102 protein-coding genes and 2 tRNA genes (1 of these 104 cut by a window edge) are annotated in these 114847 nt (G+C 65.2%); 36 read left to right on the forward strand and 68 right to left on the reverse strand.

The genetic code is table 11. The features are described 5' to 3' along the window. The 7 genes from AC0Z35_RS19945 to AC0Z35_RS19975 form a co-directional block, all read right to left on the reverse strand. Positions 1-198, reverse strand: partial view of an ABC transporter ATP-binding protein gene (locus AC0Z35_RS19945; RefSeq protein ID WP_046806594.1) — the 5' end (the start) only. 495 nt of this gene lie to the left of the window's left edge; 198 of the gene's 693 nt are visible here — the first part of the coding sequence; its start codon is at positions 196-198; its stop codon lies off the left edge, out of view. Next, positions 185-955, reverse strand: coding sequence for an ABC transporter ATP-binding protein (locus AC0Z35_RS19950; protein WP_046806595.1), 771 nt, complete (start codon positions 953-955; stop codon positions 185-187). Before AC0Z35_RS19950 ends, AC0Z35_RS19945 begins: the two co-directional genes overlap by 14 nt. Continuing rightward, complete coding sequence (locus AC0Z35_RS19955; protein WP_046806596.1) at positions 945-1931, reverse strand: branched-chain amino acid ABC transporter permease; 987 nt, start codon at positions 1929-1931, stop codon at positions 945-947. Before AC0Z35_RS19955 ends, AC0Z35_RS19950 begins: the two co-directional genes overlap by 11 nt. Further along, positions 1928-2842 (reverse strand): branched-chain amino acid ABC transporter permease, encoded by a 915-nt coding sequence (locus AC0Z35_RS19960; RefSeq protein ID WP_046806597.1) that lies wholly within the window; start codon positions 2840-2842, stop codon positions 1928-1930. The genes AC0Z35_RS19955 and AC0Z35_RS19960 overlap by 4 nt, the downstream gene beginning before the upstream one ends. Beyond that, positions 2839-4032, reverse strand: coding sequence for an ABC transporter substrate-binding protein (locus AC0Z35_RS19965; protein WP_205571600.1), 1194 nt, complete (start codon positions 4030-4032; stop codon positions 2839-2841). Before AC0Z35_RS19965 ends, AC0Z35_RS19960 begins: the two co-directional genes overlap by 4 nt. Before the next feature lie 48 nt (positions 4033-4080). Continuing rightward, positions 4081-4992: a fumarylacetoacetate hydrolase family protein gene (locus AC0Z35_RS19970; protein ID WP_120153622.1), complete on the reverse strand. Its 912-nt coding sequence runs from the start codon at positions 4990-4992 to the stop codon at positions 4081-4083. 90 nt (positions 4993-5082) lie between these two features. Further along, a complete protein-coding gene (locus AC0Z35_RS19975) occupies positions 5083-6207 on the reverse strand; it encodes a cupin domain-containing protein (RefSeq protein WP_046806600.1) in 1125 nt (374 codons plus the stop codon). A 196-nt stretch (positions 6208-6403) separates the two neighbouring features. Between AC0Z35_RS19975 and AC0Z35_RS19980 the strand changes: the two genes are divergently transcribed. Beyond that, positions 6404-6649, forward strand: coding sequence for a hypothetical protein (locus tag AC0Z35_RS19980; protein ID WP_006217094.1), 246 nt, complete (start codon positions 6404-6406; stop codon positions 6647-6649). A 245-nt stretch (positions 6650-6894) separates the two neighbouring features. On the opposite strand, the gene AC0Z35_RS19985 is transcribed toward AC0Z35_RS19980, so the two are convergent. After that, positions 6895-8982: a TonB-dependent siderophore receptor gene (locus AC0Z35_RS19985; RefSeq protein WP_485132560.1), complete on the reverse strand. Its 2088-nt coding sequence runs from the start codon at positions 8980-8982 to the stop codon at positions 6895-6897. Positions 8983-9277: 295 nt separating this feature from the next. After that, positions 9278-9352: transfer RNA gene (locus AC0Z35_RS19990), tRNA-Arg, on the reverse strand. A gap of 231 nt (positions 9353-9583) precedes the next feature. On the opposite strand from AC0Z35_RS19990, the gene AC0Z35_RS19995 reads away from it, so the two are divergent. Then, positions 9584-10555: a c-type cytochrome gene (locus tag AC0Z35_RS19995; protein ID WP_485132561.1), complete on the forward strand. Its 972-nt coding sequence runs from the start codon at positions 9584-9586 to the stop codon at positions 10553-10555. Between the two features lie 172 nt (positions 10556-10727). On the opposite strand, the gene AC0Z35_RS20000 is transcribed toward AC0Z35_RS19995, so the two are convergent. The 4 genes from AC0Z35_RS20000 to AC0Z35_RS20015 all read right to left on the reverse strand — a co-directional run bounded on the left by AC0Z35_RS20000 (position 10728) and on the right by AC0Z35_RS20015 (position 15604). Then, the gene (locus tag AC0Z35_RS20000; protein ID WP_120153614.1) at positions 10728-12251 is read right to left on the reverse strand and encodes a 3-hydroxyacyl-CoA dehydrogenase; all 1524 of its coding nucleotides are present in this window, start codon (positions 12249-12251) and stop codon (positions 10728-10730) included. A 93-nt stretch (positions 12252-12344) separates the two neighbouring features. Then, positions 12345-13574: a CaiB/BaiF CoA transferase family protein gene (locus AC0Z35_RS20005; protein WP_046806604.1), complete on the reverse strand. Its 1230-nt coding sequence runs from the start codon at positions 13572-13574 to the stop codon at positions 12345-12347. A 206-nt stretch (positions 13575-13780) separates the two neighbouring features. Beyond that, a complete protein-coding gene (locus AC0Z35_RS20010; protein ID WP_046806605.1) occupies positions 13781-14929 on the reverse strand; it encodes an acyl-CoA dehydrogenase family protein in 1149 nt (382 codons plus the stop codon). Between the two features lie 51 nt (positions 14930-14980). Further along, positions 14981-15604, reverse strand: a complete 624-nt coding sequence (locus AC0Z35_RS20015; protein WP_046806606.1) for a TetR/AcrR family transcriptional regulator — start codon at positions 15602-15604, stop codon at positions 14981-14983. A 222-nt stretch (positions 15605-15826) separates the two neighbouring features. Here AC0Z35_RS20015 and AC0Z35_RS20020 point away from each other — a divergent pair, with 222 nt between their 5' ends. Continuing rightward, on the forward strand, positions 15827-16798 hold the full coding sequence (locus AC0Z35_RS20020) for an NAD(P)H-dependent flavin oxidoreductase (RefSeq protein ID WP_485132562.1): 972 nt from the start codon (positions 15827-15829) through the stop codon (positions 16796-16798). Continuing rightward, the gene (locus AC0Z35_RS20025; protein WP_485132563.1) at positions 16795-17532 is read left to right on the forward strand and encodes an enoyl-CoA hydratase-related protein; all 738 of its coding nucleotides are present in this window, start codon (positions 16795-16797) and stop codon (positions 17530-17532) included. The genes AC0Z35_RS20020 and AC0Z35_RS20025 overlap by 4 nt, the downstream gene beginning before the upstream one ends. A 54-nt stretch (positions 17533-17586) precedes the next feature. Here AC0Z35_RS20025 and AC0Z35_RS20030 read toward each other — a convergent pair whose 3' ends face one another. Next, positions 17587-18420, reverse strand: a complete 834-nt coding sequence (locus AC0Z35_RS20030) for an enoyl-CoA hydratase/isomerase family protein (protein WP_046806609.1) — start codon at positions 18418-18420, stop codon at positions 17587-17589. 112 nt (positions 18421-18532) lie between these two features. Here AC0Z35_RS20030 and AC0Z35_RS20035 point away from each other — a divergent pair, with 112 nt between their 5' ends. From AC0Z35_RS20035 to dapD, 12 genes are all read left to right on the forward strand, one after another. Continuing rightward, entirely contained in the window at positions 18533-19393 is an 861-nt protein-coding gene (locus AC0Z35_RS20035; RefSeq protein WP_319307150.1) for an NAD(P)H-hydrate dehydratase, read from the forward strand. Between the two features lie 121 nt (positions 19394-19514). Further along, complete coding sequence (locus AC0Z35_RS20040; RefSeq protein WP_046806611.1) at positions 19515-19748, forward strand: hypothetical protein; 234 nt, start codon at positions 19515-19517, stop codon at positions 19746-19748. 407 nt (positions 19749-20155) lie between these two features. Then, the gene (locus AC0Z35_RS20045) at positions 20156-21769 is read left to right on the forward strand and encodes an ABC transporter substrate-binding protein (RefSeq protein WP_485132564.1); all 1614 of its coding nucleotides are present in this window, start codon (positions 20156-20158) and stop codon (positions 21767-21769) included. Between the two features lie 93 nt (positions 21770-21862). After that, positions 21863-22834, forward strand: a complete 972-nt coding sequence (locus AC0Z35_RS20050; protein ID WP_485132565.1) for a M14 family metallopeptidase — start codon at positions 21863-21865, stop codon at positions 22832-22834. 72 nt (positions 22835-22906) lie between these two features. Continuing rightward, positions 22907-24541 carry an ABC transporter substrate-binding protein gene (locus tag AC0Z35_RS20055; protein WP_104144811.1) on the forward strand — a complete coding sequence of 545 codons (1635 nt, stop codon included), beginning with the start codon at positions 22907-22909 and terminating at the stop codon, positions 24539-24541. Positions 24542-24662: 121 nt separating this feature from the next. Further along, positions 24663-25640 (forward strand): ABC transporter permease, encoded by a 978-nt coding sequence (locus tag AC0Z35_RS20060; RefSeq protein WP_046806614.1) that lies wholly within the window; start codon positions 24663-24665, stop codon positions 25638-25640. A 6-nt stretch (positions 25641-25646) separates the two neighbouring features. Then, a complete protein-coding gene (locus AC0Z35_RS20065) occupies positions 25647-26567 on the forward strand; it encodes an ABC transporter permease (RefSeq protein ID WP_046806615.1) in 921 nt (306 codons plus the stop codon). Continuing rightward, positions 26564-27547: an ABC transporter ATP-binding protein gene (locus AC0Z35_RS20070; RefSeq protein ID WP_485132566.1), complete on the forward strand. Its 984-nt coding sequence runs from the start codon at positions 26564-26566 to the stop codon at positions 27545-27547. The genes AC0Z35_RS20065 and AC0Z35_RS20070 overlap by 4 nt, the downstream gene beginning before the upstream one ends. Continuing rightward, on the forward strand, positions 27544-28554 hold the full coding sequence (locus AC0Z35_RS20075; RefSeq protein WP_120153604.1) for an ABC transporter ATP-binding protein: 1011 nt from the start codon (positions 27544-27546) through the stop codon (positions 28552-28554). Before AC0Z35_RS20070 ends, AC0Z35_RS20075 begins: the two co-directional genes overlap by 4 nt. Continuing rightward, a complete protein-coding gene (locus AC0Z35_RS20080) occupies positions 28554-29459 on the forward strand; it encodes an alpha/beta hydrolase family protein (RefSeq protein WP_046806618.1) in 906 nt (301 codons plus the stop codon). The genes AC0Z35_RS20075 and AC0Z35_RS20080 overlap by 1 nt, the downstream gene beginning before the upstream one ends. A gap of 45 nt (positions 29460-29504) precedes the next feature. Then, entirely contained in the window at positions 29505-30635 is a 1131-nt protein-coding gene (locus AC0Z35_RS20085) for a M20 family metallopeptidase (protein ID WP_485132567.1), read from the forward strand. A gap of 108 nt (positions 30636-30743) precedes the next feature. Further along, positions 30744-31721: a 2,3,4,5-tetrahydropyridine-2,6-dicarboxylate N-succinyltransferase gene (dapD, locus tag AC0Z35_RS20090; RefSeq protein WP_485132568.1), complete on the forward strand. Its 978-nt coding sequence runs from the start codon at positions 30744-30746 to the stop codon at positions 31719-31721. A 99-nt stretch (positions 31722-31820) separates the two neighbouring features. Here the strand turns inward: dapD and AC0Z35_RS20095 are convergent, their stop codons facing one another. Together AC0Z35_RS20095 and AC0Z35_RS20100 are read right to left on the reverse strand one after the other, a co-directional pair. Continuing rightward, complete coding sequence (locus AC0Z35_RS20095) at positions 31821-32441, reverse strand: hypothetical protein (RefSeq protein ID WP_046806621.1); 621 nt, start codon at positions 32439-32441, stop codon at positions 31821-31823. 169 nt (positions 32442-32610) lie between these two features. Further along, positions 32611-33462: a class II glutamine amidotransferase gene (locus AC0Z35_RS20100; protein WP_046806622.1), complete on the reverse strand. Its 852-nt coding sequence runs from the start codon at positions 33460-33462 to the stop codon at positions 32611-32613. 117 nt (positions 33463-33579) lie between these two features. Between AC0Z35_RS20100 and AC0Z35_RS20105 the strand changes: the two genes are divergently transcribed. Beyond that, entirely contained in the window at positions 33580-34641 is a 1062-nt protein-coding gene (locus AC0Z35_RS20105; protein WP_485132569.1) for a threonine aldolase family protein, read from the forward strand. An 89-nt stretch (positions 34642-34730) separates the two neighbouring features. Here AC0Z35_RS20105 and AC0Z35_RS20110 read toward each other — a convergent pair whose 3' ends face one another. The 16 genes from AC0Z35_RS20110 to AC0Z35_RS20185 form a co-directional block, all read right to left on the reverse strand. Then, complete coding sequence (locus tag AC0Z35_RS20110; protein WP_485132570.1) at positions 34731-35570, reverse strand: helix-turn-helix domain-containing protein; 840 nt, start codon at positions 35568-35570, stop codon at positions 34731-34733. A 13-nt stretch (positions 35571-35583) separates the two neighbouring features. Beyond that, the gene (locus AC0Z35_RS20115; protein WP_046806625.1) at positions 35584-37647 is read right to left on the reverse strand and encodes a UvrD-helicase domain-containing protein; all 2064 of its coding nucleotides are present in this window, start codon (positions 37645-37647) and stop codon (positions 35584-35586) included. A gap of 107 nt (positions 37648-37754) precedes the next feature. Beyond that, entirely contained in the window at positions 37755-39845 is a 2091-nt protein-coding gene (locus AC0Z35_RS20120; RefSeq protein ID WP_046806626.1) for a primosomal protein N', read from the reverse strand. 351 nt (positions 39846-40196) lie between these two features. After that, positions 40197-41270 (reverse strand): uroporphyrinogen decarboxylase, encoded by a 1074-nt coding sequence (hemE, locus tag AC0Z35_RS20125; RefSeq protein WP_046806627.1) that lies wholly within the window; start codon positions 41268-41270, stop codon positions 40197-40199. Positions 41271-41380: 110 nt separating this feature from the next. Next, a complete protein-coding gene (locus AC0Z35_RS20130) occupies positions 41381-42244 on the reverse strand; it encodes a helix-turn-helix domain-containing protein (RefSeq protein WP_046806628.1) in 864 nt (287 codons plus the stop codon). Positions 42245-42450: 206 nt separating this feature from the next. After that, complete coding sequence (locus tag AC0Z35_RS20135; protein WP_006217064.1) at positions 42451-42876, reverse strand: F0F1 ATP synthase subunit epsilon; 426 nt, start codon at positions 42874-42876, stop codon at positions 42451-42453. 9 nt (positions 42877-42885) lie between these two features. After that, complete coding sequence (atpD, locus tag AC0Z35_RS20140) at positions 42886-44289, reverse strand: F0F1 ATP synthase subunit beta (protein ID WP_046806629.1); 1404 nt, start codon at positions 44287-44289, stop codon at positions 42886-42888. A 42-nt stretch (positions 44290-44331) separates the two neighbouring features. After that, positions 44332-45237, reverse strand: a complete 906-nt coding sequence (gene atpG, locus AC0Z35_RS20145) for a F0F1 ATP synthase subunit gamma (protein ID WP_046806630.1) — start codon at positions 45235-45237, stop codon at positions 44332-44334. Positions 45238-45335: 98 nt separating this feature from the next. After that, positions 45336-46877, reverse strand: coding sequence for a F0F1 ATP synthase subunit alpha (gene atpA / locus AC0Z35_RS20150; RefSeq protein ID WP_046806631.1), 1542 nt, complete (start codon positions 46875-46877; stop codon positions 45336-45338). Positions 46878-46905: 28 nt separating this feature from the next. Continuing rightward, entirely contained in the window at positions 46906-47445 is a 540-nt protein-coding gene (locus tag AC0Z35_RS20155) for a F0F1 ATP synthase subunit delta (RefSeq protein ID WP_046806632.1), read from the reverse strand. A 12-nt stretch (positions 47446-47457) separates the two neighbouring features. Further along, positions 47458-47928 carry a F0F1 ATP synthase subunit B gene (locus tag AC0Z35_RS20160; RefSeq protein WP_006227275.1) on the reverse strand — a complete coding sequence of 157 codons (471 nt, stop codon included), beginning with the start codon at positions 47926-47928 and terminating at the stop codon, positions 47458-47460. Positions 47929-48072: 144 nt separating this feature from the next. Beyond that, complete coding sequence (gene atpE / locus AC0Z35_RS20165; protein ID WP_003815363.1) at positions 48073-48315, reverse strand: F0F1 ATP synthase subunit C; 243 nt, start codon at positions 48313-48315, stop codon at positions 48073-48075. A gap of 118 nt (positions 48316-48433) precedes the next feature. Beyond that, entirely contained in the window at positions 48434-49315 is an 882-nt protein-coding gene (gene atpB / locus AC0Z35_RS20170) for a F0F1 ATP synthase subunit A (RefSeq protein ID WP_046806633.1), read from the reverse strand. Between the two features lie 87 nt (positions 49316-49402). Continuing rightward, the gene (locus AC0Z35_RS20175; RefSeq protein ID WP_104144818.1) at positions 49403-49834 is read right to left on the reverse strand and encodes an ATP synthase subunit I; all 432 of its coding nucleotides are present in this window, start codon (positions 49832-49834) and stop codon (positions 49403-49405) included. A 486-nt stretch (positions 49835-50320) separates the two neighbouring features. Next, positions 50321-51877, reverse strand: a complete 1557-nt coding sequence (locus AC0Z35_RS20180; protein ID WP_046805630.1) for a DUF1254 domain-containing protein — start codon at positions 51875-51877, stop codon at positions 50321-50323. A 253-nt stretch (positions 51878-52130) separates the two neighbouring features. Beyond that, positions 52131-52907 (reverse strand): enoyl-CoA hydratase, encoded by a 777-nt coding sequence (locus AC0Z35_RS20185; protein WP_008167478.1) that lies wholly within the window; start codon positions 52905-52907, stop codon positions 52131-52133. Positions 52908-52946: 39 nt separating this feature from the next. On the opposite strand from AC0Z35_RS20185, the gene AC0Z35_RS20190 reads away from it, so the two are divergent. Then, complete coding sequence (locus AC0Z35_RS20190; RefSeq protein ID WP_485132571.1) at positions 52947-54719, forward strand: M61 family metallopeptidase; 1773 nt, start codon at positions 52947-52949, stop codon at positions 54717-54719. A gap of 56 nt (positions 54720-54775) precedes the next feature. Here the strand turns inward: AC0Z35_RS20190 and AC0Z35_RS20195 are convergent, their stop codons facing one another. The 9 genes from AC0Z35_RS20195 to AC0Z35_RS20235 all read right to left on the reverse strand — a co-directional run bounded on the left by AC0Z35_RS20195 (position 54776) and on the right by AC0Z35_RS20235 (position 64722). Continuing rightward, positions 54776-55729 (reverse strand): fimbrial protein, encoded by a 954-nt coding sequence (locus tag AC0Z35_RS20195; protein ID WP_485132572.1) that lies wholly within the window; start codon positions 55727-55729, stop codon positions 54776-54778. Beyond that, positions 55726-58320: a fimbria/pilus outer membrane usher protein gene (locus AC0Z35_RS20200; protein ID WP_485132573.1), complete on the reverse strand. Its 2595-nt coding sequence runs from the start codon at positions 58318-58320 to the stop codon at positions 55726-55728. Before AC0Z35_RS20200 ends, AC0Z35_RS20195 begins: the two co-directional genes overlap by 4 nt. A gap of 8 nt (positions 58321-58328) precedes the next feature. Next, the gene (locus AC0Z35_RS20205; RefSeq protein ID WP_485132574.1) at positions 58329-59126 is read right to left on the reverse strand and encodes a fimbria/pilus periplasmic chaperone; all 798 of its coding nucleotides are present in this window, start codon (positions 59124-59126) and stop codon (positions 58329-58331) included. Next, on the reverse strand, positions 59123-59662 hold the full coding sequence (locus tag AC0Z35_RS20210; RefSeq protein WP_046805627.1) for a fimbrial protein: 540 nt from the start codon (positions 59660-59662) through the stop codon (positions 59123-59125). Before AC0Z35_RS20210 ends, AC0Z35_RS20205 begins: the two co-directional genes overlap by 4 nt. A gap of 216 nt (positions 59663-59878) precedes the next feature. Then, the gene (locus AC0Z35_RS20215; RefSeq protein ID WP_219991598.1) at positions 59879-60841 is read right to left on the reverse strand and encodes a tripartite tricarboxylate transporter substrate binding protein; all 963 of its coding nucleotides are present in this window, start codon (positions 60839-60841) and stop codon (positions 59879-59881) included. 184 nt (positions 60842-61025) lie between these two features. Next, on the reverse strand, positions 61026-61823 hold the full coding sequence (locus tag AC0Z35_RS20220; protein ID WP_223264933.1) for a 3-oxoacid CoA-transferase subunit B: 798 nt from the start codon (positions 61821-61823) through the stop codon (positions 61026-61028). 1 nt (position 61824) lies between these two features. Continuing rightward, positions 61825-62490: a 3-oxoacid CoA-transferase subunit A gene (locus tag AC0Z35_RS20225; protein WP_485132575.1), complete on the reverse strand. Its 666-nt coding sequence runs from the start codon at positions 62488-62490 to the stop codon at positions 61825-61827. Beyond that, entirely contained in the window at positions 62491-63459 is a 969-nt protein-coding gene (locus AC0Z35_RS20230) for a Bug family tripartite tricarboxylate transporter substrate binding protein (protein WP_485132576.1), read from the reverse strand. A 360-nt stretch (positions 63460-63819) separates the two neighbouring features. Continuing rightward, the gene (locus AC0Z35_RS20235; RefSeq protein ID WP_485132577.1) at positions 63820-64722 is read right to left on the reverse strand and encodes an NAD(P)/FAD-dependent oxidoreductase; all 903 of its coding nucleotides are present in this window, start codon (positions 64720-64722) and stop codon (positions 63820-63822) included. 123 nt (positions 64723-64845) lie between these two features. On the opposite strand from AC0Z35_RS20235, the gene folB reads away from it, so the two are divergent. Together folB and ttcA are read left to right on the forward strand one after the other, a co-directional pair. Beyond that, a complete protein-coding gene (gene folB / locus AC0Z35_RS20240; RefSeq protein ID WP_046805622.1) occupies positions 64846-65205 on the forward strand; it encodes a dihydroneopterin aldolase in 360 nt (119 codons plus the stop codon). A gap of 2 nt (positions 65206-65207) precedes the next feature. Next, a complete protein-coding gene (gene ttcA, locus AC0Z35_RS20245) occupies positions 65208-66197 on the forward strand; it encodes a tRNA 2-thiocytidine(32) synthetase TtcA (RefSeq protein ID WP_120153575.1) in 990 nt (329 codons plus the stop codon). Positions 66198-66243: 46 nt separating this feature from the next. Here the strand turns inward: ttcA and AC0Z35_RS20250 are convergent, their stop codons facing one another. From AC0Z35_RS20250 to apaG, 5 genes are all read right to left on the reverse strand, one after another. Further along, positions 66244-67212 carry a D-2-hydroxyacid dehydrogenase family protein gene (locus AC0Z35_RS20250; RefSeq protein ID WP_046805620.1) on the reverse strand — a complete coding sequence of 323 codons (969 nt, stop codon included), beginning with the start codon at positions 67210-67212 and terminating at the stop codon, positions 66244-66246. A gap of 64 nt (positions 67213-67276) precedes the next feature. Then, entirely contained in the window at positions 67277-68062 is a 786-nt protein-coding gene (locus AC0Z35_RS20255) for a DsbC family protein (protein ID WP_485132578.1), read from the reverse strand. A gap of 209 nt (positions 68063-68271) precedes the next feature. Beyond that, complete coding sequence (locus tag AC0Z35_RS20260) at positions 68272-69441, reverse strand: UbiH/UbiF family hydroxylase (protein ID WP_485132579.1); 1170 nt, start codon at positions 69439-69441, stop codon at positions 68272-68274. Continuing rightward, on the reverse strand, positions 69438-70745 hold the full coding sequence (gene mltA, locus AC0Z35_RS20265) for a murein transglycosylase A (protein ID WP_046805617.1): 1308 nt from the start codon (positions 70743-70745) through the stop codon (positions 69438-69440). Before mltA ends, AC0Z35_RS20260 begins: the two co-directional genes overlap by 4 nt. A 35-nt stretch (positions 70746-70780) precedes the next feature. After that, entirely contained in the window at positions 70781-71155 is a 375-nt protein-coding gene (apaG, locus tag AC0Z35_RS20270) for a Co2+/Mg2+ efflux protein ApaG (protein WP_046805616.1), read from the reverse strand. Between the two features lie 139 nt (positions 71156-71294). Here apaG and rpe point away from each other — a divergent pair, with 139 nt between their 5' ends. The 6 genes from rpe (at position 71295) to trpC (ending at position 77024) form a co-directional block, all read left to right on the forward strand. Continuing rightward, on the forward strand, positions 71295-72023 hold the full coding sequence (rpe, locus tag AC0Z35_RS20275) for a ribulose-phosphate 3-epimerase (protein WP_046805615.1): 729 nt from the start codon (positions 71295-71297) through the stop codon (positions 72021-72023). A 19-nt stretch (positions 72024-72042) separates the two neighbouring features. Then, entirely contained in the window at positions 72043-72750 is a 708-nt protein-coding gene (locus AC0Z35_RS20280; protein WP_046805614.1) for a phosphoglycolate phosphatase, read from the forward strand. 305 nt (positions 72751-73055) lie between these two features. Then, positions 73056-74576 (forward strand): anthranilate synthase component I, encoded by a 1521-nt coding sequence (trpE, locus tag AC0Z35_RS20285; RefSeq protein WP_046805613.1) that lies wholly within the window; start codon positions 73056-73058, stop codon positions 74574-74576. Positions 74577-74623: 47 nt separating this feature from the next. Further along, positions 74624-75190, forward strand: coding sequence for an aminodeoxychorismate/anthranilate synthase component II (locus AC0Z35_RS20290; RefSeq protein WP_104144831.1), 567 nt, complete (start codon positions 74624-74626; stop codon positions 75188-75190). A 17-nt stretch (positions 75191-75207) separates the two neighbouring features. Beyond that, entirely contained in the window at positions 75208-76239 is a 1032-nt protein-coding gene (gene trpD / locus AC0Z35_RS20295; protein ID WP_046805611.1) for an anthranilate phosphoribosyltransferase, read from the forward strand. Next, positions 76236-77024, forward strand: coding sequence for an indole-3-glycerol phosphate synthase TrpC (trpC, locus tag AC0Z35_RS20300; protein WP_485132580.1), 789 nt, complete (start codon positions 76236-76238; stop codon positions 77022-77024). The genes trpD and trpC overlap by 4 nt, the downstream gene beginning before the upstream one ends. A gap of 5 nt (positions 77025-77029) precedes the next feature. On the opposite strand, the gene AC0Z35_RS20305 is transcribed toward trpC, so the two are convergent. Then, positions 77030-78916 (reverse strand): sigma-54-dependent Fis family transcriptional regulator, encoded by a 1887-nt coding sequence (locus AC0Z35_RS20305; protein ID WP_485132581.1) that lies wholly within the window; start codon positions 78914-78916, stop codon positions 77030-77032. Positions 78917-79145: 229 nt separating this feature from the next. Between AC0Z35_RS20305 and adh the strand changes: the two genes are divergently transcribed. Beyond that, positions 79146-80675, forward strand: a complete 1530-nt coding sequence (adh, locus tag AC0Z35_RS20310) for an aldehyde dehydrogenase (RefSeq protein WP_485132582.1) — start codon at positions 79146-79148, stop codon at positions 80673-80675. Positions 80676-80792: 117 nt separating this feature from the next. Further along, positions 80793-81170 (forward strand): DUF779 domain-containing protein, encoded by a 378-nt coding sequence (locus AC0Z35_RS20315; RefSeq protein WP_046805607.1) that lies wholly within the window; start codon positions 80793-80795, stop codon positions 81168-81170. On the opposite strand, the gene AC0Z35_RS20320 is transcribed toward AC0Z35_RS20315, so the two are convergent. After that, on the reverse strand, positions 81157-81825 hold the full coding sequence (locus tag AC0Z35_RS20320) for a 2-hydroxychromene-2-carboxylate isomerase (RefSeq protein WP_046805606.1): 669 nt from the start codon (positions 81823-81825) through the stop codon (positions 81157-81159). The genes AC0Z35_RS20315 and AC0Z35_RS20320 overlap by 14 nt on opposite strands. A 127-nt stretch (positions 81826-81952) precedes the next feature. On the opposite strand from AC0Z35_RS20320, the gene AC0Z35_RS20325 reads away from it, so the two are divergent. Together AC0Z35_RS20325 and AC0Z35_RS20330 are read left to right on the forward strand one after the other, a co-directional pair. Then, entirely contained in the window at positions 81953-82894 is a 942-nt protein-coding gene (locus tag AC0Z35_RS20325) for a LysR substrate-binding domain-containing protein (protein WP_485132583.1), read from the forward strand. Positions 82895-83116: 222 nt separating this feature from the next. Next, positions 83117-85267 (forward strand): LTA synthase family protein, encoded by a 2151-nt coding sequence (locus tag AC0Z35_RS20330; RefSeq protein WP_485132584.1) that lies wholly within the window; start codon positions 83117-83119, stop codon positions 85265-85267. A 106-nt stretch (positions 85268-85373) separates the two neighbouring features. On the opposite strand, the gene selD is transcribed toward AC0Z35_RS20330, so the two are convergent. After that, positions 85374-86435 carry a selenide, water dikinase SelD gene (selD, locus tag AC0Z35_RS20335; RefSeq protein WP_046805603.1) on the reverse strand — a complete coding sequence of 354 codons (1062 nt, stop codon included), beginning with the start codon at positions 86433-86435 and terminating at the stop codon, positions 85374-85376. A gap of 158 nt (positions 86436-86593) precedes the next feature. Between selD and AC0Z35_RS20340 the strand changes: the two genes are divergently transcribed. After that, positions 86594-87142, forward strand: coding sequence for a TlpA family protein disulfide reductase (locus tag AC0Z35_RS20340; RefSeq protein ID WP_104144879.1), 549 nt, complete (start codon positions 86594-86596; stop codon positions 87140-87142). A gap of 53 nt (positions 87143-87195) precedes the next feature. Here the strand turns inward: AC0Z35_RS20340 and AC0Z35_RS20345 are convergent. From AC0Z35_RS20345 to fdnG, 7 genes are all read right to left on the reverse strand, one after another. Next, positions 87196-87291: transfer RNA gene (locus AC0Z35_RS20345), tRNA-Sec, on the reverse strand. A gap of 13 nt (positions 87292-87304) precedes the next feature. After that, positions 87305-89251, reverse strand: a complete 1947-nt coding sequence (selB, locus tag AC0Z35_RS20350; RefSeq protein WP_485132585.1) for a selenocysteine-specific translation elongation factor — start codon at positions 89249-89251, stop codon at positions 87305-87307. Continuing rightward, positions 89248-90771: an L-seryl-tRNA(Sec) selenium transferase gene (gene selA / locus AC0Z35_RS20355; RefSeq protein WP_485132586.1), complete on the reverse strand. Its 1524-nt coding sequence runs from the start codon at positions 90769-90771 to the stop codon at positions 89248-89250. Before selA ends, selB begins: the two co-directional genes overlap by 4 nt. A 4-nt stretch (positions 90772-90775) precedes the next feature. Continuing rightward, a complete protein-coding gene (gene fdhE / locus AC0Z35_RS20360) occupies positions 90776-91708 on the reverse strand; it encodes a formate dehydrogenase accessory protein FdhE (protein WP_104144836.1) in 933 nt (310 codons plus the stop codon). A gap of 78 nt (positions 91709-91786) precedes the next feature. Next, the gene (locus AC0Z35_RS20365) at positions 91787-92419 is read right to left on the reverse strand and encodes a formate dehydrogenase subunit gamma (protein WP_046805600.1); all 633 of its coding nucleotides are present in this window, start codon (positions 92417-92419) and stop codon (positions 91787-91789) included. Continuing rightward, entirely contained in the window at positions 92412-93311 is a 900-nt protein-coding gene (gene fdxH / locus AC0Z35_RS20370; RefSeq protein ID WP_046805599.1) for a formate dehydrogenase subunit beta, read from the reverse strand. Before fdxH ends, AC0Z35_RS20365 begins: the two co-directional genes overlap by 8 nt. Positions 93312-93321: 10 nt before the next feature. Further along, positions 93322-96390 (reverse strand): formate dehydrogenase-N subunit alpha, encoded by a 3069-nt coding sequence (gene fdnG / locus AC0Z35_RS20375; RefSeq protein WP_146073921.1) that lies wholly within the window; start codon positions 96388-96390, stop codon positions 93322-93324. A 228-nt stretch (positions 96391-96618) separates the two neighbouring features. Here fdnG and AC0Z35_RS20380 point away from each other — a divergent pair, with 228 nt between their 5' ends. Both AC0Z35_RS20380 and AC0Z35_RS20385 read left to right on the forward strand, forming a co-directional pair. After that, positions 96619-98121, forward strand: a complete 1503-nt coding sequence (locus tag AC0Z35_RS20380; protein WP_485132587.1) for a DUF1254 domain-containing protein — start codon at positions 96619-96621, stop codon at positions 98119-98121. A gap of 79 nt (positions 98122-98200) precedes the next feature. After that, on the forward strand, positions 98201-98701 hold the full coding sequence (locus AC0Z35_RS20385; protein WP_046805595.1) for an acyl-CoA thioesterase: 501 nt from the start codon (positions 98201-98203) through the stop codon (positions 98699-98701). 21 nt (positions 98702-98722) lie between these two features. On the opposite strand, the gene AC0Z35_RS20390 is transcribed toward AC0Z35_RS20385, so the two are convergent. The 8 genes from AC0Z35_RS20390 to AC0Z35_RS20425 form a co-directional block, all read right to left on the reverse strand. Further along, positions 98723-99958: a T6SS immunity protein Tli4 family protein gene (locus AC0Z35_RS20390; RefSeq protein WP_485132588.1), complete on the reverse strand. Its 1236-nt coding sequence runs from the start codon at positions 99956-99958 to the stop codon at positions 98723-98725. Then, complete coding sequence (locus tag AC0Z35_RS20395; RefSeq protein ID WP_485132589.1) at positions 99946-101727, reverse strand: esterase/lipase family protein; 1782 nt, start codon at positions 101725-101727, stop codon at positions 99946-99948. The genes AC0Z35_RS20390 and AC0Z35_RS20395 overlap by 13 nt, the downstream gene beginning before the upstream one ends. A 156-nt stretch (positions 101728-101883) precedes the next feature. Then, positions 101884-102891, reverse strand: a complete 1008-nt coding sequence (locus AC0Z35_RS20400) for a sterol desaturase family protein (RefSeq protein ID WP_485132590.1) — start codon at positions 102889-102891, stop codon at positions 101884-101886. A 2-nt stretch (positions 102892-102893) separates the two neighbouring features. After that, a complete protein-coding gene (locus AC0Z35_RS20405) occupies positions 102894-103661 on the reverse strand; it encodes a polysaccharide deacetylase family protein (protein WP_485132715.1) in 768 nt (255 codons plus the stop codon). Between the two features lie 49 nt (positions 103662-103710). Further along, positions 103711-104691, reverse strand: a complete 981-nt coding sequence (locus tag AC0Z35_RS20410; protein WP_082134523.1) for a YncE family protein — start codon at positions 104689-104691, stop codon at positions 103711-103713. Positions 104692-104864: 173 nt separating this feature from the next. Continuing rightward, on the reverse strand, positions 104865-105737 hold the full coding sequence (locus AC0Z35_RS20415; protein WP_485132591.1) for a DUF2950 family protein: 873 nt from the start codon (positions 105735-105737) through the stop codon (positions 104865-104867). Between the two features lie 4 nt (positions 105738-105741). Beyond that, complete coding sequence (locus tag AC0Z35_RS20420; RefSeq protein WP_485132592.1) at positions 105742-107187, reverse strand: DUF3300 domain-containing protein; 1446 nt, start codon at positions 107185-107187, stop codon at positions 105742-105744. A 144-nt stretch (positions 107188-107331) separates the two neighbouring features. Continuing rightward, positions 107332-107547, reverse strand: coding sequence for a TOBE domain-containing protein (locus AC0Z35_RS20425; protein WP_046805592.1), 216 nt, complete (start codon positions 107545-107547; stop codon positions 107332-107334). Positions 107548-107769: 222 nt separating this feature from the next. Here AC0Z35_RS20425 and AC0Z35_RS20430 point away from each other — a divergent pair, with 222 nt between their 5' ends. After that, positions 107770-108207: a universal stress protein gene (locus AC0Z35_RS20430; RefSeq protein ID WP_485132593.1), complete on the forward strand. Its 438-nt coding sequence runs from the start codon at positions 107770-107772 to the stop codon at positions 108205-108207. Between the two features lie 70 nt (positions 108208-108277). On the opposite strand, the gene AC0Z35_RS20435 is transcribed toward AC0Z35_RS20430, so the two are convergent. The 4 genes from AC0Z35_RS20435 to AC0Z35_RS20450 form a co-directional block, all read right to left on the reverse strand. After that, positions 108278-109294 carry a 2Fe-2S iron-sulfur cluster-binding protein gene (locus tag AC0Z35_RS20435; protein ID WP_120153548.1) on the reverse strand — a complete coding sequence of 339 codons (1017 nt, stop codon included), beginning with the start codon at positions 109292-109294 and terminating at the stop codon, positions 108278-108280. A 12-nt stretch (positions 109295-109306) separates the two neighbouring features. Further along, positions 109307-109786, reverse strand: coding sequence for a GlcG/HbpS family heme-binding protein (locus tag AC0Z35_RS20440; RefSeq protein WP_046805589.1), 480 nt, complete (start codon positions 109784-109786; stop codon positions 109307-109309). Positions 109787-109818: 32 nt separating this feature from the next. After that, complete coding sequence (locus tag AC0Z35_RS20445; protein WP_485132716.1) at positions 109819-111252, reverse strand: aldehyde dehydrogenase family protein; 1434 nt, start codon at positions 111250-111252, stop codon at positions 109819-109821. 228 nt (positions 111253-111480) lie between these two features. Beyond that, a complete protein-coding gene (locus AC0Z35_RS20450) occupies positions 111481-113013 on the reverse strand; it encodes a hypothetical protein (RefSeq protein WP_046805588.1) in 1533 nt (510 codons plus the stop codon). Between the two features lie 224 nt (positions 113014-113237). On the opposite strand from AC0Z35_RS20450, the gene AC0Z35_RS20455 reads away from it, so the two are divergent. Together AC0Z35_RS20455 and AC0Z35_RS20460 are read left to right on the forward strand one after the other, a co-directional pair. Next, the gene (locus AC0Z35_RS20455) at positions 113238-113981 is read left to right on the forward strand and encodes a sulfite exporter TauE/SafE family protein (RefSeq protein WP_485132594.1); all 744 of its coding nucleotides are present in this window, start codon (positions 113238-113240) and stop codon (positions 113979-113981) included. 79 nt (positions 113982-114060) lie between these two features. Beyond that, positions 114061-114786, forward strand: a complete 726-nt coding sequence (locus AC0Z35_RS20460; RefSeq protein ID WP_046805637.1) for a GntR family transcriptional regulator — start codon at positions 114061-114063, stop codon at positions 114784-114786. Positions 114787-114847: the final 61 nt, after the last annotated feature.

A 114847-nucleotide genomic window follows, 5' to 3' on the forward strand; every position in this document is an offset into this window, starting at 1 on the left:
CCCCAGCGTCTGCCCCCGGAACTGCACCGCGCCGCCGGTAGCCGGCAGCATGCCCATCACGGTCTTGACCGTGGTGGTCTTGCCCATGCCGTTGCGCCCGATCAGCGAAATGACTTCGCCCTCGCTGGCTTCGAACGACATGCCGAACAGCACCTTGCTGGACCCGTAGCCGCCCGTCAGGCCGTCAACCTTCAACATGTTCTTCTCCCAGGTAGGCCGCGCGCACCTCCGGATGGCGGCGCACCTCGTCGGGCGGCCCGCTGAACACCACGCGGCCGTAGACCAGCACGCTGATGCGGTCGGCCAGCGCAAAGACGGCGTCCATATCGTGTTCCACCAGCAAGATGCCGTAGTCGCCCTTCATGCCTTGCAGCAGCCGCGTCATGCGGGCCGATTCCTCGGGGCCCATGCCGGCCATCGGCTCGTCCAGCAGCAACAACCGTGGCGACCGCGCCAGCGCCACCGCCAATTCCAGCTGGCGCTTTTCACCATGCGCCAGATCGGCGGACCGCACATGGCGGCGCTCGGCCAGGCCCACGTGCGTCAGCCACTGCATGGCTTCGGCTTTCAAACCCGCGTCGCGGCGCGGGTCGGACCACGCGCCGAACGCGCGTCCGCCCTTGAGCATGCGCGACAGGATCACGTTTTCCAGCGCGGTGTATTCGTGGCAAAGCTCGGTGATCTGAAACGACCGCCCCAGCCCCAGTCGCGCGCGTTCAAAGGCACGCAGTCCGGTGACGTCGCGCCCGTCCAGATGAATGGTGCCGGAATCGGGCCGGATTTCGCCGCAGATCTGCGCGATCAGCGTGGACTTGCCCGCGCCGTTGGGGCCGATGATGGCGTGGATCTCGCCGGCCCGCACATCCAGGTCCACCCCATTGGTGGCCACCACCGCGTCAAAGGCCTTGCGCAGTTGAGTCAGCCGCAGCAGGCAGTCTTGCGCGTCAGTCGGCATGGCGCGTCTCCAGCAATTTTCCGAACAACCCCTTCTGGCCCCACAGCACCACCAGCACCAGGATCGGCCCCATGTACAGCAGCCAATGTTCGGTCAGCGACGACAGCATCTGTTCCAGGCCCAGGAACACGGCCGCGCCCGCGATCGGCCCCAGCAGCGTGCCTACACCGCCCAGTATCACGATCGCCATCAGTTCGCCGGACTTGGTCCACGCGGCCATGTCGGGCGTAACCAGCCCGGCATAGTTTGCCCACAGCACGCCGGCCAGCCCGGTGCCCACCGCCGACAGCACAAACGCGCTCAGGCGATACGGCGTGGGCGCCACCCCCAGGTTCAGGGCGCGCCGTTCGCTTTGGCGCAGCGCCTGCAACACCATGCCGAAACGTGAATTGGTGACGCGAATGCACAGCAGCGTCCACGCCGTCAGCAGCGCCAGGCACACGTAGTAAAAAACCAGCGGGCTTTCCAGGTTGATGCCGGGCAGCACATTGCGCTGCGGAATCATCAGCCCGTCGTCGCCCCCATAGAATTGCAGCGACACCAGGATGAAATACACCATCTGCCCGAATGCCAGCGTAATCATGATGAACTGCACGCCGCGCGTGCGCAGTGCCAGGTAGCCGAACACCCAGCCCGCCAACGCGCACACCGCCAGCGCGATGGGCCACACGACCAGCGCGGCATTGCTGCCGGCCCAGCCGAAGATGGGCCCCGCTTCGGCCGTGTGAAACGCGATGATGCCCACCGCGTACCCGCCCAGGCCGAAGAACATGGCGTGGCCGAAGCTGACCATGGCGCCGTAGCCGATCACCAGGTCGAGGCTGACGGCGGCCAGGCCGTAGATCAGAAACCGCGTCACCACGCCGATCAAGAAGGGCGAGCCCGACGCCAGCGCACCGGCCGGCAGCAGGATCAATACCGTCAGTCCGGCCAGGCCCCAGCGGGCGCGATTGGAAAGTGTCTTTGCCATCATCATCCTCGCGCCGGGAACAAGCCACCGGGCTTGGCGATCAGCACGATCGCCATCAGCACATAGATACTGGCCGACGCCATGCCGGCGGCCAAGGGGTCCGCCGTGGCGGGCGAGAACATCTTGGACAGCAACTGCGGCAGAAACGCACGCCCCAGGCTGTCAACCATGCCCACCAGCAAGGCACCCGCCAACGCGCCGCGCACCGAGCCGACCCCGCCAATCACGATCACCACGAAAGTGGTGATCAGGATGCGTTCGCCCATGCCGATTTCCACGGCCAGCAGCGGCGCCGCCATCACGCCCGCCAGGCCGCACAGCAACGCGCCCAGGCCGAACACCAGCGTGTAAAGCTTGCGAATGTCCACGCCCAGCGCGTCGACCATTTCGCGGTCATCCGCGCCCGCGCGGATCAGCATGCCGATGCGGGTGCGGTTGACCAGCCACCACAGCCCCACCGCCACCAGCGCGCCGATGGCGATGAACGACAGGCGGATCACCGGATACTGAAAACCGGGCGCCAGCGTCACCGCGCCTTCCAGGAAAGACGGGATGCCCACCAGCGGCGGACGCCGGCCAAAAATCAGGCTGACCGCCTCGTTCGAAAACAGCAGCAGCCCGAACGTGGCCAGCACCTGGTACAGGTGATCGCGTTTGTACAGCTTGCGGATCACCAGCACCTCGACCGATATGCCGTACAGCCCCGCGCCCAGCAACGCGGCCAGCACACCCGCCAGAAACGAACCCGTGGTGCCGATGGCGTAGGCCGCGCAGTACGCACCCACCATGTAGAAGGACCCGTGCGTCAGGTTCACCACGCCCATGATCCCGAAGATCAGCGTCAGCCCGGCCGCCAGCATGAAAAGCATGGCGCCGAACTGCAAGCCGTTAAGCAGCTGTTCGAACAGAAGCGTCATGATGGCAACTTGCAGAATTGGGCATAGGCGTCCTTATCGTCGGCCACCAGCTTGCGCACCAGATGCGGCGCCAGCACACCCGCGCTGTCCTTCTCGATGCGCATCAAGTACAGGTCCTGAATTGGATGCTGGTTGGTGTTCATGCTGAACTTGCCGCGCAGCGACGTGAAGTCGGGCTTGCGCAACGCGGAACGGAAGGCATCCACCTTGGACAAGTCGCCGCCGGTGGCTTTCAGGCCCACGCCGATCAGCTGCGCCGTGTCATAGGCCTGCATCGCATAGTCCGTCGGCACGCGGCCGTAGGCTTCCCTGAAGGCTTTCACGAAGGCTTGCGATGGCGCGTTATCGAAGTCCTGCGACCAGATGCCCGTGGTGTACGAGCCCAGCGATGCGTCGCCGGTGGCCTGGATCATGCGCGCGTCCATCGAGAAGCTGGGCATCAGCATCGGGATGCTTTTGTTCAGGCCCGCCGCCGCGTACTGCTTGACGAAGTTGATGCCGGTGCCGCCCGGGTGAAACTGATAGATGGCATCGGGCGACAGCGAGCGCACACGCGCCAGCTCCACCGAAAAATCCGATTGATCCAGCTTGGTGTAGATCTCGGCAACCACTTCGCCCTTGTAGGTGCGCTTGAAGCCTTCGATGGCGTCGCGGCCCGCCTGGTAGTTGGGCGCCAGCAGCACCACGCGCTTGTAGCCCAGTTCATTGGCCGCCACGCCGCCCGCCGTGTGGAAGGCGTCGTTCTGGTAGGACGCCACGAAATAATTCGCGTCGCATTTCTCGCCGGCAAAGTTCGAAGGCCCCGGGTTCAGGCTGACGTAGAACCCGCCCGACTTCACCACGCTGGGCACGACGGCGGCCAGCACGTTGGAAAAGTTGACGCCGGTAAAGAGCTTCACGCCCGACTGGATCAAGCGGTCCGCCGCCTGCTTGGCGTTGGCGGGCTTCAGGCCGTCGTCTTCAATCACCAATTGCACCGGCACGCCGCCCAGCTTGCCGCCGCCCTGCTTGATGGCCAGGTTGAAGGCATCGCGCTCGTCCTCACCGATGTAGCCGGCCGGCGTGGACAAGGTGGCGATGAAGCCGATCTTGACGGGGTCGGCGGCGCGCGCGGCGCTCATCGACAAGGCCGCGCCCAGCGCGACGGACAACGCGGCGGCAATGCCGCCCAGTTTCTGTTTCTTGATCATGTTTTCCCCTTGAAGACTGCGTTGCCCGCCTCGTCGGCCGGGCGTGAGCTAGACCGCCACGACCGGATGGCGCAACGTGCCGATGCCTTCCACGCACGCCACCACCACGTCGCCCGGCCACAGCCATTCCTGCGGCTTGCGGCCCGCGCCCACGCCTTCGGGCGTGCCCGTGGCAATGATGTCGCCCGGCTCCAGCGTGATGCCGGCGCTGATGTCCGCGATCAGGAACGGCACCTTGAACAGCATGTGGCGCGTGTTCGATCCCTGCTTCTTTTCGCCGTTGACTGTCAGCCACAAGTCCAGCACCTGCGGGTCGGGAATTTCGTCGGCGGTGACGATGCACGGCCCGAAGGGCGCGTAGGTGTCCTGGCCCTTGGAATAGATCCATTGCCCGGCGCGGCGGCAATCGCGCGCGCTCATGTCCAGCATGACGCTGTAGCCGAATACGTACGACAGCGCATCGGCCTCGGCCACGCGCGAGGCGCGACGGCCCATGATCACGGCCAGTTCCACTTCCCAGTCCAGCTGCTGCGTGATCTTGGCGTTGTGCTCGATGGCCTCGCCCGGGCCGATGACGGTGGTGGGCGGCTTGGAGAAGATCACCGGCTGCTTGGGCAGGTCGGCCGACGTGTCCAGCGTGCGGCTGGATTCGGCCACGTGTTCCACATAGTTCAAGCCGATGCCGAAGATGTTCTTGCGCGGGCGCGGAATGGGCGCCAGCAGCTTCACGTTTTCCTGCGGCAGCGCCGTGCCCACGGGCCATTCGCCGCGATAGGCATCCATCAGGCGGCTGGCCTGCGACACGGCCACCGGCCCCAGGTCGATAAACGCCAGCATGTCGTCGGGCAGGTCCACCCCACCCGCCTCGCCCAGCAAGGCCAGGTCAATTACATAGCCGTCGGCCAGCGCGCCAAGCCGGGCGGCGGCGGTGGGATGAGCACGAAAAGTCACCAAGCGCATAGGAACTCCATAGATTCAAGACGTGTTGAGCCAGGCGCGCGGGCCAGGCCCGCGCGGCGGATGAAAATTTGATGTGAAGGTGGCGCGGCGCTAGCTCAGGATTTGATGGCCGTCGTTTTCCTTGACCGCTTCTTCGCGGTACAGCCCCAGCGCGCGCATGACGGGCAGGTCGTTGAAACAGAACAGGCAAGCGTCATCGTTGGAAGACAGGTTGACGTGTTCGTGGATGGCCCAGGACGGTACGCAGAAGATGTCGCGTTCGGTCCAGTCATAGCGCTTGCCGTCGATGAGGCAATAGCCGCTGCCCTTGGCCACTTGGTAGATGAAGCTGCCGGTATGCCGATGCGCTTTGGTGTGTTCGCCCGGCCGCAGCAACTGCATGCTGGCGCCGATGGTCGGCATCACCGGCCCGCCGGTGGCGGGGTTGACGTAGTCAAGCAGGATGCCGTCGAAGGGGCTGCCGGCGGTGGTGCGGGCGTAGCGGCGCAAGGCGTCGTAGGTGGGTTCCCATTCGTACTTGAACAGGGGCGAATAAGGTTTCGTCCAGCCGGATACCTGCGGGCGCAAGGCGGCGTTGCCCCAGGCGGCGCTGGTATCGTCCACGGGATAGGTCACGGTCTGGTTCAGGTCGGGGTGCACGGCGTAGAAGCCGGCTTCCAGCGCGTTGACCAGCGGGATATCCAGGCCGTCCTGCCAGATGCAGGTGGTGCCGTCTTCGGCCACGCCATGTTCGTGCCAGGTGCCGTTGGGCGTCAGCACGAAGTCGTTCGCGCCCAGCGTCATCTTGTGGCCGTCCACGACGGTGTACGCGCCCTGCCCTTCCATGATGAAACGCAGCGCGGAATGGGAATGCTTGTGGGCCGAGGCCAGCTCGCCGGGCTGCATCACTTGCAGACCGGAATACAGCCAGCCCACGGCGGCGGCCACATCGCGTCGGCCGGGGTTGTTCAGATAGATGACGCGGCGGCCCGCTTCTTCAGGCGAGACCAATTCGGCCGACCGCAGTACATGTCCGCGCAAGTCCCGGTAGCGCCACACCACGGGCACCGACGCCGAGCGCGGCGCCCAGGGCTCGATCTTGTTCGCCACGGTCCACAAGGCGCCGGTTTCCAGGCGGGCAAGCTCCTGGTAATAGGCGATGCGTTCGGGCGAATCGGCCACATTGGCTCGGCCCGCGGTGTCTTCTCGATAGGCGTCGTACCGGTTCGCTTCCATCGCTGCCTCTTTTATAAAACCGTGAAGATTTTCGAAAATAATAGAGGTGGCAAGAAATCCGGGCAACGATTGCGCGCTAGGGGTTTTCCCGCCGCGACAGAATTAGTTGGTGTGACGCTGCGAAATACTGTACAAAAACACAGTGCGACGTGATACATTTCGCTCGCCCAAAAAACTGTCGTCCAGGGAGAATCCTGTGTCAGAAGCCGCTCATCTTGTTCAGTACATCGTCGTCCCCTATCGCGCCGCCGCCAACGGCGTGGCGCCTGGGGAAATCCGTCCGGCCAGCAGCGAATTCGGCGCCATCCGAATCGCTAATTCGATGGCGTCCAAATTCGCGGGGGTCGCGGCCTACGAAGTGTGGATAGACAAAGAAACCGGCGATATGGAATCGCCGCGCATCCTGACGCAAATCGGCACGGTGCCGTCGTTGGATGATTAAGGCGGGCCGTATCGCCACGCCCGCCGTGGCAACGTCTGGCCACGAGTCGGCAACGCGTCGATTTCTTTGACGCGTTGCCCGACACCGGCGTCATGGCGTGCGGCGTCCTTGCCCGGGAAGGCGCTGGGCCAGCGTGCTGGATAAGGCGCGCTGCATAAGGCGTGCGTCATGGGGCGCACGTCTTGGGGCGCACGTCTTGGGGCGAGCAGCCTCCGGTCCGCCCCATGACACGCGCGCGCCCCGCCTCAATACGTGTAGCTGACACCCAGTTGCGCGGTGCGCGGCGCGCCGGGATATACGTAAGTATTGAACGCGCCTTCGTCGTAATTGCGGTTGAACACGTTCGTCACGTCCAGGTTCACCCGCAGGTTCTTGTTGACCTGGTAGAAGCTGTACAGGTCCACCGCCACATAGGCGCCCATGTTGTAGGAAGACGCCACGGTCTGGCCGGCGCGGTCATCCACATAGCGCACGCCCGCGCCCAGGCCCAGGCCACGCGCCGGGCCCTCGTGGAATTCGTACATGTTCAACAGGCTTAGCGTGTTGCGCGGAATGTTGGCCAGGCGCGTGCCACGCGGCAACGTGTTGTCTTCCGTGACCTTGGCATCCACATACGAATAGCCGCCAATTACCCGCCATTCACGCGTGATATTGCCCGCCACGTTCACATCGATGCCACGGCTGCGCACCTTGCCGGCCGCCACGCGGTAGGTCGGGTCGGCGGGGTCTACCGTCAGTACGTTTTTCTTGTCGATCTGGTAGGCGGCCACGTCGACGCTCAGGCGGCGGTCCAGCAATTCCCATTTAGCGCCTACTTCAAATGACTTGCCCTGTTCGGGATCGAACCCATTGCCTTGCCGGTCGGCGCCCGTGTTCGGCTTGTACGAACGCGCCGTGTTGGCGTAGACGGCCAGCGTGTCGGTCAGGTCGTAGATGACACCCAAGCGCGGCGTGACGGCGGTATCCGTGGTGCGCCAACTGGCGCCTGCGGGCAGGCGGTCGCGGTAGGTGTGCTCAAAGCGTTCAAAGCGCAGCCCGGCCAGCACCTTGAAGCGGTCGGTCAGCGCGACCTGGTCCTGCACGAAGGCGGCCCAGGTCTTGAGATTTTCCTTGTCGTGCGTGGTGATGCGCGTCAACGCGGGGCGTGGCTGGCCCAGCACGGGGTCGTACAGATCGATGGGATAAGCGGCGGCGCCCGCGGCCGAACGCCGGATGATGGACTGGTAATCGTAGTCTTCGACTTCGATGCCGGTCAGCAGCGTGTGGCGCAGGCCGCCCGTATTGAAGTTGCCGGTCAGGTTCAGTTGGACGTCGCGGTCCGTCCAGTCCAGCTTGCGGTAATTGAAGTTGCGGCCCAGCGTGCGGCCGTCGGCCTGCAAGGCGTTCGCTTCCACAGCGTTGCCTTTCAGCGTGCCGTCCAGCCATTGCGCGCCGCCGCCCAGCTTCCAGTTGTCGTTCAACGCGTGTTCGAAGCGCAACTGCACCACGTTGTTGTCGTTGTGCAGCTTGTTGTCGGTGCCTGTCTCCCAGACGTTGGTGTCGCGCGAGGCGCGTTGAGTCTGGTTGGGATAACGCGTCAGGCCACGGTCCAGCGGATGGTTGTTGCGCATCACCTCGGCTTCGAGCGTGATGCGGGTGGCGGCGCTGGGTTGCCAGCTGATCACGGGCGCAATGCCATAGCGTTCGGTGCTGACGTCATCACGAAAACTGTCGCCGCCTTCGGCCAGCGCATTGACGCGATAGGTCAAACTAGCGTCTTCATTCAGCGCGCCGGTGGCGTCGATAGTGGCGCGGCGCATGCCATGCGTGTCGACTTGCGTGCCCACCGTTACGCGCGATTCCGCCTCGGGCTGCTTGGTCACCACGTTGAAGGTACCGCCGGGGTCTCCCCGGCCGTACAGGCTGGTGTTAGGCCCCCGGATGACTTCCAGCCGTTCAAGCGTGTAGGAGTCAGGCGCGTTGGGATAGCCGCGATTGATGGGAAAGCCGTTGCGATAGTACTCACCGGTGGTGAATCCGCGCACGGTGACGGTGGTCAGCCCCTGCCCGCCGAAGTTGTTGGCGCGGCCGACACCGCCGGCGTAATCCAGCACTTGTTCCAGGCGCGTTGCATTGGTGTCTTCGACGACGTCGCGGGGCACCACGGTGATCGATTGCGGCACGTCGTGCAGCGCGGTGTCGGTACGCGTCGCGCTGAGCGAACGCGTGGCCCGATAGCCGATCACCGGGCCGTCGGCACGCTCGGCATCGCCGTAGACACTGACCGCCTCAAGCTGAACGGGTGATGTTGTGCCGGCTTCGTCGGCCACCGCCAGCGGAACCGCCGTGTTCAAAAGACAAGCTGAAAAGATGACGCGCCGCATTCCAAGATCCGAGAATTTTCAAGTGGCGCGATCTTACTATCGATGAAATCGATTCGCATTCTCAAAAATGTAATGGGGCGTGATGTCCACTTTTCACAACATGGCAACGGGCCGGATGCGTGGCATGTGCGGCATTGCGGCAGCGGCAGGCAGGCAGGCAGGATGCAAACGTACGAAAGCCGGGATGGAAAATTGCGAGGGGGGGTAAAGCGGCGGGAAAGGCGAAGGGGCTACTGCGGAAGTACACAAGCACTGTGCACTTTGATGGTGCGCCCGACAGGAATCGAACCTGTATCAAGAGCTTCGGAAACTCTCATTCTATCCATTGAACTACGGGCGCAGCGCAAGGAGGCGACATTGTACCTAGTTTTCGATAGGCTGCATGAAGTGGGTCAAATCTTCCGCCAATCTCATCGAAAACCCGGTCAGATGCATTGGACGCTCGTCCCTGACACCGTTATATAATCCAGCGTTTGCTTGCAGGCGGATGCCCGACTTGTCCGCCGATTTGTGCAGTTACTGATTTTCTGTTGCCGCCGCCAGGCGCCCCACCCGTTAGCAGGATTTGGTCATGAGCAACGAGCAGGAACACATAGAAGAGCACTCCTCCCCCATCAAGACCCCCAAGCAACTGGTCGTCACGATCGTCCTGTCTTTCGTGATCCCCATCGCCATCATCATTCTGCTGGTGAACATGGTGGTCTCCGGTACCAAGACCGGAGCCGGCTCGGATTCCCTGTCCCCTGAAGCGGTCACCAAGCGCATCGCCCCGGTTGCGGGGTTCGAGCTTGTGGACGCCAACGCGCCCAAGGTGTTCAAGACGGGCGAGCAGGTCTTTGCGGCGGTCTGTACGGCCTGTCACACCGCCGGCGTGGCCGGTGCTCCGAAGGTGGGCGACAACGCCGCCTGGGCGCCGTTCATCAAGTCGGGCTACGACACCATGTTGAACGTGGCCTTGCACGGCAAGGGCGGCATGCCGGCCAAGGGTGGCAACCCGACGCTGTCCGACTACGAAGTGGCGCGCGCGGTGGTCTATATGGCCAACAAGTCGGGCGCCTCGCTGCCTGAACCCGCCGCTCCGGCGGAAGAAGGCGCCAAGAAGGAAGCGGACGCCGCCCCGGCGACGGGCACAGCCTCGGCAGCCGCAGCGCCGGCTGCCGCAGCGCCGGCTGCCGGTGCTGCGGCTACCGCAGCTGCCGCAGCCCCCGCAGCCCCGGCTCCCGCCGCCGCTCCTGCCCCGACCGCAGCGGCGCCCGCGGCGCCGGCTCCTGCCGCTGCCCCGCAACAGGCCGCCGCCGTTAACCCGGCTGGCGAAAAGCTCTACAAGAGCGTCTGCTTCGCCTGTCACGCCACCGGCGTGGCCAACGCGCCCAAGTTCGGCGACAAGGCTGCCTGGGACCCCTACATCAAGACCGGCATGGACGCCATGGTGAAGGTCGCCATGCAAGGCAAGCCGCCGATGCCGCCCAAGGGCGGCGCCGCCAATGCCTCGGAAGAAGACATCCGCGCCGCCGTCCAGTACATGGTGGATCACGCCAAGTAATCCCGGCGTATGTCGCCGGAGCCGCGATGCGGATGACCCGGACAGTAAAAAGCCCCTTGAACATTCAAGGGGCTTTTTTATGGCTGCGTTACGGGTAAGGGCGACGCCGGGACGCCGAGACGCCGGAACGCCAGACCGCCGGACCGCCGGAACGCCGGGCCGTCGCCGCGGCTTATTCCGCCGACGATTTCAACAGCGACATGCCCAGCTGCACCCGGCGTTGCAGCCACAGGCTGGGGCGATAGCGCGGATCGCCCGTCACGCGCTGCATGCTTTTCAGGATTTCCAGAATGCGGTCCGCGCCCAGCTTGTCGCCCAGCGCCAGCGGGCCCACGGGGTAGCCCAAGCCCAGCGTCACGGCCTTGTCGATGTCTTCCGGCGTGGCGATCTGCTGCTGCGCGATATCGCTGGCGATGTTGACGATCATCGCCACGATGCGCTGGGCGATGAAGCCCGGCGAGTCCTCGATTACCGTGACCGGCACGCCATCGGCGGCCAGCAGGGCATGCGCCGCGTCGCGCCATTTGGCTTCGGTGGCGGGCGACACCATGAGGGTGCGGCGCTTGGCGCCATCGAAAGCGTAAAGCGCGTCCAGGCCGACCGTACGGCCGGCGTTCAGGCCTTGTGCCGACACCGTCGTCGACACGTCATCGCCAAACGGCGTGACGATGATCAACGCGTCCGCATCGGGCGATGCGCCCGTCACCAACGTGGCACCCAGCTTTTCAACCAGCGCCGATGCACGTGCGTAGCCTTCCGCGTGCTTGGGGCTGACCCACACCTTCAGGCCGGCGGGCAGGGCCGGCACCGGCGGTTCAGCGGGCACTTGCTTCTGGCCGTCGGCGTAAACATAGAAGCCTTCGCCGGCCTTGCGCCCGATCAGCCCACCGGCCAAACGCACCGTGGTGATGGGCGACGGACGAAAGCGCGCTTCGTCGAAGAACTGGCGGTAGATGGATTCCATCACCGGGTGCGACACATCCAGCGCGGTCAGGTCCAGCAGTTCGAACGGGCCCATGCGAAAGCCGGCCTGCTCGCGCATCACGGCGTCAACCTGGGCAAACGTGGCTACAGCCTCTTGGGCCACGCGCAGCCCTTCGGTGTTCATGCCACGGCCCGCGTGGTTGACGATGAAACCCGGCATGTCCTTGGCGCGCACGGGCGTATGGCCCATGCGGCGGGCCAAGTCGGCCAGCGCGTCGCCCACCTCGGGCGCGCTGCGCAGGCCGTCGATGACTTCCACCACCTTCATCAACGCCACCGGGTTGAAGAAGTGATAGCCGGCCACGCGGCGCGGGTGCTTGCAGGCGGCCGCGATGGCGGTAATGGACAGCGACGACGTGTTCGACGCCAGAATGCAGTCTTCCGAGACCACACCTTCCAGGGCGGCGAACAGGTCGCGCTTGACGTCCAGGCGTTCAACGATGGCTTCCACCACCAACTGGCAGGCCGACATATCGGTCAGCGCGGTGGCGGCTTCCACGCGTTCCAGCGCGGCTTGTGCGTCGGCGGCGGTCAGCTTGCCCTTTTGAGCCAGCTTGTCCCACGTCTGGCGCAACGATTCGCGCGCGGCCGTCACGGCGTCGGCGCTGGTGTCGTACAGGCGCACACGCAGCCCGGCTTGCGCCGCGATCTGCGCGATGCCGCGCCCCATGGCCCCGGCGCCCACGACGCCGATGGTTTGAATCTCCGTCATCAACTCTCTCCTGCCTGTATTGGGTATTGGAATGGTGGTGCGCGCCGCGGCATGGCGCACGGCAAGCGGGCGGCGCCTGGCCGCCCGCCGCGATCAGGGCTGGCTTTGAGCCAGCGCCTGGATTTCTTCAGCCGACAATCCCAGCTTCTCCGCCAGCACCTGCGCGGTGTGCTCGCCCAGCATGGGCGGCGGACGGCGGTATTGAACCGGGCTGTCGGAGAACTTCAGGGGGCTGGACGCCATCGGCACCTTGCCGGCAGCCGGATGCGGAAGTTCGCGCTTCATTTCGCGCGCCAGCACGTGCGGGTCTTCGTAGACCTGGTCCAGCGTATTGATGGGGCCGGCCGGCACGCCCACGCCTTCCAGCGCGGCCAGCCAGTGGTCGCGCGCGCCGGTGGCCATGCGCTCGGCCAGCAGCGGCACCAGTTCGGCGCGGTTCTTCACGCGCTGCGGGTTTGTGGAAAAACGCGGGTCCGCGGACAGTTCGGGCAGACCGATGGCGCCGCAGTAGTTGCGGAACTGGCTGTCGTTGCCCACCGCCACGATCAAGTGGCCGTCGGATGCCGCGAACACCTGGTAAGGCACCAGGTTCTGGTGCGCGTTGCCCGCGCGCTGGGGCGCCACGCCAGAGGTCATGAAGTTCAGGTTTTGATTGGCCATCATGCTGACCTGGCAATCCAGCAGCGCCATGTCGATGTGCTGGCCCAGCCCGCTATTGGCGCGCTCCAACAGCGCGGCCAGGATGCCCACGGTGGAATACATGCCGGTCATGAGGTCGGCCACGGCCACGCCGGCCTTTTGCGGGCCGCCGCCGGGCAGGTCGTCGCGTTCGCCTGTGATGCTCATCAGGCCGCCCATGCCCTGGATCATGAAGTCATAGCCGGGGCGGCTGGCGTACGGGCCGGTCTGGCCAAAGCCGGTGATCGAGCAATAGATCAACCGCGGGTTGATGGCCTTCAGGCTTTCGTAGTCCAGGCCGTATTTCTTCAGGCCGCCTACTTTGAAGTTTTCCACCAGGATATCGCTTTGCAGGGCGAGTTCCCGCACCAGCTCGGCACCGCGCGGCGAGGCAATGTCCAGCGCCACCGACATCTTGTTGCGGTTGGCGGACAGGTAGTAGGCGGCTTCCGTGGTGTCGTTGCCCGCTTCGTCCTTCAGATACGGAGGCCCCCACGCGCGCGTGTCGTCGCCCGAGCCGGGCCGTTCGATCTTGATGACCTCGGCGCCCAGGTCGGCCAGGTTCTGGGTGCACCAGGGGCCCGCCAGCACGCGGGTCAAATCCAGCACGCGTATGCCGGTAAGGGGAGCGGGACGTTGCGACATCTGTAGTCTTTTCGCTAGATGAGAAATGAAAACGTCCGGCTTGCGGCCACGCGCGAAGCCAGACTGGAATTCCGTCATGCCGGCGGATCAGGCCGCCGGCGCGTCATACCCGGACGCGGACCGTTAGGGTCGCGCCCGCGGCACCATTCGTCAATCCGGATATTAGCTGTTTGGACACTATGACCGGATTTCCAGGCGGAAAACGCTCAGGAATGCGCCTTGATCGTTTCGCGGGCGATCACCAGCTGCTGGATCTGCGAGGTGCCTTCAAAGATGCGGAACAGGCGCACGTCGCGGTAGAAGCGTTCAACGGCGTATTCCGACATGTAGCCCGCGCCGCCATGGATCTGCACGGCGCGGTCTGCCACGCGGCCCACCATCTCGGTCGAGAACAGCTTGCAGCAGGCGGCCTGCATGGTCGTGTTCTCGCCACGATCGCGCATGCGGGCCGCGTCCAGCACCATGCAGCGGGCGGCGTAAAGCTCGGCCTGGCTGTCGGCAATCATGGCCTGGATCAGCTGGAATTCCGCGATGGGCTGGCCGAACTGCTTGCGCTCCATGGCGTACTTGACCGCGTCGGCCAGCAAGCGGTCGGCAATGCCGACGCACAGCGCCGAAATATGCAGCCGGCCCTTGTCCAGCACGCGCATCGACGTGCGAAAACCGTTGCCTTCTTCGCCACCCAGCAAGGCGCTGGCCGGGACGCGACAGTTGTCGAACACGACATCGCTGGTCAAGGCGCCCGCCTGGCCCATCTTCTTGTCGGGCTTGCCGATGATGAGGCCGGGCGTGCCGGCTTCGACCAAAAAGCACGAAATGGAATTGGCGCGGCGTTCGGGCGCAGTGCGCGCCATGACCGAGAACAGGCCGGCGATGGGCGCGTTGGTGATGTAGCGCTTGGTGCCGTTGAGCACATAGCTGTCGCCGTCGCGCTCGGCCGACAGGCGCAGCGCCATCGCGTCGGAACCGGCGTCCGGCTCAGTCAACGCGAACGATCCGATCAATTCACCGCTGGCCAGCTTGGGCAGGTAGCGCGCGCGCTGTTCGTCCGTGCCCGCCAACACGATGGCTTGCGAGCCGATGCCGATGTTGGTGCCCGCCAGGGAACGGAAGGCGGGCGAGGTCTGGCCCAGCTCGAACACCACGCGCACTTCTTCTTCCATCGTCAGGCCCAGGCCGCCGAAGTCGGGCGAAATGGACAGGCCGAACAGGCCCAGTTCACGCATTTCGTTGACGATGTCCGGCGGCACCTGCCCGCTGGTGGCCAGTTCGTCTTCGGCGGGAATAAGGCGTTCGTGCACGAAGCGGTGCACGGCGTCCAGCAACAGGTTCAGGGTTTCAGTGTCGAGGGCCATGGTGCAAGTCTCAGAAGATGGATAAGCAGGCAGAGGGTCGGTGGCCGTGCGTCAGGCGCGCATGCCGCCCACCAGTAAATCGAAATAACCGTCGGCGATGGTCTCGGCGCTGTCGCCCTGGCCGGGCTTGTACCAGCGCACCATCCAATTCAGCATGGACAGCACGGCGCGGCCGGTCGCGGCCACATCCAGCGGGCGGAACACGCCCTGCTCCACGCCTTGCGCGATGACTTCGCGCAGTCGCTTTTCGTACCCATCGCGCAGGCGCGCGGCGTCTTCGCGCTCGGGCAGCGCCATGCCGGAATAGCCGATCAGCATCGTGACGAATTCGGCGTGGTGCTGTTCGAAGTAGCGGGCGTGACCCACCATGAAGGCGCGCAGCCGGGCGGCGGCGCCCTGCGCGGCGGCGACATCCTGGCCGACGCTTTGAGTCAGGCCATTCAACACGCCCAGGATGATGGCGTCGTAAATGTCCTGCTTGGTGGTGTAGTAGTGATAGATGGCGGCCTTGGACACGCCGATGGCGGCGGCCAGGTCCGACACCGAACTGCCGTCGTAGCCGCTTTGGGCGAAGAGCTTGGCGGCTTCTTCCAGGATGCGTTCGCGGGGCGCCACCAGCGTGGGCGGACGGCCGGCGCGGGCGCGTTTCTGAACAGGAGGGGCGGAGGTCGCCATGACAGCCTTTGGAGACTTGCGCCGAGAACCGCGCGCGGGTCGGATGACCCTGCATTGACAGCGGTTCGGCGCATGCCGTTAAATAAAGATTAATTAATTACCGGACGGTCGGTAGGTAATTATAGGCACATCCGCCTTTTGGGCTCAAGATGGTTTTTTTGGTGCCCGAGTGCTTGCGGGCAAGCCCTTTCTGGACTGACCTGGACACAACGCGACGACGCTATGCCCCACTCTCTCGTGACAGATTTGTATGGCCAGATGTCCCTGCCGGTCATCAGCGCCCCCATGTTCATCGTCTCAAACCCGCAACTGGTGATCGCGCAGTGCACGAGCGGCATCGTGGGTTCGTTCCCCGCGCTGAACGCGCGTCCGCAAAGCCTGTTGACCGATTGGCTGGATGAGGTCCAGGCCGGCTTGGCCTCACACCGGGAAGCCAATCCCGGCGCCGTCGTGGCGCCGTTTGCGGTCAACCAGATCATTCACCAGTCCAACGACCGCCTGGAGCAGGACCTGGCCGTTTGCGCCAGCCACCGCGTGCCGCTCATCATCACCAGCCTGCGCGCCCCCGGCGACCTGGTCAAAGGCGTGCACGACTGGGGCGGCAAGGTTTTTCACGACGTCACCACGCTGCGCCATGCCGAAAAGGCGCTGGAAGCGGGCGTCGATGGGCTGATCCTGGTGTGCACGGGCGCGGGCGGCCACGCCGGCACGCTCAGCCCCTTTGCGCTGCTGTCCGAAGTCCGCCGCTTCTATGACGGCCCGCTGATCCTGTCCGGCGCCATCACGTCCGGCGCGCACGTGCTGGCGGCGCTGGCCATGGGCGCCGACTTTGCCTATATGGGTACGCGCTTTATCGCCAGCCAGGAAGCCAACGCCAGCGAAGGCTACAAATCCGCCATCGTCGAAGCCAGCGCGTCCGACATTCTGTACACGCCATTCTTCACCGGCATCCCGGGCAATTACCTGAAGGCCAGCATCACCGCCTCGGGCCTGGACCCCACCAACCTGCCGCAGCCGGACAGCGGCGCCTCCAACTTTGGATCGTCGCGAGTCAAGCCGTGGAAAGACATCTGGGGCGCGGGCCAGGGCGTGGGCGGCATCGCCAGCGTGTTGCCCACGCGCGAAATCGTCGCCACGCTGCGCCGCGAATATGCCCAGGCCAAGGCGCAGCTGGAAGGCAGGTCGTTCGCATGAGCGCGGGGCTGAAAGTCGCCCGCGACGGCGCGGTACTGACGCTGACCATCGACCGCCAGGACCGCCGCAACGCGCTGGACACGGCCACCTACGCCGCGCTGACCGAGCAGCTGTCGCTGGCCAGCGCCGATCAGGCCGTGTCAGCGGTGATACTGACGGGCGCGGGCCAGCATTTCACGGCGGGCAATGACCTGCGAGACTTCCAGGCGGAACGCGGCGCGGGCGATAGCGCGGGGCTGACGTTCTTGCGGGCGCTGTCCACGGCCGAGGTACCGGTGATCGCGGCGGTCGAGGGCTATGCGATCGGCATTGGCGTGACCCTGTTGCAGCATTGCGACTTTGTCCATATTGGCCAGGGCGCCACGCTGCGCATGCCGTTCGTGGCGCTGGGCCTGTGCCCCGAGGGCGCGTCCAGCCTGCTGATGCCGCGCCTGGCGGGCCGGCGCGCCGCCGAATGGCTATTGCAAGGCAAGGCGTTTTCGGCTGAGGACGCGCGCGAGGCGGGTCTGGCCACCAGCGTCACACCGGCAGGCGCGGCGCTGGCCGCCGCACAGGCCACGGCCGCCGACCTGGCCCGCCAACCGCCGGCTGCCTTGCGCCTGACCAAGGCCATGATGAAACGTGCGGATCGCCTGGCCATCCAGGAAACGCTGGACTACGAAGCCCAGCAATTCCGCGCCCGCCTGCAAACCGAAGAGGCGCAGGCGGCGTTTGCGAAGTTCTTCAAGAAATAGCGGGCCAGGCGGGGGATTGCGGGCCGATCAAGGTCGCGATCTTCCCGCGCCGCATCAAAACGGCGAATCAGGCCGGAAATTGGGTGCCCGGCGTTCGCGCAAGGACTGGATGCCTTCCTTCACGTCCGGCCCGCCAAACCCCATGAACTCCAGCGCCAGCGACGTATCGAAGCTGGGGCCGGCCATGCGCAGCCAATTGTTCAGCGAATACTTGGTCCAGCGGATGGCGGTCTGCGATCCGGCGGCCAGTTTGTTGGCGACCTCGAAGGCGCGGGGTATCAAATCGGCTTCATCGACGCACAGCGACACCAGGCCGATGCGCTCGGCCTCTTCGCCCGTCACGGTTTCGCACAGCATCAGGTAGTACTTGGCCTTGGCCATGCCGCACAGCAGCGGCCAGACGATGGCGGCGTGGTCGCCCGCCGTCACGCCCAGGCGGGTGTGGCCATCGATGATGCGGGCGTCGCGCGCCGCGATCGAGATGTCGGCCAGCAGGCCGGCTACCAGCCCCGCCCCCACCGCCGCGCCGTGCATGGCGGACACGATGGGCTTGTTGCAGTTGATGATGTTGTAGACCAGGTCGCGCGCTTCACGCCAGACGCGGGTGCGCACGTCGAAGTCGTCGGCCATCTGCTGCACCAGCTCCAGGTCGCCGCCCCCCGAAAAGCCTTTGCCTTCGCCACGGATCACCACGACACGGGTGTCGGGGTCGGTGTCGATGTCGCGCCAGATGTCCGCCAGTTCGCGGTGCATGCGGTCATCCGCCGTGGACAGCTTGCCGGGCTGCCCGCCCTTGGCGCCCATGATCAGCTCCAGCACGCCGCCGGGGTGCCGGCGCAGCTTCAGGGATTCATAGGCTGAATAGTGTTGCAGCGTGATATCGGTCATTGTCTACTCCGGGGTTGTCAGGGGCTGCCGGGCGTACGAGCCGGCATGTTTTTGCGCACTATAGTGGATACACGAACGCCGCCCCGCCGCTTGTCCACAGGAGCCTCAGCCAATGAACACCCCCGCCCCGACCGCCGGCGCCCCCATCGACCGCGCCAGCCTGCCCGCCCTGTTCGCCCCCCGCGAAGCCGACACGCACAAGGGCAGCTTCGGCACGGTCGGCGTGGTGGGCGGCGGCCACGGCATGACAGGCGCTGCGCTGCTTGCCGCCCGCGCTGCCTTGTTGACCGGCGCCGGCAAGGTGCTGGTGGGCTTTGCACAGGAAACGTCGCCGATGGCCTGCGACCCGCACCAGCCGGAACTGATGCTGCGCGACGCCCGTTCGCTGCTGGACACCGACTGGGGCGTGACCGCCTGGGTAGCGGGCTGCGGGATCGGCACGGACGCGCTGGCGGCCAACGCCCTGTCGGAACTGTTCGTGCTGCGGCACCAAACCCCGCTGGTGCTGGACGCCGACGGGCTTAACCTCTTGGCCTGCGGCGGCATCCAGCCCAATTGGGGCGCCGGCCCGGTTGTGCTGACGCCGCACCCTGCCGAAGCCGGCCGCCTGCTGGGCATCCCCGCGGCCCAGGTTCAGGCCGACCGCGCCGGCGCCGCCTGGAAATTGGCGCAGCGCTATCAATGCTGGGTGGTGCTGAAAGGCGCGGGCACGGTGGTCTGCCACCCGTCTCGCGGCATCCGGATCAATACCAGCGGCAATCCCGGTTTGGCCACCGCCGGCACCGGCGACGTTCTAGCGGGAATGCTGGGATCTTTATTGGCGCAGAATCTGCTCGAAGACCAAGCCGTGCCCGGCGCCGTCTGGCTGCATGGCGCGGCGGCGGATGCGCTGGTGGCCGCCGGTGTCGGCCCGATTGGCCTGACCGCCTCGGAGCTGCCAAACGCGGCCCGCGCCCTGCGCAATGGCCGCTAAGTCCCCGTCAAATAAACATTTTTACAACATACTAGGGTTTTCCCTAAAACAATCATTGCGCCGCCCCTAGGGTTATCCCTATAATGGTTTTCACCAAGACGAAACGGACTGGAGAAAGACCATGACTGAACTGACCCTGAATAGCACTGCCCGCCTGACCGACGCGCTGGAGCGCGACCTGCTGCGCGGCGCCCTGGAAAACCAACCCAATTCCCACCCGCTGACCAGCCTGAAGAAGGCCGGCCAAGCCGTGATCGCCGCTGTCGCTGGCGTGTTCGCCTTCATCGACGAAGTCAACGAATCGATGAATCAGGCCCGCGCCGCCAGCTCGCGCTTCTCCGGCTCGCAGTGGTAAAAACAGCCGCGCTGGGCTGAAATCGCGACGATCTCCCGCGATTTCGCCCGGCGCGCTGTCGTTGCACGGCCCGCTTGCCAGCCAAGCGCCCCGGCAACGAGTATCTGGCGCCGTCCCTCACAGGCGCCTTCGCGCCGCGCCGGTTCCCGTGATCTGCAACGGGGACCCCCGCGGCGCCCTCTTTGGCCCAGCGCCACCCCCCTCTTCTCGGCGTTTTCCCTAGCGCCTTGTTCGCCGTTCTTCATTGACAGCGCGCGAAGCCCCTACCGATAATCGGCCCCTTGCCGTCGTGCCTGGCGCCTTCCCCCTCCCAAGCTTCTCTTGCGGTCGACACGCTGTGTCCACCCTGGCCTTGGTGGTTTTCGCGCAGGCACGATCCGGTTCGTTATTCCTCCGGAGTTGTCACCATGAAGTTGCGCACCACCCTGGCCCTTGTGGCCGCCGCCATTCCCTTGGCAGCCGCCCAAGCCCAGACGCTGAAGATCGGCCTGTCGGCCGAACCCACTTCGGCGGACCCCCACTATCACAAGATGACGCAGAACGACGCGTTCTCCGCGCACGTCTACAGTTCGCTGGTGGGTCGCAGCGCCGACATGAAGTTGACGCCTCAATTGGCCAAGTCCTGGAAGAACCTGGACGATCTGACCTGGGAATTCAAGCTGCGCGACGACGTCAAGTTCTCGAACGGCAAGCCGTTCACGTCCGAAGACGTGCTGTTCACCATCTGCCGCACGCTGAACAACGAAACCAACGTGTCGCAGTCCTACATGGACATGACCAAGCGCATCACGGACGTGCAAACGCCCGACGCGCACACCGTCATCATCAAGACCGGCGAGCCGTTCCCGCTGATGCCCGCCGAGCTGGCCCGCTCGCTGCCCATCGTGTGGAACGGCATTGTCGAGCACGGCAAGCTGACATTCGACCCCAAGAAGGGTTGCGGCGTGACGGGCCCGTGGCCCACGGTTGCCGACTTCAACAACGGCAAGGATTCCATCGGCACCGGCCCCTACACCCTGAAGTCCTACGTGAAGGGCACCGGCATCGAGCTGGTCCGCAACGAGAACTACTGGGGCGAGAAGCCGTACTGGAAGGAAGTGAAGTTCGTGCCGGTGCCGTCCGCCGGCCCGCGCCTGACCGGCCTGCTGTCGGGTGACTTCGACATGATCGAAAACCCGGCCGCCCGTGACCTGCCGCGCTTGAAGGACAACCCGAAGTTCGGCTTTGTGGCCACGCCGTCCACCCGCCTGGTGTTCTTCCAGCCGGACGTGGCCCGCAACCCGAGCCCGTTCGTCAAGAGCGCCGACGGCAAGAACCCGCTGCAGGACCTGCGCGTGCGCAAAGCGATTTCGATGGCCATCGACCGCAAGACCATCACTGCCCGCATCATGGACGGCATGGCCACCCCGGCCTACCAGTTCATGCCCGACGGCATGTTCGGCGCGCTGCCCAAGGCTCCGGAAATCAAGTACGACCCCGAAGGCGCCAAGAAGCTGCTGGCCGAAGCCGGCTACCCGAACGGCTTTGAATTGACGCTGTCGTCCACCAACGACCGCTACGTCAACGACGGCCAGGTCGCACAGGCCGTGGCGCAATACCTGGCCCGCGTCGGCATCAAGACCCACGTGGACGCCATGACGGCATCCATCTATTTCCCCAAGCGCGCCAAGCGCGAGTTCAGCTTCTCGATGGGCGGCTGGCCGGCGGAAACGGGTGAAGCCTCGGCGCTGTTCCAGCTGTGGGTTGCGTCCCTGGATTCGCCCAACAGCCTGGGCACCAGCAACTACGGCGGCTTCTCCAATGCCGATTTCGACAAGGTCTACAAGCAGGCCATCGTGACGGTGGATGCGCCCAAGCGCGAAAAGCTGTTGCAGGAATCCACCCAGATCGCCCTGGACAACGTGCCGCTGATCCCGCTGCACTTCGAAAGCAGCATCTGGGCCTTCCGCAAGGGCATCACCTACGAAGGCCGCCGCGACCAGTACACCCTGGCCACGTCCGTCACGCCCAACAAGAAGTGATCCACCGCGTCTGAACCAGAAAACGGCTGCCCTGTGCAGCCGTTTTTTTTGGTCGGATACCCTATACAATTCCCCCGCTTCATCGGAGTTGCCATGCCCACGCCTACCCCCGCGGCCCGTCCGCGCCCTTTTCTTTTAGCCTGTCCGGATTTGTCGGCCGAACGCTTGGGCAATACGGATACGCCCGGCGTCTGGCATTTCGATTCCGGCGTACCCGGCAAGCGTGTCATGTTGAGCGCGCTGATCCACGGCAACGAGCTGTGCGGCGCCTGGGCCCTGAAAGAAGCGTTGACGGCCGGGCTGCGGCCTCGCCGGGGTTCGCTGACGCTGGCCTTCTGTAACCTGGCCGCGTTCGACCGCTTCGATTCCGCCAATTACGCCCCCGCCCGTTTTGTCGACGAAGACATGAACCGCGTCTGGAGCGACGACAAGCTGACCGTGCCGATCAGCCAGGAACGCCGCCGCGCCGCGCAGATCCGTCCATGGGTCGAACAGTCCGACTGGTTGCTGGACTTTCATTCCATGAGCAATTCCGACGTGCCGCTGCAACTGACCGGCATGCAGCAGCGCAATATCGACCTGGCCCTGGCGCTGGGCAACCCGGCCACCATCATTGCCGACGCGGGCCATGCGGCCGGCGTGCGCATGCGCGACTATGGCCGCTTTGGCGAAGCCGGCGACAACGGCACGCGGTCCTTGCTGATTGAATGCGGCTTCCATGGCGCGCCCGAAGCGCGCGGCGTGGCGGTGGACCAGATGGCCCGCTTCCTGCTCGAAGCCGGCACACTGGACCGCGACGACATTCCCGCCGGCTGGATCGAACCCGCCGCCGCCACCCAGCGCGCACTGCGTGTTACCCACGCCGTTGCGGCCAAAAGCGCCGACTTCCGTTTTGCCGAGCCCTGGAAGGGGCTGGAAACGCTGGCCACCGCCGGCACCGTCATCGGCTGGTCCGAAGGCGAACCCATCGTCACCCCGTATGACAACTGCGTGCTGATCATGCCGTCCACCGCCAACCTGCGGCCAGGCGTGACCGTCGTGCGGCTGGCGCAGCCTATCGGCTGATCGGCACCCATCGGCACCACCGAGCGGCGCCCATCCACGAGGCGCCGCCGACCATTCAAAACAAGGGAAAGCATGTCCATCCAGGTATCCACCCGCAGCGCATTACTGGCCTTGGCCTGTACGTTGGCCGGCGCCCCCGCCGCCATGGCGCAGACGACGCCCACCACGTTGAAGATCGGCCTGTCGTCCGAGCCCACGTCGATGGACCCGCACTATCACCAGGCCACGCCCAACGACGCGATGACCTCGCACATGTTCGAGACGCTGGTAGGGCAGGACGCCAAGATGGACTTGATTCCGCGTCTGGCCACGGGCTGGAAGGCGCTGGACGACACCACCTGGGAATTCACGCTGCGCGAGAACGCCCGGTTTTCCAACGGCCAGCCTTTCACCGCGCAGGACGTCATCTTCACGTTTTGCCGCGTGATGAACAACGAACAAGCGATCGGCGGTTCATACCCGGCGATCGTGCAGAAGTTTGCCGACGTCCAGGCGCAAGGCAGCAACAAGCTGGTCATCAAGACGCACAAGCCCTATCCGCTGCTGCCCAACGACCTGACCCGCACGGCCATGCTCTGGAGCGGCATCGTCGAGCACGGCCCCATCACCTTCGACTTGAAAAACAAGTGCGGCGTGACCGGCCCCTGGCCCACCGTTGCCGACTTCAATGGCGGCCGCGATGTGATCGGCACCGGCCCGTACACGCTGAAGTCCTACGTGAAGGGCACGGCCATCGAGCTGACGCGCAACGACAGCTACTGGGGCGAGAAGCCCGCCTGGCAACAGGTCAAGCTGATCCCCGTGCCCGCCGCCGGCCCGCGGCTGACCGGCCTGTTGGCCGGCGACTTCGACCTGATCGAAAACCCCGCCGCGCGCGATGTGAAGCGCATTTCGGAAACGCCGGGCTTCGGCCATGTGATCACGCCGTCGGTGCGCGTGGTGTATTTCCAGTTTGATGTGGGCCGCAGCCCCAGCCCCACCGTCAAGGCCGCCGACGGCAAGAACCCCTTGCAGGACGTGCGCGTGCGCCGCGCCATTTCCATGGCCATCGACCGCAAGACCATCGCCGCGCGCATCATGGATGGCGCCGCCACGCCCGCCAACCAGTTCCTGCCTGACGGCATGTTCGGCACGCTGCGCCATCCGCCCGAACTGAAGTACGACCCCGAAGGCGCCAAGAAGCTGCTGGCCGAAGCCGGTTACCCCAACGGCTTCGAGCTGACCATTTCATCCACCAACGACCGCTACATCAACGACGCCCAGATCTCGCAAGCCGTGGCGCAGTACCTGTCGCGCGTGGGCATCAAGACCACGGTCGACGCGATGACGCGCTCGGTGTATTTCCCCAAGCGGGCCAAGCGCGAATTCAGCTTTGCCATGGGCGGCTGGTCGTCTGAAACCGGCGAGGCGTCGTCTTTCCTACAATACTGGGTCAGCCGGTTCGACAAAGAGCACGGCCTGGGCACCAGCAACTATGGGGGTTACGACAACCCCGAGTTCGACGGCGTATTCAAGCGCGCCCTGGTGACCGTGGACCCGGCCGAGCGGGAAAAGCTGCTGCAACAGTCCCTGGCGATTGCGCTGGCCGACCTGCCCAGCATTCCCCTGCACTTTGAAAGCAGCATCTGGGCGTTCAAGAAGGGGCTGGTCTACGAGGGCCGTGCGGATCAGTACACGCTGGCCATGTCGGCCCGACCGGCCAAGTAGTCGCCCAAGTAATCGTCCAGGTAATCGCCCAAGCAAGCAGCCAGATAACCCCACCCACTCAACACGCCAAGCCAACACGCGGCGCGCCAAGAAACCCTGAGCCCACCAAGGAAATCATCACGTGGCCTTGTTCATCCTGCGCAGACTGATCCAGAGTCTGTTCGTACTGCTGGCCGTATCGGTCGTGGTCTTTTTCGCGGTGTATGCCGTGGGCGACCCGATCGAACTGCTGGTCAGCCCCGAAGCCAGCCAGGCCGCCCGCGAGGCGATGATCGCCCGCCTGGGCCTGGACCTGCCCGTGTGGCAGCAATACACCGGGTTCCTGTGGCGCGCGCTGCATGGCGACCTGGGCACGTCGTTCGTGCACGGCATCCCCGCCATCGAGCTGATCGTGCAGCGCATTCCCGCCACGTTCGAACTCGTTATCGTGGCCATCATGCTGACCTGTGTGATCGGGATTCCGCTGGGGCTGGTCGCCGGCCTGTACCGCGACGACTACCTCGGCCGCGGCATCATGGCGTCGTCGGTGCTGGGCTTTTCGCTGCCGAACTTCTGGCAGGGCATGATGCTGATCCTGCTGTTCGCCGTGTGGCTGGGCTGGCTGCCGGCCACGGGGCGCGGCGACACCGTGACCGTGCTGGGCGTGCGCCTGTCCATCCTGACGGCCGATGGCTGGTCGCACCTGATCATGCCGGCCATCAACCTGGCGCTGGCCAATATCGCGCTGGTGCTGCGCCTGACGGCCTCGGGCGTGGTCGAAGCGCGCAGCCAGGACTACGTGAAATTCGCGCGCGCCAAGGGCGTCAAGCCCGGCCGCATCGTGCGCCGCCACATCCTGCGCAACATCCTGATCCCGGTCGTGACCGTGATCGGCATGGAATTCGGCAGCCTGATCGCGTATTCCACCATCACCGAAACCGTCTTCGCGTGGCCCGGCATGGGCAAGCTGCTGATCGACAGCGTCTACCAGCTGGACCGCCCGGTGGTGGTTGCCTACGTGATGCTGGTCACCCTGATCTTCGTGGTCATCAACCTGGTTGTGGACATCCTGTATGCCGCGCTCGACCCGCGCGTGCAGCTGGTGGCCCCCGCTCAATAATCCGCCATGGCTAACTCTCCCAATCCCGGCCGCACCCGCACCGTCCAGCCTCTGGCCGAGACCCCGCAGCGCGCCTCCATCCTGAAAAAACTGCATGCGCGCCCCACCGTGCGCGGCTCGGTCATCGCGCTGGCCATCCTGATCATCCTGGTGGTGTTCGCGCCTTACTTCGCGCCGCAAAACCCCTATGACCTGGCCAACCTGTCGCTGATGGACGGCCGCCTGGCGCCGCGCCAGGCGCTGATGGACGGCAGCATCGCGTGGCTGGGCACCGACGACCAGGGCCGCGACATGCTCAGCGCCATCCTGTATGGCCTGCGCATCAGCCTGATGGTGGGCTTGTCGGCCGTGGTGCTGGCCACCGCCATCGGCGGGGCCATCGGCCTGATCGCCGCCTACGTCGGCGGCCTGGTCGACACCATCCTGATGCGCATCGTCGACTTCATCCTGGGCTTTCCCACCATCCTCGTGGCGCTGGTGCTGCTGGTGGTGCTGGGGCGCGGGGTGGACAAGGTGATTCTGGCGCTGGTGCTGGTGCAGTGGGGGCACTACGCCCGCATCATGCGCAGCCGCGCGCTGCAAGAGCGCCGCAAGGAATACGTCGAAGCCGCCGCCAACCTGGGCTTTCCCGCGTGGCGCATCATGGTCTTCCACCTGCTGCCCAACTGCCTGGGCCCGGTCATGGTGTTCGCCACCATCCAGATCGCCACCGCGATCGCGCTGGAAGCCACGCTGTCCTTCCTGGGCGTCGGCGTGCCGATCACCGAGCCGTCGCTGGGCCTGCTGATTTCCAACGGCTTCCAATACCTGCTGTCGGGCGATTACTGGATCAGCCTGTTCCCCGGCATTGCGCTGCTGGTGCTGATTCTTTCCATCAACATCGTGGGCGACCGCCTGCGCGAAAGCCTGGACCCCCGACGAGCATGAGCGACATTCTTCTTGATGTGCGCGGGCTGCGCACCGCATTCCATACCGAGGCCGGCGCGTACCTGGCCGTCGACGGCGTCGACCTTACCGTGCGCCGCGGCGAAATCGTGGGCCTGGTCGGTGAATCGGGCTCGGGCAAATCCGTGACCGGTTTCTCACTGCTGGGCCTGATCGACCCGCCCGGGGAAGTGGTGGACGGCGAAGTGAAGTTCAAGGGCACCGACCTGCGCAAGCTCACGGAAGAGCAGATGCGCCAGTTGCGCGGCAACCGCATCGCCATGATCTTCCAGGACCCCTTGATGACGCTGAACCCGGTGCTGCGCATCGGCGAGCAGATGATGGAAGCCATCCTCACGCACGAAAACGTGTCGCGCGCGCAAGCCGAGGAACGCTGCCGCGAGGCGCTTGAGATGGTGGGCATTCCGTCGCCGGAATCGCGCTTGAAGAGCTATCCCCACGAATTCTCCGGCGGTATGCGCCAGCGCGTGGCCATTGCCATCGCCATGCTGAACAAGCCTGACCTCATCATCTGCGACGAGCCCACGACCGCGCTGGACGTCACGATCCAGGGCCAGATTCTTTACCGCATGCAAGAGATCTGCCGCGAGCACAACACCGCGCTTATCTGGATCACGCACGATCTGGGCGTGGTGGCCGAGCTGGCCGATCGCGTCGCCGTCATGTATGCGGGCCGCATCGTGGAAAGCGGCCCGGTTGAACAGGTGCTGGAATCACCGCGCCACCCCTACACCCGGGGCCTGTTGGATTCGATGCCCGGCGCCACGCAACCCGGCGCGCGCCTGCACCAGATCAACGGCATGGCGCCCAGCCTGGCGGGCCGCCCCTCGGGCTGTGCGTTCCGGCCGCGTTGCCCCAAGGCGGTCACGCGTTGCATCGAACAAGCCCCCTCCGTTACCACCGAAGGTCCGCGCAGCTACCGCTGTTACGTGCCGATAGCCCGCGAGGCACAGCAAGCATGAGCCAAGCCGATACTCCCGTCATCGAGCTCAAGAACGTCCACAAGCGATTCGAACAGCGCCCCGATCTGGCCCAGCGCATCCTGGCCCTTGCCGGCCGCCCGCTGGACCGCCGCACGGTGTATGCCGTGAACGGCGTGGACCTGTCCATCAAGCGCGGCGAAGTCGTCGGGCTGGTGGGCGAATCAGGTTGCGGCAAGTCCACGTTGGGACGCGTCGTGGCCGGCCTGCACCGCCAGACCGAAGGCGAACTGCTGTATCAGGGCCGCGATGCCGTGCGCCTGCGTGGCGCCGACAAGCTGGCCTATACGCTGGGCGTGCAGATGATTTTCCAGGACCCGCAAGCATCCTTGAACCCGCGTCAGCGCCTGCGCCAGATCCTGGGCGAATCGCTCAAGGTCCACAAGCTGGCGCCACCGGCCGAGATCCCCGCGCGCATCGACCAGGCCTTGAAGGAAGTGGGCCTGGACGCCGAATACCGCGACCGCTTTCCCCATCAGATTTCCGGTGGCCAGCGCCAGCGTATCGGCATCGCCCGCGCACTGATGGTGGCCCCCAAGTTTCTGGTCTGCGACGAACCCGTGGCCGCGCTGGACGTGTCGATCCAGGCGCAGGTCATCAACCTGTTCATGGACCTGCGCGAGCAGCACGGTTTCACCTACCTGTTCATCAGCCACGACCTGGGCGTGGTCAAGCACATCTCGGACCGTGTCGCGATCATGTACCTGGGCAAGATCGTGGAAATTTCCACATCGGCCGAGATCTTTGCGCGCGCCAATCATCCTTACACCCAGGCCCTGATGGCCGAAGTCCCGGACGTCGCCCGCCGAGGCCGCAAGTTCACGCCGATCAAGGGCGAAATTCCGTCGCCGCTGAATCCGCCGTCCGGCTGTACCTTCAACCCCCGTTGCCCCCACGCCATGCCGCGCTGCCGCGAGCAGGCGCCGGTCCTGAAAGAAATCTCGGCGGGCCACTGGTCGGCCTGCCACCTGAACGAAGCGAGCGCCTGATGAAACCCTCCGATATGTCCAACGTGGACCGCATCGCCATCGAAATGGGCCATGCGGGCCGCAACACCATCCAGTACATCGACGAAGACCGCAATTCGGATCGTCCGTTCAAGCTGCAAACGTACCGCCCGTACGGCTACACGCCCGACCGCCCGGTCGTCATCGTGCAGCACGGCGTGCTGCGCAATGGCGATGAATACCGCGACTTCTGGGTCGAGGCCGCCGACAAGCACAAGCTGCTGATCGTGGCGTTGACGTTCTCGAACGAAATCTGGCCGGGCGTTGAAAGCTACAACAACGGCCGCGTGTTCTCGGCCGGCGGCAACCCGCGCCACATTGACGGCTGGACGTATGCGCTGGTGGGCAACGTCATCAAGGACATGATTGCCGGTGAAATCACCGACGGCCAGAACGTCTACCTGTTCGGCCATTCGGCCGGCGGCCAATTCGTGCATCGCCTGATGAGCAGCCAGTCGCACGCGCCGTTCAAGGCCGTGGCGGCGGGCAACCCGGGCTGGTACACCTTGCCCACATTCGACTACCCCTTCCCGGAAGGCATGGACGGCGTGGGCCTGACCGAAGACCACCTGGTCAAGCTGCTGGCCTACCCCATGACGATCCTGGCCGGTGACCAGGACATCGCCACCGACGATCCCAACCTGCCGTCCGAGCCCGCCGCCATGCGCCAGGGCCCGCACCGCTTTGCACGCGCCCAGAACTACTACGACTTCGGCAAACGCGAAGCCGAGCGCCGTGGCGTGCCGTTTGGCTGGACGCTGCAAGTGGTGCCCGGCATCGGCCACGACGGCCGCGCCATGTCGGCCGTGTGCGCCAGCCTGTGGTTCGACGGCAAGATGCCCGATGACGCCGAACTGGCCCGCCTGGCCGGTCAGCAGGTCGCCTGATTCTGATCGCCCTTCCCTTTTTCATTGCTGGAACCCGATACCGCCATGTCCAACACCCAAAGCACTGAACAGATCGTCGCCGGCATCCAGAGCTGGTTGCAATGCGAATCGCCGTCGAACTACCCCGACGGCATCGCCGCCATGGCGCGCATCATCGCCGACTACGCGGCCGCCGCGGGCTTGACGGTGGAACTGTCGTCGCTGGGCCCCACCACGGGCCCGCTGCTGTACGCCACCAACCGCGCCCCCGGCGACACGCGCCCCGGCATCCTGATCCTGGCGCACATGGACACGGTGCATCCGGTGGGCACGCTGCTGGAGAACCCGGTCCGTATCGACGGCGACCGTCTCTACGGACCCGGCAGCTACGACATGAAGGCGGGCATCTACCTGGCGCTGACGGCGCTGGCCGGCGTGGCGCGCCCCGGCGCGACGCAGCTGCCGGTGGACTTCCTGGTGGTGCCCGACGAAGAAACGGGCAGCCATGCCTCGCGCGTGCACATCGAACGCTTTGCCGCCAACGCCAGGTACGCGCTGGTCTGCGAACCGGCCCGCCCGAACGGCGGCAAGTGCGTCACGGCGCGCAAGGGCACGGGCATGTTGAACCTGAACGTGAAGGGCCGCCCGGCGCACGCCGGCATGCAGCATGAAAAAGGCCGCAGCGCGATTCGTGAAATGGCGCATCAGGTGCTGGCGCTGGAAGCCATGACCGACTACGACCGTGGCATCACGGTCAGCGTGGGCACCATCGCCGGCGGCACGGTCACCAACACCGTGCCGGCGCTGTGCCGCTGCGTGGTGGACTTCCGCGTGCCCGACATGGGCGCCGCCGAAGACGTGCTGCGCCGCATGCGCGAGCTGTGCGCGGTGGGGCCTGACGTTGAACTGGACATCAATGTCGAATTGAACCGCCCGCCCATGGTCAAAACGGAGGCGGCGGCAGCCTTGCTGGCCCTGGTGCAAGGCTACGCGGACCGCGCCGGCTTCCTGCTGGAAGACGCGCCGATGACGGGCGGCGGCAGCGATGCCAACTTCACCTCGGCGATGGGCATCCCCACGCTGGACGGCCTGGGCGCGGACGGCGACGGGGCGCACACCTTGAACGAGTACGTGCTGGTGTCCACGCTGGAACAGCGGTTGAAGTTCTGGGAATTGCTGCTGCGCGAGCTCGCCTGAAAAACGGGGCTATAAAACAGGCTTAGAGAACGGGCCGGCAACTTCCCGATTCACCGGCCCCACTCACGCCCGATCACTCAACCCACGTCAACGCTACGCCCATCCGCCATGTCCGCCACCCTCGACAGCGCCATTGCCTACGGTCTCGCCACGCTGGCGGCCGACGGCACCGTCCTTGACACCTGGTACCCGCGCCCCTCACTGGCCGATCACACGCCGGCTGGGGGCACGCGCCACCTGACGCCCGAGGAAGCGCGCGCGGCGCTGGGCGAACACGTGCCCACCGCGCTGGTGCGCGACACGCGCCGCAAGGTCGACATCGTGGCGGTGCGCACGGCCATCGCGTCACTGGCCGAGCCGCCCTCCGACGCGCACGACGCCTACCTGCGCCTGCACCTGCTCAGCCACCGCCTGATCCGCCCGCACGAGGCCAACCTGGATGGCCTGTTCGGCGTGTTGTCCAACGTGGCGTGGACCTCTGCCGGGCCGTGCGCGGTGGATCAGGTCGATGCCCTGCGTTGGCAACTGCGCGCCACCGGGCAGGTGCTGGAAATACGGGGCGTGGACAAGATTCCGCGCATGACCGACTACGTTGTCCCCAACGGCGTGCGCATCGCCGACACGGCGCGCGTGCGGCTGGGTGCGTACCTGTCGCCGGGCACCACCGTGCTGCATGAAGGCTTCTGCAATTTCAACGCCGGCACGCTAGGCGCGTCGATGGTGGAAGGCCGCATCAGCGCGGGCGTCATCGTCGATGACGGCAGCGATATCGGCGGCGGCGCGTCCATCATGGGCACGATGTCGGGTGGCGGCAAGCAGGTGGTGTCCATCGGCAAGCGCTGCCTGCTGGGCGCCAATTCGGGCATCGGCATTTCGCTGGGTGACGATTGCGTGGTGGAAGCCGGCTGCTACATCACGGCGGGCACGCGCGTGTTGACGCCCGAAGGCGCGGTGGTGAAAGCCGCGTCGCTGGCGGGCCAGCACGGCCTGCTGTTCCGCCGCAATTCACAAACCGGTGTGGTGGAAACCTTGGTGCGCACAGCGGCCTGGGGCACCTTGAATCCGGCGCTGCACGCCGGGCACTGATCGCCGCGCAGCATAAAAAAAGGGCCGCTCGTAGCACGATGGCGGCCCTTCTTCATTGCGCATCAAGCGCCCGTTACGTCGCTTGAGGGCAATGCCCTATCAGGCGTATTCCGCCGTCTGGCCCAACTGGTCGTACACCAGGTTCACCAGCAGATCCGAGCTGAGAATACGCGTGGCCACGCACGAAAACACCGTCTTGCCGCTGTCGTCATGCAGCGTGATGGTTTCGGTCCAGTCGTTCAGGTCGATACGCTGCAACGACTCGTAAGGCCAGGTGGCGCCATCGATATGCAGGCCTTCGGCCGACAGGGCCAGTTCCTGCGTTTGAACACCAGGAAAATCACCGGACTTGATATACCGGAACGCAACGCGCTCACCGTTGGCCATCAACGCTTCCAGCACGGGCAGGCGCTGCGCGACATAACGCGAGCGGAAGGCATCCATGAACTGAGCGAAGTTGCTGACGTCGCCGGACACGATGGTCCAGTCTTGCGCCACGCGGGCACGGTAGGCAAATTGGTTGATCGGACCTGCCGTTGCGCCCGCTTCGGCGGGGAACAGGCAAAGATCCAGGACATCCGCGAATGCGGTGTAGCTGCGCGTGTCGCCTTGTTGGCAGACCACGCCTTTGTCATGCAATTCAAAGCGAACCGGGGCGCTCCCCGTGTGCGTAAACACCGCCAATGCGTCTGAGACCTGCGGGGTTTTGCTATCTGTCATGCAACTTCCTTATTGAGTTGGGGTGCTTTCGCGGCCCAGGACGTCGCACCGTCATGCGACACGCATTCTCCCTTATATGAGCGAAGCGTGCTTGATGACCCCTATTTATCGGCCAATTTCGCTGATTTCTGGTGCAATCCGGCGGTTTCGCGCGTGATCAGCGGCCGCGTCACGGCCCCGGCGCAATCGGCGCAAACGGGTAATGCCGCACGTCGCCGCCCCCGGCGATGATCGCGGTGGCCTCGGGCACCTCTTCCCAGACGCCCGGCATCTCGCTCAAGGGCTCGGACAGCAACAGGAACGCGTTCTCGTCCAGCGCGGCAATCTGCGGGTCTTCCGGATATAGCTCGCGCAAATGGCGCACGCAGGTGTTGTGGAACAGCGTGCGCGATTCCGCCTCGCTGGAATAACGCACCGCAATCAGCCGGTGCCCGTCCAGCGCGCACACCGTCATGTTGATGGGGTGCGTCACGCCGTGGCGGCGGCCCGTCTCTTCCACTGCCCCCACCATGCGGGCCAGCGCGCGGATGGGGTCTTCGTCCAGGCCGAACGTCAGCGCCAGCAGGAACATCACCTCGGAATCGGTGGAGCCTTCCAACGACCCGAAATAAGCGGGCGCGATCATCAGCATCAGGTCGCGGCGCAGCAGGGGATAGTCTCGAATGACCCCGTTATGCACGAACAGCCACTGCCCGTGGCGAAACGGGTGGCAGTTGGTTTCCTGTGCGGGCGTGTCGGTGGCGGCGCGGATGTGCGCCACGAACAAAGGCGCGTGGATGGCGCGCGCCGCTTCGCGCAGATTGCGGTCGTTCCAGGCGGGGTGCACGCTGCGGTAGCGAAACGGCGGCTCGATGTGGCCATCGTAAGGTCGGCTGTACCAGCCCAGCCCGAAACCGTCGCCGTTGGTCGTGGTGGCGCCCAGCCGCGCATGCAGGCTTTGGTCGATCAGCGAGTGCTTGGCCTTGAACAGCACGCTTTCCATCTGCAAGGGACTACCGGTGTAAGCCAGCCAACGACACATGATGCGCTCCTTCAAGACGGATTTGCCCAGTGTAGGAGCCAGGCGCAATTTTCTACAAGCCTGGCGGCGCGCGCCCCGGCACAGTGACGCTTTTGCAAAATCAGCCGGAAGCCAAACGTGAACACGCCCTCATCCGTCCCCGCCCTGCAAATGGGCTTTTCCAGCGACAACATCGCAGGCGCCAGCCCCGAGGTCATGGACGCGCTGCTGCGCGCGAACAGCGGCCAGGCGCCCGCCTACGGCGCCGATGATTGCTCACTGGTGGTGCAGCGGCGCCTTGCCGACATCTTTGAACACGAGGTGGACGTGCTGCTGGTGCCCACGGGCACGGCGGCCAATTCGCTCAGCCTTGCCACGCTGACGCCGCCCTGGGGCGCGGTGCTGTGCCATACGCAAAGCCATATCGCCAACGATGAGTGCGGCGCGCCCGAGTTCTACACGAACGGCGCCCGCCTGACCCTGCTGGGCGGCGACGACGCCAAGATCGACCCCGTCCAGCTGGCGGACCACGCGCGCCGCAAGGTAGGCGACGTGCACACCGTCCAGCTGTCCTGCGTCAGCATCACCCAGGCCACGGAGACCGGCAGCGTCTATACCCTGGACGAAATCCAGGCCATCGGCGGCGTCTGCCGCGATGCCGGCTTGCCGCTGCACATGGATGGCGCGCGCTTTGCCAACGCGTTGGTCAGCCTGGGTTGCACGCCGGCGGAAATGACGTGGAAGGCGGGCGTCGAAATTCTGTCGTTCGGCGCCACAAAGAACGGCGTGCTGGGTGCCGAGGCCATCGTGCTGTTCAACCCCAAGCGCGCACAGGAACTCGCGTTCCGGCGCAAGCGCGGCGGCCATCTGTTTTCGAAGATGCGGCTGCTGTCGGCGCAGATGCAAGCGTATCTGGATGATGATCTGTGGCTACGCAATGCGCGTCAGGCGAACGCCATGGCCGCACGGCTGGCGGCCGGCATGCAGGGCTTGCCCGGCGTAGCGATGCAAGGCGAGGCGGATGCAAACATTCTGTTCTGCCAGCTGCCCAACGCCGCCATCGAAGGCCTCTTGGCCGATGGCTTTCGCTTCTATCACGACCGCTGGGGCCCGGGCGTCGTGCGCCTGGTGACGTCCTTTGCCACCACGGAGCAGGATGTGGATCACTTCCTGTCCGCGCTGCGCGCACGGGTGCGCTGAAACCAGAAGCGATTACGTCGTCGGCCGGTATCGTCTTCGCGGTCGCCGTGGTCGCCTTGGCGGTCGCCGTGGCCGTCTTCGCGGCCGGCCTATGTCGTCGGCTGATACGCCGACGGCGGTGCGCCGTAGGCGGCTCGGAACGCGCGATTGAAATGGCTTTGGTCGTAGAAGCCCACGTCGGCGGCCACCTCTGCCACCGACACGCGCGCGCCGGCCAGCGCCGCGCAGGCGCGTTCCAGGCGCAGTCGAATCAACCATGCGTGCGGGGTCAACCCCGTGCTGTGCGTAAAGCGCCGCAGGAATTGAAAGCGGCTCAGCCCGCAAAGCCGGGCCAGGTCATCCAATGAAATCTTGTCGGCAAGATGCGCCACGCAGTAATCGCGCACGGCCCGTTGATGGGCGGCCGACAAGCCGCCCTTGACCACTTGCGGCTCGACGGTGCGCGTGCGCACGAACAGGTCGGCCATCACGGTCAATGACTGCGCTTGGCGTGCAAGCGGTTCGTCCGCCGCGCCGGCCATCCACGCGTTGTGCAAAGCCATGAAGCGCCGCGCAAGGTCCGCGTCTTGCACCAGCGTGCCAAAGAACCGTTCCTGGGCGGCGGCGGCGGAAACGTCTTCGATGCAGGCGCGCATCAGCGCCGCCGAAATACGGAACGTCTTCAATACATAAGCCGCGCCGTGGTCGCCCGCGCCCGAGCCATCATGGATTTCGCCCGGCGGCATCAGCGCAATGCCGCCCGGCCCCAGCAAAATGCTCTGCCCGCGAAAGCGCTGCCGCTGCACGCCCTGCGTCACCAGACCAATGTGATAGTCCTCGTGATAGTGGCGGTCAAACTCAAACTGGCACAGCCGCGCCTGCCCCAACACCAGCCCAGGCGTGCCGCGCACCGGCAGATAGCGGACGTCGTCTTTAAGCGGGGCAGGCATGCGGCTTTCCCCGCTACTTCTTCAGCAGCGCTTTCAACATCGCCATGCGCTCCTTGGGGTTCATCGCGGCGGTGGCTTCGTCTTCCTGCAAGCGCACGTCGCCCAGCCCCATTTCTTCGATGAACCGCGAAGGCTCGCGCACCAGGTCTTCACGCGCGCGGCGGCGGCGCTTGCACCAGCTAAGGTTCAGGCTGCGCTGCGCACGCGTGATGCCCACGTACATCAAGCGCCGCTCTTCCTGGATGCGTGTGGCCAGGTTCTCGGCGGCGCGGGCCGGGTCGCCGACCTCGTCGTCCTTGCCCAGGTGCGGCAGCAGGCCTTCCTCGACGCCGGCCAGATACACGTGCGGATACTCCAGCCCCTTGGACGCGTGCAGGGTCGACATCTTGACCGCGTCGGGCTCGTCTTCTTCGCCGCGTTCCAGCATCGTGACCAGCGCCACGTGCTGCACCAGATCAAAGAGCGACATGTTGTCTTCTTCGGCCTTGCGCTTGAGCCAGCCGGTCAGCTCCAACACGTTCTGCCAGCGCGTTTGCGCGGGGCGTTCTTCGAACAGCTCGAACAGGTGGCGTTCGTACTGGATGGCTTCGACCAGATCATCCAGGATGACACCGGCCGGCTCGGCGGGCGCCGCGTCCTTGCCCGAGGCGGCGCCGCGACCGGCGCGCCATTGCATGCGCCGAATGAACTCGGCAAAGGTGCGCAACGGGTCCAGCTGGCGTGGCGCCAACAGGCTTTCCAGCCCAGTCTCCGCCACGGCGGCCAGCAGCGACAGTTCGCGCGTGGCGGCGTACTGGCCCAGCACCTGCAACGTGGCCTGGCCGATGCCGCGCTTGGGCGTAGTGGCCGCGCGGATGAACGCGGGGTCGTCATCGTCATTGGCCAGCAGCCGCAGGTACGCCAACACATCCCGCACTTCGGCCTTGTCGAAAAAGCTCTGCCCGCCCGAGATCGTGTACGGAATCTTCAGGTTGCGCAACGCCTGCTCAAGGATGCGCGACTGATGGTTGCTGCGATACAGGATGGCGAAATCCTTCCACTGCGCCTGGCGCTCGAAGCGCGAGGCCGACACCTTCATGGCGATGGATTCCGCTTCCTGTTCTTCGCCGTCCATGGCGGACACCAGGATGGGTTCACCCACGCCCAGGTCGGACCACAGCTTCTTTTCGAACAGCTTGGGGTTCTTTTCAATAACCGCGTTGGCGGCCGCCAGAATGCGCTGCACCGAGCGGTAGTTCTGTTCCAGCTTGATGAGCTTGATGTTCGGGTAGTCGGTGGTCAGCTTGGCCAGGTTTTCGATGGTGGCGCCGCGCCAGGCGTAGATGGCCTGATCGTCGTCGCCCACCGCCGTGAACATGGCGCGCGAGCCCGTCAGCAACTGCACCAGGCGGTACTGGCACACGTTGGTGTCCTGGTATTCGTCCACCAGCAGGTAGCGCACGCGATTCTGCCAACGCGTACGCACCTCTTCGTTGCTGGACAGCAGCAGCGCGGGGATACGGATCAGGTCGTCGAAGTCCACCGCCTGATACGCGGCCAGCGTGGCGGCGTAGCTGCGGTAGATGTTGGCGGCTTCCACGTCGCCCGGCGTGACGGCTTCGCGCGCCGCGTCGTCGGGCTCCAGCAGTGCGTTCTTCCACAGCGAAATGATGCCCTGCACGTGCCGCAGCCGGGCCTTGTCGGTGGTGGCCAGCAGCTCCTGGATGATCGACATGGCGTCGTCGGCGTCCAGGATGGAAAACGTGGGCTTGAGCCCGGCGTTGCGCGCTTCCTCGCGCAGCATCTTCACGCCCAGCGAGTGGAACGTGCTGATGATCAAACCCTTGGAGAGCTTGCGGTCCACCAGCGTCTTGACGCGCTCGTCCATTTCGCGCGCCGCCTTGTTGGTGAAGGTCAGCGCCACCACGTTGCGGCCCATGTAGCCGCATTCACGCAGCAGATACGCGATTTTCTGAGTAATCACCCGCGTCTTGCCGCTGCCGGCGCCGGCCAGCACCAGACACGGGCCGTCCAGGTACAGCACCGCCTCGCGTTGAGCGGGGTTCATACCTTGGGCAATGGATTCGCTAGCGGACATGTTGAGCTTTAAAACGGGCGCAGGCGCCAGGCGCCTGCCGCGCCAGCGCGATAGAGGAAGAAGATCATAGAACAATCGCCTGCATGGCGCATCGGTGCCGGCCGCCTTCAGATCTCAAGCGGATCGACTTCCAGCTGCCAGCGCACGCGCGCCTCGTTGGCGATGTACGGCAGGTGGTGCGACCACGACGCCAGGAATGCTTGCAAGGCCGGCCGGCTGCTGCTTTCGACCAGCAACTGCGCGCGTTCGATGTTCGCCACGCGCACCACGCGCAGCGGCACCGGGTCATACAGCATGATGGCGTCCAGGCCGGGGAAGTCGGCCGCCCACTCGCCTTCGGGCAATACGCGGGCGCGCTCCAGAAACGCTTGGGCGACTTTGAGTTCGCGTGCCTCGGCGGTCAGCAGGGCTTGATAGACAAAGGGCGGCAAGCCGGTGCTTTCGCGTTCGTGCAAGGCGTGGCGCGCAAAGCCCGCGTAGTCGTGGCGCAACAGCGCCTGGTACACGGGTTGCTCGGGGTAACCGGTCTGGATCAGCACTTCGCCGTTGCCCTGATGGCGGCCCGCGCGGCCGGCCACCTGCATCAGCTGGGCGAACAGGCGTTCGGGCGCGCGGAAATCGTGCGCGAACAGCATCGAGTCGGAATTAAGCACCCCCACCAGCCCCAGCCGCGCGAAATCGTGGCCCTTGGCCACCATCTGCGTGCCGACCAGAATGTCGACCTCGCCCGCGTGCACGGACGCGAACAGGGCCTCGGCACTGCCCTTCTTGCGCGTGCTGTCGGCGTCGATACGCAGGATGCGCGCCTCGGGAAACAGTTCAGCCAGATGCTCTTCAACGCGCTGGGTACCCCGGCCCATGGGCGCCAGATCCTGGTCGCCGCATTCCGGGCACGCGCGCGGCACCGGAGCCTGGTAGCCGCAATGGTGGCACTGCAAGCGATGGCCGCGTCCGTCCGTGCGATGCAGCACGGTAAACGCGGTGCAGCGCGGGCAATTGCTGACCCACGCGCACGACTGGCAATGCAGCACGGGGGAATAGCCGCGCCGGTTCAGGAAGATCAGCGACTGTTCCTTGCGTTCCAGCCGCTGTCCGATGGCATCGAGCAGTTGCGGCGACATGCCGTGCTTCATTTGCAACCGGCGCGTGTCCACCAGCCGCATGGACGGCAGCGTGCTGGAACGCGCGCGCCCGGGCAGCGTCAGGCGCAGGTAGCGGCCGCGCTCGGCGTGCTGCCACGTTTCCAGGGACGGGGTGGCAGAGCCCAGCACCACCGGGATGTCCAGATCGTGCGCGCGCCATACGGCGAGGTCACGCGCCGAATAGCGCAGGCCGTCCTGCTGCTTGTAGGACGCGTCGTGTTCCTCGTCCACCACGATCAGACCAAGCTTGCCAAGCGGCGCGAAAATCGACATGCGCGTGCCCAGCAGCATGCGCGCTTCGCCTCGCTGGGCGCGCGCCCAGGCCTGCAAGCGTTCGCCGTCGGACAGCCCGCTGTGCATCACCGCCAGCCCGTCCGTCCCGACCACCGCTTCCAGCCGCGCACGCAGCGCCCCTTCCAACTGGGGCGTGAGGTTGATTTCGGGCACCATCAGCAGCACCTGGCGGCCCTGGGCCAGCACCTGTTCGGCGGCGCGCAGGTAGACCTCGGTCTTGCCGCTGCCCGTCACGCCATGCAGCAGCACGGGTTTGAAAGACGTCAGTGCGCCGATGGCGTCCACGGCGGCAAGCTGCGCGTCATTCAATTCGGGGGGCTGGTCGGCCTTGGCCGGCGTGCGCACCGGTTTGCGCTTGCGGTTGTCCAGACGGGTCACGGGGCCACCGGCCGAGCGCTTGCCTTGATACGCCGTGGGCTTGCGCAGCGGCGGCGGCAAGGTCGGCAACATGACCTCGCCCAGCGGCCGCTGGTAGTAGTCCGCCGCAAAGCGCGCCAGCCGCAGCCAGTCCTCGTCAAAGGGGGGCAGGTCGTCCAGCACCTGTTCAATCGGGCGGATCTGCTTGGGGTCGTAGGACGGCTCGGCCGGGTTGTCCACCACCACCCCGATCATCTTGCGCCGGCCAAACGGCACGATCACCCGCAAGCCCACAGCGACGGGCGCATCACTGCGGTAGTCGAACGGGCCGGGCAACGGCACATCCAGCGCCACGCGCACCCAGCAAACGGCTTCGGCGGGCGGGCTTGGCAGCAAATCAGACATGGAGGCGGGTGGGCGTCACGGAGAAGGATTAATCCAAAGGGATGAGGGCCAACGGTGGAGGCGGCGTGCGGGCAATGGTGGCCCGGATGCGCCAAGCGACTCCATGGGCGCCTGTGGATAACTTTGGGGAAAAGGCTGGGGCAACATCAACTTTCGGAATAAGCCTGGATTGCCCGGTCGGGAGCAATCCGGTGGAAAACTCGCTTTTTCCTTTTAAAATCAACAATCTATGCAATGTTCCAAGATTGTAAACTAGCTTCTAAAGGGTTTTCCCCGAGCAAATTCCTGCTGTGCACAAGTCCTTGCTGGGGCCCTCGAACTTCGGCCCTTGGGACCGAAGCGTCCACTCACTTACCCGCGCAGCGAGCGGCTATGTTGGTGGACTTCTTCAACCAGTTCGGCTACGGCTTCGGGCGGAGTAAAGCGCGAAATCCCGTGTCCCAGGTTGAACACGTGGCCGCCCTTGCCCACCGGGCCGAAGGCGTCCAGCACCCGGCGCGCTTCAGCGCGAATGGCGGGGCCGCCGCCAAACAGCGCCATCGGGTCCAGGTTGCCCTGGAAGGCCACGGAATCCCCGGTGCGGCGGCGCGCCGCGGCCAGGTCGACGGTCCAGTCCAGCCCCACCGCGTCGCAGCCACACGCTGCGATCTGCTCAAGCCATTGGCCACCGCCCTTGGTGAACACAATGACCGGCACGCGCCGACCTTCGTGTTCGCGGGTCAGGCCGTCGACGACGCGCTTGGTATAGGCCAGCGAAAACTGCTGGAACAGGCCGTCCGCCAGTACACCGCCCCAGCTGTCGAACAACATGACGGCTTGCGCGCCCGCGGCGATCTGCGCGTTCAGGTATTGCAGCGTGGCCTCGGCGTTGATCTCCAGGATGCGGTGCAGCAGATCGGGCCGCGAATACAGCATCGTCTTGATCAGGCGGTAGTCGTCGCTGCCCTTGCCCTCGACCATATAACAGGCAATGGTGAACGGGCTGCCCGCAAAGCCGATCAGCGGCACCTTGCCGTCCAGCTCGCGGCGGATCACGCTGACCGCGTCAAACACGTAGCGCAGCTTGTCCATGTCGGGCACCGCCAGGCGGGCCACGTCCTGCTCGTCGCGCACCGGGTGCGCAAAGCGCGGGCCTTCGCCTTCCGCGAAATCCAGGCCCAGGCCCATGGCATGCGGCACGGTCAGGATGTCGGAGAACAGGATGGCCGCGTCCAGGTCGAAGCGCGCAAGCGGCTGCAACGTGACTTCCATGGCGTAGTCCGGGTTCTGAGCCAGGCCCATGAAAGAGCCTGCGCGAGCCCGCGTGGCGCGGTACTCGGGCAGGTAGCGACCCGCCTGGCGCATCAGCCAGATCGGGGTATAGGGCACGGGCTCGCGCAAAAGCGAGCGCAAGAACACATCGTTCTTCAAGCTGGAAGCAGACACGACTATCCTCGTTGATCGGAAGCCGTGATTTTACTTCCCTTGGGCGGCAAGTAGCGGCAAGCCCGCACACGGTGCTTGCCAAGGCGCAAAAGGAGGCATCGGCGCGCCGCTCAGCCACGCAGGCTGCGCAACTGCGCCGCCTGACGAAACGGGGCGGCGTCGATGCCGTGCTTGCGCATCAGCGCCCAGAAGGCCCGCCGATGCTTGGCGGATGCCCGCGCCGCCTGCGCCACATTACCGCCGTGGCGCGACAGCGCATGGTGGATGTAATCGCGCTCGAACCCGGCCACCACTCGCGACTTCGCCAGGCGAAACGCTTCGTGCGCGGGTAGCCGCCGGGGGTCGCGCAGGTTGGCCAGGCCCTGTTCCAGCACGTCGGGCGCCACGCGCGGCCGCGGCGCATGCGGCGGCACGCCCGCGCCGTCGCCACGCGCCTGATAGTAGGCGGCAGGTTCCTGCACCTCGGCCGCGCCTCGCTGCGACCAAGGCGGCGGCCGGCCGGCCACCGGTCGGCGCAGGCGGCCCAGCCGCACTCGCATGCTTTCCAGGCAGGCAGGCTGCGCCATGAAGTCGGTGGCGCCCAGGCCCAGCAAGTCTTCGATGGCGGGCGCCTTCATATCGTCCATCAGCAGCAGCAATGGCGTCGTCAGGTTCGCGCCTGCCATCGACAGCGCCGTGCGGGCCCACGCCACCGACGAGGGGGCCACCGGCAGGACGCAGCTGTCGTAGCGGCGCAAAGACACCGCCATGCGCGCCAGCACCTGGACGTCCGGCGTCCCGTCGCACGGCAGCGCCGTGATACACCCCGCAGCGGTTTGCGTGGCGTTTGTGCGCGCGGCGGCAGGCGTGGCATCCATCGGCACCAGATGCAGGCGTATGCGGGGCAAGCCGCTTTGATGACGCGCCACCCAGTCCCGCATGGCGGCCTCGTGGCCGGGCGCCAGCAGCACCCCGCAATCCAGCACTTGTCGCACCGTTTTCCCCTTGGCTTGTCAGGCAAAGTTGAAGGCTACTGTTGCGGATGCGGCCCAGCTATTCGTATCGAACGCATTGCGGTCGCCCCGTCGGCGGCCTTGCGGCCAGCCGCTGCCAGCCGGTGCCTGCCGCGGCGGGCATGAAAAAAGCGGCCCATGGCCGCTTTTTTCGATCCGGGCGAACCCGGCGTGTACTGCTTTGCCGCTTAGTGCGAACGACCGCCTTGGCGCAGCTTGCGCGCCGCGATGGCTTGCGCAGCCAGCATGGCGAGTTCAGCTTCGACAACTGCGATGTCAGCCTTGTCCTTGGCGTTCGCCAGGGCCTCTTCGGCCTTCTTGCGAGCTTCCACGGCGCGGGCTTCGTCCAGGTCGGAAGCACGGATAGCGGTGTCGGCCAAAACCGTCACGCTGCCCGGCTGCACTTCCAGAATGCCCCCGGCGACGAAGATGTTTTCCTCGCCTTGGTCGGCACGGACGATCTTGACCGTACCGGGGCGTATGCGCGAAATCAGCGGGGTGTGGCCGGGCAAGATGCCCAGTTCACCCGCCTCGCCAGGCAGCACCACGAACTTCGCCTCACCGGAGAAGATCGCTTCCTCTGCGCTGACGACATCCACATGCAGGGTAGCCATATCGGTTCCTTATTGCAGTTTCTTGGCCTTCTCGAAGGCCTCGTCGATCGAACCGACCATGTAGAAGGCCTGTTCCGGCAGGGCATCGCACTCGCCGTTCACGATCATCTTGAAACCACGGATGGTTTCGGCCAGCGGGACGTACTTGCCGGGCGAGCCGGTAAACACTTCAGCCACGTGGAACGGCTGCGACAGGAAGCGCTGGATCTTACGCGCGCGGGCCACGGCCTGCTTGTCTTCGGGCGACAGTTCGTCCATGCCCAGAATCGCGATGATGTCGCGCAGTTCCTTGTAGCGTTGCAGCGTTTGCTGCACGCCACGCGCAACGGCGTAGTGCTCTTCGCCGACGACTTGCGGGTCGAGCTGGCGGCTGGACGAATCCAGCGGGTCCACGGCCGGGTAGATACCCAGCGAAGCGATGTCACGCGACAGCACGACGGTGGAGTCCAAATGCTGGAAGGTCGTGGCAGGCGACGGATCGGTCAAGTCATCCGCAGGGACGTACACGGCCTGGATGGAGGTGATCGAGCCCGTCTTGGTCGACGTGATGCGCTCTTGCAGCTTGCCCATTTCTTCAGCCAGCGTGGGCTGGTAGCCCACGGCCGACGGCATACGACCCAGCAGTGCGGACACTTCGGTACCGGCCAACGTGTAGCGGTAGATGTTGTCCACGAAGAACAGGATGTCGCGGCCTTCGTCACGGAACTTCTCGGCCATCGTCAGGCCGGTCAGCGCCACGCGCAGACGGTTGCCCGGGGGTTCGTTCATCTGGCCGAACACCATGGCGACCTTGTCCAGAACGTTCGACTCTTCCATTTCGTGGTAGAAGTCGTTGCCTTCGCGGGTACGCTCACCCACGCCGGCAAACACCGACAAACCGCTGTGCTGCTTGGCGATGTTGTTGATGAGTTCCATCATGTTCACGGTCTTGCCCACGCCGGCGCCGCCGAACAGGCCAACCTTGCCGCCCTTTGCGAACGGGCAGACCAAGTCAATAACCTTGATGCCGGTTTCCAGCAGTTCCACCGACGGCGACAGTTCGTCGAAACGGGGAGCCGCTTGGTGAATGCCACGCTTTTCTTCGTGCTGGATCGGGCCGGCTTCGTCGATGGGACGACCCAGCACGTCCATGATGCGGCCCAGCGTGCCGGTGCCGACCGGCACCGAGATCGGAGCGCCCGTGCCCGTGACCTTCATGCCGCGACGCAGACCGTCGCTGGAGCCCAGCGCAATGGTACGCACCACGCCGTCGCCCAGCTGTTGCTGCACTTCCAGCGTCAGGCCCTTTTCAGCGAACGACGAAGACTCGTCGTCAGCCAGGGTAAGCGCTTCATAGATCTTGGGCATGTGATCGCGGGGGAACTGAATATCCACCACGGCGCCGATGCACTGAACGATGGTTCCGTTGCTCATGTCGATTCCTTGCTTGATAGCTTTAGACGGGAGCTGCCTGCCTTAAACGGCGGCAGCGCCCCCTACGATTTCCGAAATTTCTTTGGTGATCGCGGCCTGGCGGGTCTTGTTGTAGACCAGTTGCAGCTCTCCGATGACCTTCTTGGCGTTGTCCGACGCCGCCTTCATGGCGACCATCCGGGCCGACTGCTCCGAAGCCATGTTCTCGGCCACGGCTTGATACAGCAGGCCTTCAACGTAACGCTGCAGCAGGTCGTCGATCACGCTACGGGCGTCGGGTTCGTAGATGTAATCCCAGCTGTAGTCCGACTTCACTTCCGACGTCTTGGCCAGGCTTTCGGCACCCGATTGGTACGGATCATCCAAACCACTGGCCAACGGCAGCAGGCGCAGGAACAGCGGCTCCTGCTTCATCGTGTTGACGAAGCGGGTCGAAGCCACGTACAGCGCGTCGATGCGGCCGTCCAGGTAGGCGTCCAGCTGCACCTTGATCGCGCCCAGCAGGCGGTCCAGTTGCGGCTTGTCGCCCAGTTGCACTTCCTGGGAAACCAGTTTGGCGCCGATACGGGTCAGCACACCCACGCCCTTGTTGCCGAAAGCGGTCGCTTGCACGGCGATGCCGTTTTTCTCGAACTCTTTCAGCTTGCCCAACGTCACGCGGGTGATGTTGGTGTTCAAGCCGCCGCACAAACCCTTGTCAGTCGTCACCATGACCACGCCGACCGCTTTGATTTCGCGTTCGACCAGGTACGGGTGGCTGTACTCGGGGTTGGCTTGCATCAGGTGCGCAGCAATCTCGCGCACCTTGGTGGCGTACGGACGACCAGCACGCATCCGTTCCTGCGCCTTGCGCATTTTGGATGCGGCGACCATTTCCATCGCCTTGGTGATCTTGCGCGTGTTTTGCACGCTCTTGATCTTGGTTCGGATTTCCTTAATTCCGGGCATTGCGCTTTCCTGTGAAGACTGGCCGATGGGTTCCGCTCACGCCTCAACCATCCGGTAAGGACGGGTGAGGCGTTGCAGACGCCTAACCCATCACTTTCTTAAAAAGCACCGTGCTTCTTGAATTCCTGAACGGCGGTGGCCAGTTCGGCCTCGTCGTCCTTGGACAGTTCCTTGGTGTCTTCGATGCGCTGGATCATGGCCGCATGCTTGGCCTTCAACTGATCCTTCAGCGACTTCTCGAACGACAGCACTTGGGCCACGTCCACGTCATCCAGGTAGCCGTTGTTGACCGCGTACAGCGTGACGGCCAGTTCCCACACTTGCAGCGGCTGGTATTGCGGCTGCTTGAGCAGTTCGACCACGCGCTTGCCGCGTTCCAGCTGGCGACGGGTGGCGTCGTCCAGGTCCGAGGCGAATTGCGCGAAGGCGGCCAGTTCACGGTACTGCGCCAAGTCGGTACGGATACCGCCGGACAGCTTCTTGACGACCTTGGTCTGAGCAGCGCCACCCACACGCGACACCGAGATACCGGCGTTGATAGCGGGGCGGACACCGGCGTTGAACAGGTCGGTTTCCAGGAAGATCTGGCCGTCGGTGATCGAGATCACGTTGGTCGGAACGAAGGCGGACACGTCGCCTGCCTGGGTTTCGATGATCGGCAGTGCGGTCAGCGAACCGGTCTTGCCCTTGACGGCGCCGTTGGTGAACTTTTCGACGTAGTCTTCGTTCACGCGGGCAGCACGTTCCAGCAGACGCGAGTGCAGGTAGAACACGTCGCCCGGGTAAGCTTCGCGGCCCGGCGGACGGCGCAGCAGCAGCGACACCTGGCGGTAGGCCCAGGCTTGCTTGGTCAGGTCGTCATAAACGATCAGGGCGTCTTCGCCACGATCGCGGAAGTATTCGCCCATGGTGCAACCGGCGTAGGCGGCCAGGTATTGCATGGCGGCCGAGTCCGAAGCCGAAGCGGCCACGACGATGGTGTATTCCATCGCGCCGTGCTCTTCCAGCTTGCGCACCACGTTGTTGATCGTGGAAGCCTTCTGGCCGATAGCGACGTACACGCAGGTGACGCCCTTGCCCTTCTGGCTGATGATCGTGTCGACGGCGACAGCGGTCTTGCCGGTTTGGCGGTCGCCAATGATCAGCTCGCGCTGGCCACGGCCGATCGGCACCATCGAGTCGATAGCCTTGACGCCGGTTTGCAGCGGCTGCGACACCGAGCGGCGGGCGATAACGCCAGGCGCCACTTTTTCAATGATGTCGGTTTCTTTGGCGTTGACCGGGCCCTTGCCGTCAATCGGCTCGCCCAGCGTGTTGACCACGCGGCCTTTCAGTTCCGGACCGACCGGGACTTCCAGAATGCGGCCGGTCGTCTTGACCTGGTCGCCTTCGGAGATGCCGGTGTAGTCGCCCAGAATAACGGCGCCGACGGAATCGCGCTCAAGGTTGAGCGCCAGACCGAAAACATTGTTGGGAAATTCGAGCATTTCGCCCTGCATCACGTCGGACAAGCCGTGGATGCGGGTAATACCGTCGGTCACGGACACGACGGTGCCCTGAGTACGGACATCAGCCGAAGCGCCCAGGCCCTCGATGCGGCTCTTGAGCAGTTCGCTGATCTCGGAGGGATTGAGTTGCATATTGACTCCTGGAATCCTGTTAGTTGCCTTAAGCGGCGAGCTGATCGCGCATGCGGACCAATTGAGCTTGTACGGAAGTATCGAGCACTTGGTCGCCGACAGCCACGCGCACGCCGCCGATCAACGACTGGTCGACGGTGACGTTGGGCTTGAGCTTGAGGCCGAATTTTTGTTCAAGGGCGGCAACCAGGTCTTTGACCTGGGCGTCGCTCAGCTCGAACGCGCTGGTGATTTCCGCCTGCGCCGTGCCCTCGTGACGATTGCGCAGCACCACGAATTGCGAGGCGATGTCGGGCAGCAGCAGCAGCCGGTCGTTTTCAACCAGCAACTCGATGAAATTACGGGCGGCCTGCGGCAATTCGGCCTTGATCAGGCCGGAGAACAGCTCGACGCGCTGCTTATCGCCCAGACGCGGGTCGGCCATGGCCTCGCGCACGTCGGGGTTGGAGGCGACCTGCGACATTTCGCTGACCAGGTCGGCCCAGGCCGGCAAGCCGGCCTTGTCGTCGCGCGCTGCGCTGAAGAGCGCTTCAGCGTAGGGCCGGGCAACAGTGGAAAGTTCAGCCATGACGGTCCCGGATTAAAGCTGCGCGCGAAGCTGGTTGAGCAGCTCGGCGTGGGCGCGGGCGTCAACCTCGCGCTTGAGGATCTGTTCAGCACCCTTGACAGCCAACGCGGCAACATCGTCGCGCAGCGAGTCACGAGCGCGCTGGACTTCCTGCGCGGCATCCTGAGCAGCCTGAGCCACGATACGGGCGCGTTCAGCTTCCGCTTCACGGCGGGCTTGCTCGATCAGGGAGGCGGCTTGCTTCTCGGCCTCGATGATGCGGGCGTGGTTTTCGGACTTGGCAGAAGCCTCGATCAGACTGACGCGCGCCTGGGCTTGAGCCAAGTCGGCTTTGCCCTTCTCGGCGGCGGCAAGGCCGTCGGCGATTTTTTGGCGGCGCTCGTCCATCGCCTTCGTCAGAGGAGGCCACACGAATTTCATCGTGAACCAGCCCAGAACGAAGAACACGAGCATCTGGAAAATGATCGTCGCGTTCAGATTCACGGTCGTTCCTTTAACACCTTGCGGCTCCGACCGCACCCGGAAAGGGGCGTCACGGAGCACTCGATACTTTGCTGGCCGGCGACGGGGCTGTTGCCCACATCGCCGCCAACGTCATGACCCGCCTATTCGCCGGCGGGCGCTGCCTTAACCGACGAACGGGTTGGCGAAGGCGAACAGCATGGCAATACCCACGCCGATCAGGAATGCCGCGTCGATCAGGCCGGCCAGCAGGAACATCTTCGTTTGCAGAGCGTTCATCAGCTCAGGCTGACGAGCCGAAGCTTCCAGATACTTGCCGCCCATCAATGCGATGCCGATGCAAGCGCCGATAGCACCCAAACCGATGATGAGACCGCAAGCGAGGGCAACGAAAGCGACGTTGGTCATGACAACTCCTTGGTTAGAAATCTGAAGTCAAAAATTGAAAAATAAGGGGTACAGCTCAATGCAAGATAATCTTGCTATCCCACGCTGGCCGGGTGGCCAGCGCAGGAAATTCGGGGGATCAGTGGCCTTCGTGTGCCTGGCCGAGATACACCAGCGTCAGCATCATGAAGATGAAGGCCTGCAGAAGAACGATCAGGATGTGGAAGATCGCCCAGATGGAGCCGGCCAGGATGTGGCCGATTCCCAAGCCGATGCTGGCGCCGTTAAAGCCGGTCCAGGCGCCGCCCAGCAGGGCGATCAGCATGAAAATCAGTTCGCCGGCGAACATGTTGCCGAACAACCGCATGCCCAGCGACACGGACTTGGCGGCGTATTCGATCAGGTTCAGCAGCAGGTTGAACGGGGCCAGCACAACGGCGCCCAGGCCATGCGCATGGAACGGCGCGGTGAACAGTTCTTTGACGAAGCCGCCCGGGTGCTTGATCTTGATGCCGTAATAGAACATCAGCAGCAGCACGCCCAGCGACATGCCCATCGGCACGTTCAAGTCGGCCGTCGGCAGAATGCGGTGGTAGTAGAGGGGGTCGCCGTGATGCGCACCCAGGCCGGTCAGGCGCCAGATGGAGGGCAGCAGATCAACCGGCAGCAAGTCCAGCGCGTTCATCAGGATGATCCAGAGGAACACGGTGAGCGCCAGCGGGGCGATGAAAAGACGGCTTTTGGCGTTGTGGACGATGCCCTTGGCCTGGTCGTCGACCATGTCGACGATCATTTCCACGAAAGCCTGGAAGCGGGTCGGCACGCCACTGGTGGCGCGGCGAGCAGCGCGCCACAGAAAGAAAATGACGATCAGACCCATCAGGCCGGACCAGAACAACGAGTCGTAATTGATGACGTCGAACTGAGCAATTGCGCTCTGTTTTTCACCGGTATTGTTCAGATGCACCAGGTGATGCTGAATATACGCGGACTGAGGCGACACGTCGCTGGCAGCAGCCATTTGAATCCTACCCTATTTGCTGTATGCCCGAACCCTTGCGAGCCGGACGATTCCACGATCACGTTTGCCGCTACTTACTGCTCGGCGCTAAGACAACTTGCGGAACATCAAGAGCAGGAGGTAGCCCTTCAATGTGAGTATCAAACCCAGCAATGCGGCAGGCCAAACCAGACTGTCCTGTGCCACACGCGAAAGCATCCACAACAACAATGCCGTTGCGAATAACTTGATCAACTCACCAGAGAGAAAGGTAAAAGGGTTGGCGCGACCAGCCCGAACGCTGACAACCAGGCGCAATGCAAACAATGCATTGGGTATGAAATACGCTCCCGCCCCCGCCAGCGCCGACCAACCCGCCGCCGCCCCTCCGACAACTCCCGCAATTACTGCCGCTGCGAGCCCCATGGCGCCCTGCGCCGCCAATGCCAACAGGAGACCTCGGCTTGCTTGAGCATTCAGCGCGGCGCGATCCGCGTCGCTAAGCACCAGAACTTTTACTTCGTCATCCTGGTCCAACAAATCTCGCTGCTGGCGCAGTTGCGGTTTTTCACCTGGCTTTTCACCGGTTTTTTCGCCGGTTTTTTCACCATACAACGCGCCTTGCATCGAGCCTTGTGCTGAGCTTTGCGCTGCCTCTACTTCCGACCCGCGCATCTTTTGCATCAAGCATCCCCGCTGCACTACTACCCTGTCAGAACCGGCTTGCCCATGCATGTCAGTGCTTTTCAGCCCCGCTTTTGCATACCCGGCCGCCACGTGTTCTTATCCCGCAAGCGTCAAACCCGCAGAGTATAGCGTGAATCTTTTTGCCCAAGCAAATGAACTTTCGGCCGTTTGTAAGGTGGATGCAACGGCCGCGCAACGCTGAAATTAGGGACGCGAGCAATGCTTGCTCAACGGCCCCGCAAGCCTTGCCCCACGCGGCCCGCGATAAAAAATCGGCCCTTGTTCAAAGGGCCGATTTTAGTTTCGACAAGCGGTGCTAATACACCGACACCGCGCAGATCAATCTTCCTTGACCGGCGGCGGCGCCCACAGGCCGTCCAGCGCGGTGTCCTGCGGCCAATACAAACGCATGCTCAACAGGAACGGGCCGTCGGCGGCCGGCGAGCTGATCCAGTTGGAACGCTTCTTCTCGCCCGGGTCGCGGCGCTGGATGTAGATGTCCAGCGAACCGTCCGCGTTGTACTTCAGGCCGTCGGTGCTGCGCAGCGCGTAGCGGTTGGCCGGGTTCTCGCCAAAGCCGTGCTTGTCGTTATAGACGTGCAGCGACCAGAACGCATTGGCCGGCGGCAGCTGGCCCTTGTCGAAGTGCAGCACGTAGTCTTCATCGGACTTGAGCTGGCGGCCCTTCGAGTCGGACACGGTCACCGGATACAGCACGTCTTCCGGCGTCGGCGCGCCCAAGCCTGCGTAGGCGATGGCGGCGCGGCGCGAATAGTCGGTTCCATAGGTGCCGATGCCGGACAGCACGGTATTCCAGCCGTTGATCGGCGTCCCCAGGCGCGCCACGCCATCAGCGATACGGCGACCCGCCAGCGGTTGCGCATCAGCCAGCGCCTGTTGCACCGTCGGGCTCAGGCGACCATACGAGAACGGTTGGCGGCTATCCAGGCCGATGCGGCGCATGCGATCCAGGATGGGCGTGTCGTTGGCGTGCGGCGGGTTGTTGCGCAGCACGTCGAAGAACACCGTGAAGAACGACGCGGCGTCCATGCTGGCGGCTTGTTCGGCGGGCGTGCCGTCCGGAACATTCACCGGCGTCGGCATGGGCAAGCCGCTGCCAATTGGCGCCGAGCCCACGCGCGAACCGGTTTGCGGATACGCGTTGCCGGCGTTGCGGTTGCGGGACGGGGTGGTGGCGGACGCTGCCGGGGCGAGCAGCGGCGACGCGGTCATGCCGGCCTGGATCTGATTCACGGCAGCATAGTCTTGCGGGCCACCGGTTTGAGTCCAGCCGATCAGCCAACCCGTCGAGGTCGGGCTGTGGATGACGTCCATGCCCGTGGGCAGGGTCCCTTGCCAGTTCGGGCCGACGATCGCAAACGACTGCGCGCCGCGACCGTTGGTGCGCGTGCCGCGCGAGGCGAACACGTCGCTCCACATGTCCAGCGCCGACAGCACCGAGTAACGGCCGCCGGTATCGGGCAGGTTCACGATCAGCGGCGCTTGCGACACGTCGAACCACAGGCTGGAGTACAGCGCATCGGCGCTGGGCCACGGGGTATCGGCGGCGCGCGGGTCCGGGAACGCGGTCTTGTGGCCGAACTGGTTGACGGGCGCGCGGCCGTCCAGCGGCGTTTGCACGGCGGTAGCCTTGCGACGCGCCAACTCCATCAGCACCATCGGGTAGGCGTAGACATAGGCGTCGATCGCGGTGTCACGCAATTCCGCTTCGCTCATCTGCGGCGCGGGCGCGGACGAGGCCGGATAAGGCGTTTCAGAAACCAGGCGCAGCGAGGGCTGCGGCGATTGAGCCTGGGTGGCGGTCATGAAGCAGACGCTCAACGCGCCGGCGAGTACCGCGGTCGACCACCGGCGGTTAGCGATAAATGTACGCATGCAAGGCTCCTTCTTGATTTTGTTTGCTAGCGAGCCGCCGCGCGGGACTTGCCAGTGGGGCAAGCCGCTCTGGCGCGGCACCTCTTGATGACGCTTAACCAGCATAGGGAAGAACCCTGCAACAAGGTGCTGCCCAGACGTTTCAAGGCGCAACGTGCCTGCACGCCCTTCGCGCCCATGAAAAAGCGCGCCGGTGCGGGCGCGCTGGGCATCCCGCGACATTGGCGCGGGCGTTTTACTGTCGTAACAAGCCTTAACGGTGTTTAAAGTCCGGTTTGCGCTTTTCGGTGAAAGCCGCCATGCCTTCCTTCTGGTCTTCAGTGGCGAACAACGAATGGAACACGCGGCGCTCGAACAACAAGCCTTCGTTCAACGAGCCTTCGAACGCGCGGTTCACGCATTCCTTGGCCATCATCACGGATGGCAGCGACATCGAGGCGATCACGGTGGCCGCATCCAGCGCTTCTTCCATCAGCTTGTCGGCCGCCACCACGCGGGACACCAGGCCGGCGCGCTCGGCTTCTTCAGCGCCCATCATGCGGGCGGTCAATGCCAGGTCCATGGCCTTGGCCTTGCCCACCGCGCGCGGCAGACGCTGCGTGCCGCCCGCGCCGGGGATCACGCCCAGCTTGATTTCGGGCTGGCCGAACTTGGCGGTGTCGGCGGCGATGATGATGTCGCACATCATGGCCAGCTCGCAACCGCCGCCCAAGGCATAGCCGGCCACGGCGGCGATCACGGGTTTGCGAATGCGCTTCAGGGTTTCCCAGTTGCGGGTGATGTATTCGCTGCCATACACGTCCATGTACGACCAGTCTTTCATGGCGCCGATGTCCGCGCCCGCGGCAAACGCTTTTTCGCTGCCGGTGATGACCACGCAGCCGATGTCGGCGTTGGCCTCGAACGCCAGCAGCGCCGCGCCGAGCTCATCCATCAGTTGATCGTTCAGCGCGTTCAGCGCCTTGGGGCGGTTCAGCGTCAGCAGACCGACGCGGCCCCGGGTTTCGACCAGCACAAACGACTCGCTCATTGAATGTCTCCAGTAGGAAGTATGAAATAAGATACGAGCATGAAAAAAGACAACGCTTGCCCCGTACTTTACCGCCTGACGCCCTATGACCCGGCCGGACACCGCTACCGGATAACCCTAACGATCGACGCCCCCTCGCCCGACGGCCAGCGCTTGTCGTTGCCGGCCTGGATTCCGGGCAGCTATCTGATCCGCGACTTTTCCCGCCAGATTGAATCCGTGGCGGCGTACTCGGGTTCGCGCCGGGTGATTGTCGACAAAATTGATAACCACACCTGGCAGGCCGCGTCCGTCGACGGCCCCCTGCGCGTGGAATACGTGGTCTATGCCTGGGACTTGTCGGTACGCGGCGCGCACCTGGATGAAACGCATGGCTTTTTCAATGGCACCAGCGTCTTCCTGCGCGTACACGGGCAAGACCACCTGCCTTGCCTGCTTGACCTGGCGCCCCCGCGCGGCATCGACGGCTGGAAGGTCTACACCAGCCTGCCGGAAGCCACCGGCCAGCGGGGCGCGGCACGGCGCCACGGCTTTGGGCTGTACCTGGCGCCCGACTACGATGCGCTGATCGACCACCCGGTGGAAATGGGTCGGCCGCAGGTGGTCAGCTTTACCTCGCATGGCGCGGAGCACGAACTGGTGTTCACGGGCGTGGCGCCCAACCTGGATTTGGCTCGCATCGCATCCGACGTGAAAAAGATCTGCGACACGCAGATTGAATTCTTCGAGCCGCGCACCAAACGCGCGCCCTTCCTGGACAGCTCCAACCGCTACGTGTTCATGACCATGATCACGGGCGACGGCTACGGCGGCCTGGAGCACCGCGCCAGCACCGCGCTGATGACGGCCCGCAAAGACCTGCCGGTGCTGGGCCAGCAAGGCCAGGGGGAAGGCTATCGCGGCTTTCTCGGTCTGGTCAGCCATGAGTACTTCCACACCTGGAACGTCAAGCGCATCAAGCCGCAGGCGTTTGCCCCCTACCATCTAGAGCAGCCCGACCTGACGCGTTTGTTGTGGGTGTTTGAGGGCTTCACGTCTTACTACGACGACCTGCTGCTGCTGCGTTCCGGCGCAATCACGCAAACGGAATATCTGCGCCTGCTGGCCAAGACCATCACCAGCGTCGCCCGCACCCCGGGCCGCGCCAAACAGTCGGTGGCGGAAAGTTCGTTCGACGCGTGGACGCGGTATTACAAGCAGGACGAGAACTCGGCCAATGCGCTGGTCAGCTACTACACCAAGGGCGCGCTGGTGGCGCTGGGGCTGGACTTGCTGATCCGCCGTGAAAGTGGCGGCGCGCGCTCGCTGGACGACGTGATGGGTTTGCTATGGGACCGCTACGGCCGCGACTTCTATCAGGGCAAGCCGCAAGGCCTGCCGGAAGACGCGCTGCCGGGGCTGATCCTGGAAGCCACCGGCGTGGACACCCGGCGCTTCATCGCACGCCACGCCTACGGCACGGCCGACGTGCCGCTGGCCGAACTGCTTGCCGATCAAGGCATCACGCTGCACTGGAAAACGTCGGTCAATATACCTACGCTGGACGTGCGCACGCGCAAGCAAGGCGACGCGCTGACGCTTGCCACGGTGCTGGAGGGCGGCGCGGCCCACAAGGGCGGGCTGTCGGCGGGTGACGTACTGGTGGCGCTGGACGGACTGCGGGTGGAAGCGCCGGCGGGCCTGGACATGCTGCTGTCGCAATACCTGCCGGGCGACCGCGTGACGGTGCACGTTTTCCGGCGCGACGAACTGCGCGCCTTCCGCGTCAAGCTCAATGCGCCCGAAGCGCTGGACTGCGTGTTGACGGTGTAGGAACCACGGGCGGGCGTGCTATCGGCCCGCCCCGTCATTTCCCTGGCCACTGATCCCTATTCGTAAAACAGCGTCACGGTGGCGGTGGCATTGATGAGTCCCGCCACCAGCGTGTCGTCCGTCTGGTAGTAGCGCGCCACCAGCGGGATAGACAGCCTTTCCTTGTCAACCGTCGTCACGGCGGTTGTCAATGCCGTGCGCGTGCCCAGCGGTTGGACGACGTTGCTGCCCAGATCGCCCTGCAGCAGTTGCACGCCGACGCCGCGCGCCATACCGTCCCCTTGGGCGTTCTTGATGACGTGTTCCGGCGTGCCATCCGCATCGATCCGATAGGCCACCTTGACGCCTTGATCGCATTCAAGACTAATGCCAAACGCCTTCTCCCCGGCCGTGGCGCCGCGATGACCCAGGTGACGGTTGTTGATCGTCAGCAGATCCACCTTTACCGTTTGCCCGTCACGGACCGTGCAACCCATGCTGTTGACCTCGTACGCCACATTGCTGAACTCCACCATATTGCTGCGCAACGCACCGTAATAAACATCCGCGCGATGCGCGAAGGACACCCCGGACTTGATCGGGCCGGTCTTGATGAGTGTGAAGGTGAATTTCTGCGGCGGGTAATACTGCCAGTTCCGGAGCTGAAACCGAATTCTGGGGTAGTTCATGTACACCCCGCCCTCGTGCGTCCAGAATATCCGCATGCCTATGCCTGGAATGCCGCTTTCATAGACGTCTTTGTAGCCAGGCACGGGCTTGGCGCCCGCCTGCAATCCATACGAAAACCACTCGCCGTTGGTGGTGCAGCGCAGATAGCCGATGCCTTGGTCGATATTCTTGCTGTAAATGATGCTGCCCACGGCCGCGTCACGTGGCGGCTTCATTTCTTTCAAGTCCTGCGCGGTAATGTACGTCGACAGAGATTCGCCAGTACATGCCGCCCAAGCCGAGCGTACCGCGCACATCAACAGGGAGATTCCAAAAACTGCGCGTCGCAACCATGTATTCATGACACCGAATCCTGTAGAGGAGCGGGGTGGGCGGACGTGCACGACAGCTCCAGCTGCGGGTAGTAATGCACGTCTTCGGACGCCGCCTGCTCGTCCACCTGATAGATGGCCTGACATTGCTGATCGGCGGCGGCTCCCCACTTGACCGCCAGCTGCCCTTGGCCTTGCAAGCCGCGCACAAAGGCCCGGCCGCCCTGGCCCACCAGCGTGACGGCATCGATGCCCGGGATGATGACTTCCGCACCCATCGGGATCGTTGCGCCGTGCTCACGCACCAGCTTCAGCAAGATCGGCCGGCCCGCCACGGTGGGGTAGCGCAGCAACACGACTGCCCCCGCGCGCGGCGCCACCTGCTGCGAGGTAATTTCCAATTCGACGTCACGCGACGTGCCTTTAGGGTCCAGCGCAACCTCGTTGCGGCGGTAGGGCATCAACCCCGCCAAGGCACCATAGCCGTTCGCGCCGATGTACCCGCGCGAGCCCGAGACGATGGCCGCGCCGTAAGCGTCGGGCGCCTCAAGCACCGCCATCGTTTCGCCCTGCGCCTGGGTCGCGTTGATGCCGCCGGCGTGGGCGATCAAGGTGCCCCGCATGCCCGCGCCGTATTGGCGATAGCCGTCGCCGCCGCTACCCGACAAGCTGTAGTTGGCGTGCGCCGTGTCGTAGCGCACGCTGCCGCCCTGGTTGCGGCTGCCTTGACCGTTGGTGTGGTTATACGAACCGTAGACGTTGTAGCCAAACTGCCCTGACTCGCCGGCAGATCCGCTGACAGACGCATTGGCGCTGCGCTTGCCATTGCCTTCAAGGTTCATGGACGTACTGAGATACGGCGCATTCGATCCGCGTCCCAAGGGCAGGCTGAGGCTGAGCAGATACTGGTTGCCAGCGCGGCCACGTCCGTCGCGGGCCCGCACCAGGCTGATATTCACGCTGCCCCAGGAATAGCCATTGGCGTAGCTGGCGTAATAGCTTGTGTCGCGGCGCTGGTGTCGGTTCCAGTAGTTTTGCGAAACGCCGGACAGCGTCACGCTGCCCAAGTCATTGCCCAGGGGCTGGCTGATATTGAATTGAAGGCGGCTGCGCTCTTTGCCGCCATACGCCGACGGCCGGCGCGCTTCGCGGATGCGTGCAAATTCGCCAAGGCTCAAGTAATTTTCACTGGAAAAGCGATACGCCACCACGCTGAAGTTGGTGGAAGTAGGCTCCAGCAGCTTGCTGTAACTGAGCCGCACGCTGCGCCCGCTGGCCGTGTCGCGGGTAGAGCCCATCGCGGCGTGAGACTGCGTCAGGTCCGCCGCCAATGCGCCCAGCGGGGTGCTGACCGCCACGCCACCAAGAATTGCCCGATACTGCTGCGCCACGATGGCGCCGCCATAGCCCGTCACCGTATCGGACAAGCCGCGTTGATAGGTGCCCTGCATGAACGAGGGCGGAGCGTTCAGGGTGTCGTCACGATACCGCCCACCCGTTACGCTGAAGCGCGAACTGCCGGGACGCAGCAACTGGGCCACCGACGCGTAGGGCACCACGAACCGCTTGGTGCGCCCGTCGGCTTCGGTCACCGTCACGTCAAGATCGCCGGCGTAGCCTGTGTTGTAAAGGTCGTCGATGGCAAAAGGCCCTGGCGATACGGTGGTTTCGTACAGCAGGTTGTTGCCCTGGCGCACGCTGACCTTGGCCGTGGTGTCGGCCACGCCGCGCACCACCGGCGCAAAACCGCGCATGGAGTCCGGCAGCATGCGTTCGTCGCTGCTGAGCTGGAGGCCCGTGTACGGAACACTGTCAAAAAGATTGCCGGGCGTATAGAACTGCCCAAGCGTCAGTTGGGCACTGGCGGCGGTCACATCACGCTGCGCGTAGGTGCTTAACGCCTGATAACGGCTGCGCTGGCCCGGGCTGGAGCGATCGGTGTAGCTGAACGAGCCGTTGTGCCGGAAGCGCCAGTCGCCCAGGTTCAGGCCCGCGTTCGCGCTGCTGTAGAAGGTGCGATCGGTGCGGTTGCCAAAGCGATTGGACGACAGGTTGATGCCGTACCCCAGGAAGCCGGCGTTTATGCCCGCGTCCCACTCTTCAGGTGGAACGTAGCCACGCGCCACCGACTTCAGGTAGATCTGAGGAATGGAAAGGTCGGCGCGCAGCTCGGCTATATCCACCTCGAACTGGCTGGCCGCAGGCAGGTCATCGACACCCAGGCAGTCGGTGTCCGGGGCACGCGGGTCGGCAGCGGTGTTCGCGCCGGACAGGTCGACGCCGATGCGCTCAAGCACCGTGGCCGGCAGGCACGGCTGCATGCCGGCATGGACGGTGGCCGAAGAAGACGGCAAGGGCGAGGAGTCGGGCAAGAATGGCGACGTCGTTTTGATCTGGATGCGCTCGCGACCAATGCGGTTGCCGTTCAAATACAAGTCCAGCTGATAGACACCCGCTTCCAGGGCGTTGCCCTGCTGAAATCGGGATAGATCCACCGTTTGCCCTCGACGGCTGGCAAAGAAGGCGGGGTTGAATTCAACCGGTTCGGTCGCTTGAGCCGTGGCGCATGCCAAGCTAGACCAAAGCAGAAGCCAACGGTTGATGGGGGTACGGCGGGCCATGACGCCGCTTAAGGATCAAGACGACTTTCGCGCCGCACCGTTGCGCCGTAGTCGTTGACCGATTCGAATACCACGGCGCCTTTGGCGCCCGCCGCATTCGGCAGCTTTCCACTGCCCAGTTCCGTGACGGACCGGGGGGCCAGCATGCGGCTGGGCACTGATATTGCCCTGCCGTCCTGTAGCGTCAACGACACGGACGTCAACGACACGTGAAACGCGCTGTCGTTGCGCACCCGCAGCGCCGGGCCATTACCTGCCTGCACGATTTGCCAGCGCAATTGCGCGGCCGCGTCGGCGGCGGTGCCGGGCAGGCCGACGGGTCGAAAGAACAATTTGATGCGGCTGCGAAAAGCCAGCTGCATGTGGTTTGCCACCTGCGCGGACGGCAGCGGTGGAACGTCCAGCACGTTAAGCCAGAAGACGGACTCGCGGTCGGCGGGCAAGGTGGATGACGGCGCATAAGCGATGCGCAACGTCTGCCCCTTGCCGGGATTGATGCGAGCAAGCGGCGGCATGATTACGAACGGCGCGTTCACTTCATCAGGCGTGGCGTCCAGGTCGCCATCGTCGATCCAGGCTTGCACCAGCGCCGGCTGGCCGCCGTCATTGGTCAGCCGCAACGTGACTTCGCGTTCTTGGGCGGGATAGACGACGCGCGTGCCACCGATCACCACGTTGGATTGGGCGGAAGGGGGCAGCAGGGTTGCACAAGCCAGGCACAGCAACGCGCAGAAATGGCGAAGCGTGGCCCGGCTTGCGTAGTCCGGAAGCCCCCTGAGCTTGCGCTCAAGGGGAACCGGCTTCATTCGTAGATCAGGTCCAGCAGGACTTCGGTCTGGACCGGGCCGGGCGTGGTGCTGGCGGTGGCCGCCAGGTACTGCGCGTAGAACTCGATCGTTGCGGCATTGCCCGCGATGTTGACCGATTCAGCGCCGTCGTTGGTGAACAGATTGATGGGCTGGTACTTGCTGTTCAGCAGCTGCACCTGTGCGTTGGAGGGGGTGTCGTTCCCGGAGGCAACCGCCCGGTTGATCAGCGCGCCCGTGGTGGGATCGACGTTTCCATCGCGGTTAAAGCGCGTGGTGACCTTGCTGCCGGAGCAGCCGGTCAGATTCAACGTGATGAGCTCGCGTGCGGCCACATCGTTCTGCTTGGCCAGCGCGCTGACGCTGACCGGCTTCAGATTCACCTGTTTGACGCCGCCCTGGCCCACATCCTTGATTTCGCAGGTGGACGATGACACGTAGCCCTCGAACACCAACTTCACATCGGCCGCCAATGCGCCGCCGCACAGCAGCAAGGACGAAAATGCGAGGCCTGCCGCAACAATCTTCTTATTCACCGAACTCTCCGACTGACTTGTCCCCAGGGCGCGCAACCCGCGCGCCCTGGGTCCACCGCGTAGAGTCAGGCTGAAGCCTTCAACGCATCAACGCAGGGACGAGTGCCATTGTTTCGAATCCGTCGGGCCAGAAATATGAGAAAGTTCTCAAAGCAAAATCGCGGCGGGTCTGATGAGGTCGACGCGCAACACATCGGCCGGCTTCTGTCATCGCCGTTAATTCAGTTTGGCGCCCGACACGGTCACGGCCTGCTTCCACGTTTCCAGTTCACGGTCGATATGGCTGGCGAATTCGGCGGGCGTGGATCCCACGGTTTCATAGCCGTAGCCCGCCAGTTGCTGCTTCAAGGCAGGCACCGCTACCGCGTCGGCAATACCGCGACTCAACGCTTCCACGATGCCCGGCGGCGTGCCGGCGGGCGCCAGCACGCCATACCAGCCGTTCACGACAAAGCCCGGCACGCTTTCGGCCACCGTCGGCACGTTGGGCAACAGCGGCGACCGGCGTTCGCCCGTTACCGCGATTGCCTTCAACTTGCCGGCCTGCACCTGCGGCAACGACGTTGAGATGCTGTCGAACATCAGCGACACCTCGCCACCCAGCAATGCCACAACCGCCGGGCCGCTGCCCTTGTAGGGCACGTGCATCATGTCCGTTCCCGTCTGATTCTTGAACATCTCGGCGGCCAGGTGGCTGGTGTTGCCATTGCCCGCCGATGCAAAGCTGAGCTTGCCGGGGTGACTCTTGGCGTAGGTGATCAGCTCGGGAATCGTGTTGGCGGGCGTGTTCAACGGCGCGGCCACCAGCATCGGCAAGGTGGCAACGAGCGACACCGGCGCGAAGTCCTTGCGCGTGTCGTAAGGCAATGATGGATACAGGCTGGGGTTGATGGCGTGCGCGGCCAGCACCATCAGCAGCGTATAGCCGTCGGGTTTGGCGCGCGCCAGTTGGGCCGAGGCGATGGCGCCACCCGCGCCCGGCTTGTATTCCAGCACCACCGGCTGGCCCCACATCTTTTGCAATTGCGCGCCCAGGGGCCGGGCCAGCATGTCGGCGCTGCCGCCGGGCGGGTATGGGATCAGCAAGGTGATGGGCTTGTCCGGATAGACGGGCGCGGCGTGCGCGGCGGCCAGCGGTAACGCGCATAGCGCGGCGGCGGCCAACAGGGAACGGATCATCAGCGGTCTCCTTGGCCCGGATCGGGCTGGATGGGTCGGGCGATATGGGTCGGGCTTGAGCGGTCGGGCTTGAGGGGTCGGGCTTAACAGGTCGGGCTTAACAGGTCGGGCTGAATAGGCCGGGCTGAATAGGCCGCGCTTGAGCTGCCGGACTGCGCGTGCGAGGCGATCACGGTTGACGCCATCACGCGTAGCGCGGCGCGCCGGCGGCATCCAGCACGATCACACGCGGCGTCTCTGGAAAGCGCAATGGCGCATCGGTCACCGATCGCAGGTACTCGGGGTCGACGCCATCGGTCATCGCGTAAACGCTCAAACCGGCGGGCGTCACATCGATCACCGCCAGGTCGGTGTAGATGCGCGTGACCACGCCCTTTCCTGTCAGCGGATAGGTGCATTGGCGCAGCACCTTGGGCGTGCCGTCGCGGCCACGGTGTTCCATGGTCACCAGCACCTGCTTGGCGCCCACGGCCAGGTCCATGGCGCCGCCCACGGCGGGAATGGCATCGGCCGCATCCGTCTTCCAGTTGGCCAGGTCACCCGTCTCCGATACCTGGAACGCGCCCAGCACGGCATAGTCCAGGTGGCCGCCGCGCATCATTGCAAACGACACGGTGTGCTCGGTGATGGACGCGCCGTCCAGCAAGGTGATGGGCTGGCGGCTGGCGTTGATGAGGTCCGGGTCCACGTCCTTGCCGCTGGCAGCCGGGCCCATGCCCAGGATGCCGTTTTCGCTGTGCAAGAGGATGTCCTTGTCGGGCGGCAGGTAATCGCCCACCAGCGTCGGCATGCCGATCCCCAGGTTCACGATGGACCCATCGGGTATATCGCTGGCCAGCAACTGCGCGATCTGTTGCCGGGTCAGGCCGGTGATGGACCGGGCATGTGGGTCGCCGTCGTTGCCCCGCTTGCCTGGATGGCCTTGGCTGCCTTGATTGCCCTGGTTGTTGTAATTGCCCTGCCTGGTTTGATTGCCCTGCATGTCAGCCCTCCACCCGCACCACGGATTTGACGAAGATGCCTTGCGTCATGACCTGCTCAGGCACGAAGGTGCCCAGCGGCACGATCTCGTCCACCTGCGCGATGGCGTGGCCCGCCGCCATGCACATCACCGGATTGAAGTTGCGCGCCGCGTGGCGGTACATCAGGTTGCCCCAGCGGTCGCCCAAGTGGGCGCGGATCAGCGCGTAGTCGGCGCGCAGCGGTTGTTCCAGCACATAGCCCACGCCGTCGATGACTTCCTGACGGCGCCCTTCGGCCAATTCCGTGCCGTAGCCGGTGGGGGTATAGAACGGCCCCAGTCCGGCGCCGGCCGCGCGCAACCGTTCGGCCAGGGTGCCTTGCGGCACGCATTCCAGTTCGACCTCGCCGGCCCGGTAGGCGCGTGCGAAGGCGTCGGAATTGGGCGGGCGCGGGTGCGAGCAGATGATCTTCCTGACCTGCCTGCGGATCAGCAGCGCGGCAATGCCGCGTTCGAACGTGCCGGCGTTGTTCGAGATGATGGTCAAGTCGCGCCGCCCGGATTGCGCCAGGCATTGCAGCAATTCGTACGGCACACCGGCCTCGCCGAAGCCGCCCACCAGCACCGATGCGCCGTCGGGGATAACAGCCACGGCCTGGGCCATGGACGCCTGGATCTTGTCGATCATCTATTGCTCCAGGGCCAGTCCGGCCGTGTCCACGATCTGTTTCCAGCGCGCGCGTTCCTGGTCGATGAAGGCGGTGAATTCGGCGGGTGTGTTGCCGCCCGCCTGGCCGCCCATGGCCTTGAAACGTCCGCTGATGTCGGGGCTTTGCACCACGTCGCGCGTGGCGGCGTAGAGTTTGTCGACGACGTTTGCCGGCGTGCCCGCTGGCGCGATCAACCCAAACCACGCGGTGACCACCATGTCCTTGACACCGGCTTCGGCCATGGTGGGCACGTCCGGCAGTTCGGCCAGCCGCTTGTCGCTGGTGACCGCCAGCGCGCGCAGCTTGCCCGACTGGATGTACGGCATGGAGCTGGGCAGGTTGTCGATCATGAAGGTGAACTGCTGGCCCAGCAGCGCGGCCACGGCGGGGCCGGCGCCTTTGTACGCGATATGCGTGCCGGCCACGCCCGCGCGTTGCTTGAACAGTTCGGCGGACAGATGGGGCGATTGGCCGGCGCCGGAGCTGCCGAAGGACACCTTGGACGGGTCGCGCCGCGCTTGCGCCTGCAAGTCGGCCACGCTGCGCACGGGCGACGCTTCGTTCACGACCAGTACATTGGGCACCGATATCACCAACGTGACCGGCGCGAAATCGGCGGGCTTGTAGGGCAGCGTCTTGTACAGCGCGTAGTTGATGGCGTTGGGGCCGATATTGCCCATCAGCAGCGTGTAGCCGTCGGGCTTGGCGCGCGCCAGCGCCTGGGCGCCGATGATGCCGGCCGCGCCCGCGCGGTTCTCGACGATGACTTGCTGGCCCAGCTTGGCCGCAAGCTTGTCGGCGATGAGCCGCGCCGAGATATCGGTGGTGCCGCCGGGCGCGGCCGGGATGATCAGGGTGATCGGCCGTTCCGGCCAGGCGGCGTGAGCCGGACCGGCGATGGCGGCCGCCATCACGCCCGCGGCCAGCCAGCGATGCGCTTGCAACATGCTTGTCTCCGAACGCGGTCATGGATGACCAACTTGTCGGGCAAGTGTGTGCGGCGCGCCGGCAAATGCCAATTCTGCAATCTGGAGGACGGGCTTCGCCTGAGCTTAACGCCGAGGTGGGCGCGCGGATCGGGCAAGCGTGGTCCGGCCGCGTGGCGGCTCCGGGAATTCGGGCTTGGGCTGGGGCTGGGGCTGGGGCTGGGGCTGAGGCTGAGGCTGGGGCTGAGGCTGGGGCTGAGGCTGGGGCTGAGGCTGGGGCTGAGGCTGGGGCTTGGGCTGGGGCTTGGGCTGGGGCTGAGGCGGGCTAAGGCTGGGGCTTGGGCTTGGCCTCAGCCTGCCGCGCTACTTACTCACGAGGGCTTAGTCGCCCGCGCGTTCCCAGCGGCGCTGGATGGCCTTGGCCGCGACCACGCCGTCCGCCATCGACGTCACCACGCAGGGGTGCATGCGGTGGGCGACTTCGCCAATGGCATAGATGTCCGGCACGCTGGTCTCGGCGGTGGCGAAGTCGGTGCGGATGTAGCCGCGTTCGTCGCGGGCCAGTTGCAGGCCGTCGGCAAAGGCGGCCTGCGGTTCCCAGCCGTAGAAGACCAGGATCAGGTCGTACTGCCGGCCGTCCACGCTGCGGTGGGCGGGGTCGACGGTGTAGGGGCCGATGCGCACGCCCTCGCGGCCGGCGCGGGTGACCCATTGCTGCTGGGCGCGCACGCTGCGCGCATACAGGTGCACCATGCGCGCGCCGCGATTGCGCACGTAAACGTAATTCTCGAAGGCGTTGTCGCCGCCGCCCAGCACCGCCACCGACAAGCCGGAGTAGTCCTGCGCGACGATGGGCGAACCCGGGCCGACCAGCACGCCGGGCCACGAGGCGCCCGGCGGATGATCGGGCAAGCCCTTGGCGCGCACGCCCGATGCGATGACCAGCGTACGGCCACGCACCTGTTCCTGGCCGCCGCCGGGGCCGGCCAAGGTGGCCTGGACGCCGCCTTTGCAGGGCAGCACGTCGACAACGCGGGAGTTCATGCGCAGCGGCACGTTGGCGGCGCGCACGCTGGTGTCGATATTGGCCGCCACCTGCTGACCGGTCACGCCCGGCAACACGGCGATCCAGTCGTCGGCGAAGGGGTTGTCCTGCGCCAGGCCGCCCAGGCGGGCGCCGGCCTCGACTAATATCGGGGACAAACCAAGCCTGGCCAGCCACAGGGCGCAGGACGCGCCGGCCGGGCCGCCGCCTACAATGACCGCATCGTGCATGTGTTGCATTTCCACCCTTATTGACCGCGCCGGCGCCTCACGGGTGCCAGGACGTGGCGCAATTGTAGCCAGCGCGCCGCCCCCCATCCGCCGTCCCCTTACAATTCCGGCTGTCCCACCCAGGTTTTCATCATGCCCACACGTCGCATCATCCTTTCCGGGCTTGCGCTCGACGCCCGCATCGGCATCCTCGAACACGAGCGCCGCGCCACCCAGCCCCTGCATGTCGACGCCGAATTCGATGTGGACATCCAGCGCTCGGTCGACGACCACGATATCCACAGCGTGCTGGACTACCGCCGTCTGCGCGAGGCCATCGTCGAGGAATGCACGCAGGCGCATGTGAACCTGATCGAAACCCTGTCCGAACAAGTCGCCGCGCGCCTGTTGGCCGACTTCCAGGAAATCCGCTCGTTACGCTTGCGCATCAGCAAGCCCATGGCCTTTTCCGACTGCGCGGCGGTAGGCGTGGAAATCCAGATTTCGCGTTGATCATGAACGATATTGCACCGCCCCCCGCCGTCCGCTCCCCCGAGGTCCGCTTTCGCACCGAGGCCGAGGAAAAGGCCCGCCACGAAGGCAACAAGCTGACCAAGCGCCTGGCCCGCGAGACGACGCGCGCGCTGTCCGACTACAACATGATCGAAGAAGGCGACCGCGTGATGGTCTGCCTGTCGGGCGGCAAGGATTCCTATGCCATGCTGGACATCCTGTTGCAGCTGCAAAAGCGCGCGCCGTTCAAGTTCGAGCTGATCGCCGTCAACCTGGATCAGAAGCAGCCGGGCTTTCCCGACCACATCCTGCCCCAGTACCTGAAAGACCTGGGCGTGCCCTTCCACATCGAGACGCAGGACACGTATTCCATCGTCACGCGCGTGCTGGAAGAAGGCAAGACGATGTGCTCGCTCTGTTCGCGCTTGCGTCGCGGCATCCTGTACCGCGTCGCGTCTGAACTGGGCGCCACCAAGATCGCGCTGGGCCACCACCGCGACGACATCCTGGCCACGTTCTTCCTGAACCTGTTCTATGGCGGCAAGGCCAAGGGCATGCCGCCCAAGCTGGTGTCGGACGACGGCCGCCACACCGTGATCCGCCCGTTGGCCTACGTGGCCGAAACGGACCTGATCGCCTACGCCGAACTCAAGCAATTCCCCATCATCCCGTGCAACCTTTGCGGCTCGCAGGAAAACCTGAAGCGCAAGGAAGTGGGCCGGATGATTAAAGACTGGGACAAGCAGCATCCTGGCCGCTCGTGGAACGTGTTCAACGCGCTGTCGCGCGTGGTGCCGTCGCACTTGATGGACCGCGACCTGTTCGACTTCGTCGGCCTGAAACCCACCGGCGTGCCAGACGCGAATGGCGACACGGCGTTTGACGCGGTGGACCCGGACGACAACGCGGACGACGCCTGCGGCGACACGCCGGAAGCGTCCGCCGACGCCAGCGGCATCGTCGAGAAAAAAGTGATGTTTACGCGCGGATAGTTGCGTGGTCGGTAGCAGGGGCAGGCACAAACGCCTGCGCCCGCGATCACGCCGCCGATGACGGGTTCAACACCCGAATCGGCTTGCCCGCCTGAAACGCCTTCACGGCGTCCAGCGCGTTCTGGTAGAACGCTTCGAAATTCTCGCGGCTGACGTAGCCCAGGTGCGGGGTCAGGATCACGTTGTCCAGGTCGCGCACCGAGTCGGTGGGCGATAGCGGCTCTTCGGGGTAGACGTCCAGGCCCGCGCCGGCCAAGCGGAATTTGACCAGAGCGTCCATCAGGGCCTCGTTGTCGACCAGGCCGGCGCGCGACGTGTTCACCAGATAGGCGGTCGGCTTCATCGCGGCAAGCGCCGCGGCGTCGACCACGTGACGGCTGCGCTCGGACAAGATCAAGTGCAGGCTGACCACGTCGGACGTGGCAAAAAGCGTGTGCTTGTCGACACGCTTGACGCCCGCCGCCTCGGCGCGTTCGTCCGTCAGGTTGGGGCTCCAGGCCACCACGTCCATGCCGAAAGCCAGGCCCACCTTGGCCACGGCCGCGCCCAGCTTGCCCAGCCCCAACACCCCCAGCCGCTTGCCGGCCAATGGCTCCGGCATGGCGGTTTGCCACATGCCGCGGCGCATGGCCGCATCTTCCGCGGGCAGGTGCTTGAAAAGCCCCAGGATGTGCGCCCAGGCCAGTTCGGCCGTGGCGGTGTTGGCGTCGGCACTGCCCGGCGCGCCGCACACGACGATGCCCTGTTGCGTGCAGGCTTGCATATCGATGGCGTTGTTGCGCATGCCGGTGGTGATCAACAGGCGCAGCTTCGGCAACGCGCGAATGCGCTCGGCCGGAAACGGCGTGCGTTCGCGCATCGCCACGATCACGTCGAAGGGTTCCAGCGTGGCCTCGACCTGTTCGACCGGAATGAAGTTGTTGAAGATCTGCACCTGGGCGTCACCGCCCAGCGAGGTCCAATCCGCATAGCGCCGTGCTACGTCGTGGTAATCGTCCAGTATTGCGATTTTCAAGTGTCTTCTCCGGGTGGCAAGGCGGCTATCGCGCCAGCCACCCGGCCGGCGCGATCAGCGCCGGTCAGTTCAAGCGTTCTTTCAGTTGGTCCAGCGGAATGGCGCCGCTGACGCGCGAGCCGTCGGCAAAGAACAGCGTGGGCGTGCCGCGCACCATCAGGCGGTGGCCCAGTGCAAGCAGCTTGTCTTCGGGCACGTCGCAGTTGCCGGCGGCCGGCTTCTTGTTGCGCACCATCCAGTCGTCCCAGGTCTTGCCCTGGTCCTTGGCGCACCAGACGTCGCGCACCTTGTCCTTGGAATCGGGCGACAGAATCGGGTACATGAAGGTGTAGACGGTGACGTCGTTCAGGTCTTCCATCGTCTTGCGCAACTGCTTGCAATAGCCGCAGTTGGGATCTTCAAAAATGGCGACCTTCTTTGCGCCGGTGCCCTTGACCTGCTTGATGGCCAGTTCCAGCGGCAGCTGATCAAACGTGACGGCGCTAAGCTTTTCCTGCGCCTCGCGGGTGACATCGCGGCGCGTCATGGCGTCTATCAACGGACCTTCCATGACCCAGGTGACTTTTTCGTCCGTGTAGAGCAGGTCCATGCCCAACTGCACTTCAAAAATGCCGTAAGGCGTCAGGCGCACGGCGGTGACGTCCATGCCGGAAAAGCGTTGTTCGAAGCGTTCCTTGACGGCGTCGAGCTGCGGCGTCGACACGCTTTTTTCGCCCTTGGCGGGTTTGCCGACCGACTCGGTGGAGACGGCCTTGCCTTGGGCCGGCGCCTGCGCCAGAGCCGGGGCGGACAAGCCCAGCCCGCCGGCCAGGAAACAAGCCGCCAGCGTGGCGGAGATGCGGAAAGTCATGGGTGCTCCTGTACTTATCGTGTTCTTTGGGGGAAAGCGTAACTCATCCGGCAAGGAGCCGGGCCGGACGACATGCCGGTTGGACGCGGAAAGGCGAAGTGTCGTTCAGACGCCCGGCGCGCTTCAAGGTTCCAAAAGAAAACCTCAAAGCGCGGGGCTGACCGCCCGTGCCGGATCGCCCGCTGCGGGGCGTGCGCCTCAATGCCGCATCAATTGGCCGATGCACCCGCGATCAGGCGGCGTTTGACCAAGGGCGCGCGTTCCACCACATGCATCCCCGCGTTTCGCAGCCACACCAGCGGCGTCGCGCGCGAGGAGAACAGCTTGTGCAGGCCGTCGGTAGCCAGGCGCATCGCCAGCACCGGTTCGGCGCGGGCGCGCTGGTACCGATGCAGCACGCGGATGTCGCCCGCCGACCGGTAGGACTCGCGGCCAGCCACGGTGCGGGCCAGCGCCTCGACGTCGCCCAGGCCCAGGTTCAGGCCCTGGCCCGCCAGGGGATGCAGCCGGTGCGCGGCGTCGCCGGCCAGCGCGATGCCGGGCGCCACCATCTGCGCGCGTTCCAGCGTCAGCGGAAAGCCGTGCAATTTGCTGCGCACCTTCAAGCGGCCCAGCCGGCCCTCGGCGGCGTCGGCCAGCAAGGTTTCCAGCCGGGCAGTTTGCTGTTCGGCCGGCAAGGCCAGCAGCGCCTGCGCCGGTTCGCTGCGCATGGACCAGACCATCGACACTTGCGGACCGTCGGCGGTGTCGGGCAGCGGCAACAGCGCCAGCACGCCGTCGTCACGGAACCACTGGATGGCAGTGCCATGGTGGGCGTGTTCGGCATCCAGATGCACCACCAGGCCCGTGTCGTTGTAGGACACGGTGTCGTGCTTCAAGCCGGCCGCCGTGCGCAGCGGCGAGGCCGCGCCGTCGGCGCCCACGAACAATTCCGCCTGGATGCGCGCCCCGCTTTCGGTATCGACCGCGCCATCCTGATAGCCGATGCAGCGGTCTTCCAGCCAGGGGATGCCGAACATCCGCACCGCCTGGATCAACACGCGCTCGATCTCGCCAGATTCGACGATCCAGGCCAGTTGCGGCAACGCCGCCTGCCAGGCGTTCAGGTTGACCTGCCCGTCGGCGTCGCCGTGGATTTCCATGGCTTGCACCGGCATCAGCCGGCCGGCGGGCATGGCGTCCCACACGCCCAGCTCGGCCAGGAAACGCTGGCTGGCGGGCGAAATGGCGTAGACGCGCGGGTGGTAATGGTTGGGATCGGCGGCGGGCACGGATGAACGCGGCGCCAGCACGGCAACGCGCTGGCCGCGCCGGGCCAGCGCCAGGGCGGTGGACAGGCCGACGATACCGGCCCCGCATACGACGATTTGATGGCTCATCTTGCCGAGGGCTCCCCAGCTTGCTTGGGCCACAGCACCCACATCTGGCCCCGTTGTTTCATGCGGCCCGCCTGCTGGCCGGCTTCTTCACCGTAACCCCAGTAGAAGTCGGCGCGCGCGGCGCCCCGGATGGCCGTGCCCGTGTCTTGCGCGAAAACCAGCCGTTGCAACGGGCGGTCGGAGGCCGGGAAGGTCGTGGCCAGGTACACCGGGGTGCCCAGCGGCACGAAGGTGGCGTCCACGGCGATGGATCGCTTGGGCGCCAGCGGGATGGCGTAGGCGCCCTTGGGCCCCTGTTCGGGGTCGATGACCGGCTCTTCGCGGAAGAACACCACCGCCGGATTCGCGTTCAGCATTTCAGGCACGCGCTTCGGATTGCGCTGTGCCCAGGCGCGGATGTTCTGCATGGACGCCTGATCGGCGCTGAGTTCGCCCCGGTCGATCAGCCAGCGGCCGATGGACACATAGGGCTGGCCGTTATGGTCGGCGTAGGCCACGCGGATGGTCTTGCCGGCGTCGGGGCCGTCGGTCAACTGGACGCGGCCCGAGCCCTGCACTTGCAGGAAGAAGTTATCCACCGGGTCATCCACCCAGACGACAACCGGCGGCTTGCGGCCCGAGGGGGATTCGATGGCGGCGCGGGTGTCGTAGGGCACCACGCGCTTGCCGTCCAGCTTGCCGCGCACGCGCTTGCCGGCCAGGTCCGGGTAGACCGAACCCAGGTCGATGGTGAGCAAGTCGGCCGGCACGGCGTACAGCGGCCATTGGTAGTTACCGCCCTGGCGGCGCGATCCGCGCACCAGCGGCTCGTAGTAGCCGGTGACCGTGTTGGTGGCCGGCTTGCCGTCGGCGGCGTTCAGACGCCACGGCTGCAAATAGGTTTGCAGGAAGCGGCGCACGGCTTCGCCGTCGCCCGCCGCCGGCGCGCGGGCCGGGTCGATGGCCGCGGCGCAGACGGGCTGCCACGCACGCGGCGTGGCGCGCGCCGGGGCGGCCAGATTGCCGCTGGTCGGACGCATCAGCCCACGGCAATTGCGCAGGAACAGGGGCCAGAACTGGGTCAGGTCGTCGGCGGACCAGCCGGGCATTTCGGACCAGGTGCCGGCCTTGAACTTGCCGGCCAGCGCGCGCGGCGGGGTGTCAGGCAACGCCGACAGCGACGGCACCACCAGGGGGCCGTCAGCCGCCGGAGCACGCGAGCCGGGGATGGTGCTGGTTTCGCCGGGGCCGGAAGGAATTTCCGACGGCGTGGAGCATGCCGCCAGCAAGATCGGCAGCAGGGACAGGCTGAGAATGCGCTTCATGAGCTAGGAAAAAAACGAGCGACGGGCGGGGCCATTCAATGCAGGGTGCGAGGCATGGCCAGGACGAATTCGGAGATCGGCACTTCGAACGGGATGCCGTTCTCGCCGACGCAGTGATAGGTGCCGCGCATGGTGCCCACGGGGGTGGGCAGCGGACAGCCGCTGGTGTATTCGAAGGTTTCGCCGGGCGCCAGCAACGGTTGCTGGCCCACGATGCCCAGCCCGCGCACTTCCTGCACGCGCTGGTTGCCGTCGGTGATGACCCAATGGCGGCTGATCACCTGGGCGGGATGTTCGCCGGTGTTGGTGATGCGAACGGTATAGGCAAACACGAATTGCTGTTCGCCCGGATCGGACTGTTCAGGCACGAAGCGCGGAGAGACAGAGACGCTCAGGTCGTAAGGTTTCACAGTCCTTCCCTGTGTGGCTGGACGCGGGGGCCGGAGATCGGCGCCGGGCGTTCGGGAGACGTTTGGACAACGCAGAATTGGGAGCCGTGGAACCGAGCCTTTCCCGAACCCGCGCCTCAAACTGCAATAATGGCACATTATGCCCTCCCCGATCCCGAACATCATGTCTACCTCCACGGCCTCCACCCGCATCACCCCCAGTATCCTGTCGGCTGACTTCGCCCGCCTGGGCGAGGAAGTCCGCAACGTCGTCGCCGCCGGTGCCGACTGGATACACGTGGACGTGATGGACAACCACTATGTCCCCAATCTGACCATCGGCCCGATGGTGTGCGCGGCCATCCGGCCCCATGTGCAAGTGCCGATCGACGTGCATCTGATGGTCGAGCCGGTGGATGACCTGGTCCCGATGTTCGCCAAGGCAGGCGCCGATTACATCAGCTTTCACCCGGACGCCAGCCGCCACGTGGACCGCACGCTGTCGCTGATCCGCGAAAACGGCTGTAAGGCCGGCCTGGTGTTCAACCCCGCCACGCCGCTGTCCTACCTGGACTACGTCATGGACAAGATCGACCTGATCCTGATCATGTCGGTGAACCCGGGCTTTGGCGGCCAGAGCTTCATTCCCGGCACGCTGGCAAAGTTGCGCGAAGCACGCGCCCGGATCGACGCCTGGACGCAGGCCGGCGGCCAGGAAATCGTGCTGCAGGTGGACGGCGGCGTCAAAATCGACAACATCGCCGAAATCCGCCGCGCGGGCGCCGACACCTTCGTGGCCGGCTCGGCCATTTTCGGCAAGCCCGACTACGCCGGCATCATCAAATCCATGCGCGAACAGATCGCCATCGGCGAAACCACCGCCGTCTAAGCCACCAGGAAACCTCGACATGACCGCTTTTCGCGCCGCGCTGCTGGACCTGGACGGCACCCTGCTGGACTCCATCCCCGACCTGGCGTTCGCCGCCAACGCCATGCGCGTCGACCTGGGCCTGACCGTGCTGCGTGAAGACGTGGTTGCCACGTTTGTCGGCAAGGGCGTGGACAACCTGGTCCGCCGCAGTCTGGCGGGCAGCCTGGACGCACCCGACCCGTCGGCCGAGGAATTCGCCCGCGCCCGCGACTCCTTCTACCGGCACTATCACCTGGTCAACGGCGAACGCGCCCAGGTCTACCCCGGCGTGATCGACGGCCTGAAGCACATGCGCGACCAGGGCCTGAAACTGGCGGTGGTCACCAACAAGCCCACCGAATTCACCCTGCCGCTATTGCAGCGCACGGGTTTGGCGGGCTTTTTCGACGCCGTGGTCTGCGGCGACACCTGCGTGCGCCGCAAGCCCGACCCCGACCAGGTGCTGCACGCCTGCGAACTGCTGGGCGTGGCGGTGACCGAGGCCGTCACCATCGGCGACTCGATCAACGATGCCCAGGCGGGCCGCACGGCCGGTACGCAAGTGCTGGTGGTGCCTTATGGCTACAACGAAGGCCGGGACGTGCGGGAGCTGGATGTCGATGGTATAGTTGACACGCTTGTCAACGCCGCTCAGTGGGTTGCGCTCTGGAACCAAAACCAGAACGCCGCAAAAATCGCTTCCTGAATCGCTTCCTGAATCGCCTCCTGAATTGCGTCGGCAAACACCTGAACAACCGAACACTGCACCTCATCAAGACACACCCGGATCAATGAACGCTTACCCCCAGAACCAAATGCTCGGCGCCTCGTGGCGCTGGTGGCGTTTGTCTTCCGGGTGGCGATGATCCCTCCCGGCCCTGGACGCGTATGCCGCCTAGTGCCGTAGCTGTGTAAACACAGAGCCAAGCCCGGAACCAGACACCTGGACCGGGCTTTTTTGTTGTGCGCCCGGTCTGAAAGCAAACCAAAAATCGCTTACGAGACCCCGACATGACCGAAATCGAATTCAAGGCCCTCGCCGCTCAAGGCTACAACCGCATCCCGCTGGTGGCCGAGACCTACGCCGACCTGGACACCCCGCTGGGCATCTACCTGAAGCTGGCGCACGCAGGCCCCTTGGCCGGCCGCATGACCTGCCTGATGGAATCGGTGGTGGGCGGCGAGCGCTTCGGGCGCTATTCCTTCATCGGCCTGCCCGCCCGCACCGTGATCCGCGCCAGCGGCACGCTGACCGAAGTGCTGCACGACGGCAAGATCGTGGAAACGCACGAAGGCGATCCGCTTGCCTTCATCGAGCAATACCAAAGCCGTTTCAAGGTGGCGCTGCGCCCCGGCATGCCGCGCTTTTGCGGCGGCCTGGCCGGCTACTTCGGCTACGACACCGTGCGTCACATCGAGCCCTGCCTGGGCCCTGCCGTCAAGCCGTTCCCGGCCGGCATGGAGGGCGGTACGCCCGACCTGATGCTGATGCATGTGGACGAATTGGTCATCGTCGACAACCTGGCGGGCCGCATCTACCTGATGGTGTACGCCGACCCCAGCCAGCCCGAATCCTACAGCCGCGCCCAGCAGCGCCTGCACGATCTGCGCGCGCGCCTGCGACGCCCCGTGGAAATTCCGTACAGCCACGCCAGCATGCAGACCGAAGAGCGGCGCGATTTCAAGAAAGAAGACTATCTGGCCGCCGTACACCGCGCCAAGGAACACATCGCCGCCGGCGACCTGATGCAGGTGCAGATCGGCCAGGTCATCGCGAAGCCGTTCCGCGATTCGCCGCTGTCGCTGTACCGCGCGCTGCGCTCGCTGAACCCCTCGCCTTATATGTACTTCTGGAACTTCGGTGACTTCCAGGTGGTGGGCGCCTCGCCCGAGATCCTGGTGCGCCAGGAGCGCGTGGTGGACAACGGCGTGCCCAAGTCGCAGATCACCATCCGCCCGCTAGCCGGCACCCGCAAGCGCGGCGCAACGCCCGAGGAAGACGCGGCACTGGCCGCCGAATTGAAGGCCGACCCCAAGGAAGTGGCCGAACACGTGATGCTGATCGACTTGGCGCGCAACGACGTGGGCCGCGTGGCCGAGGTGGGCTCGGTCAAGGTCAGCGACACCATGGTCATCGAACGCTATTCGCACGTGATGCACCTGGTGTCCAACGTGACGGGCAACCTGAACCCCGGCATGAGCAGCATGGACGTGCTGCGCGCGTCCTTTCCCGCCGGCACGCTGACGGGCGCGCCCAAGGTGGAAGCCATGAAGATCATTGACGAACTGGAACCCGTGCGCCGTGGCATCTACGGCGGGGCTGCCGGCTACCTGAGCTATGGCGGCGAAATGGACGTGGCCATCGCCATCCGCACCGGCGTCATCAAGGACGGCACGCTGTATGTGCAGGCCGCCGCCGGCATCGTAGCCGACTCGAACCCCGAGGCCGAATACGCCGAAACCGAAGCCAAGGCCCGCGCCGTACTGCGCGCCGCCGAACAGGTCCAGCACGGCCTGGACGAACCCATCTGATCCCGGCCCGGCCCCGCCGCACGCCCCCCGCCCGCACGGAGAAAAAAATGCTGTTGATGATTGATAACTACGATTCGTTTACCTACAACCTGGTCCAGTACTTTGGCGAACTGGGCGAAGACGTGCGCGTGGCGCGCAACGACCAGATCACCCTGGAAGAGATTGCCGCGCTGAACCCGGACCGCATCTGCGTGTCCCCCGGCCCGTGCTCGCCCGCGGAAGCCGGCATCTCGGTGGCCGCCATCCAGGCCTTCGCCGGCAAGAAGCCGATCCTGGGCGTGTGCCTGGGCCACCAGGCCATCGGCGCGGCCTACGGCGGCGACATCGTGCGCGCCCAGCAAATCATGCACGGCAAGACGGTGCAAATTTCGCACACCGGCACCGATATCTTCAACGGCCTGCCCACGCCCTACACCGTGATCCGTTACAACTCACTGACCATCGACCCCGCCACCCTGCCCGACTGTCTGGCGGTGACCGCCACCGCGCCCGACGGCGACATCATGGGCGTGCGTCACAAGACCCTGCCGCTGTACGGAGTACAGTTTCATCCCGAGTCGGTGCTCAGCGAACATGGCCATGCCCTGCTGCGCAATTTTCTGAACCTCGCCTAAGACAAGAAGGACGCATCGTGACCATTTCCCCCACCGAAGCCCTGACGCGCTGCATCGAACACCGCGAAATTTTCCACGACGAAATGCTGCATCTGATGCGCATGCTGATGCGCGGCGAGATGTCGCCGCAGATCGCCAGCGCGCTCTTGATGGGCCTGCGCGTCAAGAAGGAAACCATCGGCGAAATCACCGCCGCCGCGCAGGTCATGCGTGAATTCGCCACGCCCGTGGTCACGCCCAATCCGCAAGACCTGCTGGATATGTGCGGCACGGGCGGGGACGGCAGCCACACGTTCAACATCTCGACCACCGCCATGTTCGTGGCGGCGGCGGCCGGCGTGCCGATCGCCAAGCACGGCAATCGCAGCGCGTCTTCGTCCAGCGGCAGCGCCGACGTGCTGGAAGCGCTGGGCGCCAACCTGGTCCTGTCGCCCGAGGAAGTGGCCGAATGCATCCAGGCCACCGGCATCGGCTTCATGTTCGCGCCCGCGCATCACGGCGCCATGAAGAACGTGGCCGCCGTGCGCAAGGAATTGGCCGTGCGCACCATCTTCAATATTCTTGGCCCCCTGACCAACCCGGCCGGCGCCGCCAACCAGTTGATGGGGGTGTTCCACCCGGACTTGGTGGGCATTCAGGTGCGCGTGCTGGAACGCCTGGGTTCGCGCCACGTGCTGGTGGTACACGGCAAGGACGGGATGGACGAAGCGTCCTTGGGCGGGGCCACGCTGGTGGGCGAGCTGAAAGATGGTCAAATACGGGAATATGAAATCCATCCCGAAGACTACGGGCTATCCATGATGTCCAACCGGTCCATCAAGGTGTCCAATCGCGAGCAGTCACGCGAACTTGTCATCGAGGCGCTGGAAAATGTCGAGGGCACGGCCCGCGACATCGTCGCCCTGAACGCAGGACTTGCCATCTACGCCGGCAATAAAGCCGATTCCATTCCCGAAGCCTTAGCGCTAGCATTTGAAATGATCGCCACCGGCGCGGCGCGAGCCAAGCTGGAAGAATTCTGCGCATATACCCGGAAATTCCAGAAATGAACGATATTCTTGCGAAGATCCTCGCCGTCAAGGTCGAGGAAGTCGCCGCCGCCCGCCAGATGCGCAGCGAAGCCGAAGTCCTGCGCGAAGCGCAGGCGCGCCAGGACGTGCGCGGCTTTGCCCAAGCCATCGAAGACAAGATCTCGCAAGGCAAGGCCGGCGTCATCGCTGAAATCAAGAAAGCCTCGCCCTCCAAGGGCGTGCTGCGCGACACCTTCGCCCCCGCCGACATCGCCTCGTCCTATGCCGTGCATGGCGCCGCCTGCCTGTCGGTGCTGACCGATGTGCAGTTCTTCCAGGGTTCGCACGACCACCTGCGCCAGGCGCGCGCGGCGTGCTCGCTGCCCGTGCTGCGCAAAGACTTCGTGATCGATTCCTACCAGATCATCGCTGCGCGCGCGATGGGCGCCGACTGCGTGCTGCTGATCGTGGCCGCGCTGACGCCGACGCAATTGCGCGACTACGAAACGCTGGCGATGGAACTGGGCATGGACGTGCTGGTGGAAGTGCACGACGCCCGCGAACTGGACGTGGCGTTGACAATGAAGACGCCGCTTCTGGGCATCAACAACCGCAACCTGCGCACCTTCGAAACCAGCTTGAAGAACACGCTGGACCTGCTGCCCAACATTCCGGCCGGCAAGCGCGTCGTCACGGAAAGCGGCATTCTCAAGCCCGAAGACGTCAAGCTGATGCGCGACAACAACGTCAATGCCTTTCTGGTGGGCGAAGCCTTCATGCGCGCCAAGGACCCCGGCGCGGAACTCGCGCGTCTGGTCGGCTAGGGCCGCTATCGCGGACGCGGCCCAACCAGATTGCCCGCGCGCCGATACACGGTGCTGCGGTGCACACCCAGCGCGCGCGCCGCTCGGCTGACGTTGCCGCCATGCGCGGCCAGCGCATCCCGAATGGCGGTATCGGTCATCGATTGCAGATCCGCCGCGCCGCTGTCCGCCGTGGGCGCGTCCTGCGTGGGGCACGATGTGGCGGATGACTGCAACAGTTCGGCGGGCAGCATGTCGACATCGACCACGCCCGACGGACCGGCCAACACATGCAAGGTGCGCAGCACCGCTACCAACTGCCGGTAATTGCCCGGCCACGAATACCCGGCCAGCCGGGCTTCGATTGACGGTGGCAGCACCGGCCCCGGGCCTTGCGCCGCCCACAACGCGCGCAGCAATTCCAGGCGGTCGGCGCGGGCGCGCAGCGGTTCCAGCGTGACCGTATATTCGGCAATGCGGAAATACAGGTCCGGGCGCACCGGCGCATCGGACCCTTCGTGCGCCAGCGGGCGATGGGTGGCGCACACCAGCGCAAAGTCCACCGGCACCGGCCGCGCCGCCCCCAGCGGCGACACTTCGCGCGTTTGCAGCACCCGCAGCAAGCGTGATTGCAGCAGCAGCGGCATGTCGCCAATTTCATCCAGGAACAACACCCCGCCATGCGCCTGGCGCAGCAAGCCCTTGCTGCCTTGCCGGCGCGCCCCGGTGAAGGCGCCGTCTTCGTAGCCGAACAGTTCGGATTCAATCAGGCTTTCGGGCAGCGCCGCGCAATTGACCGCCACGAAGGGGCCCGATGCGCGCTTGCCTCGCGCGTGCACTTCGCGGGCGAACACTTCCTTGCCGACGCCGGTTTCGCCTTGCAGCAATAGGGAAACGCCCGCGTCCGACAAATGCACCGCACGCGCCAGCGCACCCAGCGTGGCGGCATCGAAGCTGGGCGCCGCCGGCCGGACGGTGGCGGCGGGCAGAGCCGGCGCCGTGGGCTGCGGCGGCCGCGAACGCGGCTGACGCAAGCGCGCGTGGTAGCCGGCGCCCGATCGCGCCAGCACCCGGCCGGACGCGTCGGGGCAGCGTTCCAGTTCGCCGTCGAACACATCGGCGTAGCGATACACGCCCAGTGCGGTCGGGGCCAGACCCAATGCCTGCAACGCACGGCGGTTCGCGCCGATCAGCAGGTCGCCCTGAAATGCCAGCAAGCCTTCGCCGGGCGCGCCCAGCCCGGTCGGGTCGTCGTGCAGACGCAGCACCGCGTAGTGTTCATAAGCCTGTTCAAACAGGCGGTGTTCGATGACGTCCACGGCCGCGCGCACCAGCGCCAGCACGTCGGGGCGGACATCGCGCGCCTGGCTGGACAAATCCAGCACGCCCAGCGTGCGCCCTTCGCTGTCGGTGATGGGCACCGCCGCGCAGGTCAGGATGCGATTGGGTTCGAAATAATGTTCCGCGCCATGCACGGCAATGGGTCGGCCTTCGACCAAAGCCGTTCCGATGGCGTTGGTGCCCGCCGCCGCTTCATCCCACGGCGCGCCCGGCATCAGCGCCACGCGCGATGCGCGGCTGGCAAAACCGCTATCGCCGTCGCTATCCAGCACCAGGCCCTGGGCGTCCGACAGAATCACAAGATTGCCGCTGCCGCCGGCCTGGCGGCGCAGGTAGGACATGGCGGGTTCAGACAAGCGGCGCAGCGCTTCGTTGCGCTGCTGGGCCTCGCGCAGTTCGCCTTGCGTCATGAGCTCGGCACGCCGCACACCGCGCATGTCAAAGCCCAGGTCGGCGCATCGGCGCCAGGACCGCAGGATGGGCTCGGCAACGATGCCGCCGGGCACGGCGCCCTGCTGGTTGAACAGCAGGCGCGCTTGCGTCAGCGCGTGCTGACGAGATTGACTGGCCATGCTTGTCTCCTTGGACAGGCGCTTCTGCGACACCTGTTCCGCGACAACGTCGCAAATAACGACATCTCGAAGGGGCAAAACTGTTGCACGCCGGACAGGGCGCGTCGAAGTCAACTTTCGCACGCGAGGGCGCGCGCTGTCCAGCGGGGAAGCCCGCACGTTGGCATGTTCCTTGCTTGATACCAGGCAGGCAGCTGACTGCCGCTATCCCACAAAATCGGAGACAAGCATGGACATCGCGACCCGCATCACCCCGGACACATATGGCACCCGTCTGGACCTGAAAACGCAGTACGACAACTTCATCGACGGCAAGTGGCAAAAGCCGGCGGATGGCGAGTACTTCGACAACGTCACGCCCGTCACCGGCCAGGTGCTGACGCGCAACGCGCGTTCGAAGGAGCGCGACGTGGACCTGGCGCTGGACGCCGCCCACCGCGCCGCGCCGAAATGGGGAGCGACCCCGGCCGCTGAACGTGCCCGCATGCTGATGCAGATCGCCGACGTGATGCAAGCCAACCTGGAACGCCTGGCCAACGCCGAAACCTGGGACAACGGCAAGCCCATCCGCGAAGCGCGCGCCGCCGACATCCCGCTGGCCATCGACCACTTCCGCTACTTCGCCTCGTGCATCCGCAGCCAGGAAGGCGGCCTGTCGGAAATCGATAGCGACACCGTGGCCTACCACTTCAATGAGCCGCTGGGCGTGGTCGGACAGATCATTCCGTGGAACTTTCCCATCCTGATGGCGGCGTGGAAGCTGGCACCCGCGCTGGCCGCGGGCAACTGCGTGGTGCTCAAGCCCGCCGAGCAGACCCCGCTGGGCATCCTGCTGCTGATGGAACTGATTGGCGACATCCTGCCCCCGGGCGTGCTGAACGTGGTGACGGGCTTCGGTCTGGAAGCCGGCAAGCCGCTGGCCTCCAGCAAGCGCATCGCCAAGATCGCCTTCACCGGCGAGACCACCACCGGCCGGCTGATCATGCAGTACGCGTCGCAGAACATCATCCCCGTCACGCTGGAGCTGGGCGGCAAGTCGCCCAACATTTTCTTTGCCGATGTGGCGGCGCAAGATGACGACTTTCTGGACAAGGCGGTCGAGGGCTTCGTGATGTTTGCGCTGAACCAGGGCGAGGTGTGCACGTGCCCCAGCCGCGCGTTGATCCAGGAATCGCTGTACGACAAGTTCATGGAACGCGCGCTTAAGCGCGTGGCCGAGATCAAGCAGGGCAACCCGCTTGACGGCGACACCATGCTGGGCGCGCAGGCGTCCACCGAGCAACTGGAAAAAATCCTGTCTTACCTGGATATCGGCAAGCAGGAAGGCGCCGACGTGCTGGCGGGCGGCTCGCGGGCGCAGATGCAAGGCGCGTTGGAAGGCGGCTACTACGTGCAGCCCACGGTGTTCAAGGGCCACAACAAGATGCGCGTGTTCCAGGAAGAAATCTTCGGGCCGGTCGTGGCGGTAACCACGTTCAAGGATGCCGACGACGCGCTGGCGCTGGCCAACGACACGCTGTACGGCCTGGGCGCGGGCGTGTGGTCACGCGATGCCAACACGTGCTACCGGATGGGGCGCGCGATCAAGGCGGGCCGCGTGTGGACGAACTGCTATCACGCCTATCCCGCGCATGCGGCGTTTGGCGGATACAAGCAGTCGGGCATCGGGCGTGAAAATCACAAGATGATGCTCAACCACTATCAGCAGACGAAGAACCTGCTGGTGAGCTATTCGCCCAAGAAGCTGGGTTTCTTCTGACGCGAAAAGCGTGAGCAACGCGCGCCGGGCCTTCGGGCCTGGCGCGCGGGAACTTCGGAGCGCAAGATCGCCGGGCCGCCGGGCCGCCGGACCACGGCCCCTACACAGGACACCGCCATGGAAGCACCCACCCCGCGCGTCGTCGCCACCGACCAAGCGCGCCAACTGATCGACACCTTGCGCGCCAAGCACGGCCCGCTGATGTTCCACCAATCGGGCGGCTGCTGCGATGGCAGCTCACCCATGTGCTATGCCCAGGGCGAATTCATGGTCGGGGGCTCGGACGTGCTGCTGGGCCAGCTGGAAGGCTGCCCGTTCTACATGGGCGAGGACCAGTTTGCGTACTGGGAGCACACCCAGCTCATCATCGACGCGGTGCCCGGGCGCGGCGGGGCATTCTCGCTGGATAGCGCGGAAGGCAAGCGCTTCCTGCTGCGATCGCGCCTGTACTCGGACGAGGAATGGGCGCGCGTGGCGCCCGTTACGAAGGGCTGACGGAATTGTCCTGGTCACCCAAGGCAACGTCGCCGGCGCCTACCCGATCGCGCGCCCATTGCAGCGCGTCTTCCAGGCGATCATTGCCCCAGAACATTTCGCTGCCCGCAAAAAACGTGGGCGCGCCGAACAGGCCCAGGTCCCGCGCGCGGTCCACCTGACGGCGCAGCGCTTCCTTGGCGGCTTCGGACTTGCCGCGCGCGATCAGCGCATCGGCATCCAGCCCCAGGTCTTGCAGCAGGCCATGCACCACGTCTTCGGACTGGATGTCCAGGTCGTCCTGGAAATTCGCGCGAAATACCGCCACGCAGAAATCGCGGCACCACGGTTCGTCCTGGCCCAGCAGGGCGATGCGCGCCGGCAGCACGCTCATGCGCGGGAACAGTCGCGGGCGGTTGTAGGTAATGCCGTATTTGTCGGCCAGGCGGGCAATGTCCCGCATCATGTAGGCGCCCTTGCCCGGGAACAGGCGAAACGGAGAATCGTTCCAGCCCTGGGCCTGGAAAATCGGCCCCAGCAAAAAGGGGCGCAAGTCCACCACCACGCCCGCGCTTTCCGCTAGCGCCTGCACGCGCAAGATGGCCAGATAGCTGTAAGGGCTGGCGAAATCGAACCACATCTGCATGCGGGGCGAGTCGGGCAAAGACGCGTTCATCAGGCAACTCCGGCAGGGCTGGGCTGCGACCAAGGCCCGGCTGGCGCTTGTCGCAGGCTTCTATTGAACGCTGCGGGCGTACTATTGCTCAAGCAACATTTCCGCCCGATACGCATGAGTTTCACGAATGTCATATCCGCTGGCAAAACTCCCGCCGCTTGATCTGGTACGGGGCTTCGTCGCTGTGGGCCGCCGCATGAGCATCACCCTTGCCGCGCAGGATCTGCATGTGACGCAGTCCGCCGTCAGCCGCCAGATCCGCGCCCTGGAAGCGCATTTGGGCGTACCGCTGTTGGTGCGCGGCTTTCGCAGCGTGTCGTTTACCTCTGAAGGCGCGCAGCTATTTCGCATGGCCGACGTGTGGCTGAGCCAGTTGGGCGACCTGACCGAACAGCTGCGCGCGCCCGAGCGCCGCACACCGGTCACCGTGACCACGACCATCGGCGTGGCTTCCCTGTGGTTGCTTCCGCGCCTGGGCGCCTTCCAGTCGGCGCACCCGCATATCGACGTGCGCGTGGCTGCGGACAACCGCCTGATCGATATCGACCGCGAAAGCGTCGACATCGCCATCCGCTACAGCCTGCGCGACAGCGTCCCGGATACCGCTGCCTGGATGTTCGGAGAGTCGGTGGTGCCCGTGGCGCACCCGTCGCTGAATGCCCGCGAGCTGGATGCGCGCGAGCTGCAACGCCATGTGCTGCTTGAATTCGACGACCCGACCCGGCCCTGGCTGCAATGGTCGGAATGGCTGAATGCGCGCGGCCTGAACCGGGCGCGCGCCAAGGGCATGCTGCGCTTTAACCAATACGACCAGATCGTGCTGGCGGCGCTGGCCGGCCATGGCATCGCGCTGGGCCGGCTGGCGCTGATTGCGCCGATGCTGGCCGACGGGCGCTTGCAACCGGTGGGCGGGCAGGCCGCCCTGGCCACCGAGCACGCTTATTGGCTGGTCCGCAACGCGCGGCGCAGCACCGCCGACGCCGATGTGGTCGCCGCGTGGCTGATGCAACAGGCGGCGACCACGGCCCGCGACCTGTCCGGCGAATCCGCCCCCGGCTCTGCCCGCTGACCAGCGGCCATCCGACCCCGCCACGGTTCGTACACGCCACTCACAAAGCTATACAAACCTTTGTACATTTCGGGTCCCGCTCAAGTACAGTTCGCGCTGCATGGCGAACAGCGGCCATAACCCCAACCACGAAAGCCGCCTGTTCGATCCCAGCCACTCCGGCGCGCCTTGTAGGATTCCCGCGATCCCCCGCAACCCGGAAATCGGGGCCGGAGTTCCATCATGCATTCATCCCCTGATGGCCCATCAAGCCCGGGCCAGGGGCGCTTTGTTGCCGCAACCCCCGTTTTTCGCCTGGCCCCCCCACTGATGCAGATAAAGCGTTTACGCCTGACCGACACCGACACCTGGCAAGACTGGTTTCACAACGTGCAGCGCGCATTCCTCGTGATCCTGGCGCCCTGGCTGGTCAGCGTCCTGGCGCAGTTCATCGGACGCAGCTATCTACTGGTGAAGTACGCGCCGTCGGCCACCTATTCCGCGCTGCCACAAGACGTGGGCCGCACGCTGGGGATTGGCCTGCTGTTCGACATCAAGGTCACCAGCATCGCCTTTTCGGCGTTGCTGTTGATGGCGATGCTGGTGGCCGGCAGCCGCCCCCTGTATGCCCGCTGGCTGCGCCTGACGCCGGGCGTCGGGGCGGCCATGGCCGCGTTGATTGCCGGTTCCACCGTGGTCAGCGTCTGTTACTTCGCCACGTTTTCCCGATCGATCGATATCTTCGTGTTCGGCATGATCGACGACGATACCCGCGCCATCCTGATGACGCTGTGGCACGGATACCCGGTGGTGCAAGCGGGCGTGCTGCTGTCGGCGGTGCTGGTCTGCACGTGGTGGCTGGGGACACGCTGGCGCCGCCGCGTGCTCAGCCTGCCGTTGCGGCGGCGGGCGCTGCTTCCCACCGCGCTGCAACTGTTGTTCATCGTTGCCGTTACCGTGTTGGCCTGCCGGGGGTCGCTGGGCCGGTTTCCGCTGAACAAGGACGACACCAGTATCTCGACCATGCGCTTGTTGAACGCCATTGCGCCCAACGGCATCTCTGCTTTCTCGTGGGCGCTGCGCGAGCATGGCAACGACAAGCGTTTCCTGCCCGCCACCGCCGCCGAAGGCGAAGCGCTGTACGCACGGTTTCTCGGGCACCCGGTAAAACCCGACCTGACGCCCTTTAACGCGGTGACCGGCGCCAACCCGGCAGCGCTAGCGCGGCCGCCGCATGTTGTGCTGCAAGTCATGGAAAGCATGGGTCACCACCTTAATGCCTATGACCAACCGGGCCGCGATCTGCTCGGTGCGCTGCGCCCGCATTGGGAACAGGACTGGCGCTTTGACCGCTTCCTGTCGGAAGGCAACGGCACGATCGATTCCCTGGCCCGCCTGCTGGTACGCAGCCCGGTGCCGGCCATCGGCCAATCGTCGGCCGCCGACGACACCTTCGCCAGCAATGCCTTCGCACCGTATCTGGCACGCGGCTACCGTGTGTTGTTCGTGACGTCCGGCGCGGCCACCTGGCGCAACCTGGGCACCTTCGCCACGCACCTGGGCGCCCACGAATTCATCGACCAGCAGACCTTGCGCGCCAAGTATCCCGAAGCCCAGGCAGGCACGTGGGGCGTACCGGACGAATACATGTTCCGCTACATCGAAAGCCGCCTGGCCGATGCCGATCGGGATGGCCAGCCGCTGTTCATCGTTGCGTTGTCCACCACGCACCATCCCCCGTTCATCGCGCCCGACGGCGCGCAGCGCAGCGGCCTGGACTTGGCCGATGTGACGCGCCAGCCGTACTTTAAAAGCTGGAGCTCGGTGCAAGACGCGTTCTACGCGCTGCGCTACGCCAACGATCAGCTGGGCCAGTTCCTGACGCGCGTGAAGGCCTCGGCCAGCGGCGCCCGCACCATCATCGCGGTCACGGGTGACCACAATATGCAGGGCCTGAATTACCAGGACGCGCGCGAAGCCGCGCTGGCCCGCGCCGTGCCCTTCTACCTGTACGTGCCGCAAGCGTACCGGGGCCAATCGGTGTTCGACCCGGCCCGCGTGGGCGGCCACAAAGACATATTGCCCACGCTGTATCAGCTGAGTCTGCCCGCCACGCCTTACTACCGCACGGGCTGCGATCTGCTGGCGGCGCAGCCGGACCCGGTCTGGTGCTTCGGTATCAACGACCCGCATCTGACGATCACGCAAGACGGTGCGTACCGGCGCGACCGCCCAGGCAAGATCCTGCCCTGGGCCAACGCGCAGGGCCTGGCGCTAGGCGCCGAACAAGCGACCACGCCGACGCAGCGCGCCCAGCAAGAGCGGTTGGCCGCCTATCCCAAGCTGATGCTCTGGCAGATCAATTACCAGGTGCAATCGCAAGCCCGGCCGTAAGGTTGCACTGCCGCGCCCGAAAGCCGGGGCGGCGCGGCATGCCGCAGCGCGAGGCTGCCACGATCAGCCCAGCGGCGGCTCGGAACCGCCCCTGACCGATGCACGGTCAGCCAACCTGCACTTGCCCGTCACCCGCGATCATCTCGCCCACGACGGTTGCCTGGTCAAAGCCCTGCTCACGGAATAGCGCCAGCACCGCGTCGGCCACTTCCGGCGCGCAGGACACCAGCAGTCCGCCCGAGGTTTGCGGATCGGTCAGCAAGGCGCGCTGCGCGTCGGTGACACCCGCGGACAGCTGCACGGCGTTGCCGTACGAGGCCCAATTGCGGCCCGATGCGCCCGTGATGACGCCCTGGGAAGCAAACGCTTCCACGCCGGGCAGCCAGGGCAACGCATCCAGGTCAAGGCGCGCGGTCAGTTTTGCGCCGCGCGCCATTTCCAGCGCGTGGCCCAGCAAGCCAAAGCCCGTGACGTCGGTCACCGCGTGCACGCCGTCCAGCGCGGCCAACGCGGCGCCGGGCCGGTTCAAGCGGGTTGTCGTGTCGATCATGACGCGGTAGCCGGCTTCGTCCAGCTGGTTCTTTTTCAGCGCGGCCGACAAGATGCCCACGCCCAACGCCTTGCCCAGAATCAGCACGTCGCCCGCACGCGCATCGGCGTTGCGCTTGACGCGGCTGGGATGCACCAGGCCCATCACCGCCAGGCCATAGATGGGCTCGACCGAATCAATGCTGTGGCCGCCCGCGACCGGAATGCCCGCTTCGGCGCAGACCGATTCGCCCCCGCGCAGAATGTCCGCGATGACGCTGTGCGGCAGCACATTGATCGGCATGCCCACGATGGCCAGCGCCATGATTGGCGTGCCGCCCATCGCATAGACGTCCGACAGCGCGTTGGTCGCGGCGATGCGGCCGAAGTCGTGCGGGTCGTCAACGATGGGCATGAAGAAATCGGTCGTGGCGATGAGCGCCTGCTCGTCATTAAGCCGATACACTGCCGCGTCATCGGCGGTCTCGGTGCCCACCATCAGGTTGGGGTAGCTGGCGGCGGGGCCGAAACGCTTGAGCAGTTCGGACAGAACGCCCGGCGCGATCTTGCAGCCGCAGCCGCCGCCATGCGAAAGCGAAGTCAAACGCGGCACTGCCGCGGACGCTACATCGTGGGTCATTTCAGTCTCCGGATCTCAATCGAAAAAGGATAGCATCGCGCCCGCCCTTCGCCCTATGATGTTTCGGCGACGCGCGCGGTGGCGGTATGCCGGGCAGGACCCGCGCGACGCCCGCCATCCAAGCCCGTTTCCCTTTGACCTTTGCGAAGGACGCCGTCTTGATCAGCCGCCGCCGCCTGCTTCAAACCGGCCTGTCCCTGGCCGCCCTGCCGTATCTGCCCAAGCTGGCGCGCGCCGCCGATGACGCCGCGCTCAAGGCCGCCACCGGCCCCGATTGGGCGCCATGGACCTTGCCCACCCCCGCCCTGGTACTGCCCGACCTTTCCGGGCGCGAGCAAAAGCTGTCGGCCTGGCGCGGCAACGTGGTCATCGTCAGCTTCTGGGCCACCTGGTGCGAGCCGTGCCGCGACGCCATCCCGTTGATGTCCACCATGGCCAAGCGGCATCGTGAAGAAGGCCTGCGGCTGGTGGCCGTCAATGTGGGCGAAGCGCTGGGCAAGGTTTCGACCTTTCTGGCCAAGTCGCCGGTGGCCGGCACGGTAATGCACGACCGCAACAGCGCGGCGTCAAAGAAATGGGATGCCATCGCCTTGCCGGCCAATTACCTGGTGGACCGAGGCGGGTCGATCCGATATTGGCATCTGGGCGAGCTGGACTGGAAGTCGGAACAGGTGACGGCCGTGGTGACGCGCATGTTGCGGCGGTAGGCGCGCAGGGGTGTGCGTGGATGAAGCCGTGGCGGGGGGTGTGGCGGGGGGTGTGGCGGAAGGCAGCAGGAGTCGAACCTACCTGGGAACGTCTGACGCCCCCAACTGGGTTTGAAGCCCAGCCGTGCCGCCGGGCACGGATGCCTTCCGCAGCGAAGGTGCCTATGATACCGGCTGCGGCGCCTCTTGCGTCGAAGCAAAAGCGCTGTCGCCGCGCAGCACATGGGTGTCGCGCACACGCCGCGTGTAGCCCACGCGATCAAAGAATTCCAGGATCTGGATGGCGCGCTTGCGTCCCAGGCCCGTGGCGTCGCGGAACACCGCCGCGTTCAGGCCGCGCGCCTGGCTTGCCAGGTCCGCCGCCATGCTGGCCAGCACATGCACCTGATCGCGGTGATAGAACAAGTCCTTGACCACTTGCGCGACTTCGCCGCGACGCAGCAGCTTGCGCAGCAGCAGCCGCACGCGCTCTTCGGGTTCGGCCAGCGCGCGCGCCACGTCGCGCACCCATGGCGGGTCGAACGCGCCGGCGTTCAATAGCGGCAGCACACGCGCGGCCAGCGCATTTTCGTCGTCGGCGAGCGTGGACGTGTGCGACGGCAGGTGCAGCCAAGGGCCGTTGCGCGAAAGGCGCCCATCGCGTTGCAGCGCGTCGAGTACGGCGGTCCACAACGCATCGGGGCCCACCGGCATCGCCATGCGACGCAGGCGTGCACTGTCCGGGCCGGGCTCGTCCGGCGCGCCGTGGTGAAAGGATGCCAGCGCCTGTTCGACGCGGGCAAGCAGCGCCTGCCAGTGCGCGGCCAGGATCAACGTGCGGGGCGCCTGCGCGTTGCGCGTTTCGACCCACAGCGCGCCATGAGGGGCGGCAATGTCGCGCACCGGCATGCCCGTCAGGCGTTGCAACGCGGCTTCGTCCAGGCCCAGCGGCGCCTGCGCCAGCACCGGTGGCAAACCGCCGCCATCCAGCATGTCGGACAGGGCCTGCAACGCCTGCATGCGAGCGGCGGCGCGGCGCTTGCGGTCGGGTGCGTTGGGGTCCAGCACGCGTCCGCCACCGACCGTGCGCGTGGCCTGCGCGTTGCGCACGATGTAGCGGTCGCCCGGCATGGCGCACACGGGCTCATCGAACACCAGTTGCACCCAGCCGGACTGCCCGGGCGCCAAGGTCTCGGCGCTGATCGGCACCACGTGCGCCACGTGGCGCGCCGCGCCGATGTGCACGTGCAACGGCGCCCATGCACGCAAGGGCGCGTCGGCGGACGGCAATAAGGTCAGGGCCACATCCAGATGGCGCGACGGCAAAAAACAGCGGGCGTCCGCGATCCAGTCGCCGCGCGCGATGGCATGCTTGTCGATGCCCGCCAGATTCAGCGCGCAACGCTGGCCCGCCGCGCCGGTTTCACTGGGCCGGTTCTGCGCATGAATGCCGCGCACCCGCACGCGCGTGCCGGCGGGCATCAGGCGCAGGTCGGCCGCCTCGTCGCCGGCGCGCGCCACGCCCGAATGCGCCGTGCCGGTGACCACGGTGCCGTGGCCGGCCAACGTAAACACGCGGTCCACGGCCAGCCGGAACAAGCCGGCCGCGTCGCGCCGTTGCAGGTCTTGCGCCTGACGGTGCAGATAGTCTTTCAAATGCGCCGTGCCAACGTCGTCGGTCTGCGTGGCGCTTACGGCATGGACCGGGGCGCCGTCCAGAAACGTGCCCGCTGCCAGCGCGGCGATATCGGCGCGCACGGCGGCCAGGCGTTGGGCGTCGGCGCGGTCGGCCTTGGTCAGTGCCACCGCGCCGCGCGCGACGCCCAGCAGCGTCAGGATGGCCAGGTGCTCGCGGGTCTGGGGCATGACGCCGTCGTCGGCGGCCACCACCAACAGGCCGAAGTCGATGCCGCTGGCGCCGGCGGCCATGGTGTGCACCAGCTTTTCGTGACCAGGCACGTCGATGAAACCCAGCACGTCGCCGTTGTCCAGCGGCGTGTAGGCGTAGCCCAATTCAATGGAAATGCCGCGCGCCTTTTCTTCCTTGAGCCGGTCGGTATCTACGCCCGTCAGCGCGCGCACCAACGTGGTCTTGCCATGGTCGATGTGTCCGGCGGTGCCGATGATCATGCCAGCGGCTCCGCCAGTTGCGCGGTGAAGGCGGCTTCGTCACGGGCTTCAAGGCAGCGCAGGTCCAGCCACAGCGCGTCGTCGGCAATACGGCCGATGACGGGCGTGGGCAGACAGCGCAGCCGGGTTTCCAGCTTGTCCAGATGGCGGCCGGGGCGCCCGCTGCCGGTGTAGCGCAGCGCAAGGCCGAAGCTGGGCAACTGGTCCACCGGCAACGCGCCGCTGCCGATCTGGCTGAACATGGGAACGGCCTGCACGGCGTAGTTCGCACCGACCGCATGCGCCAAAACGTCGCGCAGCCGGTCGGCCAGCGGCTGGATATCGCGTTGCGGCCGGGTCAGCAGGCGTAGCGTGGTCAGGCGCTGCGCCAGGAATTCGGGCGCGCGATACAGGTGTAGCACGGGTTCCAGCGCCGCCAGCGTCAGCTTGCCGACGCGTAGCGCGCGCTTGAGCGGATTTTTCTTGATCTTGCGGATCAGGTCGGCGCGGCCGACCAGCAGGCCGGCTTGCGGGCCACCCAGCAGCTTGTCGCCGCTGAAGGTGACCAGGTCGGCGCCTGCCGCGATGGTGTCGCGCACCGTGTCTTCGCGCGGCAGGCCGAACTGCGTCAGGTCCACCAGCGTGCCGCTGCCCAGGTCTACCGTGGCCGGCAAGCCCTTGGCATGCGCCAGCGCCGCCACCTCGGCCACGCCGACGCTCTTGGTGAAGCCGGTGACCGCGTAATTGCTGCAATGCACCTTCATCAGCATCGCGGTGCGCGGCCCGATGGCGCCGTCGTAGTCGGCGGCATGCGTGCGGTTGGTGGTACCCACTTCAACGAGCCTGGCGCCGGCGCGTTTCATGATGTCGGGGATGCGGAACGCGCCGCCGATTTCAACCAGTTCACCACGCGACACCACGACCTCGCGCCGGTCCGCCAGGGCGTTCAGCATGAGCAGCACGGCGGCGGCGTTGTTGTTGACGACGGTGGCGGCTTCGGCGCCCGTCAGTTCGCACAGCAGGTCGTCGATGAGATCGTCGCGATCCCCGCGGCCACCGGTATCCAGATCGAATTCCAGATTGGCCGGCGTGGTCAGCGCGCGCAGCACAGAGGCCACCGCTTCGTCGGGCAGCAGCGCCCGGCCCAGGTTGGTGTGCAGCACGGTGCCGGTCAGGTTATAGACCGCGCGCAGGCGGGGTTGCGCGGCCTTGTCCAGCGCTGCCGTCACGCGGGCCGCAACCATTGCCGCATCCAGGTCATGGCGCATCAAGCCGCCGGCCAGCGCGCGTTGACGCAAGACATCCAGGTCGCGGCGCAATGCAGCCACAACCTGGGTACGGCCGTGCGTGTCCAACGCCACACGCATCGCATCCGCATTCAACAGGCGGTCCAGCGGCGGGATGTCGGACGCAGCAGCGGCAGTATCGGCGGCGGCGGTTTCAGCGGCGACAGTCCCGACGCCGGCAGCCCCAGCGGCGGCGGTTTCAGCAGCGGCAGTCTCAGCGGCGACGGCGCTGTCTTCTGACGGAAGCTCGGCCATGCGGCTAGTCCTCGTTGCCATGCCACAGCAGCGGGTTGCCGCTGGCGCGCGAATAACCTGCCTCGCCCACCAGCACGTCCAGCATCAGGCTGGCCAGGTCATCGGCTACGGGTTCCACGTGCAGGTCCTTGTCCTGGTAGAAGATCTTGCGATAGGTGTGGCAGTGGTCGCAGGTTTCGGCCTTGATGGCGGGTGCGCGGCCGTCGATGGCCTGGTACGCCACCGATTCCACGTCTTCGCAATGCGTGCACTTGACGCGCACCATGTGCCATTGCGTGGCGCACAGGCTGCAACACAAGTAGCGGTAGCCTTCGAACTGGCCGCCCACGCGCACTACGCTGGCCACCGGCAAGCTGGCGCAAACGGGGCACACGCCGAACGGGCTGACCACGGGCAATTGCTTGGCGTCGAAGCGGCTGGCCAGATCGGTCCAATAGACTTGCAGGGCCGCCATGACGAAGGGCGCGGCCGCGCCGTCCACGCCCTGGTCCTGTTCGGCCAACACGGCTTCGGCCAGGTCTTCGAGGGATTCGGGGTCTTGGTCGATTGCGCGGCGCAACGCAGTACAGACTTCGACGGCTTCGGCAGGCACCCCCGCGGTACGCGATACGTCATCGACCAGGCGCGCCAGGATGCCGCGCCACATCGGGTCGCGCGGCCAGCCCACCGCCTGTAGCGGCGGCATGCCATGCGCCTGCGCCAGCGACAGCCGGTCTTCGGATACGCCGGGCGCGGCGCAGTCCTGCAGGGCGCGATGCTGGGCGTCGACCAGATGCGCCATCAGCAGCAGGTAATCGGCCACCGGGCTATCCGACGCCAGTTGCCGCAGGCGCGCCGCGCGCGTTGAAAAAATCGAGCCGCGTTCAGGCAGGCTGACGCGGGGGATGACATTGTGGTCTAGCGCTTCGATTTCACCGCGCGGAAGAATTCGCTGCAATTGCGTCTCCAAAAAAACAAACACGGCTGCCAGCCTTCGAAGAAGGATAGCAGCCGTGCGATCAGGATAAAACCGGCGCTACTTCCGGATCTGTTCGCGGAACCAGGCGCGATGGTGCTTCCACGCCCAGCCCGCCGTGACATAACCGCGCAGCATGGCCGTCAACGAGCCCTTGACCCAGATCGCGGCGTAGATGTGCACGATGATCGAGCAGATCAGCACCAGCGCACTGACGGCATGCACCACGGACGCGACCCGCACCACCCAGATCGGGAAATAGAACGCGAAATATTCGCGCCAGATCACGATACCGCTGGCGAACAGGCCCAGCATGCACAACACCAGCACGTAGAACAGCAGCTTCTGGCCGGCGTTGTACTTGCCGACTTCGGGCAGCTTTTCCTCGCGGTTCTCGACCACGTCGTTCAGCTGCTTGAGCCACTGGCGGTCGGCGCGCGTCATCAGGTTGTGCCGCCACATGTGGCCGGCGAACACGACGAAGCAGACGAACATCACCACCCCGATGATGGGGTGCAGAATGCGCGTCCACGGGCCGCCGCCGAACAGGTTGGTCAGCCAGTACATCGACGGGTGAAACAGCGCCAGCCCGGACAGCGCCAACAGGATGAACGTGAAGGCGATGATCCAGTGGTTGGTGCGCTCACCCGGCGAATAGCGCTTGATGCGACGGTGACGGTGGTCTTCAGTCATGGCGGATCTCCTCTTCGGCGCGGCGCTCGTCTTCCTCCGACACCTCGTTACGGCCCACGCGGGCGTAGTGGAAGAATCCCGCCAGGGCGGTCAGGGCCATCGCGGCCACACCCAGCGGTTTGGCCAAGCCCTTCCACAGCGACACCATGGGACTGATCTTCGGGTCCTGGGGCAGGCCGTGATACAGCCCGGGCTGGTCGGCGTGATGCAGCACGTACATGACGTGGGTGCCGCCCACGCCTTGCGGGTCGTACAGCCCGGCCTGGTCGAAACCGCGGGACTTCAGGTCCACGATTCGTTCCTCGGCATGCTGCTTCATGTCTTCCTTGGTGCCGAAGACGATGGCGCCGGTGGGGCAGGCCTTGACGCAGGCCGGTTCCTGGCCGACGGCCACGCGGTCGGAACACAAGGTGCACTTGTACGCCTTGTGGTCTTTCTTGGAGATGCGCGGCACGTTGAACGGACAGCCAGTGATGCAGTAGCCGCAGCCAATACAGTTTTCCTCGTGGAAGTCCACGATGCCGTTGGTGTATTGGATGATGGCGCCCGGCGAGGGGCAGGCCTTGAGGCAGCCCGGGTCCTCGCAGTGCATGCAGCCGTCCTTGCGGATCAGCCATTCCAGGTCGCCGGCGGGGTTCTCGTATTCCGAGAAGCGCATGACGGTCCAGGAATGCTCGGTCAGGTCGGCCGGGTTGTCATAGACGCCCACGTTGGTGCCGATCTCGTCGCGCAGATCGTTCCATTCCATACAGGCGCTTTGGCAAGCCTTGCACCCGATGCACTTGGAGACGTCGATCAGCTTGGCGACCGAGCCCGTGATGGGTTCACGGATACCGGGCGGCGGCGTGGTGGTGGCCGAGCGCCGCTTGATGTCTAGGGATTGCATGGACATGTCGGTTCTCCTAGGCCTTCTCGACCTTGACCAGGAACGACTTGAATTCCGGTGTCTGGGAATTGCCGTCGCCCACGAATGGCGTCAGGGTATTGGTCAAAAAGCCGGGTTTGGCCAGGCCCACGAAACCCCAGTGGATCGGAATGCCCACGTGGTGCACCGTCTTGCCTTCGATGGTCAACGCGCGCAGGCGCTTGGTGACCAGCGCCACCGCCTTGATGTAGCCGCGGTTGGACGACACCTTGACCCGCGTTCCGTTGGCAATACCCAGTTCCTTGGCCAAGGCATCGCCGATCTCGACGAATTGCTCCGGCTGGAGAATCGCGTTGATGCGGACGTTCTTGGTCCAGTAGTGGAAGTGCTCGGTCAGGCGGTAGGTGGTGGCCACGTACGGGAACTTGTCGACCGTGCCCATCGCGGCCAGGTCGTCCTTGAAGACGCGCGCGGCCGGGTTGTTGGTCACGCCCTTGGCCTTCGGGTACAGCGGGTTGTATCCCAGCGGCGTTTCGAAGGGTTCGTAGTGTTCCGGGAACGGCCCTTCGGCCATGCCCGCCCGCGCGAAGAAGCGCGCCACGCCTTCCGGGTTCATGATGAACGGTCCCATGCCGCCGTCGGGGTTTTCGTCGCCCTTGAAGTCGGGGATGTCGGCGCCGGCCCAGATCTTGCCGTTCCAGCCGATCAGCTTGCGGCGCGGATCAAAGGGCTTGCCCGCCACGTCGCAAGATGCGCGGTTGTACAGGATGCGGCGGTTGGCCGGCCACGCCCAGGCCCAGTTCAGGGTCTGGCCGATGCCGGTGGGGTCGCTGTTGTCGCGCCGCGCCATCAGGTTGCCGCCGGGCCCCCAGGCGCCGGCGAAGATCCAGCAGCCGCTGGCGGTGGAGCCGTCGTCGCGCAGTTCCGCAAAGCCCGCCACTTGCTCGCCGCCCTTGCGGGTGACCTTGGTGGGGTCCTTGGGGTCGACCAGGTCCACCAGGGCGCGCCCGGAGTATTCCTTGGCCAGTTCCTCGGCGGTGGGGTTCTGCGGGTTGGAGTACGGCCAGGACAGGTTGACGATAGGGTCGGGATACGTGCCGCCTTCGTCCTGGTACATCTTGCGCAGGCGCGTGAAGATCAGCGACATGATTTCGATGTCGCTCTTGGCTTCGCCCGGAGGCTCGGCGCCCTTCCAGTGCCATTGCAGCCAGCGCCCGGAGTTCACCAGCGCGCCGTCTTCCTCGGCGAAACAGGTGGTGGGCAGGCGGAAGACTTCGGTCTGGATCTTGGACGGATCCACATCGTTGGCCTCGCCCGCGTTGCGCCAGAATTCCGAGGTCTCGGTGACCAGCGGGTCCATGATGACCAGGAATTTCAGCTTGGCGAAACCATCATTCAACTTGGCCTTGTTGGGCGCCGCCGCCAGCGGGTTGAAACCCTGCGCGATGTAGCCGTTCATCTTGCCCTGGACCATCAGCTCGTAGACCTGGAGCATGTCGTACAGCTTGTCCAGCTTGGGCAGGTAGTCGAACGCCCAGTTGTTTTCCGCCGTGGCGGCGTTGCCCCACCAGGCCTTCATCAGGCTGACGTGGAACTTGTTGTAGTTCTGCCAGTAGCTGAGCTGGTTGGGCCGCAGCGGCTTTTGCGTACGGGTCTCGATGTACTTGGCGTAATCCTGCTCGGGTTCGTTGGGCAGCGTCATGTAGCCCGGCAGCAGGTTCGACATCAGGCCAAGATCGGTCAGGCCCTGAATGTTCGAGTGCCCGCGCAGCGCGTTCATGCCGCCACCGGCGATGCCGATGTTGCCCAGCAACAGCTGCACCATCGCGCCGGTGCGGATGATCTGCGAACCGATGGAATGCTGCGTCCAGCCCAGCGCGTACAGGATCGTGCCCGCGCGGGTGGGGCTGGCGGTGGACGCCAGCATTTCGCACACCTTCAGGAACTTGTCTTTGGGCGTGCCGCACACGCGCTCGACCATGTCTTCGGTGTAGCGCGAATAGTGCTTCTTCATCAGTTGGTAGACGGTGCGCGGATGCGCCAGCGTCGGGTCCGTCTTGACGAAACCGTCGTCGCCGCGCTCGTAGTCCCAGCTGGCCTTGTCGTAGGAACGCTTGTCGGCGTTGTAGCCGGAATACAAGCCTTCCTCGAACGTGAAGTCCTCACGAACGATGAAAGAAAAGTCGGTGTAATTGCGCACGTACTCGTGCTGGATCTTGTCGTGATCCAACAGGTACTTGATGACGCCACCCAGGAAGATGATGTCGGTGCCGGTGCGTATGGGCGCGTAGAAATCCGCCACGGATGCCGAGCGCGTAAAGCGCGGATCCACAACGATCAGCTTCGCCTTGTTATGGGCTTTTGCTTCCGTGACCCATTTGAACCCGCACGGGTGGGCCTCGGCGGCATTGCCACCCATGATCAGCACTACGTCCGCGTTCTTGATGTCGACCCAATGGTTCGTCATCGCTCCACGGCCAAACGTCGGGGCAAGACCTGCCACCGTCGGGCCGTGTCAGACACGCGCTTGGTTATCGAACGCCAACATCCCCATGCTGCGCACGGTCTTGTGCGTAACGTAGCCCACCTCGTTGCTGCTTGCAGAGGCGGCCAGCATGCCGGTGGTCAGCCACCGGTTGACTGTCTTGCCGTCCGCGGTCTTCTCGACGAAGTTCGCGTCGCGGTCGGCTTTCATGAGTTTGGTGATGCGGGTCAGCGCGTCGTCCCACGACATCCGCACCCATTTGTCCGACCCGGGCGCCCGGTATTCCGGGTACTTCAGGCGGTTGGGGCTGTGGATGAAGTCGATCAGCGCCGCGCCCTTCGGACAGAGCGTGCCGCGGTTGACGGGGTGATCAGGGTCGCCTTCGATGTGCATGATGCTGGCGCGCGCGTTCTTGGCGCCGTCGCCCAGACCGTACATCAGCAAGCCACAGGCGACCGAACAGTAGGGACAGGTGTTGCGCGTTTCGGTCATGCGCGCAAGTTTGTACTGGCGCACTTCAGCCATGGCCGTGCCGGGGGCTACCCCGAGCAATGCCAGGCTAGAGCCTGCCAGGGTGGCACCTGTCACCTTGAAGAACTGGCGGCGATTCATGTTGACCATGAAGCACTCCTCTCCTGGTGAATGACGAAAGCCGGTGGCTTGCCCAACGCGGAAAAGCCCTACAACTTCCAAGGATATTTCAATAAGTATATTCGCAAGACCAAGTCGCGCGCCACGGCAAAAGCCCGGCTAACGCCGATTTGGCGGCGAAATGGGAGTTGTTCGCAGATTTTGGAGTGTCTGGCGGCTGCTACATTCCTCGTTCACGCTTGACCGTTGGAATGCCCGATGCGCCGTTTTGTTCCCTTGGCTTTGTGCCTGGCCTGCCTGGCCGGGACGCCCGCCTCCACCGCACTGGCCGCGCCCGCAGCCGCGCGGCTCACACCGGCCGCCGCCGCAACCGAAGTCGCCCAGCAAGCGGCCATGGAAGGCTACCTGTACTTCTATCCGCTGGTGACGATGGACTTGAACCGGCGGCAGTTCACGCATCCGTCGCGAGGCGCCCAGGGTGCGGCCGCCAACACGTTCCTGCATGGTCGCGGCCTGCCCCCGGCCGGCGAGGCGGCCCCGTGGGCCAACCCCGACATGCTGCGCAGCACCGGCTGGATCGACCTGACGGGCGGCCCCGTCGTGCTGTCGGCGCCCGACACCCAGGGCCGGCTGTATTCGTTGACGCTGGTGGACATGTGGACAGACGCCTTCGCCATGCTGGGCAAGCGCACCACCGGCACGGGCAAGTCCAACACCGTGATCGTGCCGCCCGGCTGGACGGGCACGCTGCCCTCCGGCATGGCCCGCATTGACGCACCGACCCCGCACGTCCTGGCCAAGCTGCTGATCCAGGCAGACCGGCCCGCCGATTTCGCCGCCGTGAATGCCTTGCAGGACGGCTACGCGCTGACGCCGCTGTCACAGTGGAACTTGCCGGCGCAGTCGCAGCGGGTGAAGTCGGACCCCAATCTGGACCTGAAGATAGCCGTGCGCGAGCAGGTGGAATCCATGCCGACCGACGCGTTCTTCACCTACGCCGCCGAGCTGCTGCGCAAGAATCCGCCGCACGCAACCGACCAGCCGATGCTGGCCAAACTGCGCCAGGCAAGCCTGATTGCGGGCCGTCCGTTTGATTTCGACAAGCTTGACCATCCCGCCAAACAAGGCATGCGACGCGGACTGCGCGCGGCGCGTGAGCGCATGCAGGCCGCCGCGGGCGCCTCGCTGCGCAACCTGAACGGCTGGCAACAGGAAACAGCCAGCGTGGGCGTGTATGGCAACGCGTACCTGCGCCGCGCGCTGGCCGCGCAAGCACAGCCTGGCGCCAGCCTGCCCGAGGATCTGGCCGTGCTGCTGCTGGCTGCCGACAACCAGGGTGCCCCGATCAACGGCGCGCATCGTTACTTCTTGCACTTTGAAGGCGGGCAGCTCCCGCCCGCTGGCGCGCTGTGGTCATTGGCCGCTTACGACAGCCAGGGCATGCCCGTTGCCAACATGCTTGGCCGTCATACCCTGGGCGACCGTCAGCCGTTGCGCTACAACGCCGATGGCTCGCTGGACCTGCATTTCAGCCAGACGCCGCCCGCCCCCGAGGACCAGGCCAACTGGCTGCCGCTGCCCGCATCGGGCGCCGTGACGATGTTGCTGCGTATGTACGAACCGCAGCCGGTTTTGTTGGACGGGCTGTGGATGCCGCCCGCCTTGGTGCGCGATGATCCGCAGCCGCCGGCGCAAGTGGATTCGGATGTGGATGTGGAGCCCGCCACCAGCGCCGCCCAGCCTTCCCAGAAGAAACCCTAGCACGTGGCCGGATGACGGCTCGGTGACAGGCGCCTGCCGCTACCATAGGCGTTTTATTTTTCAATGATGAGCGCCCGCCATGGACGACGCCTTTAGCCACCAATTGTCGATGACCATCCTGATGACGCCTGACATGGCGAATTTTTCAGGGAACGTACACGGCGGAACCATCTTGAAGTACCTGGACCAGGTGGCCTACGCCTGTGCCAGCCGCTACGCCGGCCAATACGTGGTCACGCTGTCGGTGGACCAGGTCGTGTTCCGCGAACCCATCCACGTGGGCGAATTGGTCACTTTCCTGGCGGCGGTGAATTACACCGGACGCACGTCGATGGAAATCGGCATCAAGGTCGTCACCGAAGACATCCGCAAGAAGCTCGTGCGCCATACCAACAGCTGTTATTTCACGATGGTGGCGGTGGACGACAACGGCGCACCCACCGCCGTGCCGCCGCTGGCCCCGCGCAACCTGGAAGAAAAGCAACGCTTCGAAGCCGCGCGTCTGCGCCGCGAACTGCGCCAGGAAATGGAACGCCGCCACGACGAAATCAAACGGGAAACGACGCACGACGCGCCGTAACGGCTGGCGGACCGGCGGGGGCTATTTCTCTGTGCCGGGTTCGCTGGCGATAAAGTCATCCAGGGCTTTTCGGGCCGCTTCCGCCTGGGCGGGGGTAGGTCCACGCGTAGCGCTTTGCGGCTCGACGCGGGGCGGAGCAACGGCCCCGTAACGCGGGCGTAGTGAACGCATAGCGTGATCCCAGATTGCCAGCGTCTGATCCTTGCTCAATGTGGAGTCAACAGGTGGACGGGGCCTTTTTCTTTGCCACAACGGAGGATCGCCCCGAGGGACAAAGTTGGGCAAAAGCCAATTAAGCAACTTGTCCGGTGTGGTCTCCGGGTTGGCGTGCAGTCTGGGCACGCCGCCCGCGGTCAGGCGGAAATTAACCGATGGACTCGCCAACGAACGGCTATCCCGGTAGTTTTCAGCCACAAACAAGAACCCGCGATGGTCTTTCGTTTCATACCGCATCAGGTATTCCTCCGCGGGATTCCCAGCCAGCGTGGTATGCCCCTTGCGCACCACATCGGGGTCCCAGACGCGAAAGGCTTTGAAGTCACGGACCATGCGTTCGATGAGGCGAGGCGACTCATTGCGCGCGGAGTCACTGAAGTAGATTTCCAGTTTGACGTTCGAGCCTCGCGCCATGAAGCTCACGATGCCCATCTCGTGGTCGTGCGTACCCCGGATGATGACGGGGCCCAGCGAAAGGCCCTGGCCGGCCGCTTCGGCTTGCTTGACGCCGACAACTTGCGCAGCGAGCTCAAGCAGGCGCGACTCGACCTGTGCATTGCTGCCCTCCTCGTACGACTCTGCTGCCAACTTGACGTGCGTACCGTTCACCAGCAGATGCAGTTCATAGGTTTGCGACCATGTGGCGCCCATACTTTCTTGATATTGGAACAACCACTTCCCCCGCGCCAATTCCTCCGCGCCGAGAAGCATGGACTTGCCGGTTTCATAACTGTTGACGGCGCCGATGCGGCGGGCGCGTTCTGATAGAGCCTCGTCAAACTGAGCCAACGTGATGTCTTGCCCCAGAATATCGATTTGAACGCTCGTATGATCGGCCCCTCCTCCGTAGTAAAGCTTCGCGAACGCCCTGGAAGGCGGCCCCCAGTCGGCGGGAAGTTCGATCAGTTGCCTGCCTACCGCCCACGTTCGCATGGGGCCGGTAATCTCGTTCACGGCGGATTCCTCCTTTGAATGAAATAGGGCCATCACGCCCGCGGCGAGCCCGGCCGACAGACAAAGCAGCGGGATCAAGCGACGCATGACGGACGCTTGGCTTGAGCAGCGATCTTGATGAGGCTATACAGCGTGAAGTGGCGGGTCTGCATCACTTTGAATGCGCCCTCATGGTCAAAGCCCGTGGCGCTGACTTGCACCCGCACTTGGCCTTCGCGCGCCTGCGCGGCCGGCGCCTGGCCTGAACTGACCGGAACCGTGCCATCACCGATGCCGTCCTGCATTTCGCAGTGCAGTTCCCAATGGCTGACTTCCATGGATACGGCTAGCCGGCCTGCTCTGACCGGCACGTGTTCCACGACGCGACTGCCGCCAACGTACAAGGGGCTGGATCCTTGATCTCGCACCTGCGCCATCTGCATGGTGGACACAACGAAGGCATCCGGGGGCACGCCCAAAGGCCGATTCAGATCGCCCCGTCCGGCTCGCATTTGCCAGGTAATGGTTTCGAAACTCGGCTGTTTGGCGTCAGCCCCGTAATACACGTAGGTGTTGGGGTGATAGGCGGCGTCTATCGTTTCGTGAAACAGCTTCGCCTTCTTGATGTTCTTTGCGTAGTGGACCCACTCGATGGGAGCCCCATCCTTCGGCTTTAACCACTCTTCGCGCAGCAACGCCCACCAGCGATCACGGCGCAAATAGATTTCCTGGTACGGGTCCGCCTCAGGACGCGCAGGCATGGCGGACGCGTGGTCGGGGTCTCGCAGGCGTAACCATCCCGGCGAATAGTTCTTGGTGGGCAGCAATTGCAGTGCACCCGGCGACTGGGCGAATACCGCTGTGACGTCCTGGCCGGTCACGCCGATCACGGCGGCGGCCATCGCGCTTTCTTGCTGCATGCCCACTTTGCAGCGCCGGTATGCCACCGGGGCGCCATGGGTCGGCATCACGCCGTGCACCACGCCTGCAATGGCTTCGCTCATGCCGGGTAACTGCGCGCAACGCCGTGCCACCAGCCCGCCCATCGAGTGTGTGACCAGGATGACCTGCTGGCACTCGGACCCGTACTGACGCCTGATTTCGTCGATACGCTCGGCCAGCTTGTTTGCCGCCACGTCGTTGTCCGCCAGCCAGTTGTAGCCAAACGCGTGCACCGGCATCCGGTATGCGGCGCGGGCGGACAGGTCGTCCGTCTTCAGATGCGGCAGCTGGCGCAGCAGGTGTTCGCCCAGGCCTGCCAGGGGCACCTCCAGCCCGGGCTTCAGGCGCGGCTGCAACGAGGGGTCGTCGGGCACGTCCAGGTGCATGGACTTCAGTTGGAATTCCGGCCACTCGTGCGGCCGATAGGAGCTGTTCAGCGAGTCTTCGAGCCAGAGCAGGAACGGGTGATAGCTGCTTTCGCCGACTTCGCCCCAGCCCCGTTCGCGATAGCGATCGATAAGCGCCTGTTTGCTTTGCGTGGCCGAATCGACGGAAGGCACGATCACCGAACCCACGCGACGCTCGGGCACGGCGCCGGCGTCATCGACGGTCACGCGGTCGGGGTGCAACACGGCCTGACGGGTCCCCGCGGGAACGCCGTTCCAACGCCGGAACAAATCAACAGGTTTGCCAGCCAAGCCTGCATCCAGCCGCCAGAGGGGTTCGGCTTCTTGCCCGTCATCCGGCACGGACTTCAGATTCGAGCCCATGATGCCCGGAACGAATACGACCGGCAGGATAGCGTCCGGCGGGATCCGCAGGATGACCGGATCGCACTGCTCGGCGGGCGTCAGGGTCCACTGAAACACGGGCTGGCCCCGGGCGTTGTAGGACATCGGGGCGAAGCGCTGCGCGGGCGCTGCGGTATCGGTCACGGCGGGCTCCTGCGTGGGGCACGCGCGTGGCCTTGGCGGATTGCGTGGCGCTGCGCGAGCGAATCACTTGACCCGCAACAGTGATGGCGATCCAACAAAAAGGCTATTGGAAGAGTCTGATTTCCGGTTTAGATTGCTAAGAACCCGCGTGGCGAATCAGGCCCGCTCCGCCGCTCCGGGCGGTGGCGGCGGCGCCGAGGCCGGTTCGCGGTCTCGGCCCACCATGCGTTTCAGACCCAGCCATTGCTGCGACCAGAACCCGCAGCCGTAGTCGCGGCCGCCCAATTCGGCCTGCTGGTCGTGGATGCCCGTGGGGCCATAACCCACGCCAAAACGGGCGGTGCGAAACAGCACGTCCCAGATGGGGAACAGCGCGGCAAAGTTGTAGCCGCCGACGGGGCCGGGCGTGGACGCGTCGTAGGCGATGGAGTGGTGATGCCGATGGAAACGCGGACTGACCAGCAGGCGTTCGCCGAGCGCGCCGAAGTGCATGCGCAAATTGGCGTGCGAGAAGCTTTGCGCCAGTTGCGTAATGGCCACCACCGCCACGAACTGCGCCGGCGGCACGCCCACCAACTGCGACACGAACACAACCAGCACGTCGCGCAGCATGTCGTCCAGCAGGTGGTTGCGGTCGTCGCTCCAGATGGTCATCTGGCGCTGGCTGTGATGCACGGCGTGCAGCGCCCACAGCCAGCCGAAGCGGTGTTGCGCACGGTGGTAGACGTAGTCGACCGCGTCGAACAGCAGCAGATAGATGATGAGGCTGACCCAGGCCTTGTCGGTCACGCCCGGCCAGTACTGGTCCAGCTGGAAAGGCGCAAAGCCCCACACGTGCAGCTGGCCGAAGACGCTGTCCCAGAACGGGTCGATGGTGAAGAACAGCGCCAGGCGAAAAACGCCCAGGCGGTGGATCAGCGTGTACAGCACGTCGATGCCGATCTGGCGTCGGTCGGTCACGGCTTCGACGGGCCGCAGGCGTTGCAGCGGGCCGAACACCAGCACCAGCACGGCAACCTGCACCAGGCCGACCAGCAGCCACATGGTGGCGTCATAGCCGTCCTCGATGAAGTTGCTCATTCCGAGGTGAAACAGCGCGGGCTGGATCAGCGTTTCGAAGAGCCATTGCTGGCATGCCCCGAAGAATTGGCTAAGCGTTTCCATGATCAATGATGCGTGGCGATCCAGTCGCGATAGGCCGGATGCGTGTCCAAGGTGGCAAAACAATAGCCCTTCTGCTGCAAGCCCACAATCAAGGGCTCCAGCACGGCGGGCGCCCAGGGGTCCTGGCGCGACCAGATGCCCAGGTGGGCAAGCAGGATATCGCCGGGCTTGATGGTGCGCAGCGCCTGATCCAGCAGCTTGGCGTTGGGAAATTTATCGCTGGGCAGTTCATCGCCCAGGAAGCCGGCGGGCGACCAGCCCACGTGTTCGTAGCCGCAGGCCTTGGCGGCCTGGAGCAGGGCGGGCGACGTCTTGCCGCCCGGTGCGCGGTACAGCGGCAGCATCCTGGCGCCCGTCATCTGGTGAAAGCGGGCGGCCGAACGCTTGATTTCGGCGCAGTACTGTTCGGCCGTCCATTCGGCGCGCTTGCCGGTGTCCGGGCCCGCGCTAGGCTTCACGCGGAACTTTCCGCCCGGCAGGTCGGCCTGCCAGTAGACGTGGTCGTAGGTATGCGACCCGAAAGCATGCCCTTCCGCCGCGCGCGCCTTCCACCACGGCGCCCAGACGTCGTCCAGGCTGGAGCCGTCGGTCTTGGTGCGTTCGTTGGCCAAAAAGAAAGTGACCTTGACGTGATGGCGGTTAAGCACATCGGCGATCAGCGGCGCGACCCCCATGTGACCGGTGTCCAGGGTCAGGTAGACGGGCTTGTCGCAGGTGCCGGGCGCCGCGGCATTCGCCACCGGCACGGCACACGCCAGCGCCAGCGTCATGGCCAGCAAGCGCACGCCAGCGGGCGCAGCGTGGGGAGGGCAGCCCCCCCTATCGGGTCGGCGCATGGTTCAGCGTCCAGACGCCGTGCGGCGACTTGCCCACCGGGACCTGGTTCACGACCTTTTTCTGCTCCAGGTCCACCACCGTCAGCTTGCGCGCCCAGCGCGAGGTCACCAGCAGCGTCTTGCCATCGGCCAGCACATCCATGCAGTCCGGGCCGCCCGGCACCGCGAAGGTGTCGGTCACGGTCAGCGACAGCATGTCGATGCGGCTGATGGAATTGGCGGTGCGGTTGCTGACGAACAGGTGGCGCTTGTCGCCCTGCGCGCGAAACGCGTGCGCGCCCGCAGCGGTGGGAATGCGCTTGACCAGCTTGGCCGGGCCCTTGCTGACGTCATAGGCTTCCACGAAGGAATCGCCCGTCAGCGCCACCAGCAGGGTCTTTTGATCCGGCGTCAGAAACACGTCGGCCGGCGTCTTGCCCACCGATACCGTCCACTTGGGCGTTTGCGTCGCCAGGTCGATGGCGATCAGCTGGTCGCTGTCCTGCAAGGTGACGTAGGCCGTCGTGCTGGTCTTGTCGATCATGATGTGGCTGGGCGTCTTGCCCGCCTGCACCCGCTTGACCAGCTTCAGCTCGGCGCCCTTTTGCTGCGGCTGCCACGCGTAGATGTCGATGTGGTCCAGCCGGTTGGCGGCCGTGACGAACCACTTCATGTCCGGCGAAAACTGCAACTGGTAGGGGTCGACGATGTCGGTCAGCGTGCGCTGCACTTCGCCCGTCTTCGGGTCCATCATCGTGATCGTGTTGCCCGTGGCGTTGGCCACCATCAGCGACTTTTCGTCGGGCGTCAGATACAGGTGGTGCGGTTCCTTGCCGGTAGGCACGCGGCGCAGTTCCTTGTAGGACACCGGGTCGACGATGCTGACGTTGGCGTCCAGGGAATTCAGGACGAAAATCGGGGCGGATGCCGCCGCTGCGCTAAGCGCCATCCCTACGCCGGCCAGGGCGTAGCGGACAAAATGCAAGGGGTTCAATTTCAAGGTCCGGCAAAAGAGGATCGGGCACCGATCCCAGTGCTCGCCATTTTAGGCACAGCCACCTTTCAAAAGGGCAACAAGCGGGGCTTTGGCGGCATTCGCTTGCGCCTGTTGCGACTTGGCAACATCCCCGCCGGCCCTGCCCCCGAAATGCCAAAAAGTCATTTGGCGCCAACGGGTTGCGCGTCGGCGTCCACCCACGCGCCGGCAGCGATATCGCGTTCCCGCAGCGCCTGCGCGCGGCTGGCGGAAGCCGGCCCCAGGTCAGACTCCAACACCCCGCCTTGCGGCCCAATCACAAAGGTGCCGATACCGGTCTGCCCGTATCGCGCGGGCCACGCAACAATGCGGTAAGCCGTGCTTTCGGAGCCGGGCAGGATCTTGTAGCGATAACCAAAATACGCGTCCTCGGCCGGCACCTCGGGGCCCATCGCCAGCGCATCGGGACCAAACGCCTGGGGCGGGGCGCCCGGCACTTCGGGCCAGTACAGGCCGTCCATGGCACCGGGGCGGCTGATCAGGCGGCTGGCATAGCGGCCCTGCCCCACGCCCTTTTGATACCGCGTTTGGGCCGCTTGCAGCTGTTGCAGCGTCTCGATGGCGGCCAGTTCGTTGCGGCCGATCGCGCGGCGGGTCAGTTCGGCCTTGCCCGCCACCGGGTCGAAACGCCAGCCCTTGCCGACCTGGGCGATAGGCACGGGCATCGTCCAGCCGGAATCGCCCACGGCCAGCCAGGAACGGCCGCCATCGGCGATGACTTCATGTTTTTTTGCCCACGCCGACAGGAAGCGATAGATGTCGTCTTGCGAGACGCCGCCCGGCACCAGCTGTTTGTGATTGGGTCCCAGCACCTTGGCCATGGCCGACGAATCGCTGGTGGCCAGCGCGTCGGTGAAGGCGTCAGCCGCGGCCTGCGCGGTCGGATACACGCTTTGCGCGGCCGCCGGCGCGGCAACGCAAAGCGCCAGCATCGACACGGCGCCCAGCGCGCGCGCACGAACCCAGGCATTCGTCATGAAAGCTCCCTTGTTCATGGTGCTACCTCCGGCCGCCGATATGGCCGCCACCGCCACCGCCTCGATGCCCGCCGCCGCCGCTTGCCCGCTGACCACCGCCCCCACCCCCGCCGCGATTCATATCGCTACGGTGGCTTTGCTGGCGCATGCGGTCGCCGTTGCCCGCGTCGCTTAACGCGTTGCTGGTGTTCGTTGTCCGGGCGCGATCGCGAGCCGCCGATTCGTCCGCGCGCTGGCGTTGCGCCGCGGCCTGGCGATCGTTGGTGGACACGCTGGACGAACGGGGCGTGTGCGAGCCTGCGCCCTGTCCGCCGGTGCCGGCGCCTGAGTGATTCTGCGCGCGGTTTTGCCCGCGATCCTGCCCCCGGTCGGCCGCGCCCTCGCCACTGCGGCCCGCCGCGCCCTGGCCGCCCCGGTTGGCGGCGCCCTGGCCACGGCCGGCGCCGTCGCCATGGCCGGCGATGGGTTGTCCCGTACGCCCTTCAAACGATTGCGCCGCGCGGTCACGTGCCGCCTCGCGGGAACCGGCAGCGGGGGCCGCGCCGGCCGCGCGCGCGCCCTGCCCCTGACCCGCCCGCTGGCCGGATTGCCGGTTCTGCACGCCTGCCTGGCGCTGGCTGTCAAAACGCTGCCGGCTGGCCGAATCGGCATACGGCGTATTGCCGCGATTTTCAGGGTTGTGCTTCCACGACACGTTGTTGTTACGGGCGTTGTCGATGCGCTGGTTCACGTTGATGTTGTTGTATCGGTTCACATCGATATCGACATCGTTGTGTCCCCAGTCAAAGCCGCCCCACATCGAATTGACGGCCGCCACCCCCAGGCCGAAGCCGATGCCCGACACCAGCGCCGTCCCAAAGACGGACCCCGGCGGCGGCGGGTAGTAATAAGGCGGGTAGGTAGGATAGGCCCAGGCCCCGTACACCACGCTGGGGTTGTAACTGGGCACGTAGACAACTTGCGGATCGGTGGGCTGGATCACCACCACGGTCTTTTCGTTCGTGGTGCTGGAGGTGACCGTCTGCTGCGGCGTGCTTTTCAGGTTGCCCGCCTTTTGTGCCTGCGTACGCAAGCGCTGCACGGAATCCATCACCGCATCGGGCTGTGCCAGAAAGGCATCGCCCACGGATTTCACCCAGTCCGGCTGGCGCCCCATCATGTCCATCACGGACGGAAACGCCACCAGGGATTTCACGCTGGGATCCCAGGGCTCGGCCTCGACGGCCTTGACCGCCTGGTCACCCGATTCCGAGGTATGGGCCGCCGACCATTTGGCCGCGGCGGCGATGTCGTCGGGGTACGTGGACCCCATGAGGATTTGCGACAGCAAGGAATCAGGGTACAGCGCCACCGGCGCCATCAACTGATCCAACTGCCCCTTGTCCAGCTGGGTTTGGGCCACCGCCGGCAGACAGACCGCCAGCCCCAGGCACAACCAGCCAATGAACCACCCTTGCAGTCGACGCATGAACCGTTCTCCGTGAGGCAACGCATGAAGCTGAAAGCCACGAGGGAACTGCCGGATATCGCGATGACAATATATGCCTAACGCCGGGGCAAGGGAATATTTTTCAGTACGGCCGATCAGCGCGGCCGATCCGCTGCGGCGAATTCATAGCTTGGCGACGGACACCTCGGTCGCCTTGACGAATGCCAGCACCTCGGTGCCCACCTGAAGGTCCAGTTCCTTCACGGAACGCGTGGTGATCACCGACGTAACGATGCCGGCGGGGGTGTCCACGTCGACCTCGGACACGACCGGCCCGAGGATGATCTCTTTGATCTTGCCGCGAAACTGGTTGCGGGCGTTGATGGATTGAATAGTCATGAAGGGTCCCGGCCTGAGGCTGAAAGGTGAAAGGCGAAGAGGCATTCTTTCACCCTGTCCGGATGCGGAAAAATACTTAGTCGGCATGACGTTATGCCGGTGGGACGGGCGCGCGTAACGTCCCCTTCGCATCCTCCTTTCGCGGGACTGGATAGCGCGCAACGGCAGGCCTATACTGATTTCGCCGTTGCTCGACATTCCTTTTCCTAAAGGAGAGGCAACATGTACAGGCATTTGCTCATCGCCGTGGATGGTTCGCTGCTATCCGAATCGGCATTCAAGCGCGCCCTTGTCTTTGCCAAGGAAATGGGCGCCATCATCACGCTCATTCGCGCCATTCCCGAAGACCATCTGCTGGTCTATCAGGCCGAAATGCTGGGCACGACACAGGCGCATCACACCGACCAGGCTCGCAAGAACGCGGAAGGCTACCTGGAAGGGCTTGAGATGGAGGCCCGACACGCGCTGGTGCCGTGCAACATCGTCGTGATGGTCAACGACCATCCGCACGAGGCCATCGTGGAAACCGCCAAAACGCAGGGTTGCGACCTGATCATCATGGGCTCGCACGGGCGGCACGGCATGACCGGCTTTCTGCTGGGCAGCGAAACGCAGCGCGTGCTGGCCAAGACGCGCTTGCCGGTGCTGGTGTTTCGGTAGGTGGGCGCGGGTCGGGCGGGGTCGGGGCCAGGACCAGGGCCGGCTCTGCGTCAAGGCCCCGGGCCCCGCATCACGCCGCCGGTTCCAGCGCGTGCTGGAAGGTGAAGCTGTCGGCGTAGATATGGTCCAGGCTGGCGCCGCGCCCGGCGAACAGGTGCTTGGCGTCCTGCACCATCGCGGGTGCGCCGCACAGGTAGATGGCGTGTTCCGAGAGGTCTGCGTGGTCTTGCAGAACAACGTCCTGCACGTGGCCGCGCCGGCCTTGCCAGCTTGCGTCCGCGCGCGACAGGACCGGCACGAAATTGAATTCATACAGGCGCCCTGCCCAGCCCGCAATCTCGTCTTGCAGGTACAGGTCCGCCTCGGTACGCATGCCCCAATACAAGGTGACGGGCGGGCAGTCTTCCTTGTCCAGCAACGATTCCAGGATGGCCTTGATCGGTGCGATGCCGGTGCCCGTGGCCACCATGATCAGCGGGCGCCAGTCCTCCTCGTGATAGCTGAAAACTCCCAACGGAGCGTCGATCGTCAACGCCGCCCCCGCTTGCGCCTGGCCCAGCCACTGGTCGGTATAGCGGCCGCCCGGAATGCGGCGCACATGGAAATCCACGTGCCCGTCCACCGACGCCACCGCCGACGCCATCGAAAAGCTGCGCGTTTCACCGTCGGGCAGCAGCACGTTCATGTACTGCCCGGGCACATAGTCCAGCGGGCCGTCGGGCAGCGCCAGCGTCAGGTGCAGGATGTCGTCCGTATAAGGATGGATGCCGTGCACGGTGGCCGACAGCCGACGCGGCTCGGGAAACACCTGGCGGCTGCTGGCCACGCTGATGCAAAGATCGCTTTGTGCGCGCGCCTGGCATGCCAGCGCGTAGCCTTCGGCCGCTTCTTCCGGCGTTAACGCCATCGGAAATTCTTCATAGCCCACCGCGCCCGATTCCAGCTTGATGCGGCAGGTGCCGCAACCGCCGAACGTGCATTCGTGCGGCAGCTTTACCGCCGCCCGTTCGGCGGCTTCCAACAGGGATTCCTCGGCGCCGGCGACGAAGGCTTCGCCGGTTTGAAGAATATGCACGCGGTATGCCATTGCAAGCCTCGCTTATTTCTTGATGTCGGCCTGCACCAGCACTTTCATGCCGCGCGGCTCCAGCAGTTCAGCCAACGCCGTCAATGCCGCCAAGCCCGCCTGTGTGTCCTGTTCGCCATTGCCGCCGCTCAGACCGACGCCGCCGATCACCTCGTCGTTGACCACGATCGGAAAGCCGCCCACGAACACGGCGAACTTGCCGTCAAAGCTCCATTGGATGCCGAACGCTTCGTTGCCGGGCAGCGCGGGGCCATTGGGCGGCGTGTTGAACAAATGCGTCGAACGCTTGTGGCCGGCGGCGGTAAACGCTTTGTTCCAGGCGATCTGCGGGCCGGTGATGCGGGCGCCGTCCATGCGTTCCAGCGCAATGGGATAGCCGCCGTCATCGACGATGCAGACGGATTCCAGCACGCCGATCGCTTCGGATTTGGCGATGGCCGCGCGCACCATCAGGCGCGCTTCTTCCAGTTCCAGGCGGTAGATCTGTTTCATGTTCGTAGCCTTTTTCAGTGTTCGCCGCGCGCTCAGCCGGCGCGGTAGATTGTTTTGATCTGCGTGTAGAACTCAAGGCCCACCCGGCCCGACTCACGGAACGTGGACGTGCTGGAATGCTTCAAGCCGCCGAACGGGGCATTGATCAGGTTGCCGGTGGTGGTGCGGTTGATCTTGACCGTGCCCGCCTGGATGTCGCGCGCGAAGCGGTGCGCGTAACGCGCGTCGGTGGTGGCGATGGCGGCGGACAGGCCGTACTCGGTGTCGTTGGCCTTGGCGATGGCGTCCTCGTACCCGTCGACTTCAATCAGTGCGATGACCGGCCCGAAGATCTCCTCGCGGGCGATGCGCATCTGCTGCGTCACATCGGTAAACAGCGCGGGCGTGACGTAATAGCCGTGGTCAAAATCGGGGCCGGCAAGCACGTCGCCGCCGCACAGGTGCGTAGCCTCTTGCTTGCCGATCGCCACGTAGCTCAACACGTTGTCCAGCTGCTTGCGGGTGGCCAAGGGGCCCAGGTCGAAGTTGCCCTTCAGGCCATTGCCGATGGTCAGCGCGTGGATGCGCGCCGCCAGCTTATCGGTGAACGCCTGCCGCACCTTGGCATCGACCAACACGCGGCTGGTGCCGGTGCAGGCCTGGCCGCTTAACGAAAAGCCGCCCTTGACGGCCAGGTCCACGGCGCGATCCAGGTCGGCGTCGGCCAGCACGATCAAGGGGTTCTTGCCGCCCAGTTCCATCTGCGTGCGCGTGGTCAGCCCGGCGCTGCGGTGGATCTGTTCGCCCGCGGCCGTCGAACCGGTGAATGAGATCGCGCGCACGGCCGGCGCGCCGGTGATGGCCGCGCCCACGGCCCCTGCCGGCCCGATCACCAGATTCAGCACGCCCGCGGGCAAGCCCGCCTGCACGAACGCTTCGGTCAGGCGGTAGCCCGACAGCGGCGCGTCGGATGACGGCTTGAACACCACGGTATTGCCGGCGATCAGCGCGGGCGCGATCTTGCGGGCAGGAATGGAAATCGGAAAGTTCCACGGCGAAATCACCGCGGCCACGCCCAGCGGCTCGCGCTGGCTGTAGACGACCATGTCCGGGTCGTCGTTGACGAAGGTTTCGCCGGTAAAGCTCTGGCCCTCGACCGCGTAGAAGCGGATCGTCTGCGCCGAACGCAGCACTTCGTCCTTGGCCAGGTTCAGGCCCTTGCCCTCTTCACGGGTCAATTCGCGGGCAAAGGCGTCAGCGTGGTCTTCCAGGTACTGGGCGGCGCGAAACAGAATGGCGGCGCGTTTCGAGATCGGCGTGTCGCGCCATGCGGCGAAGGCGTCATCGGCGGCTTGCACCGCGCGCCGCGCATCATCGGCGTCCGACACGGGAAAGTGGCCCACGATGTCGCGCGTATCGGCCGGGTTGATGTTCGGCGCCGTACGCCCGGTGGCGCTGGGCACCCAGGCGCCGCCGATATGGTTCATGAATGTCTGCTGCGAAAGATCGTCCACGGAAGCGCTTCCTTTACCGGTACGGGGGTGGGCCGAGTGGCCCAGAGGGACCGAGCGGCTCGGCGGTCAAGCCGGGCATTCGGGTAGCTGTGAACATTGTATACTTTAATCATCGTCCAGCGATCGGTGATAACCCCGACGAGCGGGCATGAAAAAGGGGCCTGGCAGGCCCCTTTTGTCGGCATCAGCTGCTGTGCACGGCTAGCGCCAGATCAATACCGCGCAGATCGTCGAGACGAACAGCGCCAGCAATACCGGCAGCAACAACGCCCGCACCAGCGACAGCACGTTGACCCGGGCGAACCCGGCCACCGCAATCAATGACGACCACGCGATCAAGGTGCCGCCGCCCGTCCAGACAGCGCCCATCTGCCCGACCGCCGCCAGCGTGGCGGGGTCCACGCCCACCACCGGCCCCAACGCGCCGGACAAGGTGCCCGTCAATGGGAGGCCGGCAAAGCCGGAACCGTCGATGCCGGTGATCATGCCCACCAGCAACACGCCGAACGCCACCAGGAAGTGGTTTTCGGGGATCAGATGCTGGCCCGCCGAAATCACTTCGAACAGCAGGCCGGGGGCCTGGGCCTGCGGGACACCCAGGATCTGCGCGGCGGTTTCATTGGCGCCGATGAAGAAGAAGCCGGCAATCGGCAGCACCGATCCCATGGCCTTGAAGGCGAAGACAAAGCCGTCCGTCACATGTTCCGGGCACACGTCCAGCATCTTGCGCGGCCCTTCGGCGGCCAGCGTTACCAGCATCATCACGACAAAAGCGACGCCACCCACCAGCGCCGCCGCATCGCCGCCGCGCAAGGCGGGCAGCGTCGGAAACAGGCGGGGCAGGACCATCACCGCGATCACGGCCAGGAAGGCCAGCGGCGTCACCACGGCAAAGGTCTTGGACCAGCGCACGCGGCGGCGTTCCTCGTCGTTGACGACGGGGCCTTGCGGCAACGCCGGGTCGGCGCCCATGGTGCCGCGCGCCAGTTCGGCCTTGTCGAACGAGCCGGACTGCTCGATCCGCGCCAGGCTGCCGTCTTGCGCGCGCGCCTGCCAGGCATCCAGCAACGCGGCGTTGGCGGGCACGATGTGCTTGCGGATCAGCAGGTAGGCCGTTACCAGCGCCACGGCGCCGGTGATCAGCGACAACACCAGCGCACGGTCGGCCACCACCGCCGCGCTGACGGCCGCGCCCGCCGCCTTGGCGCTGATGCTGGGCGCCACGCCGATCACGTAGTCCGACGACAGCGCCATGCCCTGCCCCGCGATGGCAATGGCCATGGCGCCGGCCAGCGGCGGCAGGCCGGCCGCGATGGCGGCGGGCAGCAGGATGGCGGACACCAGCGGCACGGCGGGCGTCGGCCAGAAGAACAGCGAGATCACATACGTACAGAGGGCGATGATGATGAACGACGAATGCCCGCCCCGCATGATGCGCCGAAACGGCTGCACCATGCGCACGTCCGCCTGCAGCGTCTTCAGGGAATTGAGCAGGGCGGTCATGAACGTGATGACCAGAAAGATGTTGAACAACTCCTTGGCGGCCACGAAGCTGGCCGAGAAGATACCGATCAGCGCGCTGATCGGATTGCCGGTGATGGCCAGCACCACCAGAAAGGTGCCAATCACCGATGGCACCACCACATTGGCCCGCAAAATCATCGTCAGGATGATGGCGGCCACGCTGATCAAATACATCCAGTGAGCAGCTGTGAGCACAACGTCCGCTTGCATGCGTGATTCCCCTTGTGACGTGGCCGTTGGATCGCCACAGTCGGTATACTATATTTCGTTGTGTGCCATACCAATCGAAATATGCGGCGCCTAGGGAAACCGATAATTCTGAAAAATGGATGAATAACGGCCTAAAAACGAGGGAATACCCGTAGTTTTGCCGCCCGACCTAAGCGTGACAAAATTCCCTCTTTGACTATCGTATACATAAAAGGCTGTAGCCCATGCCAGCGACCTTGCCTTACCCCGATCTTTGGCAGTACGCCGCGATGGCCGTCGTGGTGTTCGGTGCGGCGGTGGCCCAGGGCGTGGGCGGCATCGGCTTCGCCATGTTTGCCGCACCGGTGGCGGCGATGTTCTTCCCGCAGTTGGCCCCCGGCCCCCTGCTGACGCTGGGCGGCTTCATCTCGCTGCTGACGGCGCTGCGCGAACGGGCTTGCATCGATTGGTCGTCGGTGTCGTATGCGCTGGTGGGCCGTGCGGTAGGCACCTTGATCGCCATCTACGCCATGGCGCGCTTTGCGCCGCAGACGCTGGGCGTGTTGTTCGCCGGCATGATCCTGATCGCGGTGGGCCTGAGCGCGGCGGGGCTGCGCTTTACCGCCACGCCGGGGCGCGTGTCCGGCGCCGGCGTGGCCTCGGGCATCATGGGCACGATGACTTCGGTGGGGGCCCCACCGATCGCCATCGTGCTGCAACACACGGCGCCGCCTCAACTGCGCGCCACGCTGGGCGTGGTGCTGTTCCTGGGGTCGATCTTTTCGCTTGCCATGCTGGCGCTGGCCAAGCGGTACACCGGCTATCACGTCGGTCTGGCCCTAAGCCTGGCGCCGTTTCTGCTGGCCGGTTTTGCGGTCTCCAACCGGTTGCGCACGCTGCTGCCGCCCCACGCCGTGCGCATCGTTCTGCTTGCCGCATGCGCGCTGGGCGCGGTGGGCGTGCTGGTCAAGGCGTTTTGGGGCAACTGATGCGCGCTTTTTGCCACGGCACCTTGCTACACCCGGTAATACAATGGAGACTGTATCCATTAATCCACACATGCTCGCCATGACCACTTCGCCTGTCAGCCCGCAAGCCGCTGAAACGCAGTCTTCCGCTCCGCTGAAGATTGGCGAGCAGCATCCTCAGTTGTTCGCCGTGATCCGCGACAAGCTGCGCGAACGCATTCTTAGCGGGGAATTCACCCCCGGAGACCGCCTGGTTGAAGGCCGCCTATCTGAAGAAATGGGCGTCTCGCGCATCCCCGTGCGCGAAGCCTTGCGCGCCTTGGCCGCCGAAGGGCTGGTCACCATCGAGCCGCGTCGCGGCGCCTCGGTATCCGTGCTGTCGGACGCCGTGGCCTATGACATGGTGGAAGTGCGCGCCACGCTGGAGGGGCTCAATGCCAAGCTGGCGGCACAGCGGCGCGATGCCAAGACGGTGGAACGCTTGCAGGCCTTTCTGCGCGAAGGCACGGAAGCCGCGCGCAGTGAACAGCTGGACAAGTTCCTGGCGCTGAATTCGCAGTTTCACGAAATGCTGGCCACCATAGGCGGCAATGTGGTGCTGACGGATTTGATGCGGTCGCTGCGCGATCGCACGGCGCTGCTGTTCGCGCCCAGCAACATGCACCGCGCCAAGGCCAACTGGGATGAGCATTCGCAGATTCTGAATGCCGTGATTGCCGGCAACGGTGACCTGGCCGCCTTGCTGGCCAGCCAGCACGTGCACAACGCGGCCAAGGCATACACGGACACGCAGCAGCAACAACAGCACCACGACGCGGCGGACTAACGCGACGCGCAAAATTAACGCGGCGCCGCGGTTTTTTACGGGCTGGGATACGCCTGTGAAA

The sequence above is a fragment of the Achromobacter sp. 1L-A-4-B-C2 genome (assembly GCF_057291955.1).

Bases quoted from the DNA above. Each gene is read 5' to 3' on its own strand.
- AC0Z35_RS19950 (WP_046806595.1), bottom strand. From the start codon at position 955: ATGCCGACTGACGCGCAAGACTGCCTGCTGCGGCTGACTCAACTGCGC.
- AC0Z35_RS19955 (WP_046806596.1), bottom strand. From the start codon at position 1,931: ATGATGATGGCAAAGACACTTTCCAATCGCGCCCGCTGGGGCCTGGCC.
- AC0Z35_RS19960 (WP_046806597.1), bottom strand. From the start codon at position 2,842: ATGACGCTTCTGTTCGAACAGCTGCTTAACGGCTTGCAGTTCGGCGCC.
- AC0Z35_RS19965 (WP_205571600.1), bottom strand. From the start codon at position 4,032: ATGATCAAGAAACAGAAACTGGGCGGCATTGCCGCCGCGTTGTCCGTC.
- AC0Z35_RS19970 (WP_120153622.1), bottom strand. From the start codon at position 4,992: ATGCGCTTGGTGACTTTTCGTGCTCATCCCACCGCCGCCGCCCGGCTT.
- AC0Z35_RS19975 (WP_046806600.1), bottom strand. From the start codon at position 6,207: ATGGAAGCGAACCGGTACGACGCCTATCGAGAAGACACCGCGGGCCGA.
- AC0Z35_RS19995 (WP_485132561.1), top strand. From the start codon at position 9,584: ATGAGCAACGAGCAGGAACACATAGAAGAGCACTCCTCCCCCATCAAG.
- AC0Z35_RS20000 (WP_120153614.1), bottom strand. From the start codon at position 12,251: ATGACGGAGATTCAAACCATCGGCGTCGTGGGCGCCGGGGCCATGGGG.
- AC0Z35_RS20005 (WP_046806604.1), bottom strand. From the start codon at position 13,574: ATGTCGCAACGTCCCGCTCCCCTTACCGGCATACGCGTGCTGGATTTG.
- AC0Z35_RS20010 (WP_046806605.1), bottom strand. From the start codon at position 14,929: ATGGCCCTCGACACTGAAACCCTGAACCTGTTGCTGGACGCCGTGCAC.
- AC0Z35_RS20015 (WP_046806606.1), bottom strand. From the start codon at position 15,604: ATGGCGACCTCCGCCCCTCCTGTTCAGAAACGCGCCCGCGCCGGCCGT.
- AC0Z35_RS20020 (WP_485132562.1), top strand. From the start codon at position 15,827: ATGCCCCACTCTCTCGTGACAGATTTGTATGGCCAGATGTCCCTGCCG.
- AC0Z35_RS20025 (WP_485132563.1), top strand. From the start codon at position 16,795: ATGAGCGCGGGGCTGAAAGTCGCCCGCGACGGCGCGGTACTGACGCTG.
- AC0Z35_RS20030 (WP_046806609.1), bottom strand. From the start codon at position 18,420: ATGACCGATATCACGCTGCAACACTATTCAGCCTATGAATCCCTGAAG.
- AC0Z35_RS20035 (WP_319307150.1), top strand. From the start codon at position 18,533: ATGAACACCCCCGCCCCGACCGCCGGCGCCCCCATCGACCGCGCCAGC.
- AC0Z35_RS20040 (WP_046806611.1), top strand. From the start codon at position 19,515: ATGACTGAACTGACCCTGAATAGCACTGCCCGCCTGACCGACGCGCTG.
- AC0Z35_RS20045 (WP_485132564.1), top strand. From the start codon at position 20,156: ATGAAGTTGCGCACCACCCTGGCCCTTGTGGCCGCCGCCATTCCCTTG.
- AC0Z35_RS20050 (WP_485132565.1), top strand. From the start codon at position 21,863: ATGCCCACGCCTACCCCCGCGGCCCGTCCGCGCCCTTTTCTTTTAGCC.
- AC0Z35_RS20055 (WP_104144811.1), top strand. From the start codon at position 22,907: ATGTCCATCCAGGTATCCACCCGCAGCGCATTACTGGCCTTGGCCTGT.
- AC0Z35_RS20065 (WP_046806615.1), top strand. From the start codon at position 25,647: ATGGCTAACTCTCCCAATCCCGGCCGCACCCGCACCGTCCAGCCTCTG.
- AC0Z35_RS20070 (WP_485132566.1), top strand. From the start codon at position 26,564: ATGAGCGACATTCTTCTTGATGTGCGCGGGCTGCGCACCGCATTCCAT.
- AC0Z35_RS20075 (WP_120153604.1), top strand. From the start codon at position 27,544: ATGAGCCAAGCCGATACTCCCGTCATCGAGCTCAAGAACGTCCACAAG.
- AC0Z35_RS20080 (WP_046806618.1), top strand. From the start codon at position 28,554: ATGAAACCCTCCGATATGTCCAACGTGGACCGCATCGCCATCGAAATG.
- AC0Z35_RS20085 (WP_485132567.1), top strand. From the start codon at position 29,505: ATGTCCAACACCCAAAGCACTGAACAGATCGTCGCCGGCATCCAGAGC.
- dapD (WP_485132568.1), top strand. From the start codon at position 30,744: ATGTCCGCCACCCTCGACAGCGCCATTGCCTACGGTCTCGCCACGCTG.
- AC0Z35_RS20095 (WP_046806621.1), bottom strand. From the start codon at position 32,441: ATGACAGATAGCAAAACCCCGCAGGTCTCAGACGCATTGGCGGTGTTT.
- AC0Z35_RS20100 (WP_046806622.1), bottom strand. From the start codon at position 33,462: ATGTGTCGTTGGCTGGCTTACACCGGTAGTCCCTTGCAGATGGAAAGC.
- AC0Z35_RS20110 (WP_485132570.1), bottom strand. From the start codon at position 35,570: ATGCCTGCCCCGCTTAAAGACGACGTCCGCTATCTGCCGGTGCGCGGC.
- AC0Z35_RS20115 (WP_046806625.1), bottom strand. From the start codon at position 37,647: ATGTCCGCTAGCGAATCCATTGCCCAAGGTATGAACCCCGCTCAACGC.
- AC0Z35_RS20120 (WP_046806626.1), bottom strand. From the start codon at position 39,845: ATGTCTGATTTGCTGCCAAGCCCGCCCGCCGAAGCCGTTTGCTGGGTG.
- AC0Z35_RS20135 (WP_006217064.1), bottom strand. From the start codon at position 42,876: ATGGCTACCCTGCATGTGGATGTCGTCAGCGCAGAGGAAGCGATCTTC.
- atpD (WP_046806629.1), bottom strand. From the start codon at position 44,289: ATGAGCAACGGAACCATCGTTCAGTGCATCGGCGCCGTGGTGGATATT.
- atpG (WP_046806630.1), bottom strand. From the start codon at position 45,237: ATGCCCGGAATTAAGGAAATCCGAACCAAGATCAAGAGCGTGCAAAAC.
- atpA (WP_046806631.1), bottom strand. From the start codon at position 46,877: ATGCAACTCAATCCCTCCGAGATCAGCGAACTGCTCAAGAGCCGCATC.
- AC0Z35_RS20155 (WP_046806632.1), bottom strand. From the start codon at position 47,445: ATGGCTGAACTTTCCACTGTTGCCCGGCCCTACGCTGAAGCGCTCTTC.
- atpE (WP_003815363.1), bottom strand. From the start codon at position 48,315: ATGACCAACGTCGCTTTCGTTGCCCTCGCTTGCGGTCTCATCATCGGT.
- atpB (WP_046806633.1), bottom strand. From the start codon at position 49,315: ATGGCTGCTGCCAGCGACGTGTCGCCTCAGTCCGCGTATATTCAGCAT.
- AC0Z35_RS20180 (WP_046805630.1), bottom strand. From the start codon at position 51,877: ATGCGTACATTTATCGCTAACCGCCGGTGGTCGACCGCGGTACTCGCC.
- AC0Z35_RS20185 (WP_008167478.1), bottom strand. From the start codon at position 52,907: ATGAGCGAGTCGTTTGTGCTGGTCGAAACCCGGGGCCGCGTCGGTCTG.
- AC0Z35_RS20190 (WP_485132571.1), top strand. From the start codon at position 52,947: ATGAAAAAAGACAACGCTTGCCCCGTACTTTACCGCCTGACGCCCTAT.
- AC0Z35_RS20195 (WP_485132572.1), bottom strand. From the start codon at position 55,729: ATGAATACATGGTTGCGACGCGCAGTTTTTGGAATCTCCCTGTTGATG.
- AC0Z35_RS20200 (WP_485132573.1), bottom strand. From the start codon at position 58,320: ATGGCCCGCCGTACCCCCATCAACCGTTGGCTTCTGCTTTGGTCTAGC.
- AC0Z35_RS20205 (WP_485132574.1), bottom strand. From the start codon at position 59,126: ATGAAGCCGGTTCCCCTTGAGCGCAAGCTCAGGGGGCTTCCGGACTAC.
- AC0Z35_RS20215 (WP_219991598.1), bottom strand. From the start codon at position 60,841: ATGATCCGTTCCCTGTTGGCCGCCGCCGCGCTATGCGCGTTACCGCTG.
- AC0Z35_RS20220 (WP_223264933.1), bottom strand. From the start codon at position 61,823: ATGCAGGGCAATCAAACCAGGCAGGGCAATTACAACAACCAGGGCAAT.
- AC0Z35_RS20225 (WP_485132575.1), bottom strand. From the start codon at position 62,490: ATGATCGACAAGATCCAGGCGTCCATGGCCCAGGCCGTGGCTGTTATC.
- AC0Z35_RS20230 (WP_485132576.1), bottom strand. From the start codon at position 63,459: ATGTTGCAAGCGCATCGCTGGCTGGCCGCGGGCGTGATGGCGGCCGCC.
- AC0Z35_RS20235 (WP_485132577.1), bottom strand. From the start codon at position 64,722: ATGCAACACATGCACGATGCGGTCATTGTAGGCGGCGGCCCGGCCGGC.
- folB (WP_046805622.1), top strand. From the start codon at position 64,846: ATGCCCACACGTCGCATCATCCTTTCCGGGCTTGCGCTCGACGCCCGC.
- ttcA (WP_120153575.1), top strand. From the start codon at position 65,208: ATGAACGATATTGCACCGCCCCCCGCCGTCCGCTCCCCCGAGGTCCGC.
- AC0Z35_RS20255 (WP_485132578.1), bottom strand. From the start codon at position 68,062: ATGACTTTCCGCATCTCCGCCACGCTGGCGGCTTGTTTCCTGGCCGGC.
- AC0Z35_RS20260 (WP_485132579.1), bottom strand. From the start codon at position 69,441: ATGAGCCATCAAATCGTCGTATGCGGGGCCGGTATCGTCGGCCTGTCC.
- mltA (WP_046805617.1), bottom strand. From the start codon at position 70,745: ATGAAGCGCATTCTCAGCCTGTCCCTGCTGCCGATCTTGCTGGCGGCA.
- rpe (WP_046805615.1), top strand. From the start codon at position 71,295: ATGCCCTCCCCGATCCCGAACATCATGTCTACCTCCACGGCCTCCACC.
- AC0Z35_RS20280 (WP_046805614.1), top strand. From the start codon at position 72,043: ATGACCGCTTTTCGCGCCGCGCTGCTGGACCTGGACGGCACCCTGCTG.
- trpE (WP_046805613.1), top strand. From the start codon at position 73,056: ATGACCGAAATCGAATTCAAGGCCCTCGCCGCTCAAGGCTACAACCGC.
- AC0Z35_RS20290 (WP_104144831.1), top strand. From the start codon at position 74,624: ATGCTGTTGATGATTGATAACTACGATTCGTTTACCTACAACCTGGTC.
- trpC (WP_485132580.1), top strand. From the start codon at position 76,236: ATGAACGATATTCTTGCGAAGATCCTCGCCGTCAAGGTCGAGGAAGTC.
- AC0Z35_RS20305 (WP_485132581.1), bottom strand. From the start codon at position 78,916: ATGGCCAGTCAATCTCGTCAGCACGCGCTGACGCAAGCGCGCCTGCTG.
- adh (WP_485132582.1), top strand. From the start codon at position 79,146: ATGGACATCGCGACCCGCATCACCCCGGACACATATGGCACCCGTCTG.
- AC0Z35_RS20315 (WP_046805607.1), top strand. From the start codon at position 80,793: ATGGAAGCACCCACCCCGCGCGTCGTCGCCACCGACCAAGCGCGCCAA.
- AC0Z35_RS20320 (WP_046805606.1), bottom strand. From the start codon at position 81,825: ATGAACGCGTCTTTGCCCGACTCGCCCCGCATGCAGATGTGGTTCGAT.
- AC0Z35_RS20325 (WP_485132583.1), top strand. From the start codon at position 81,953: ATGTCATATCCGCTGGCAAAACTCCCGCCGCTTGATCTGGTACGGGGC.
- AC0Z35_RS20330 (WP_485132584.1), top strand. From the start codon at position 83,117: ATGCATTCATCCCCTGATGGCCCATCAAGCCCGGGCCAGGGGCGCTTT.
- selD (WP_046805603.1), bottom strand. From the start codon at position 86,435: ATGACCCACGATGTAGCGTCCGCGGCAGTGCCGCGTTTGACTTCGCTT.
- selB (WP_485132585.1), bottom strand. From the start codon at position 89,251: ATGATCATCGGCACCGCCGGACACATCGACCATGGCAAGACCACGTTG.
- selA (WP_485132586.1), bottom strand. From the start codon at position 90,771: ATGGCCGAGCTTCCGTCAGAAGACAGCGCCGTCGCCGCTGAGACTGCC.
- AC0Z35_RS20365 (WP_046805600.1), bottom strand. From the start codon at position 92,419: ATGACTGAAGACCACCGTCACCGTCGCATCAAGCGCTATTCGCCGGGT.
- fdxH (WP_046805599.1), bottom strand. From the start codon at position 93,311: ATGTCCATGCAATCCCTAGACATCAAGCGGCGCTCGGCCACCACCACG.
- AC0Z35_RS20380 (WP_485132587.1), top strand. From the start codon at position 96,619: ATGCGCCGTTTTGTTCCCTTGGCTTTGTGCCTGGCCTGCCTGGCCGGG.
- AC0Z35_RS20385 (WP_046805595.1), top strand. From the start codon at position 98,201: ATGGACGACGCCTTTAGCCACCAATTGTCGATGACCATCCTGATGACG.
- AC0Z35_RS20390 (WP_485132588.1), bottom strand. From the start codon at position 99,958: ATGCGTCGCTTGATCCCGCTGCTTTGTCTGTCGGCCGGGCTCGCCGCG.
- AC0Z35_RS20400 (WP_485132590.1), bottom strand. From the start codon at position 102,891: ATGGAAACGCTTAGCCAATTCTTCGGGGCATGCCAGCAATGGCTCTTC.
- AC0Z35_RS20405 (WP_485132715.1), bottom strand. From the start codon at position 103,661: ATGACGCTGGCGCTGGCGTGTGCCGTGCCGGTGGCGAATGCCGCGGCG.
- AC0Z35_RS20415 (WP_485132591.1), bottom strand. From the start codon at position 105,737: ATGAACAAGGGAGCTTTCATGACGAATGCCTGGGTTCGTGCGCGCGCG.
- AC0Z35_RS20420 (WP_485132592.1), bottom strand. From the start codon at position 107,187: ATGCGTCGACTGCAAGGGTGGTTCATTGGCTGGTTGTGCCTGGGGCTG.
- AC0Z35_RS20425 (WP_046805592.1), bottom strand. From the start codon at position 107,547: ATGACTATTCAATCCATCAACGCCCGCAACCAGTTTCGCGGCAAGATC.
- AC0Z35_RS20430 (WP_485132593.1), top strand. From the start codon at position 107,770: ATGTACAGGCATTTGCTCATCGCCGTGGATGGTTCGCTGCTATCCGAA.
- AC0Z35_RS20435 (WP_120153548.1), bottom strand. From the start codon at position 109,294: ATGGCATACCGCGTGCATATTCTTCAAACCGGCGAAGCCTTCGTCGCC.
- AC0Z35_RS20440 (WP_046805589.1), bottom strand. From the start codon at position 109,786: ATGAAACAGATCTACCGCCTGGAACTGGAAGAAGCGCGCCTGATGGTG.
- AC0Z35_RS20445 (WP_485132716.1), bottom strand. From the start codon at position 111,252: ATGAACCATATCGGCGGCGCCTGGGTGCCCAGCGCCACCGGGCGTACG.
- AC0Z35_RS20450 (WP_046805588.1), bottom strand. From the start codon at position 113,013: ATGCAAGCGGACGTTGTGCTCACAGCTGCTCACTGGATGTATTTGATC.
- AC0Z35_RS20455 (WP_485132594.1), top strand. From the start codon at position 113,238: ATGCCAGCGACCTTGCCTTACCCCGATCTTTGGCAGTACGCCGCGATG.
- AC0Z35_RS20460 (WP_046805637.1), top strand. From the start codon at position 114,061: ATGACCACTTCGCCTGTCAGCCCGCAAGCCGCTGAAACGCAGTCTTCC.